Genomic DNA, 99104 nt, shown 5'->3' with positions numbered 1-99104 from the left:
CGGCGCGCCGGTCCGGACGCGACGGCCATCGGCCTCGCTGGGGGCCGCGGGCGGCACATGGCCGATCGGGGCCATGCCGGCGCCGGCGGGACGAGGATCGCCGGCCGGGCGGGTGCCAGTGCCTGCGGGGCGCGTGCCGGTGGAGCCGGCCGGGCGCGTATTGCCGGTCGGACGGGCATTGGGGTTCGGCCGTTCGCCATCGGGGCGCGTATTGGACGGACGCTCGTTGGACGGGCGTTCGCTGCGCTGCGGACGGGCAGACTGGCCGGGACGGCCGGCAACGGTGCGGACCTGCGAGGGGCCGGGATTGCGCTGGCTGGCCGGAACGAAGGGTTCGCGGGCCTGCTCAGGCTCGCGAGCGGCCGGAGCGGGGTTCGGGGTCGAGGCGGCGCGAGCGGCAGCCTCTTCCTCGACGCGGCGGGCTTCGTCGGCCTGGCGGCGTTCTTCTTCCTGGCGCGCCGCTTCTTCGCGCACCTGGCGACGACGATTGTCGTCCTCGATGCGACGGGCTTCTTCAGCGGCGAAGCGTTCCTTGTCCTCGGCGGCGCGGGCACCGGCAAGAGCGAGGGCGCGCTGGCGCGCTTCGGCTTCCGCAGCCGAAAGACCGAGCGCAGGGCGCTGGGTCTGCATGGGGCGGCCCTGGCCGGGACGACCCGAACCGCCGGGGCGGCCGCCACCGGCCGGTGCGCCCGAGGGGACGCCGGCGGGTTTTGGAACCACGCGCGTTCGCTTCTCCACGACCACCGTCGCACGCGAGGGACCGCGCGACGTGCCGGCGCGATTGCCCAGACCCGGACCCCCCTTGAGGGTCAGCGTCTTCTTGGCGCCAGAATCGTCAGAACGCTTGTCGTCGTTATCAGCCATACTTCCTATCGTCTTTCGTCCTGTTCCACGGACAAAAGCACACCGGTTACCGCAGGGCGGTCGGTGTCGTTATCCGTTGGATTGGCACTGTAGCGGGCCAGTCTATTGGCCTTGTCCAGTGCCGATTGGGCTGCCGCCCCTGTCATGAGGGCAGCATGTATCACATTTTCTAGTCCAAGTGCCAAACCCAATTGCACGCTTGAGAGCAATTCGAAATGAGGCACTTGCGGGCCGACTGCGCTGCCCTCGCGGCGGGCGTGATTGAGGGCGCGCAGGGCCCCCAGCATCTTGTTCTTGCCATCGGCCGCGCCATCGGTGGCCGAAAGCAGCGCGATGAGCTGCCCGCCTTCGATGGCGCTTTTCACCTTCATGCCGCCGGAGGTGAACTGGCCGGCCTTTTTCGCCATGGCGAGCGCCGAAGCAAATCTTTGTTCGAGCCGCAGCCGCGTCAGATCCGCCAGATCGGGCGGCACCGTGACGTTTTCTTTCAGGCTCCTCGCAAAAGCCTTTTTACGTACGGCTTCTTCGACGGCCTGATGGCTCAGGGTAATCCAGACCCCGCGCCCTTCGGCCTTGGCATCGGTATCGGGCACGATGGTCCCATCGGGACCCAGCACGAAACGGATCAGCTCCTCAACCGGCTTTTCGAGCCGGGTGAGAGCACACATCCTTATGGTTTCTTCGCGCCGGGCCAAGACATCACCTAAAGAAAGCGGTCCTTAGACCGCTTCCTCCTCGGCTTCGCCACCCACGTCACCGTCCTGGGCAGCCACTTCATCGGCGCTGATCCAGCCGGCACGCAGGCGCGCCTGGAGAATCATGTCTTCGGCTTCTTCGCGGCTCACAGGGAAATCCTTAAAGGTGCCTTCGAAGCGCTTGGTTTCCCCGTCCTTGCGTTCGCTCCAGCCGACGAGATCGTCAGCGGCGCAGCCGGCAAAGTCTTCCACGGTCTTGATGTCTTCCTTGCCGAGCGCCACGAGCATGGCGGCATTGAGGCCCGGAATTTCATAGAGCTCTTCATCGACACCGAGCGCGATACGCTCGTCGTCGAACTTGCGCTCGATCTCGGCGAGATATTCGGCGGCGCGGTTCTGGATTTCGCCGGCCGTCTCTTCGTCGAAGCCTTCAATGGAGGCGATTTCGTTGGGCTCGATATAGGCGAGCTCTTCGACCGAGGAGAAACCCTCGGAAGCCAGTAGTTGGGCAACCATCTCGTCAACGTCAAGGGCCTGCATGAACAGGGTCGAGCGTTCGGTGAATTCCTTGTGGCGGCGTTCGCTCTCTTCCTGCTCGGTCAGGATGTCGATATCCCAACCGATGAGTTGGCTGGCGAGGCGCACGTTCTGGCCGCGGCGGCCGATGGCGAGCGAAAGCTGTTCGTCGGGGACCACGACTTCGATGCGCTCGGCCTGTTCGTCGAGAACGACCTTGGCAACGTCTGCCGGCTGGAGCGCGGAAACCACGAGATCGGCAATGGTATCGGTCCAGGGAATGATGTCGATCTTTTCGCCCTGGAGTTCGGCAACCACGGCCTGAACGCGCGAACCACGCATACCGACGCAGGCGCCGACGGGATCGATCGAAGAATCGTTCGAGGTCACGGCAATCTTGGCGCGCGAGCCAGGATCGCGGGCGATCGAGCGGATGGTGATGACGCCATCGTAGATCTCTGGCACTTCCTGCATGAACAGTTTTGCCATGAACTGCGGGTGCGTGCGGGATAAAAAGATCTGCGGACCGCGCTGTTCGCGGCGCACGTCATAGATGTAAGCGCGCACGCGGTCGCCATAGCGGAACATTTCGCGCGGGATCAGCTCGTCGCGGCGGATGATGGCTTCGCCACGGCCGAGATCGACGATGACATTGCCATATTCGACGCGCTTGACGGTGCCATTGACGATTTCGCCGACGCGGCCGGTATATTCCTCGAACATGCGGTCGCGCTCGGCATCGCGCACCTTCTGCACGATGACCTGCTTGGCCGACTGGGCGGCGATGCGGCCGAATTCCATCGGCGGCAGCGGCTCGGTGAGGAAGTCGCCGACCTTGGCTTCGGGCGACTTGGTCTTGGCGAACTTCAGGTCAACCTGGCGGCTCGGCTCTTCGACTTCGTCGACGATTTCAAGGAGGCGCCACATGCGGGTTTCGCCCGAGCGCGGATTGATCTCGACCTTGATCTCGGTCTCGGCGCCATAGCGGCCCTTGGCGGCCTTTTCCATGGCATCCTGCATCGCCTCGATCACGACCATGCGGTCGATCGACTTTTCACGGGCGACGGCATCAGCGATCTGCAAAAGCTCGAGGCGATTCGCGCTAACGGCCATTTAGTTGTTCTCCTTGGAGACGTCTTCGTCGTCATTGTCGGCATCGGCATATTCGACCGTTTCGGTCTCATCGTCGTCGATCGGGTGCAATTCCTGATCGGCGCGGGCCATATCCATCAATTTGTCGGTCATTACGAGCTTGGCATCCGCAATGGTTGGGAAGCTGAGCTTGTGGTCGGGGTCGGTGCCGCCCGGTGCGTCGGGCAGGCGGATCGTCACGCCCTCGTCGTCCACGGCAATGATGTCGCCGCGAAAACGCTTGCGGCCATTGATCATGTCGAGGAGTTCGACCTTGGCCTCATGGCCGAGGAAACGCTCGAAATCGCGCTTGCGCACCAGCGGGCGGTCGATGCCGGCGGAGGAAACTTCGAGATGATATTCGCGGTCGATGGGGTCTTCCACATCGAGGACCGGCGAGAGATCCTTGGAGAGAGCCTCGCAGTCATTGATGTTGAAGCGGCCATTCTCGTCCTCGGCCATGATCTGCAGGGTGCAGCCATTTTCCGGGGTGATTTTCACACGCACGAGCGAATAGCCAAGACCATTGGCGACCGGCTCGACAATGCGCGAAATTCGGGCTTCGAGGCCGGTTTCCTTGATGTAGCGTTTCTCGGTGAGATCGAAAGCCATTGGGTCCCAGATAAGCAAAAAGAGCGGGGCCGGTCAGGGCACCACTCTCTGTATGAGAGCAACGATGTTATCCTCATATAGCCCCGCTCCCGGCAAAAGGCAAGGTCGGAGCTATTAGGCGGGCTCTCGCTATCTCTCCCAGGTCACATTGGAGACATCGGCCCCAAGCTCCTCAAGAAAGTCGCGCAGGTCTTTCACCATGGGGTCGGGCCCGCACAGATAAAAATTCTGGTCGAAATTGCCGACATGGCGTTTGAGAAAATCGGCGTCGATCCGCTCCTGCAGCAGTTTCGACTTCTGGTCATTGGTAACGGTCCAGAGCGTTTCGAGCCCATCCATGGCCTCGAATTCATCGCGCAGGATGATGTCCTTTTCGGTCTGGTTGGAGACGATCAACCGATTGCCGGCGATTTTTCCCGTCGCATTGAGATGGCGCAAAATCGCAATGAAGGGGGTGACGCCGGCCCCGCCGGCAATGAAGGTGCCAGGTCCGCGATATTGGATCGTGCCCCAGACATCGCGCAGGATCAGTTTGTCGCCGGCCCCGAGCGACCAGAGTTCGTTGGTGACCCCGCTATGGTCGAAATAGCTCTTGATGGTGAATTCGAGATTGTCCGCATCGGGGAGGCAGGTGAAGGTGAACGGGCGCTTCTTGTCTTGCCAGCCGTCGCGATCGATGCTGACCTCGGTCGCCTGGCCGGGCGAAAAATTGTAGCCCTTGGGGCGCTTCAGCCGATAGTGCCTGACATTGTGGGTGACGGGCACTGTGTCGAGAATATCAACGTGAATCTCCATGACGCGCTCCTTGCTGTCCCAGCACAACCCTGAGGCCTATCGGGCGGTTCCGGGTCTTGTCACCAGGAGGGAACCAGGTTCCCTCGGGAGAACCGGGTTTCTTTGTAACCACCTGATTTACTTGTGAAACCGTCGGGACGTTGTCGCTTCTTTCAAGAGCAAGATTCTTGTTTTTCGTGTCTTGGAGCCGAATTTTGACGGCCCATCTCTGGTGTGTTCAAACGAAAGGAACACCCAAAATGATCAAGAACAGCATCCTTGCCCTCACCACTGCCGTCCTCGTTGCCGGCGCCGCCCTGCCGACCTTTGCCGCTCCTGCCCCGGTCGAAGCCACCAATGTCGACACCAGCAACCTGACTGATGAAGATGCAAATGACTATACGCTGCTGCGCCTCCATGAAAAGGGCATCAACGCCACCTCGATCGAAGAATGGAACGGCAAGATCCGCGCCTTCGTGGTCCAGGACGACGGCACCCAGGCCATGCAGCTTTTCGACGCTGACAGCCTTGCTCCCGTCGGCCTCTAACCTCTCCGCCCGTCGCGCCTTCGGCTGGAAGGGTGATATCACCCTTCCCGGATGCGCTCTGGGTCAGACGCTCCTGGCGCTGCCGGTCTTCGGCGGCGCCCGAAGGCTCCCCTAGCGGAGGCTGATATTGTTCGAGAGATCGAAATTTTGCCGTGCGGCGGCGACGGCGTCGCGATTGCGCACCACAAAGGCCCGGCAGGCATCGACGAGATCGAGCAGGTCCTGGCCCAATTCGGTCAAGGCATAATCCACCCGCGGCGGGATGGTCGCAAAGGCCGTGCGGGAAATAAAACCGTCGCGCTCGAGTTCGCGCAGCGTGGCCGCCAGGGTTTTCTGGGAAATCCCTTCCATGGCGCGACGCAACTCGTTGAAGCGCCGCGTTCCGGTGCTCAATTCCGCCACCACGACCAGCGTCCATTTTCCCGTTCGCATCGCCAGGAAGCTATTGTCCTCGTGCGAAAAGGAAAGCGTGCTGGACATTTTTGAGGCTCCGGAACCGGTCGGCGTCCAGCCGATATGGGGAGCGATTGCCAAAGGTCCAGTGCCGCGACGAGCGAACTTGTCGTTCGCCGTCATGAAACGGTTAAGAATTAGCGCCGATCAAACGTGAAATAGAAGCTGATCATGCGCCCTTCGCGGCGCGCCTTCTGTTCGTAGCGCGTCGGCTGCCAGCCCGGATATGGCGTGTGCCATGCGCCCGGCGCTTCGGGCACGAAGGAGAATTCCGGCTCGCGCACGATATGGGCGAGGGTCCAATTGGCATAATCCTCGATATCGCTGGCGAAGTGGAATTTTCCGCCCGGGCGGATGACGCGGGCCAATTCCTTGAGCGTCACCGGTGACACGAAGCGGCGCTTGTGGTGGCGCGTCTTCGGCCAGGGATCGGGATAGAGCAGATAAACCGCATCAATGCTGGCATCGGGCAGCGTGACGAGCAGTTTTAGCGCGTCATCGGTGAAAAGCCGGACATTGCGGAGATTTTTGGCGATGGCCGCCTGCACCATCTTGCCGATGCCACCGGTAAAAACCTCGCAGCCGATAAAGCCGGTTTCCGGTTCTTCCTCGGCTTTTCGCGCCAGATGTTCGCCGCCGCCATAGCCGATCTCGATGACCAAGCGCTTTGCCTCGGGAAAAAGCGTCTGGGTATCGAGATGATCCGTGAGCGTGATTTCCAGTTCGGGCAGGGTCTCGTCGACCATGGCCTTTTGACCACCATGCAGTTTCTTACCGGAACGGCGGCCGAAAAAGGCGCGGGGTTCGCCGTCACGGGTTTTGGGGAGCTGGTGGTCGGTCATGGCAAGTAAATTTCAAAAACGAAGGCCTCTCCCCCGCATCGCGGAAAAGAGGCCTTGGGTCAATCGTTCGTATGAATCAGGCGACGGCGGCCTTGAGGGCCTTTACGAGGTCCGTCTTCTCCCAGGAGAAGCTGCCATCGCGGCCCGGCTTGCGGCCGAAATGGCCATAGGCCGAGGTTTTCGCGTAGATCGGTTTGTTGAGGTCGAGATGGGTGCGGATGCCGCGCGGGGTCAGGTCCATCACCTCGGCGAGGGCCTTTTCGAGCTTGGCCTCATCGACCTTGCCGGTGCCGTGCAGGTCGACATAGATCGACAGTGGCTTCGCGACGCCGATGGCATAGGAAAGCTGGATCGTGGCGCGATCGGCAAGGCCGGCGGCAACGACGTTCTTGGCGAGATAGCGGGCGGCATAAGCCGCCGAACGGTCGACCTTGGTCGGGTCCTTGCCCGAGAAGGCGCCGCCACCATGGGGCGCTGCGCCACCATAGGTGTCCACGATGATCTTGCGGCCGGTCAGGCCCGCATCGCCATCGGGGCCGCCGACAACGAACTTGCCGGTCGGATTGACGTGCCAGACCGTCTCGTCGTTGATCCAGCCTTCCGGCAGCGCTTCACGGATATAGGGTTCGACAATTTTCCGGACATCCGAAGAGGTCAGGTTTTCATCGAGATGCTGGGTCGAGAGCACGATCTGGGTGACCCCGACCGGCTTGCCGTCTTCATAGCGCACCGTCACCTGGCTCTTGGCATCGGGGCCAAGCTTGCCGGCGGGGCCATGATTGGCCTTGCGGGCCTCGGTGATGGTCTCGAGAATCTTGTGCGCATAGTAGATCGGGGCGGGCAAGAGTTCAGGGGTTTCGCGCGAAGCGTAGCCGAACATGATGCCCTGGTCGCCGGCGCCGACATCCTTGTTGCCGCTTTCGTCGACACCCTGTGCAATATCGGCCGACTGGCCGTGCAGCAGCACGTCGATCTTGGCGGTCTTCCAATGGAAACCGGACTGTTCGTAGCCAATGGCGCGAATGGCCTTGCGGGCAGCCGACTTGAATTTCGACGGGCTGACGATGGGCGCGCCGGAAGCGTCCTTGATGACCTTGCCGTCCTTATCCTTCTTCAGCAGCGTTTCGGGCACGCGCACTTCGCCGGCGATGACGACGCGATTGGTGGTGGCGAGGGTTTCGCAGGCGATGCGGACCTGGCTTGCGTCCATGCCGACCTTCTTGGCCTCACGGAAAACCAGGTCGACGATTTCGTCCGAAATCCGGTCGCAGACCTTGTCTGGGTGACCCTCGGAGACCGACTCAGAGGTGAAGTGATAGGACGAACGGGCCACGCAACTGCTCCGAAAATGCAAAAAATGCCCCCAAAATGGGCCAAACTGACCGTTTTGTGACATTGTGCGCCCGCTGGGTCAAGGGAGATATAAAGAAAGCTTGATATGATCCATGCGCAGGGTTGAGCATTTCTTGCCTTGGCGTGGTGCCTTTCCATCGCCGTCTTGCTGTGCCAATGAAAGCAAAACCGAAGAATGGAAAAACCATGGCCATCAGAGTGCATCGCGGCGATCTGCCAAACCTCTCCAATTACGGGCGCGAGGTGGCGATCGACACGGAAACCATGGGGCTCGATCCGCATCGCGACCGGCTTTGCCTGGTGCAGCTTTCCCCCGGCGATGGCAGTGCCGACATCATCCAGATCCCGCAGAACGCCACCGAGGCGCCGAATCTGGTTCGCCTCCTAACCGATCCCGGCGTCACCAAAATCTTTCACTATGCGCGCTTTGACGTTGCTGTGCTGCAGCAGCGTTTTGGTGTCGTCACCGGACCGATCTATTGCACCAAGATCGCCTCGCGGCTGGTTCGGACCTATACCGATCGCCACGGCCTGAAGGAACTGGCGCGCGAACTGCTCAATGTTGATCTTTCCAAGCAGCAGCAGAGCTCGGACTGGGGCAATGAGAAGCTGACCGATGCGCAGCTCGACTATGCCGCCTCCGACGTTCTCTATCTCCATGATTTGAAACGCCATCTCGACCGCATGCTCAAGCGTGAGAATCGCATGGAACTGGCGCAATCCTGCTTCGATTTTGTGAAAACCCGTTGCGCCCTCGATCTCATGGGGTGGCAGGAGACGGATATTTTCGCTCATAGCTGAGGAACAGCCCTTGGCCTTTGCCGATCAGCCCGGCCGGACCCGCAAGTATAAACGCCTCACCCGCCGTAACCGCGTGGTGGGTCTCTTGCGGTTTGCCGTGCCGGCCGTGGGTTCGGTCCTGCTGATTGCCCTTCTGGTCCAGATCACGATTTCGAGTTTTGGCGCGCGCTTTGGCATCGGCAAGATCGAGGTGACGCCTGATCGCATTCGGGTCGAAACGCCGGAATATGCCGGCACGCTGACCGACGGCTCGACCTATCGCGTCTGGGCCGAAGAAGCCGCCGCCGCCATCGACAATACCGATCTCGTGACCATGACCAATGTGCGGGTGATGCTCGAGCGCACGGACGGGGTGCGGCGCGAGGCTTCGGCCGCGGATGCCGTTCTCGATACGGTCAATCAGCAGATACGCATCGAAAACGGCACGGAAATCAGCGAATCGAGTGGCATTTCCGGACATCTCAGCGATTCGGTTTTCGACTGGGCCAGCCAGACACTGACCTCCAATGGTCCGGTGGTGATCAACTATTCCGACGGCTCCACCGTTAAGGCCGAGGGACTGGTGCACGAGGCCGAGCATAACCGCTGGACTTTCACCAAGGCGGTCGTCACCTTGCCCGCTACCCCGGGAGAAGAGCAGGAATGAATCCCAGTCGCTTCGCGTTGATCGCTGTTTTTTTGGCCCTTTTCGCTGCGCCCGCGCTGGCCCAGACCGCGGTGCAGATCTCGGCTGACAGTTTCACCATCGAGGAGGGCACCAAGGAGGCGGTGTTCACCGGTAATGTGGTGATCAAGCATCCAACGGTGAACGTCTGGGCCGAAAAGGTCGTCGCCACCTATGGCGATGGCGGCACCAGCGACATCAAGAGCTTTGAGGCGACCGGCAAGGTAAAGCTCGAAACCGACGAGCAGACGGCGACCGGCGATCGCGCCGTGTTCTCGCCGGGCGATCAATTGCTTCGTCTGACTGGCAATGTGCAAGTCAGCAATGCCGCCGGCAGCGTCAATGCGCAGGAACTGGTGGTTAATCTCGCCACCAATGTCTCGACCTTTAGCGCCAGCGAAGGCGGGCGCGTCACCGGGACTTTTACCACCCAATGAGCGAGAAGCCGCGCATAGACCAATCGGGCTGGCTCGTCGCCCAGGGCCTGGCCAAGAGTTTTGGCAAGCGCACGGTCGTGCGCGATGTGTCCCTGGCCGTGCGCCGCGGCGAGGCGGTGGGTCTTTTGGGGCCTAATGGCGCCGGCAAGACCACGGTTTTTACCATGATCATGGGCCTCGTGCGGCCCGATGCGGGAAAAATCCAGCTCGATGGCAATGACATTACCCAGCTGCCGCTGTTCCAGCGTGGGCAGCTCGGCGTCGGTTATCTGCCCCAGGAGCCGTCCATTTTCCGGGGTATGAGCGTCGAAGGCAATATTCTGGCTATTTTGGAAAACACCGTGAGGGGTCGGGCCGAGCGCAAGCGGCGGCTCAAGCAGCTGCTCGACGAGTTTTCCATTTCCCATCTCGCCAAGTCCAATGCCCTCTCGCTTTCGGGTGGCGAGCGGCGGCGCGTCGAGATCGCCCGCGCGCTGGCGGCCGAGCCGATCTTCATGCTGCTCGACGAACCCTTTGCCGGCGTCGACCCCATTGCCGTGGCCGAAGTGAAGGGGCTGGTGCGACAGCTTACACAGCGCGGCATCGGCGTGCTTATCACCGACCATGCCGTGCGCGAGACGCTGGGCCTGGTCGATCGCGCCTATGTTATTCACGGCGGCTCGGTGATGATTCAGGGCAAGCCCGAAACGATTTCGGCCAGCCCCGAAGCGCGGCGCGTCTATCTCGGCGAAAGCTTCGAACTTTAGAAGTCTTTGGAACTGGCACGGAACTTGCCCTGACGCTTGCCCTTGCCGATGAAATCAGCCATGTTGCGCGCGGGAAGCCGCCCTTCGGGGCATTGCATGACGCGCCAAGAGGTTGAATAGATGGCACTTTCGCCGCGGCTGGAGTTTCGCCAGGCCCAGAGCCTGACGCTGACGCCGCAGCTCATGCAGTCGATCAAACTGCTGCAATTGAGCCATCTCGAACTCAACGATTTCGTCGACGCCGAACTCCTGCGCAATCCCCTGCTCGAACGCGAGGAGGGTAGCGAAAGTGCTGAAGCCGAGCCGGCGGAAGCGCCGGAACGCGCGGTTGAACTCAGCGCCTATGAGGACACGGTTGCCCAGGGCGACCGCATCAAGGATGCCGATCAGATCGCCGAGGGCTATGACACTGCGGTCGAGAACGTCTTTCCCGAATCCAATCCCAATGAGATGGGCAGTGTCACCGGGCCCGATCGCAATGGCAGTTTTGAGGGCGGCGAAGCGCCCGATCTCGACCAGTTCGTCGCCTCGCGTCCGCGCCTGTCCGATCATCTTGAAGCGCAGGCGCAGATGCTGTTGCGCACCCAGGCTGACCGGTTGATCGGGCAACACCTGATCGATGGCCTCAACGAGGCCGGCTATCTCACCGTTGAACTCGAAGCCGTTGCCGAGCTGCTCGGCGCCGAACTCGGCGATGTCGAGGCTGTGCTGGGTGCCCTGCAAACCTGCGATCCCATCGGCGTTTTTGCCCGCTCGGTTGCCGAATGCATGGCGCTGCAATTGCGCGAGCGCAATCGGCTCGATCCCATGATGCAACGCCTGCTCGATAATCTGGGCCTTGTCGCCGAGCACAATATGGCGGGCCTGATGAAGGCCGTCGGCTGCGATCGCGAGGATCTCTCCGATATGCTGGGCGAATTGCGCCTGCTCGATCCGCGTCCGGGCCTCGCCTTTGACAGCGCGCCGATTGAGGCGGTGGTACCAGACGTTTTCGTTCGCTCGGGGCCCGATGGCGGCTGGCAGGTGGAGCTCAATACCGAGACGCTGCCGAGGGTGCTGGTCAATCGCGTCTACTACGCCAGCGTCACCAAGAAGACCCGCGATACCGCCGAAAAGACCTTTCTGTCCGACTGCCTGCAAACGGCCAATTGGCTGACCAAGAGCCTCGACCAGCGCGCCCAGACCATTACCAAGGTGGCTGCGGAAATCGTGCGCCAGCAGGATGGGTTTCTCACCCATGGCGTCGCGCATCTCAAGCCGATGACGCTCAAAATGGTCGCCGAAGAAATCGAAATGCATGAATCGACAGTGAGTCGCGTCACGGCCAACAAATATATGGCGACGCCGCGCGGTCTCTACGAGATGAAATACTTCTTCACCACGGCCATTGCTTCGGCCGATGGCGGCGGCGATCATTCGGCCGAGGCCGTGCGCCATCGGATCAAGCAGCTCATCGATGCGGAACCGGCGAGCGATATTCTCTCGGATGACACGATCGCGGAAATGCTGCGCAAGGAACAGGGCATCGACGTCGCCCGGCGCACCGTCGCCAAATACCGCGAGGGGATGAATATCCCTTCTTCGGTGATCCGCCGTCGTCAGAAAAAGGCGCTGCAGAAGATCGCCTGAGACGGTCTCGGCGATGCTGCGTCACTTCGTCCCGCCGCGCCGATGGCGGCAGCAAAAACTGCGCTGAATCTGCGGTGGGAAGGCTATTCCAGCTCTTTCCCCCTGTCACCCTCTCATTTGGACATGCCGGGCATGATGCGGATTGCCCCTCTTCCCTCCTGGGTCTAGCATCCTCATGTCTGTCACCCCACATGATGGTGGTGACAGTAGGCAGGAACCCGGATGTCGGGAGATCGGCTTCGGGACCTCTTGCGTCGAACACACGACCGAAAGGAAGAAGAAGCTATGGCCTTGCGCGTTTCGGGAAAGAACATGGATGTTGGCGATGCTCTGCGCGGTAAAGCGGAGGATCACTTTTCCACCGTTGTCGGAAAGTATTTCGACGGCGGCTATGACGGCCATCTGACCCTCACTCCAGACGGCATCGGCTTCCGTGCCGATTGCGTTGTCCACCTCGATTCCGGCGCGACGCTGCAGGCCAGCGCCCAGGGGGGCGACGCGACCTCGGCCTTCGAAGTCATGGCGCTCAATATCGAAAAGCGTCTGCGGCGTTACAACCGCAAGCTCAAGCAGCACCGCAAGGGCAATGGCGCTGATGGCGTCACGGCGCAATACACCGTTTTCGGGGCTTCGGACGACTTCGACGAGCTCGACGAGGACTATGCTCCGCCCGTGGTTGCCGAGACCACCAAGAACCTCCGCCAGATGAGCGTCGAGGAGGCCGTAATGGAGCTCGACCTCTCGGGTCAGAATGTTGTGATGTTCCGCCACGCTGGACATGGCGGCCTGAATGTGGTCTACCGCCGCGCGGACGGCAATATAGGCTGGATTGATCCCGCTCTCGGGGCAAATTGATAAGCCCGACTGCCGTAGAAAAGCTGAAGTAGAGCCCAAGGCAGACTAATGGAATTGGCTGACATTCTGGCAGAGGAAGCCGTACTTGACTGTACGGGTGTCACCTCGAAGCGCCAGCTGTTTGACATCTTGTCCAAAAAGGCTTCCGAGATCACCGGCAAGGACCAGAACGATATCCTTGCGGCCATTGCCGGCCGCGAGGAATTGGGGTCGACCGGCCTCGGGAACGGCATTGCCATTCCCCATGGGAAGCTCAATGGTCTCAAGGGCGTAACGGCCGTTTTCGCGCGGCTCGATACGCCCATCGACTTCGACGCCGTCGATGACCAGCCGGTCGATGTGGTGATCATGCTGCTCGCGCCTGTCGGCGCCGGTGCCGATCATTTGAAGGCTCTGTCGCGCGTCGCGCGGCTCCTGCGCACGGAAAGCGTGATCGACCAGTTGCGGCGGGAAACCGACGTGAAGCGTCTCTATGCGCTGCTGACGACGCCGCTTGAAGATTCCTGCGCCGCCTGAGGCGCAGGCTACCGAAATTGAAAACCCCGCGGATCGACCTGATCCGCGGGGTTTTTCTTTTGGCTTGGGCCGACCCTAGTGGAGAGTGGCAAGCCCCAGATTCTTGTCGCCGAGCCATTCGGCTACGGCATCGGCTGTATCGGCAACCATCAGCGGCGTGCCATCGGCCGACATGACGAGCTGGTAGAGCTCGGCATCGTTGAATTCTGCGTCGTGGATCATGTGCGACAGCACGAGACCGGAAACCGGCTTGATATAGGCCACGGCACTGCCCCCCAGGGCAGCGAACTGGGCTTCGGTCAGGTCCCGAAGCGGGTGCACATCGGCAGGAACGGCGTCGGTATTGCGTCTATCCATCATTTTTTTGGCCCTTTCCTTTACAGCGAGCGAATGTCGATACGGCGGGCAAGCTTGGGCGCGCGAGGACGCTCAAGAGCAATAACGAGCATGCCATGGCTCAAAGTTGCATCTTTCACGATCATTCCATCGGCAAGGAGGAAGGTGCGCTGGAATTGCCTGGCGGCAATTCCCCGGTGCAGGAATTCCCGCCCCGGCTCATCCTTCTGCTTTCCGCGAACATTGAGCTGGTTGTCTTCGTTCATCACTTCGAGTTCGGATTCGGAAAATCCGGCAACGGCGATGGAGATGATGAAGCGTTCCGACCCGTCTTCGCCGACGGTGCGCTCGATATTGTAAGGGGGGTAGCCGTCCGCAGACCGGGCAAGCCGATCGATCCTTTCCTCAAAGCTGTCGAAGCCGAGGAGAAAAGGAGCGGAAAAGACCGATATACGCGACATCTACGCCGTCCTTGTTTCAAGCAAGCAACGAATACTGTCGACCCAAAGTTCTGGCATCGACAGGCTGACGCAGATATGGGTCCTATGGCCTGCCTGTTCAAGCCTGAGGGGCTTTCATGACCCAGTCGAAAACCGTCGCCGTCATCACCCCCGCCTTTCGGGCCCAGGACACGCTCCCCACCACGGTGCAAAGCGTTCTCACCCAGACCCATGCGGACTGGCAGCATTTTATCATTGCCGATGATGGTTTTGATTACGCGGCCTTTCTCGATGGGCAGGGATTGCGCGACGAGCGGCAGGTTTTCATGACCAGCGGCGGCACAGGCACTGGTGCCTCGCGGACGCGCAACGTGGCGCTGGAACAGTTGACCGTGCCCTATGTCGCCATTCTCGATGCCGACGATCGCCTGAAAGTGCAAAAGCTGGAACAGGCGGTGGCGGCGCTCGAAAACCACGCGATCGTGACGACGGCGCTCGATGTCATGACCATGGAATTTGATCACCTGCGCTATGTCGGGGATGGACCGGATCGGGAACTGACCCCGGGCGAGCACAAATGGGTGAGCCTATCTATGGATTCCATGGTGGTCTGGGATCGGACCAAGACCGATGCTCGCTATGACCCGACACTGAGCAATATGACCGATCTGGAACTGCTGCTGCAGCTCTATGGCAAGGCGCCGCTCTCCATGCATCTCGGTACGCCGCTCCATGACTACATCAAGCGCGATGGCTCGATGAGCAATGGCAAGGATGTGGCGGCGGGGATGATTGCGTCGAAGACCGAAATTTTGCGGCGGCTCGAAGCCGGTTTTTATGGGCTTTCGGCGGTTGATGTGGCGGGCGTCGCACGGTTCCTGCGCGTGTCGCTGGCGGCCGAGGCGGCCTATGGGGCAGCGCTGAGGGAAGAGCCCGGCCTACTCTTTGAAAATCACATCGAACCCATGCTGAAAGCGGCACGGGCGTAAATCTCTGAGGCCTTGCCTTTCCGCCCCGTTCCCCCTATAGAGCGCCATCTCCGGACCGCCCGGCCAAAAGGCATGCCGTGGCGGTCTTTGAAAGCGACGGGCTCGCAAGAGCCTGTTTAAGACCAATAAGGACCCGCAAAATGCCCAAGATGAAGACCAAGTCCGGCGCCAAGAAGCGTTTCAGCTTCACCGCCTCGGGTAAGGTGAAGGCCGGCGTTGCCGGCAAGCGTCACCGCCTGATCAGCCACAACGCCAAGTACATCCGCACCAACCGCGGCACCAAGATCCTGTCCAAGGGCGACGAGGGTCTGGTTAAGTGGTACATGCCGTACAACCGCTAAGCTGGAAGGACACTAAAACATGGCACGCGTAAAAAGAGGCGTAACCGCCCACGCCCGTCACAAGAAGGTCTTGAAGGCCGCCGAGGGCTATTATGGCCGTCGTAAGTCTACGATCCGTATCGCCAAGCAGGCCGTCGAAAAGGCCGGCCAGTACGCGTATCGCGATCGTCGCGTCAAGAAGCGCAACTTCCGCGCTCTCTGGATCCAGCGTATCAACGCTGCCGTCCGCGAACACGGCCTGACCTACAACCGATTTATCGACGGCCTCAGCAAGGCTGAGGTTGCCGTCGACCGCAAGGTGCTGTCCGATCTCGCGATCACCCAGCCCGAAGCGTTCGGCGCCCTGGTCACCAAGGCCAAGGCAGCTCTGGCTTATCTCGCAAGCGTGGACACTGTTACCCACGCCCGCGTTACCGCCTAAGCTAACCCCACCTCGTTGAGGTCAAAAATTGCGCCTTGCGCCACCCCGAAAGGGGCTGGCGCGGGGCGTTTTTGTTTGCTCTAACCGCCCCTGAAAATTCTACTGAGAGCTCCGAATGTCGCTTGAAAATCAAATCGAGACCCTGCGCTCGGAACTGACCGCGGCCATTGCCGGCGCGGACAATGAAGCTGCGCTCGATACTGTTCGCGTTTCGGCCCTGGGTAAAAAAGGTTCGGTCTCGGCCCTGCTCGGCACGCTGGGCTCCATGGCAGCAGACGAAAGAAAGAGCGCGGGGCCGGTGATCAACGGCCTCAAGAACGATATTGCCGGCCTCATCGAAGCGCGCAGCACCGAATTGAAGGGCGCAGCGCTCGAAGCCCGGCTGAAGGCCGAAACGGTCGACGTGACCCTGCCGCTGCCGCCGGCGCCGACCGCCAAGGGCCGCATCCATCCGATTTCGCAGACCATCGACGAAATCACCGCCATTTTCTCGGACATGGGTTTTGCCATTGCCGAAGGGCCCGATATCGAGACCGATTATTTCAACTTTACCGCGCTGAATTTTCCGGAAGGTCACCCGGCGCGCGAAATGCACGACACCTTCTTCATGAAGCCAGGCCCGGATGGGATGAAGAAGGTTTTGCGCACGCATACGTCGCCCGTGCAGGTGCGCGTCATGCAGAAGACCAATGAAAAACCGGCTGCGTCTTATCTGACCCCGTCGCAGGATCCGCCGATCCGCGTCGTCATGCCCGGCCGCACCTATCGCAATGATAGCGACCAGACGCACACGCCGATGTTCCACCAAGTGGAAGGCCTCGTCATCGACAAGGATTCGCATATCGGCCAGCTCCGCTGGGTGCTCGAAGAGTTTTTGAAAGCCTTCTTCGAAGTGCCTTCTGTTACCCTGCGCTTCCGCCCGAGCTTTTTCCCCTTCACCGAGCCGTCGATGGAAGTCGACGTGCAGTGCGATCGCTCTGGGAGCGAAGTGAAGATCGGCGAAGGCAATGACTGGCTCGAAATTCTGGGTTGCGGCATGGTGCATCCCAATGTGCTGCGCAATGCCGGCCTCGATCCCGATGTCTATCAGGGCTTTGCCTGGGGCATGGGCATCGACCGCCTCGCCATGCTGAAATACGGCATGCCTGATCTCCGCGCCTTCTTCGATGCCGACCAGCGCTGGATCGAGCACTACGGGTTCCGCCCGCTCGATCTGCCGACGCTGTTTGGTGGGCTTTCGAGCTAAGCTGAGATGGCCGCGCTCCCGCCCGAATATGCCAATGCCATAACCTTCAGCTTCGGCGACTCGCCGGAGCTGAACGAGGAATTGCTTGGCCTGATGCTCGCCGGCAGGAAAACCGCGACTTGCGGGGCGCTGCGCGACTATGAAGAGGGCAAGGAAGCCATGCCCGTTGTCGGGCGGCGCGATGTCGTCCTCAACGGCGCGGGTGAACCGGCGGCGGTGATCGAGACGCTATCGATCGAGATCGTGGCCTTCGATGCCGTCGACCCCAGCTTCACCGATCTTGAAGGCGAAGGTCCCTATGCGAAGTGGCGCCACGAGCACGAGGCCTATTTCTCGCGCAATGGCGGCTTTGCGCCAGACATGCAGCTTGTATGTGAAAAATTCCGGCTGGTGACTGTGCTGCCGGCCGGCCGCGATCTCTATAATCGCGTGGCAAAAGCGATCTTCATCGTCACCGATATCGAATCCGATGGGCCGACGCCGCTGCACAATTCCATGCTGAGTTTTGCTTCGGTGGCTATCGAAGCTGACGGCACGCGGCATGGCGAGTTTGAAGCGGTGCTAAAGCCCAAGGCCGACCGCACGCAGAACGAAATGACCATGGACTGGTGGAAGACCCAGCCCGAGGCCTGGAAGGCGGCGACCGAGGGCGCCGAGGACCCTGCCATTGTCATGCCGCGCTTTGCCGACTGGGTGGAAAGCCTGCCCGGTCCCAAGGTTTTTGTCGCCGCACCGATGATTTTCGATGGTCTCTGGATGGACCACTATCTCGATGAATATGCCGGCACGCGGGCGCTGAGCGGTCCCTTCAAGGGCCGGCAGATTTTTCGCGGTGGCGGCGTCTGCCTCTACACCATGGCCGGAACGCTGCGCGGCGCGCCCTATCTCGATTGGGGCATGAGCAAGCTGCCGGCCGAATTTTACGGCCATATCCCCCACACCCACCGAGCCATCGACGACGCCCGCGGCTTTGCCAATGTGCTCGTCGAACTCTTTCAACTTTCGTCCGCGCTGCCGCCGATTAGCGGCAGCAAGAGTGACTTCCGCTAAGGTCCAAAAACATGAAATTCACGCTTGATTGGCTCAAGGAACATCTCGAGACCACGGCCTCGACCGAAGAGATCGGCAAGGCGCTGACCATGATCGGCCTTGAGGTGGAAGGCATTGAAAGCCAGGGCAAGGCGCTCGAAAAGTTCGTCATTGCCCATGTGGTGGAAGCAAAATCCCATCCCAATTCCGACCACCTCAATATCTGCAAGGTGGATGCCGGCACCGGCGAACTGATCGACGTTGTTTGCGGCGCGCCGAATGTGAAGACCGGCATGAAGAGCGTCTTCGCTTTTCCCGGCACCTACATTCCGGGCAAGGATTTTGAACTGAAGGGCGGCGTCGTCATCCGCGGTGCGCCGTCGAACGGCATGCTGTGCTCGGCGGCCGAACTGCAGCTTTCCAATGACCATGACGGCATCATCACCCTGCCCGACGATGCGCCGATTGGCCAAAAATATGTCGACTATGCCGGCATCAATGGCGTGGTCTTCGACATCTCCATTACGCCGAACCGCGGCGACGCGACCGGTGTCTATGGCGTAGCGCGAGACCTTGCCGCGTTTGGCTTGGGCACGTTGAAGAAGACCGATTTTTCGCCGGTGCCGTCGAAGGGCAAAAGCCCGATTGCGCCCCTGCCGCAGCAGTTTTCGGGCGATGAGCCCAAGGCGATCCGCAAGTTTGCTGGCCGGTATATCGCCAATGTGAAGAACGGGCCGTCGCCGGACTGGCTGCAGGCGCGCCTGCGGGCCGTCGGCCTCCGTCCGATCAACACCATCGTCGATATCACGAACCTCGTTTCGCTCGGCTGGGGCCGGCCGCTGCATGCCTATGACGCCGACAAGGTCGAGGGCACGATGGTGCTGCGCAATGCGCGCGGCGAAGAGTTCGATGCGCTCGACAACAAGGTCTATACGCTCGACGAGACCATGACTGTTATCGCCGACGACAAGGGCCCGCTCTGCCTCGGCGGCATCATGGGCGGCATTCGCTCGGGTGTGACCGACGAGACGACGAACATTTTCATGGAATGCGCGAGCTGGGACCCGGAGCTTATCGCGCGCACCGGCCGCAAGACCGGCATTGTTTCGGATGCGCGCTATCGTCTGGAGCGTTCGGTTGATCCGGCGCTGACCGAGCCGGGCATGGAACTGGCGACGCGCCTGGTGCTGGAGCTTTGCGGTGGTGAGCCGGCAGAACCCGCCATTTCGGGCGAGGACGTTTTCGCCAATACGACGGTGGAATTCCCGCTTGGCGAAGTCCGTCGTCTGACCGGCCTCGAAGTCTCTGCAGAAAAGATCGAAGCGATTCTCTTGGCGCTTGGCTTTGTGGCCGAGGGTTCGGGAGACAAGCGCACGGTAAAAGTGCCGAGCTGGCGCCCGGACGTCACCCAGAAGGCTGACCTCGTTGAAGAGGTCATGCGTATGGTGGGCGTTGACAATGTGCCGGTGGAGCCGCTGGCGCGTCTCAACCACGTTGCGCCGCGCATTCTGACCACCATCCAGAACCGTCGTCGTATTGCGCGTCGCGTTCTGGCGTCGCGCGGCCTCGATGAGGCTGTAACCTGGTCGTTCATTTCGCATGATGAAGCCACGCGCTTCGGCGGCGGTACGGAAGATCGTCAGCTTGCCAATGCGATTGCCTCTGACATGACCGACATGCGGCCGTCGCTGCTGCCGGGCCTGCTGGCTGGTGCGCGGCGCAATGCCAATCGCGGCTTTGCCGATGTGAGCCTCTTCGAAGTTGGGCAGATTTTCCTTTCCGACAAGCCGGAAGGCCAGCACACCTATGCTTCGGGTGTGCGTACGGGCACGGCCAAGGTCGACGGCGCAGGTCGCCACTGGTCGGGTAAGGCCGAGGTGGTTTCCGTCTGGGATGCCAAGGCTGATCTTGCTGCGGTGCTCGATGCGCTTGGCGTCGATATCGACAAGGTGCAGGTGCTGCCGGAAGCGGCAAATTGGAGCCATCCGGGTCGTGGCGGGCGCTTTGCGCTGGGGCCCAAGGTGACGCTCGGCTGGTTCGGCGAGCTGCATCCGGCGCTGGCGGCGGAGCTCGATATTTCGGGGCCGGTTGCAGCCTTCGAAATCGACCTCGATGCCCTGCCGGAAGCGCGCAAGAAGGCGACGAAAACCAAGCCGGCGATTGATCTCAGCCAGTTCCAGCCAGTGTCTCGCGACTTTGCCTTTGTCATGGACAAGGGCGTGGCGGCGGCGACGATCCTGCGGGCGGCCAAGGGTGCGGACAAGGCGCTCATCACTGATGTCGGCATTTTCGACGTCTTTGAAGGCGTGCACGTCGGCGAAGGCAAGAAGTCCGTAGCCATCGAAGTAACCCTGCAGCCGCGCGACCGTACGCTGACCGATGAAGATATCGAAAAGGTGTCATCGGCGATTGTTACGGCCGTGACCAAGACGACCGGCGGCGAACTGCGGAAGTAGTTCGCTCGCCCATCCCACTGCCTCATATCAGCAAGCGGGAACCTCTGTTCTGAAACGGAGGTCCCCGCTTTTGCGGGGATGACAGGTCGGTGGGTGTTTTCGCATTGGAGACAAACCAGTGTCCCGTACCGACGCCATTCTGAAACGCCTGTCTGGGCTCCATCCGAAGCTGATCGACCTCAGCCTGGATCGCATGCTGCCGCTCTTGGAAAAGCTGGGCAATCCGCAGGACCATCTGCCGCCCACGATCCATGTGGCGGGGACCAATGCCAAGGGTTCGACGATTGCCTATTTGCGCGCGTTCCTCGAAGCGGCGGGCAAGAAGGTGCATGTCTATAATTCGCCGCATCTCGTGCGCTTCAACGAGCGCATTCGGCTGGCGAGCGAACTGGTTTCCACCCGAAAACTGAATGCGGCGCTGGAAGAAGTGGAAGAAATCAATGCGGGCGCGGGGATCACCTTTTTCGAGGTGACGACGGTAACGGCATTCAAGCTTTTCGCCGAGACGCCGGCCGATTTTCTGCTGCTTGAGACCGGCATGGGCGGGACTTACGACACAACCAATGTCGTAAAGCGTCCTTTCGGGACCATCATCACGCCGGTCGATCTCGACCATCAGGGATTCCTGGGCAACACCATTGCCGAGATCGCGGTCAGCAAGGCCGGCATTTTGAAGCGTGGCTCGAAGTCGGTGATGGGCATTCAGCGCGACGAGGGCCACAAGGTGCTTGAGCGCGCGGCGCATCGGCTGGGGATCACGCCGCTCTGGCAAGGTGAGGATTTTCACGGGGTCCAGCAGGATGGGCGACTCGTCTATACCGACGAAGCCAGCATGCTCGACCTGCCACCGCCAGCGCTGCTGGGTCCGCACCAATTCGACAATGCGGCTTTGGCAATTGCTGCCGCGCGGCATTTTGAACTGCCGGTCGATGAAGCAGCGATTGCCGAGGGTCTTCGCAAGGTGACATGGCCGGCGCGTATGCAGCCGATCCGCGAGGGCAAGTTGCGCGACCTGCTGCCGGCGGGCCATGAGCTTTGGCTTGATGGCGGGCACAATACGCATGGTGCCAAGGCGCTGGCGCGGACTATCGCGGAGTTCGATCGCAATCGTTCGGCGCCGCTGGTGCTGATCATGGGCATGATGAATACCCGCGATCCCGGCGAGTTTCTGGAAGCCTTTGCTGATTTCAAGCCGTCTGTGCTGGCACTGACCATCCCCGGTGAGCAGAACGCGCATCCGGCGGCGCATATCGTCAAGCGGGCGCACGATGTCGGGCTTGAGGCGCGGCCGCTGCGGTCGATCGTGACGGCGCTGAAGGCAGCAGCAGACGTGCCCAACGCACGAGTGCTGATCTGTGGGTCGCTGTATCTAGCGGGCGACGTGCTCGCGAAAAACGGCACGCCGCCGAACTGATCGGTCTTAGTACTTCGCCTGCTCACTACCGCAGAACGGGTCGACTGGGCTCGTGCCGGTGAACGGTACGCGGCCGAGCAGCGCTTCGAGAACGGCGTCCTGGATGGCATCGCTCGAGCCGTAGGCGTTGATATAGGTCGATACGCGCGGGGCGTCGTAGAGATAGTAGGGGAAGCCCAGCGAGACCATGAGCGTCGGCACTTCGTGCCAGTGGCGGTGCATGGCGCCGAAGACCGAGCCGGTGAGGCCCTTCCAATCGAGGAAAATGCGGCTGCGGGTGAGGAGGGTTTCTTCCGCCAGCAGATAGAGCACGAGGTCGTAGTCGCTAGCCCGCACCGCGAGGTCCGGCGTGTGGACGGTCACCTCAAAGCCTTCCTGCGTGAGACGATCGGGCAGGGAAAGCGGGATCGGCATCGGCGCGAAGGGCTGCACGGCGCCGGTGGAGTAGATCAGCACGCGCTTGTATTTTGCGGGCGACAGCGGCAGCAGGTTGGCCGTGTCCTTCACCAGCGTCGGCATGCGCGCCGTGACTTCCTTTGCCTTGGCAAGCTTTTCGGGCGTCGCGACGATGCGGCTGGCCGTGTCAAGATTGGGCTCGGGACGATCCCTGTGGAGGCCGAGAGCGGCCTTGAGGGCCAGGACGCGGGTGACGGCCTCATCGACGCGCTCCTGCGTCAGGCGACCATCGGCCACGGCTTTTACCAGGCGCATCAGGTCGGCATTGGAATCGTCCGAGAACAAAATCACGTCGCAGCCGGCGATAACGAGTTCGGGCAGGGTTTCGTCGCGCGGGCCCCAATCGCCGAGGCCAGCCATGGGGGTGGCGTCGGAAACGATAAGGCCTTGGAAGCCCAAGCGGTCGCGCAGCAGGGTTTCGTTGAGGACGCGGCTCAGCGAAGCCGGACGGAAGGCTTCCGATGTAGCTTCCGGATCAAGCTCGCGGATGAAGGCCGGGAAGGCGATGTGGGCGGACATGACACTCAGGACGCCGGCATCGATGGCGGCGCGATAGAGCCGGCCGAACTGTTCTTCCCACTCGGCAATGGTGAGCGGATTGATTGTGGTGACGAGGTGCTGGTCGCGATCGTCATACCCTTCGCCGGGCCAGTGCTTTACCGTGGCGGCGACGCCGTTGGCCTGGAAGGCGGCGATCTGGGCCAGGGCGTGGCGCTCGATCTTGTCGATGTCGCTGCCATAGGAGCGGGTGCCGACAATGGCGCTGCGCCAGGCTGCATTGATGTCGATGACCGGAGTAAAACTCCAGTTCAGGCCAACCGCCCGTGCTTCCTCGGCCATGATGGTGGAAATGGCCGTGGTCGCCTCAACGTCGTCGACGGCAGCCAACCCGAGCGGATTCGGCACCGAGGTACCAAAGGGCAGGCTCATGCGGCTGCCTTCGAGATCGGCACTGACCAGCATGGGCGCTGGGCCGACGGTATCGAGCTGACGGGCGAAGCTGATTTCGCTGGCGAGATCATCGGAATAGATGCGGGTAATGCCGCTGGGACGAAAGGCTTTTACCGCTTCGAGAGCCTCGTCCGCGGGGCCGCGGGCGAGGAGAACAAAAAGCTGGGCCAGCTTGTCGCGCGGGGCGAGGCCGTCGCGGGTCGCATGCACCCAGGCAATGGCCTCGTCGTCGAGGTTGAAGGGCGCTGCGGACAAGTCGATAGGGGCCAAGGCATTCTCTCCAGACGGGCAGTCTTGCGGTGCGATAGTGCTAGCAGAGCCGGCAAGGCTCCACCACTGCCCAACCTCACGGCTTTGTGAGGCGAATCTAAGGAGGCCGCAGAAGGCTCAGGCGGCGTGCGATTCCAGCCACTTGATGAGCTGCACGCGGCTTTGTCCGGCCCCGACCTTTACGTCCACCGGCACGCCGTCCTTGAAGATGATCAGCGTTGGCATGGCGCGGACATTGTAGGCGACGGTAATGCCGGGATTGGAGTCGACGTCGAGTTTGACGATCTTGAAATCTGCAGCCAGCTCTTCGGCGAGCGCATCGATTGTGGGCGCCATGGCCTTGCAGGGCGGGCACCACTCGGCCCAGAAATCGACCAGTACCGGACGGTCGGCCTCGAGAACTTCGGCGGCGAAATTGCTGTCGCTGACATGAAGGGCCATTGGGTCACCTTTCATCGGCATTGAGCGATGAAGTTAGTCGTAATTGCCCTCCGGGGGAAGCAATGGCGTTTCATCCTTTTGAGCCGCCAAACAAAAAAGCACCGCCGGACGGGTCCGGCGGTGCTTTGAATTCGTCAGCGGGTGCTTTTAGGCGGCGTGGCCTTCGAGCCACTTGGTGAGGCCCGCCTTGGGGGTGCCGGCACCGATCTTCATGTCGGCGGCTTCGCCGTTCTTGAAGAGGATCATGGTCGGGATCGAGCGGACGCCATACTTCACGGTGGTCGACGGGTTCTCGTCGACATTGAGCTTGACGATCTTCACCTTGCCCGAGAGTTCCTGGGAAAGCTCATCGAGGACGGGGGCGATCGCCCGGCAGGGCCCGCACCACTCGGCCCAGAAATCCACCAGAACGGGTTCTTGGGAGTTGAGGACTTCCTCGCCAAACGTGGCGTCGGAAACGTGCTTCGTCATTTATTGTGCCTTTTGGGTTGAAAGCGGTGGGTTGTTTGCTCCCAAAGCTGGGGAGAGTCCAGCCTTTGGACAAGGTCGTTCACTTGAGGGTGAAATTCCCACGCGCTTGTTCGAGAAGCTCGGACGGCAAATTCATCAATGATTCCAACTCGGTCCACAGAATTGCCGCGCGAACGGTCCGGCCGGGGAAAAGCTGGCTTGCAACCAGCGCATATAGCGACAGTTGCGTAACGTACCTCGGAGGCACGTCGACAGCCGTTTTCGGCGCCGTTGCGTCGGACTTGTAGTCGATCACCAACACGCTGTGGTCGTCAACTACGAGCCTGTCTATACGCCCCGAGAGGCGGATGGGTTCCCCGTCGCGGATGACATCGACGAGAAACGGCACTTCGGCGCGGCTGCCTGTCCCGAAGAGATAGGCGAATTCCAGGCTATCGAGAATGGACAGGGCCTTTGGGGCGAGACGCGCCTGTTCTTTCGGCATGTCGGGCAACAGCACTTCGAGGGCGCGGGGAATCACCTTTGGCCAGAGGCCGCGATCGATCCGGCCCAGATGCTGCAGCAGGGCGTGGAGGGCGATGCCGGATTTTCGTGCCGTCTCTGCGTCGCGCACGCGCTCGGCGGCGGTAGCAAGGGCTGGCTCATCGCCGTAGGCCTCATGCGCTCGGGAGGGAGACGTGGTGGCCGGAGGGACAAAGGCGGGTAAGGGTGCGGGGTCGACCCAGCGCGCGGGCTTTGCACTGGTGGTCGCGCCGCCTGCAATTGCTGCCGGCAGCGGACGAACGATGGGATAGACGAGGGCAGAAGTGCCGTCGGCCAGTTCCAAAACTTCGGCATTGTCGGACAGGGCCGATTCTATGGCCTGGTACCAGGTGCCGTCGAGCTTGCCGTTCAGGGTCAAAGCGCCTGTGACATAGAGTTCGTCCTCGGCGCGGGTCATGGCGACATAGAGTTTTCGCCAATATTCCTGCGCCAGATTGGCGTCGGTCTTTTCCTTGATCTCCAGCGTTGCCGGGACGTGCTGGGCCTTGTTGGAGGCATGGATGAGGAGCGGGCCGGGATTTTCGGAGACGATGTAGATCGGGCTGCCGACCTGCTTGGCTGCAGGCTTGCTCGCTGCATCGGCCATGATGACGATGGGCGCTTCGAGACCCTTGGCCCCATGCACCGTCATGACGCGGACGCCGCCGCCCCCTTCGGCCAGCTCGCGCTTGATCGAGACATTGCGCTGGCGCATGTCGGCGGCAAAACCCTGCAGCGAGGGTTGTGCGTTCTGCTCGTGATTGAGCGCCAGTTCCAGAAACTCGGAAATGACTTCGTCGACTTCCGTGCCGAGGCGGGCGTGGAAGCGTTTTAGGCCCTGATCGGCATAGAGAACTTTTGTCAGGAACTCGAAGGGCCGTTCAAAATCGAGATTGGCGCGCCAGGCGGTGAGGCGCTCGGCGGCGGCACGGGACGCGGGCAGGGCCGAGGCGAGGAGCGCGGACCAGAGGGTTTGCCGGTCTGCGCGGGTGCTGGCGAGGTTGAAAAGATCGTCCTCGGAAAAATCGAAGAGCGGCGAGCGGAGAAGCGCAGCCAGTTGCAGGTCATCGGCTGGATTGAGCAGCACGTCGATCAGCGCCAGGAGATCGAGCACGGCGATATGGCCGGTGACGGCCAACCGGTCGGCGCCGGGGGTCGGCACGTGGAAGAGGCGCAGGGCGCGGATCACTTCCTGGAACAGGGCGCTGCGCGACTGGACGAGGATGAGAACGTCATCGGCGGTAACGGCGCGGCCGCGTTGGGTCAGCGGACGCCGGTTGTCGATCCAACCCTTGATCTCGCGGGCAATGCGCATGGCGACCTGCCGCGCGGCGCTCTGCTCGGCCTCGACAGGTTCAAGCGGCCATTGGCCATCGCCGACTTCGGATTTTTGCGCCTGAACGGGCGGCCAGAGCGTGACCGTGCCGCCGGGCTGGCTGCGGGCGGCGGTATGCACGACCGGATCGGTGGCTAGAAGCGCGAGCTGGATGTCGGAACGGCGGCAAACCTTGTCGACGGCGTCGAGAATGCCGGAGAGAGTTCGAAAGCTGGTGTGGAGCGGCAGGCGGGCAAAGGCCATTTCGGCCGCCTCTGCGCGGCGGGCGAAGTCGTAGCCGGTGGTGCCAAAGAGGGCCGGCTGCGCGCCCTGGAAGGAATAGATCGATTGCTTCTGGTCGCCCACAGCAAAGACCGAGCGTGGACGACGCGCGGCACCTTCGCCAACGAAGAATTCGGCAGCCAGCGCTCGCACCACGCGCCATTGCTGGTCATTGGTGTCCTGGCTTTCATCCACGAGGATGTGCTCGATGCCGGCATCGAGCTTGTATTGCACCCAGGGGCCGATCTCGAGATTGTCGAGGAGATCGCCGAGGCGGTCGACGAGATCGTCGAAATCAAGCAGGGCCCGGCGGCGCTTTTGATCCTCGTAGCGCTTCGCGATGGCGACCAGAATGTCGAGCACGGCATTGCTGCGCTCGACGAGCCGGGCGGCGCGGATTTTTTCATCCAGAGCGATGAGGCGATCCTGCTCGCGGGTCAGGAGCTCGAACAGGTGCGGATGGGCGTGCCGCTCGGTTTTGGTGAGGAGGCTGGTGCGGGGCTTTCCTTCGGTGGTGAAGAAGGCGGCATGCAGCGTGTCTTTATCTGGGCGCTCGGGATCGAGCCGGGCGAGAGTGTCGACGCATTTGCGATGGCCATGAGGATTGCCGCCCAGCGACGAAAGCAGATGGCGGAGAACGTTGGGGGCGAGGAGCGTATCGCGCACAGCGCTTTCATTCAGCTCGGCGGCAGTCTCGCTGCCTGCGCCCGCAAGGCGTTTTAGCCGCGCCTTGGCGCCTTCGGGATCCGCCAGAAGCGGCTTCAACCGGGCGCCTTTTGAGAGGGCAGCGCCGATGGCTTCGCCGATGTGATGGTCGCTGAGCAGATGAAAAAGGGTCTCGACCGCTTGACCATTAGCACCCCCGCGAAGCCCCTCCGCCAGCACGCTTTCGCGGGCGGCGAGGATGAGCTGGATCTGCTGGTCTTCCTCGATCACCGAAAAATCGAAGGGCACGCCAGCTTCGATAGGGAAGCGATGCAGCACGGCTTCGCAAAAGGCGTGGATGGTGAGGATGCGCAACCCGCCGGGGGTTTCGAGGGCGCGGGCGAAAAGCGTGCGCGCGGCGTGTAGACTTTTTGCGTCCGGCGGCGAACCGAGGAGGTCCGAAAGCTTCTCGAGCAGCTTTGCTTCTTCGATGACGGCCCACTCGGCAAGTTGCTGCGAGACGCGTTTGCGCATCTCCGCCGCGGCCGCCTTGGTATAGGTGAGGCAGAGGATGGATTCCGGCTTTACCCCAGCCAGCAGCAGCCGCAACACGCGGCGGGTGAGCACGAAGGTTTTGCCGGAGCCGGCATTGGCCTCCACCCAGATCGAATGGCTGGGATCTGTGGCGCGGCTTTGCGCGCTTCTGGTGTCAAAGGGGACGGAGAGTTCTCCGCGTTCGGCGCTCATGCCTCGTCCTCCCCGCCATCGACTTGGGTCCATTCAGCGACGCGCGCCAGATGGTCATAGGGGCCGGCAAAACGCTGGCCGGCGAGCGGCAGCAGGCGCGCCGGCATAGGCGTCTCGCGGAAGAGGAAGTGGTCGATATGGCTTTGCAACCGGCGGTTGATCTCGTCGGCGGCTTCCATCAGCGGCATGCCATCGGCTGCCTTGAAGTCTGAAGGCACAAAAGCCTCGGGACCGAGGCCGATTTTGACATAGGTGAGGGCGCTTGTCGGGGCGGCGGCGATGCCAGTCATGGCGCCGGCCTGGGTCATAACGGCCTCCATCAGCAATTGGGGCGCCTCAAAAGCCTTCATCATGGCCGGGGTGGGCGGCGAGCCGGTTTTGAAATCCAGAATTTCGACGGTGCCGTCGGTCATCTCGTCGACGCGGTCGGCCTGGCCGGTGATTTCAAATGCTCCGGCGAGGTGAAGCGGCATCCTGCCCTTGAGTTCGGCATGGCGTTGGCGCACGCGGGGGTGGCGCTCGCGCTCGAAAGCCAAAAACTGCTCGGCGGCGGTGCCAAAGCGCTTGAGCCAGATATCGCGACGTTCGCCTATCGCTTCGAGGCCCGAAAAGGCGTCGGCGGCGATGGCCATGAGTTTTTCGAAGGCGTCGGGCGCGGTGGGGTCGTGACCCTCCTCGACGAAACGCGCAAAGGCGTCGTGGATGATGGTGCCGCGCTCGCGGGCGTCGGGCACGTCGCCGAGCGGATCGAGCTGGCGCAGTTTTAGCACGTGCTTGGCATAGAGATCATAGGGCGAGCGCATCAGCGTCTCGACCTCGGTGACCGACAGTTTTCGCGGACGAATACTGGCGGGCGGATTGGGCAGGGGACGGGTGGCGGGAGTGGTCGTCTCGACAGCATCGATGGCGCGAGCTGCCTCGATCCAGCCGCGGCCGCGCTGGCGCATGGCTTTGGCCGCGTCTTCGCCGGCAAAAGCATCGAGGCGCTGCACGAGGCGCGAGGGCAAAGAAGGGCTGGTGCCGATGCGATCGGCATAGGCGACGATCACCTTGGCATTGCCCATGGCCTGGGCAAAATCGTGGGCGGCAAGGCCCTGCAAACGTTCGGGCGGCTCGAGGCCGGTGGCGAGGCGCATGCCGCGGCTGAGCCAGGGACCGGGATCGGCTGGCTCGGGCCAGATATCTTCGTTGAGGGCGCCGAGGATCATCAGGTCGGGCGACATCAAACGAGCTTCGATCTGGCCCCAGATGGCGATGTCCTTGCGGCTGTCGAGCCGGTTGCGAACCTGAAAACCCTGCATGAGGGCGGAAAGCACGGCATCGAGTCCGGCTGGGGCAAAGGCGTGGCCCTCGCCGGTGAGCTTGGCCATTTCATCGGCCCAAGCCTGCAATTCGTCGCGACCGCGCACTGGGGCGCCGGCAGAGACGAGGTCGACAGCGCTGACGATGGCGTCAGCGAGATCGGCGGCACGGATCAGCGGGGAGGCGATGAGGCGGGTGAGCGGGGTGAGGGCGGTGGAAATATCGTCGAGGAGCGCGAGGATATTCGGGGCATGGTTCTCGTTGAGACGGCGCGCTGCGCCCTTCGGCGGCTCGATGACGTGCTGGGCCAGTGCCGCGCGTACGCCATCAAGGCCGGGGGCTGGCCTTTGGCCGCGCAGCAGGGCTAGTTCGATATCGTCGGCGAGATTGGAAATTTCGCCGCGGCTGCGGCCGAACAGGCTGGCGCGATTGCGGAGGAGCGAGATCAGGTCGACGGCGGCGCATTTGTTGACGGCAAGCGTCAGAATCTGGCGGGCGAGGCGGCCAATGGTCGACTGGAACAGCGGCGCGCCGGCGGCGTCGTCGACGACCACGCCAAAGCGGCCGAGTTCGGCAGCGATTCGGCGGGCGAGATTCCGGTCGGGCGTAATGATACCGACAGTCTGTTTGTTGGTGAGGGCCTCGCGTGCGGCGATGGCGATGGCGCGGGCTTCCTCGTCTTCATGGCGGGCGGCGATGATGGAAACGCCGGCAAGGGCGGCGTCGCGGGTTTCTGCCTCGGGGCGCTGCTCGGCCCAGAGCGCGGTTTCCGAGGTCAGGGCCAGGGCGCGGTGGAGCAATGGGGTGCGGGGATGCTCGCTGGGAGCGAGTTCGATCACCTCGGGCGGGCTGGCGCCTAGCGTGCGAAGCAGTTTTGCGAGGTGATATTGCGGATGGCCATGCGAGCTTTGCTCGGGATCGAGCAGGGCCGCGTGGGTGTCGGACGACATGGTCGTGTCGAGGCCGGGCAGCACCAAAGCGCCACGCGGCAGACGTTCGAGAGCCTTCAGAAGCCGAGCGGTAGCCGGGATCGAGCCGGTGGAGCCGGCGGCGATGACGGGGCGGTCGCCATAGATCAGCGGCGCGCCTTCGGCCTGCCGGTCGAGCCTCGCGCCGCGGAGCTGCGAAGGGTCGGCGCGCTTCCGGTCTTCCAGCATCAGCGGCCAAGACGAAAGGGCGATATCGAGGAAGGTCAGGGTTTGCTGCCAATAGGCGCCAAGTTCCGGGCCGAGTTGATCGCCGAGGGCGCGCAACTCGCCGGGGCCGCGTTCCGCAATAGCGAGGTCGTCAAAGACATGGGCGAGCGAGTCAGCCATGGAGAAGATTTCGGCCGCGGTCGGCGGGGTCGAAAAGGCTTGGCCGCCGGCAGGGCTATGGGCCCAGGCGGCGACGAGTCGCGACAGGATCAGGCGGCGCTCCAGCGTCGTAGCGGCGGGGAGGCTCGGCGGCGCGTCGAACGGTGGCAGAAAAGGTTCTTCGTCGCCCTCGTCGCCGCCAAAGGTGCGGATATCGGGCAGAAGGCCGGTGAAGTCAGGATGCCTGGAAAATGCTTCCGCCAGGGCCTCGCGGGCGCGCTGTGTGGGCAGGATGATGGTGACGTCACTGAGCCAAAAAGGGTTTTCGCGCGACCAGTCACCGAGCAGGCGGCCGTCCATGATCGCGTCTGCCAGCGTCGGCAGGAAGGGCGAATGCGGGGCGATCGAGAAAATGGTCATGAAGCGCCCAGGAGGCGTTCGGCTTCGGCGAGGCCATTGGGGTCGCCGACATGGAACCAGGGCGCGTCGAGGACGACGCCTTTTAGGGTTTCGCGCTCAAGCGCTGCTTCTAGGAGGGGATAGAGCGAGAACGCGCCATCGGGGCTATCAGCGAAGATCTCGCGACTGAGCAGCAGCACGCCGCCATAGATGACAGGCGAGCCATAGTCGCGAGTGACGAGGCCATCGGGAGCGAGGCAGAAATCGTGGCTGCGTGAAAAGCCAGTGGCGCGGCGCGGCTGGATGCAGAGCATGACGATGTCGTCGGGGCCGGTATGGCGGGCGATCATGCGTTTGAGCGGCTGGTCGCTGCCTTCGGGCCAGAAGGCGTCGGTGTTCATGACGAAGAAGGGGTCGGAATGGAGCATGGGCAGCGCCCGCTTCACGCCGCCGCCGGTCCCCAGAAGTTCGTCCTCCCGGCTGACCTTCAGGAGGCCGCCGAAATGAGCCAGAACCTGATCGGCCCGATAATGTGCATTGGCGACGAAGCGCTTTGCCCCTTCCGCACGGGCATTGCCGATGACGCGCTCGATGAGGGGTATGCCGGCCACGGGGATCAGCGGCTTTGGGGTTGTGTCCGTCAGCGGGCGCATACGAGTGCCGAGGCCGGCGGCCAGCAGCATCACATCGGGGAATCGCTCGGTTGTATCCATGCCGGGATAGAACCGGGCAGGGGGGGAATTGTCTAGGGGCGCGAACCACTGACCGTCATCCTCGGGCCTGACCCGAGGACACTTCACCTGGCATTGCCGCGGCCAGTGTAGAGCCCTCGGGTCAAGCCCGAGGGTGACGATCTGGTGTCAAAACTCCGACCAGTCTTCCAGTTTCACCGCCGCATTGCCGCTGCTGCGGCGCAGATAGGTGCTGGCGACCGATTTGAGCTTGTCCTGCATCCCCTTGATGCCACGGGCCGGTTCGGTTTCGCGCACGGGGGCCGCCGAAACGGTGAACTGTTCGACGATCTCATCGAGGCGAACGGCCTGGCCTTCGGTCTGCTCGATGGCAGCGTTGGTTTCTTCGACCAGCGCCGCATTGTGCTGGGTCATCTCGTCCATCTGGCGGACGGCTACGGTGACCTCTTCGATGGCGGAGGCCTGGGTGCGGCTACCGCGAGCGATGGCTTCCAAGTCAGCCGTGTTTTCGCGGATGGCGTCGAGCATGCCGGCGAGTTTGCCGGCGGCTGCGCCCACAAGCTGGGTGCCGCCCTTCACTTCGCTGGCCGACTGTTCGATCAGCAGTTTCACATCGGCGGAGGCGCTGGCGGCAGACTGGGCGAGGCGGCGCACTTCGACGGCGACCACGGCAAAACCCTTGCCCGCTTCACCGGCGCGCGCGGCTTCCACCGAGGCGTTGAGGGCGAGCAGATTGGTCTGGAAGGCGATGTCATCGATGAGCCCGATAATGTTGGAGATCTTGGCCGAGGAGGCGGTGATCCGGTCCATGGCCTTGGTGGCCTCGTTCATCACCTCGCCACCTTCTTCGGCGGCCTGGGAGACGTTGCGGGCCTTCTTGCTGGCCGCTTCCGCCTTGCCGGCATTGTCGAGTACGGTGGAGGCAAGCTGCTCCATCGTGGCCGAGGTTTCTTCGATGGTCGCGGCCTGGCGGGTCGTGCGTTCGGAGAGATCGTTCGCACCCGAAAGAATTTCGCCGGTGGCGCGCTTCAGCGTGCCGGAGGTGGCGCGGAGCTGGCCGACGATGTCGCCGAGGCGCTCGGCCACGGCATTGGTATCGTCCTTGAGGCGGGCAAAGGCGCCCTGATAGTCGCCATTGACGCGGTGGGTAAGGTCGGTGTCGGCCAGCGCCGAAAGCACCGAGCCGGTTTCCGACAGGCCGCGGTCGACGGTTTCGACGAGGCGATTGACGGAGCGCGCCAGCGTATTGAGCTCTGTATCGGGGAATTTGGCTTCGACGCGGCGGGTGAAATCGCCTGACACGGCTGCTTCCACCACATCGCCGAAGGCGCGCTGCAGCGTCACCATCATCTCGGCGCGTTCGGCCTGGTTGCGCAGGGCCTGGGCGGCTTCGGCCTCGGTGAGCTGGCTGATCTTGCGGCCGTTTTCGCGGAACACTTCCACGGCGCGGGCCATGGCGCCCAGTTCGTCGCGGCGGGTAGTGCCGGGCACGTCAGCATCGAAATCGCCGGATGCGACGGTTTCCATGGTGCCGGTGAGGCGGGTGATCGGCTTGGTGATGGAGCGCGAGAAGAGGAGGCTCAAGACGGCGACAACGGCGAGGAGGCCTGCGCCGATGGCCAGCATCATGTTGCGCATCTGGGCGACGGGGGCCAGGACCTCGTCCTGGGCCATGACCGCAACGGCGGCCCAGGGCTCGCCCTTGGTGGTGATCGGTGCACCGGCGACCAGCATGGGCGTGGCGCGATAGTCGGTGGTTTCCCCGATCGTCTGGTTGCCGGCAATGGCAGCGTTCAGGACCGGGCCGGCAAAGCCGGTGACCAGCGCATCATTGTCGGGGGTAAAGATGGAATCAGAGCGCAGGAGGCCATTGGAGCCGACGACGATGACTTCGCCGCTTTCGCCGAGGCCGGTGCGGTCGCCGACGACGCCATCGAGCACGATAGAGGGGAGCTGATAGGCGACGACGCCGATCTTGCGGCCCTGGGCATTGAAGACGGGCTTCGCGAAGAAGCTGGCGGGAAGACCGGCGGCCGGCGCATAGGCCTCGTAATCGGCAAAGGCCATGTCATTGTCGTTTTCGATAGCGACGGCCTGGGCAAAGACGCGGCCGAGGCCCGTGGACGCCAGCGGGCTGCCTTCGGCAAGACTAGTGCCGAATTCCTCGCCTTTGGTCAGCGAGTAGACGACAAAACCCTTCAGATCCATCAGGTAAAAGTCGCGATAGCTCCGGGCGGTCGCCTTGTTGCGGAAGACCGGATGGAAGCGCGTATGGGTGACGTCGTAGGCGCCGGTAGTGCCCAATGTGTCGAGCGCCGAGAGGTTATCCTTGTTGGGATTGTCGTCGACGTAAAGTTTGCGGACTTCAGCGGTCGGATCGACCTTGAACTGCAGCCAGGCGCCGGCAAAGTCGCGCAGGGCTTGCTGCGTATCGGCCGAGCGCGAGGTGGCGACGAGGTCTTCCTCGACGCCGTGAATATAGGAGGAGACCTGGCGGGCGCGTTCCGAGGCAAGGGTGGAAAGGGTGTTTTCCGCCGAGGCCCGCAGCGCCTGGGAGCCAATGAGATAGCTCGCCAAGCCGACGCCGACACTGACCAGAAGAGCGGAGCCAAGCAGGGCCAGGGGCAGTTTCCGGGCAATCGGCAGGGAGAAGCGGCGCATCTGTGTCCTCGCAAAGGCGCACGCCCGGCCGATTCCCGTCGGCTGGGCGAACTAATTTGCGCGAGGTTAGGCGAACGCCGTTAAGTGCCGGTAAAGGCTCTATTCAGCATGTGCGGCGGCAGGCGCGAGATCGTCGTCGCCTTCCGCGGCCACGGCTGCGTCCCGCAGGCTCGACTGCGCCGCGATGGCCTTGCTGGTCGAGCCCGAAAGCTCGTCATTGGCCGGGGCGCGGGTCAGAATGCTGGCGAGCGAGCCGATGGTCGAGCGCAGGTTGTGGCGGTGGACGACCATGTCGACCATGCCGTGCTCATAGAGATATTCCGAGCGCTGGAAACCCTTGGGGAGCTTTTCGCGGATCGTCTGCTCGATGACGCGCTGGCCGGCAAAGCCGATCAGGGCACCCGGTTCGGCAATATGGACGTCACCCAGCATCGCATAGGAGGCAGTGACGCCGCCGGTGGTCGGATTGGTGATGACGACGAAGAAAGGGAGACCCGCTTCACGCAGGCGCAGCACGGCAACGGTGGTGCGCGGCATCTGCATCAGCGAAAGCACGCCTTCCTGCATGCGGGCGCCGCCGGAAGACACGAACAGCACGAAGGGCGTCTTGCGCTCGACGGCGGTTTCGAGACCGGTGATGATGCCCTGGCCGGCAGCCATGCCAAGCGAGCCGCCCATGAAATCAAAATCCTGCACCGCGACGGTGATGTCGCGCTTGTAAAGCTTGCCGGTGGCGACGATGACGCTGTCCTCGAAACCGGTCTTGGCGCGGTTTTCCTTGAGGCGGTCGGTATAGCGCTTCTGGTCGCGGAATTTTAAGGGATCGACCGGGACCGAAGCGACCGGCACGAGGTCATAGGCGCCGTCGTCGAAAAAAGTGTTCAGCCGGTCGGTCGGCTTGATCTTCATGTGGTAGCCGGAATTCGGCACGACCCACTGATTGGCTTCGAGATCGCGATAGAACACCATCTCGCCGGATTCGGGGTCTTTCACCCAAAGGTTTTCCGGCGTGTCGCGCTTGTTGGTGAGGAACGAGCGGATTTTGGGGCGGACGAAATTGTCGATCCAGTTCATGGCGCGGCCTTTCGCGGTGATCTCAAGAGCGTTTCGGCGTTTCTGAAACGCTCTGGGACGTCACCTAGACGTCAATTGTGGCAATTCTTATCAGGTGGAAAGGCCAGCGGCAAAGGCTGGCTCTGACCTATGCACAGCGCCTCAGTCCTTCGTCATTGCCGGGCTAGTCCCGGCAATCCATCTTGGGGAGGCTTGCCATCCTGTGGATGGCATGGACCACCGGGACAAGCCCGGTGGTGACGACGGGGAATGGGATCTATGCCCGCGCCCGCTTTACGCCGGCAGCGATGTCAGCGACCAGTTCGCGAACCGCCGAAACGGTCTTGTCGGTGGCCTTGCCATCGACCAGCGTCTTGGCGACGGCGTCCACCAGCACGGTGCCGACGACGATGCCATCGGCATGCTTGCCGATTTCGGCGGCGTCTTCGGCGGTCTTGATACCAAAGCCGACGGCGACGGGCAGATCGGTATGGGTCTTGATGCGGCTCACGGCCTCGCCGACGGCAGAGCGCGACTTGATGGCGGCGCCGGTAATGCCGGTCATCGACACGTAGTAGACAAAGCCCGAGGTGTTTTCGAGCACGACGGGCAGGCGCTTGTCGTCGGTGGTGGGCGTCGTCAGGCGAATGAAATTGATCCCGGCCTTGAGGGCGGGGATGCAGAGCTCATTGTCTTCCTCGGCCGGCAGGTCGACGATGATGAGGCCATCGACGCCCGCTTCCTTGGCGGTTGCGAGGAATTTGTCGACGCCAAAGCTGTAGATGGGGTTGTAGTAGCCCATCAGCACGATCGGCGTATTCTCGTCCTTGCGGCGGAATTCTTCGACCATGCCCAAAACGCCGAGGAGGGTCTGCCCGGCCTTGAGAGCGCGCTGGCCGGCCATCTGGATGACGACGCCATCGGCCATGGGGTCGGAAAAGGGCAGGCCCAGTTCGATCACATCGGCACCGGCCTGCGGCAGGGCGTTGAGAATGGCCTGGCTGGTGGCGAGGTCCGGGTCGCCGCCCATGAGATAGGTGACGAAGGCGGGGCGATTGGCGGCCTTGGCGGCGGCGAAGGCGCGGTCGATACGGGTGGTCATTATTTCAGCAGCCCCAGATATTTACCGACGCTTTCGACGTCCTTGTCGCCCCGGCCCGAAAGGCACAGCACAACGGACTGGTCTTTGCCCATTTTCGGCGCGAGCTTTATGACCTGCGCGAGGCCATGCGCGCTTTCGAGCGCGGGAATGATGCCTTCCATCTTGGTGCAGAGCTGAAAGGCCTCGAGCGCTTCATTGTCCGTGATCGGCACATAGGTGACGCGCTTGGTATCGTGGAGATAGGAGTGCTCGGGGCCGACGCCGGGATAGTCGAGGCCGGCCGAGATGGAATGGCCTTCGAGGATCTGGCCGTCCTTGTCCTGCAGCAGATAGGTACGGTTACCATGCAGTACGCCCGGGCGGCCGCCGGTCATCGAGGCAGCATGGCCGTTTTCGATGTCGATGCCGTGGCCACCGGCCTCGGCGCCATAGATCGCGACCTCAGGATCGTCCAAGAAGGCGTGAAAAGTGCCGATGGCATTGGAGCCGCCGCCGACGCAGGCGACCACGGCATCCGGCAGCTTGCCTTCGAGCTCGCGGAACTGCTCTTTCAATTCGGTGCCGATAACCGACTGAAAATCCCGAACCATTTCCGGATAGGGATGCGGGCCGGCCGCGGTGCCGATCAGGTAGTACGTGTTTTCGACATTGGTGACCCAGTCGCGCAGCGCCTCGTTCATGGCGTCTTTCAGCGTACCGGCACCGGCGGTCACGGGACGCACTTCGGCGCCCAGCATCTTCATGCGCAGGACGTTGGGCATCTGTCGCTCGACGTCGGTGGCACCCATGAAGATGGTGCAGGGCAGGTCGAATTTTGCGCAGACCGTTGCCGTCGCCACGCCGTGCTGGCCAGCGCCGGTTTCGGCGATGATGCGGGTCTTGCCCATGCGCTTGGCGAGAAGAATCTGGCCCAGGCAATTGTTGATCTTGTGCGAGCCGGTATGGTTCAACTCTTCGCGCTTGAACCAGACTTTTGCCCCGCCCAGATGCTTGCTGAGACGCTCGGCATAATAGAGCGGGCTCGGGCGGCCGGTATAGTGGGTGGCAAGGTCCTTGATCTGGGCCTGGTATTCCGGGTCGACCTTGGCGGCCCGATATTCCTTTTCGAGATCGAGGATCAGCGGCATCAGGGTTTCGGCGACGAAACGTCCGCCATAGAGCCCGAAACGGCCATGCTCGTCCGGGCCATTGCGCAGGGAATTGGTGCCGTCCATTAGAGTTCCTCTCGGCGCTGCCGAGATGACCCGGCAAACGATCCCTATACGGCCGCGCGGGCGTTGCGGATGAACGCTTCGATCAGCCTCTTGTCCTTTTCGCCGGGTGCCCGCTCGACGCCCGAAGACACGTCTATGCCAAAGGGCGAAACGGTTCTTATGGCCTCGGCGACATTGTCCGGCGTCAGGCCACCGGAAAGCATGAAGGGCACGGACGGGTCAAGCGCATTGAGGAGCGACCAGTCAAAACTTTCGCCCAATCCGCCCGGCCGGTCGGCGCCCTTGGGCGGCTTGGCATCGAGCAGGATACGGTCGGCGACCTCGACAAAACCGGCAACCTGCGCGACGTCCTCGGCCGAACCGATGGGCAGGGCCTTCATGATTTCGACGCCGGCCTCGGCGCGAATGGCTTCGACGCGATGCGGGGTTTCCGGACCATGGAGCTGGATCCAGTCCGGGCCGAGCGCCGCGACCTCGGCAACCGAGCTATTGTCGGGATTGACCAGCACCACGCAGCTTTCGACCTGCCCCCGCGCCGCCGAGATCAATTCGGCGAGCATTTCGATGGGAACATGGCGGGGTGAGCGGGCAAAATGCATGAAGCCGATCATGTCGGCACCGGCGGCAATAGCCGCGTCGAGCATGGCAAAAGTCTTGATGCCGCAGATTTTGATGATCAGGGGGTCGGCCATCGCGTGGTCGGAACTCGGCTCTCGGAGCTAGGATGAGTGGGGCAAGAACATGCGATCACCGCAGGTCCAATATTTCGTCGACTTCGGAAAGGGCATTGCCGCCGCCCTGTCCCTGGCGCCGGCGCTGGGCTTCCAGCTCGGAATTCAGCGCCTGCGCTTCGCGACGCCACTGGCGCTCGCGCTTGCGGTGCTGGCCTTGCGCAAACCAGGTCGCGGTGCCGCCGAGCAGAACCCCGACCAGCAGCACGATGTAGAGAATGACGAAGAGCGGAATGCCATAGCCGGCTGCATCGGCCGAAGCCGGAGCGCCGAAGGGATTGAGGTTGATGGCGACCAGTTGCCGGTTGGCGAGGGCAAAGGCGACCAATACCGCGCAAAGCGGTACCAGAACGAGCCAACCAACGATCTTGCTGACCATACAGTCTTCCGAGCTATCTAGTGGTCCAGAAGCGTCTCGCGACTATTCGCGATTGAGACGCTCGCGGATTTCCTTGCCGGCCTTGAACTGCGGCACGTATTTTTCCTCGACATCGACCTGTTCGCCGGTGCGGGGATTGCGCCCGACGCGAGCCGGACGGTTTTTCACGGAAAAGGCGCCAAAACCGCGCAATTCGACGCGGTCACCGCGCGCCATGGCATCCCCGATCTGGTCGAGAATGGCATTGACGATATTTTCGATGTCGCGCTGGAACAGATGTGGATTCTCTGCGGCGAGCTTCTCGACAAGTTCAGACTTGATCATGGAAGGCTCCGGTCTCCAAGACGCTCATCCCCTTGCCTCAGGGGTTCGTTCCAACCTGCCAAAGCGAAACCAAACCGTCAAGCATCACAGGACCTTCCGCAGGAAGTCCCAATGCCGCGCGGGCCGAGCCGCCGAGCAATTGCCCGACCCAGCCAAAACCCTCGTCTGGTAGCGGCCAGGCGGAAATGACGGGGAGATCTTCGGTGACGCCCTTCTCGCTTTCGAGCCAGGCGATCGCTTCGGTTTCCCCGCCCAAGGCGTCGATGAGCTGGTTTTCAAGCGCGACGCGGCCGGTGACGATACGGCCATCGGCCAGCGCGAGCGCCGCGGGACGGGGGATATTGCGGCGTTCCGCCACGATATCGACGAACCAGACAAAGCTGTCTTCGACAAGGGCGGCGAGCGAAGCGCGCGGCGCGCCATCGAGCGGCTCGTTGAAATCGGGTTCTGCCTTGAGCGGACCGGAGGCGACCTTGTCGAGGTCGATGCCGATGGTATCGAGCAGTTTTCCGGCATTAACATGCTGGTAGAGCACACCGATCGAGCCGACGATCGAAAGGCGCCGGGCAAAAATGTGATCGGTGCCGATGGCGGTCATATAGGCAGCAGAGGCGCCAAGCTCGCTGATGACCGACACGGTCGGCTTTTCGGCGCTGAGCCGGCGGAGGGATTCGTAGAGCTCCTCGCCGCCTGCCGTGGTGCCGCCAGGCGAATTGATGGCGACGATCACGGCTTTCACCTTGTCGTCCTCGATCAGCCGCGAAAAGGCTTTTTGCCGGGCGGCATTGGTCGAGATGGTGCCGTCGATGGTGATGCGGGCAATGACGTCGCCGCCCGCGTTTCCCGAGAGAGCAAAACGCCCGAACAGCGCCAAAATGACGGCCGCCGCGCAGACCAGGGCAAAGATGCGCCAGCGGCCGCGCGAGCGCCGAAAACTGTCGGCGGCCAGTGCTTCGTGCGCTTCGGAAGATGGGATCTGGGTCACGGCATAGTCCTGCAGAAGATGCTGCGACCATACACGCATCAGGCAAAACGGCCAGATGGTTTGGGCCGACTGCGGCGTTCTGCGCCTAGAGCATTTTTACCATGTAGCGCGCGGCATCTTCATAGGCGGCAAGCTTTTCGGTCAGTTCCGGGCGGTCTTCGGCGACAAACCCCTGCTTTTCCCAGAAAGGCACCGAGCCGTTGACGGCAACAAGGCTCATGGTGGGAAAACCCATGGCCTTCGCATGCTTGGTAAGCGCATCAACGATCTGGCCGGCAGCGCCAACGCCACGTGTCACGGGCAACAAAGCAAGGTCGTGAATGTAAAAAGTGTCCGGCTGATCGGGCAGCGCGCCGATCAGCGCGTTGAGCGCCGGTAGCGAGCCGCGCGTCCAGGGATGGCTCAGCACATAGCCGGCCGGCTTTTCGGCGACTTCGAGCAGGTAGCAGCCATTGCGATAAAGCGCGTGCTTTTCGGCCAGCACTTCGTCGGCCTCGAAGAAGCCCGGATGCACTTTTGCAGCAATGCTCGAGACGGCGTTGAGGTCATAGCCACTCATGGCGCGCCAGGTGACATCCCTGAAAAGCATGAAATCGATCCCCAAACAAAACGACCCGCGCTGATAGAGCGCGGGCCGAAAGATTGCAAATAAGCCTAGCGCTTACTTTTCGTCGCGGCCCTTGAGGGCGGCGCCGAGGATGTCGCCGAGCGAAGCGCCCGAATCCGACGAACCGAAGTTCGCAACGGCTTCACGTTCTTCGGCGATTTCGAGCGCCTTGATCGAGAGCTGGATGCGGCCGGTCTTGCGGTCGTACTGGGTGACGCGAGCGTCGACCTTTTCGCCCTTGGAGAAACGTTCCGGGCGCTGGTCGTTGCGGTCGCGGCTGAGGTCGGCGCGGCGGATGAAGGCCGTCACTTCGCTGTCAGCGATGCGGACTTCGATGCCGCCTTCGTTGACTTCGATGACTTCCGTCGTGACCACGGCGTTCTTGCGCAGACCGCCGGCTTCGCCGCCAGCAGCAGCGGAGGTTTCTGCCAGGTCGTCAGCAGCGAGCTGCTTTATACCGAGCGAGATACGTTCCTTCTCGACGTCGACGTCGAGAACCTTGGCCTTGACGATGTCGCCACGGTTGTAGTCGTCGAGAGCGACTTCACCGGACTTCTGCCAGTCGAGATCGGAGAGGTGAACCATGCCGTCCACATCGCCTTCGAGGCCGATGAACAGGCCGAATTCGGTCTTGTTCTTGACTTCGCCTTCGATGGTCGAGCCAACCGGGTTCTTCTCGGCAAAAGCTTCCCACGGGTTCTGCAGGGTCTGCTTGAGACCGAGCGAAATGCGGCGCTTGTCCGGATCGACTTCGAGCACGACGACGTCGACTTCCTGCGAGGTCGAGACGATCTTGCCCGGGTGGACGTTCTTCTTGGTCCAGCTCATTTCCGAGACGTGGATCAGGCCTTCAATGCCCGGTTCCAGTTCGACGAATGCGCCGTAGTCGGTGATGTTGGTCACGCGGCCAGAGAATTTTGCACCGATCGGGTACTTGGCTTCGATGCCTTCCCAGGGATCAGCCTGGAGCTGCTTCATGCCGAGCGAGATACGGTGGCTCTCGTGGTTGATGCGAACGATCTGGACCTTGATGGTCTCGCCGATCGTGAGCACTTCCGACGGGTGGTTGACGCGACGCCATGCGATGTCGGTGACGTGCAGCAGGCCGTCGATGCCGCCGAGATCAACGAACGCACCATAGTCGGTGATGTTCTTGACCACGCCGTCGACAACCTGGCCCTCTTCGAGCTGCTGTACGATTTCCGAACGCTGTTCGGCGCGCGATTCTTCAAGGATGGCGCGACGCGAAACGACGATATTGCCGCGACGCTTGTCCATCTTGAGGATCTGGAACGGCTGCGGCACGTTCATGAGCGGAGCGATATCGCGGATCGGACGGATGTCGACCTGCGAACGCGGCAGGAAGGCCACGGCACCTTCGAGGTCGACGGTGAAACCACCCTTGACCTGGTTGAAGATGGTACCTTCAACGCGCTCATTGGCGTTGTACTTCTCTTCGAGCTTGACCCAGCTCTCTTCGCGGCGAGCCTTCTCGCGCGACAGAACGGCTTCGCCCATGGCGTTTTCGACGCGGTCGACATAGACCTCGACGTCCGAGCCGATGGTGATGGTGCCATCGCGGCCGGCAGCGCCGAATTCCTTCAGCGGGACGCGGCCTTCGGTCTTGAGACCGACGTCGATGATGGCCAGGTCCTTTTCGATGGCGACGACTTTGCCACGAACAACGGTGCCTTCAGCGGCATCGTTGTCGACAAAGGAGTCGAGCAGCATCGATTCGAAATCTTCTTTAGTCACAGTTTGCTGTGCCAAATTTTTTCTCCGTTGCACCGGTCGTTGAGGGGTTGCTGATCCCATCGAGAATTCGGGTCCGCTTCGGCACAAGTGCCAAAGCCGGCGCACGGAGCACCGCTTCTCTGATAGGACGATTTGTTTAGTCTGTTTCCGGGCCACACGCTTTGGATGACTGTCGGAGCCCAAAAGCCTCAAGGAGGAAATTAGGAGAACTGACGTTCCCCTGCCTTGAGCGCCATGGCCTCATCGACAATCGCGATGGCAGCGCGGAGTGCGGCCTCTATACTCAGTTGTGTCGTATCGAGCAAGTGTGCGTCGTCGGACTTGTAGAAGCCGCCATTGGGATTGAGCATGTCGCGGGCGTCCCGCTCTTCTATCTGGTGATAGAGGGCATAGCGATCAACCACCTGTCCCTTCGATTCAAACTGACGGGCCCGGCGCTCCATGCGCGCCTTGCTGTCGGCCTGGATGAAAAGTTTCACATCGGCATCGGGGCAGATTTTCGTGCCGATGTCGCGACCGTCGAGCACCGCACCACCCCTTTGGGTGGCAAAATTACGTTGGAAGTCGAACAGCGCTTTCCGCACATCGGCGATTACAGCGACTTTTGAGGCCAGCGTGCCGGCCCTGGCACTGGTGAGCGTGTCGAGATCGACAAGGTGCGCAGCATCAAGCTTTCGCGCGGCTTTTACCGCTTCCGCTTCAAATTCGGCTTTGTCTTCAAAGGCTTCCACGGCCACCCCGACAGCGCGATAGAGCAGACCCGTATCGAGATGGGGCAGACCGTAGTGTCGCGCCAGACCCTGGGCCAGGGTGCCCTTGCCCGAAGCGGCCGGTCCGTCGACGGCGATGATCATGACCTTTACCCCGGCGCTTGGCATATCATCGACCGCCTTAGCATGGCTTTGGCCGATGGAGCCACCCTTGCTTCTCCCGCATTTAGGATTTGACACAACCCGGCTTTGCACCTAACCGGACTGGCCGAATATCAGGCGCGGCCGCGGCGGCCAGCCACAGGCATTTTCCCCTATCGACGAGGCATGTAAATGGCCAACGAACGCGGCACGAAACGTACCGATCCCGATACCGGCAAGAAGTTCTACGATCTGAACATGGATCCGATCGTCTCGCCCTATACCGGCAAGTCCTATCCCCGCTCCTATTTCGACACCCTCGCCGTCGGCAAGGCGTCGACCGCATCGCGCAAGATCGACGATGAGGATGAGGTCGAGGAAGAAGAAGAGGCCGAGGACACCAACGCTCCCGAAATCGTCAGCCTCGAGGATGCCGATGCCGAAGAGAGCGGCGGCGACGAGGAAATCCCTGATGTCGACGATGTCGAAGTCGACGAAGAACTGGGCGACGATGAAGAAGACGTGTTCCTCGAAGAGGAAGACGACGACGCCGATGACGGCCTCGGTTTTGACGTCGGCGACGACGAAGACCGCTGATTTCATTTGATTTTTTCCACCGGGGAGGGTTTTCCCCGGTGGATGAAAAAAGTGTCATTTAGGCACTTGCGTTGTCCGGAATCATCCTCTAGGTTCCGCCTCGCTTCAGCAGGGCACTGCCCCTGAAGTACCCACGGAATGGGGCCATAGCTCAGCTGGGAGAGCGCTTGCATGGCATGCAAGAGGTCAGCGGTTCGATCCCGCTTGGCTCCACCATTTCCTCCGAAATCGTTGGCAGACTGGTAGCATCGAGCGCGGTTTTCGCGCGAATGCGTTGTGGTTCGGTTGTGCCCTGGCGCTGCCTTTCAGCAGCAAACGATTCCTTGCCCCACCCGGCCGAAAGCGGCAGCCACCCCATAGAGGCCGGCGAAGGCTTGGGCGACTTCGGAATCGACCGACTGAAGTTTCCGTCCGGCCAGGCTCATGGCCGCTTCGAACTGGTGCGGGTCGGCGCGATAGTAGACGCCCGCCGTGTTTGCGAGGGCCAGCATGGCGTTTGCCGCCTGTTCCTCCCATCGCCCGTCCGCTGCCATGACCAGGTCGCGGGGGATCATGGGGATCGGGAAGGGCTTTATCGTCTCTCCGTGCACTTCGTTGGAGAGATAAGGATAGTAGCTGGGCCTATATCCCGCGGAGCACGCGATGAGGGAAAAGAGCGCCTGCTCGCCATCGATGTTGAGGATGAAGCTGCCGTCGACGATCTCATCCCTGTCGAAGGGTTCGGCCCCGACAAAAGCCTCGCACTCGCCCTCCCGCATGGTCGTTGCGTGTGGTGGGGCGGCCATGGCGCTGCCGCTCTCGAGAAAATCGCCCCCTACGGCGTCGGCGAGCTTGCCGAGTCTGCCAAACCGTTCCGAATTCTGAGCAAAGGCGTATCCCGCCAGCGCACCTATACCGAGGCACGCGAGCGATACTGAAACCAGGCCAATCCAAGCGCGCATAACAGCACTCCCCATATCAGGAAAATAGAATGCCACCGGCTGGCATCAGCGCCGGACAGCGGCTTGACGGGCGGTGGCGGCAAGGCATCGACGACGAGTTCGGACGTCATTGTCCCTGGGCGGCAATTGACGGCAACCGCCTCGGGAAACGCGAAGTTCCGGATGATGATGCCGGGATTGCTGGTGCCAAGCCCTGCTGGAATCCAATCCGCGCCGGCCCGGCCCGCCAGATCGCCGACGAGACAGCCACCGTTAGGCGGAAGGGAAACGCTCACCTGCTCGGCCCCGGCAAGGGAGGCATATATGATCGCCTTGTCGCCGGCCGCATCCCGAGGCTGCCAATATTGGATGGCGCTGAGGTCGAAGACGACGCGCACCAGCACAATCAGAGCAGCGGTGGCAAGGATGATCGCCCCACGGCTCAGCCACGCTTTGCGTCTGAGGGCGGCCTTTTGTTGTGCGTTTGGAAAGCCGGTCCTCGTTGCGCACAACCGACCGAGAAAATGCGATGCGGCCAACAGGCTAAAAGTTGCACCGGCCAGCATCAGCCCGACGCGCAGATAAAGGTCCAACTGCCAGAGGGTTTGCACGGACGCCATGGTTCCGCCCAGGATCGGCACCCAGACGGCCCATGCGTTCAGAACTGCAGCTATGACGCCCTTCATGGTCGCCCTCCCAAAAAGGCACCATCGACCGCAAGAGCCTATGGCAGGGCGGGTCCGTCCGCCAGCCGGATTCATCCCGATTGCGCCAATGCATGATGGCTCGGTTGTGTCATGGGGCCAGTTTTCTATACTGGTCGGCAAGAACCAGTCGGGGACGCCCCCTTGTCGTCCAGTATCAGTCCGCATTCGTCCGAAACCGAGCCCCATTGGCGTCGCCTTGTGCGCTTTGCAGGCCGGCGGCTTGATACGCTCTCGGCCGGCGGCTGGCTTTTTGGGCTGCTCTTTGCCGCCCTGTCGCTGACGCCCTCGCTCATTCCGCGCAATGTGGTCGTGCAGGGCATTCTCTGCGGCTGCGCTTTTGCCGCCGGCTATGGCATTGGGGTTTTTCTCGAGTGGCTGTGGAATTTCCTGGAGCTGCGCTGGCCCAATAGGCGGATCGCGCGTTGGACCGGGCGGATTTGCGCCGGGGCCTGCCTCGTGCTCACCATTGCCTTTCTCTGGTTCTGGACCGGCTGGCAAAACTCCATCCGCGCCGGCATGGGCGAAGCCCCGCTCGAAGCGACGCAGCCCTTGCTGGTGGCGCTGATTGCGCTGGTGCCGGCGGCGCTGCTGGTGGGCATTGGCACGCTGATCGTCCATGGCGTGCGCCTCGTGGCGCGCTGGCTTGGCCGATTGATTCCACCGCGCGTGGCGCTGGTGGGGGCGATGATTTTGGTGGGCCTCGCGACGGCAACCGTGGGCGATGGCGTCATTGCGCGGGGGCTGTTTCTGGCGGCGGACCGTTTTTATGGCAATTTCGACCGGCTGGTGGGCATATCCGATCCGCCGCCGACCGATCCCCTCCATTCGGGCAGTCCGCAATCCCTCGTCAGGTGGGACACGATCGGCATCGATGCCCGCGTCTATGTCGAGACGGGCCCGACGGCGGAGGAAATTGCCGAATTCATTGGAAAACCGGCGGAGACGCCGCTGCGCGTTTATGTGGGGCTGCGCTCGGCCGAAACGCCCGAGGAGCGCGCGGCATTGGCGATCAGGGAAATGGACCGGGTTGGTGCCTTCGATCGCGCGGTGCTGGTGCTGATCATGCCGGTGGGAACCGGCTGGGTCGAACCGGCGGCGGTGGATACGCTCGAAATTCTTCATGGCGGGGATGTGGCCAGCGTTGCTGTGCAGTATTCCTATCTCACGAGCTGGCTGTCGCTGGTCTCCGAGCCCGATATCGGGGTGGAAACGGCGCGGGCGCTGTTCAACGCCGTCTATGAGCGCTGGACCCACATGCCGCACGACCGGCGGCCAAAGCTTTATCTCCATGGCCTGAGCCTGGGCGCCTATAGTTCGGCGGCCTCGGCGCAGCTCTATGACATTTTGGGCGATCCCTTTGATGGCGCGCTCTGGGTCGGGCCGCCCTTTGCCAGCGCGGCCTGGCGCACCACCACGGCCAATCGCGATCCCGGTTCGCCCTTCTGGCGGCCGCGTATCGGGCAGGAAACGACGGTGCGCTTCGCCAATACGGGCGATGATCTCGACAACGCGGAAGTGTGGGGGCCGCTGCGCATCGTCTATCTGCAATATCCTTCGGACCCGATCGTCTTTTTTGATTGGGCGCTGCCCTATCGCGAGCCGGCCTGGCTCAGCGGCGAGCGGGCGCCTTCGGTCTCGCCATTGCTCAACTGGTATCCGGTCGTCACCTTCCTGCAACTCGCGCTCGACATGGCGCTGGCCCAGACCGCGCCCATCGGCTTCGGACATGTCTATGCGCCACAGGACTATTTTGATGGCTGGGTGGCGGTCACCGATCCCAAGGGTTTTTCGCCGGCGGAACTTGAGGCCCTTGAGGCAAAGCTGACCCGGCACGGGCCGCGGGCCCTGATTGAAGGCGGCTGGTTCCGGCACAACCAGCCAGTCGTTGCCAATTAGCCTCCTGCCATAATCGGGTTTGACGCTGGCTATCCTTCTGGCATCTCTTCGATTCCGTGCCGAACAAGGACTTTGCGACTTGGCGAGAAAACCCATCACAATCCCAACCGAAAAGGCGCGAAAAATCTGGCTCAGGGCGCAGCGGCTCGACGAGGAGGCGCCATTCGGTTCCGGTCCCGAGGCTTCCGCGGCGGCGATCGCGCATCTGGGCTATGTGCAGATCGATACGATCAACGTGATCGAGCGCTGCCACCATCACATTCTTTTTTCCCGTATTCCCGATTATCGGCGGACTGATCTGGCGCATTTGCAGAGCGTCGATAGATCGATCCTCGAATATTGGACGCATGCGCTGAGCTATGTGCCGACGGCAGACCTGCGCTTTTTTCTGCCGGCCATGAAGGCATATCGCGAGAATCCCAGCGCCTGGTTCGGTACCGTTTCAAAGGCGGAGGTCAGCGCCATGAAGAAGCGGTTGCGCGAGGGTGGACCATTGTCCATCCGCGATATCGACGATGATGAACTGGTCGAAAAGGACCATCCCTGGGCGAGCAGAAAACCCTCAAAACGGGTGCTGCAACTGATGTTCTATCAGGGCCATGTCGCGATTTCGGCGCGCGAGGGCATGCTGAAAACCTATGACCTGATCGAGCGGCATTTTGGCTGGGAGAGCAGTCCAAAGCCGGCGACGGAGCGGCAGATCACCGCCTATCTGCTGGACCGGGCGCTGAGGAGCCAGGGGATCGTGAGCCTCGATTCTATCTGCCACCTCAATGCACCGGCGAAGAAAGCGGTGCGTGAGCTGATCGAGGCGCGGGTGAAGCGGCGGGACCTGGTGCCGGTGACCATCGAGGGCGCCGAAAAGGTGCCGCATTGGGCCGAACCGGCGGTGCTGGAGGCGCCGACGGCGCTGTCAGGCCGCGTGCATGTGCTTTCGCCCTTCGATCCGCTTGTCATCCAGCGCAAGCGGCTAAAAATTTTCTTTGGCTATGACCACTTGTTCGAAGCTTACTTGCCGGCGGCCAAGCGGGTTTATGGCTATTTCGCGCTGCCGGTGTTTTTGGGCGACCGGGTTGTGGCCGCATTGGATTTGAAGACCGACCGCGCGGCGGGAAAACTGCTGGTGCAGAAGTGGACCTGGCTCGAAGAGATCGGGGCCGAGGAGAAGGCGGCGGTGGACGCTGAACTCGGGCGGTTCGAGCGGTTTCAACTGGGGGCGTAGGTTCTCGCCCAGCGCCGCTCGTCACCCTCGGGCTTGACCCGAGAGCGCTTTACGTTGCGATGCGAGGCCGAAGTGCAGGGCCCTCGGGTCAAGCCCGAGGGTGACGGCTTATGTGAGCGACTAAGTCGCCGCCGCCTGAACTTCCAGCGTCAGGTGCGAAATTTCGTGCACGTGGGCGAGGCGTTCGCGATAGACCGAAAGTGGCTTTGGGGCGTTGGTGGCGATGGATACTATGGCGCCATAGTGGCCGGGGCCGAGGTGCCAGACGTGGAGGTCGGCGATCTTGTCGCCTGATGCTTCGACCGCCTCGCGGATTTCCGTGCCGATCGCTTCGCCTTCGCGGGAATAGTCGACAAGCACGCTGCCGCTGTCGCGGATGAGGCCCCAGGACCAGCGGGCGATGACGAGGGCGCCGACAATGCCCATGGCAGGGTCCATCCAGATCCAGCCATAGAGACTGCCCAGAACCAGCGCGACCATGGCGAGGAGCGAGGTCAGCGCATCGGCGAGCACGTGGAAATAGGCTGCGCGCAGATTGTTGTCGCGGGCGCCGCCGTGATGGTCGTGGTCGCCGTGGTGATGATCATGCCCGTGGTCGTGATCATGGTGGGGATCGTGATGGTGACCATGATGATGGCCGTGATCGTCATGGAGGAGGAAGGCCGAGACGAGGTTTACCGAGAGGCCGATCACGGCGACGACGATAGCCTGGGTGAAATTGATCTCGACCGGTGCGGAGAGCCGCAAAAAGCTCTCCCAGGCGATGAGGAGGGCAATCATCACCAGGATCATGGCGCTGGCAAAGCCGGCGAGGTCGCCCAGCTTGCCTGTGCCGAAGGTAAAGCGCGGGTTCTTGGCGTGGCGGCGCGCATAGCGATAGGCGAGGGCCGCGATCAGCATGGCGCCGGCATGGGTCGACATGTGCCAGCCATCGGCCACCAGCGCCATGGAGCCAAAGATCGAGCCGGCGACGATCTCAATCACCATCATCGAGGCCGTCAGCGCAATGACCAGCCAGGTGCGGCGCTCGTTGCGGGCGTGATTGGCGCCGAGGAAGACGTGATCGTGCGGGCTGGCGAATTGAGCTGAGGCTTCGGTCATTTCAGATAGGTCCTGATGACATCGATGAGTTCGGCGGCGCCTTCGGCCCGATGCGGATCACTATCCGTATCGGGATCGGCGACGTGGTGGCGGATGTGATCCTCGATCAGTTCCACGGTGAGCCCGTTTACGGCCCCGCGTACGGAGGCGACGAGGTTGAGGATATCGGCGCAATCGGCCTCGGCTTCGAGCGCGCGTTCGACTGCTTCCAACTGGCCTTTGAGGCGTCGGACGCGGGCGAGGATTTTGGGTTTTTGGGCGATGGTGTGTGACATAGTATAGGGGGGTACCCTATATTTTTGTTGGCCACAAGGGTTGGTTGGGCGGGGGCGGAATCTCGGACCGTTGCCGATCACATTACGATTCTTTCATAAGATATATCTTGAAAGCGGATTGGGCCGTTCCAACCTCATTGCTCAGGAACAAAACATATCGGAGACACATCATGTCTTACTGGCGCAATGGCGAACCCAATTGGCGGCGTTTTGAGCAGATGGCTCGTCGCGGCTGGGGCAAATTCCAGAATTTCAGCGAGGAAGACCTCGGCAATATCGGCGGCAATTTTCGCGTTGGCCGCATGCTCGCTTCGGGCGATGTGCGCCTTGTGGCGCTCTATCTCATCGAGCAGCAGCCCCGGCATGGCTATGATCTGATCAAGGCCATCGAGGAGCGGTCCAATGGCGTCTATTCGCCGAGCCCCGGCATCGTCTATCCGGCGCTGACCTATCTCGAGGAAGCGGGCTATGTCACTTCGTCGGCCGAGGGCAACAAGAAGCTCTATACGATCACCGAGGAAGGCCGGGCGCATCTGAATGAAAACCGCGAGGCCGTGGCTTCGACGCTGGATTTCCTGGCCCGGACTGGCGAGCAGTTCAATCGTTTCCGCGAATTTGTGCGGGCCGATTGGCCTTTTGGTGGGCGTGCGGAAGACGGCAATGAGCCGCCACATCGCGGGGGTGAGGATCGGCCGCTGCATGATGCGGTGCCGGAGCTGGATCAGGCGCGAAAAGCTCTGAAGGGAGCGATCCGCAAGGCGCGGCATGGCTCGGAAGAGCATCAGCGCCGGGCAGCGGAAATCCTGCGACGCGCCGCCGCGGAAGTGGATGCGCTGGGCGAGGATGACGTGGATCTATAGCGACCACACCACCGGCCGTCATTTTCGGGCTTGACCCGAGGAGACTGAACTGACGGAAAGTGCAGAGCCCTCGGGTCAAGCCCGAGGGTGACGGCTGCGGTTAGGCCCCCGGCTTGGTCTTTAGATAATCCAGCACCATCTGCACGGCGTGGGCCTCGCGCTCCTGCACCATGGCGACGCTACTGAGATCGCGCTCGAAGATCACCGAGAGCGTCGCAGTGTTCGACACGTAGAAGAACCCGAGCGCGGCGACGGAAATGTAGAGCTGCACCGGGTCGACATCGCGCCTAAAGGTGTTCGCCTCGCTGCCCCTGGCGATGATTTCGGCGATCTGGCCGACGAGCGGGGAATGCAGTGCCTTGATGTCGGGCAGGGTTTTGAGGAAGCGCGCGTTCTCGATGTTTTCCGTGCCGAGGAGGCGCGGGAACCAGGGATTGGCGAGAAAATGCCGGAAGGTGAAGCGCACCAGCCGGTCCATGGCCTGGATCGGATCGTATTGATCGAGCGACAGCGCCCGTTCGCCCTTGCGGATCTCCTGATAGGCATCGAGCAGCACGGCCCGGTAGAGATCTTCCTTGTTGCCAAAATAATGGTAGAGCAGCCGCTTATTGGCGCCGGCGCGCTCGGCAATGGCGTCGACGCGCGCGCCCTCAAAACCGCGATCGGCAAATTCGACGCGGGCGGCCGACAGAATTGAAGCCTTGGTTTTCGCCGAATTGCGCGTGCGCTTGGCGGCCGGCTCCGGCTTGCTGCGGGGCGGCTCGGCCGCGGCGCTTGAACTTGTGTCTGACACGTCTTGGTACCGCCGGATTTTTACGGGGCGCGGGAAGTCGGGTTGGCCAATAGCAGCCGCATTCCAGGCGGTAAAGCAGCGCCATGGCGGCGCCGGCAGGCAAAGCCTTGCCCCATGGCTCGATCCCTCCCCGCTTCTCCCGCTGCCGCTTTGGGCCATTGACCGGAGTCTGGGACGCACCCCGCCCCCTGTCAAGTACAAGTAACCGGACGGTGCTATACCGAGAGTCTCATTCATTGCATTTTTGCGGCACGATCCGGCTTGACGCTGCCGGGAGTGGGCGATATGCAAGTAACCAATCAGTTACACCGCAAAGCGGCCGGAGGAGCATATGGCGGAACAGCGTATCGGCATCATCATGCATGGCGTCACGGGACGCATGGGCTATAACCAGCATCTGGTGCGGTCCATTCTGGCGATCCGGGATCAGGGCGGCATCGCGCTTGCCAATGGCGATCGTCTCGTCGTCGACCCGATCATCGTCGGCCGCGACCGCGACAAGATCGAGCGCTTGGCCAAGAAGCACAATATTGCGCGCTGGGGCACGGACCTCGATGCGGCTTTGGCCAATCCCGATGACACGATCTTCTTCGATGCCGGCACGACGCTGATGCGCGCTGGGCTGCTCGAAAAGGCCCTCGCTGCCGGCAAGCACGTCTATTGTGAAAAGCCGACTTCGGATGATCTAGAAGTTGCCGTGAACCTCGCAAAGACCGCCCGCGCTTCTGGTTTGAAACATGGCGTGGTGCAGGACAAGCTGTTCCTGCCCGGCCTGATGAAGATCAAGATGCTGCGCGATAGTGGCTTCTTCGGCGACATTCTCTCGGTGCGCGGCGAATTCGGTTATTGGGTCTTTGAAGGCGATTGGCAGAAGGCGCAGCGGCCGAGCTGGAACTATCGCAAGAACGATGGCGGCGGCATCATCCTCGATATGCTCTGCCACTGGCGCTATGTGCTCGATAATCTCTTCGGCGAAGTGAAGGCCGTCTCCTGCCTCGGCGCGACGCATATCCCGGAACGCGTCGACGAAAACGGCAAGCGCTTCAAGGCCGATACCGACGATGCGGCCTATGCGACCTTCGAACTCGAAGGCGGTGTGGTGGCTCAGATCAATTCGAGCTGGACGACCCGCGTCCGCCGCGACGATCTCGTGACTTTCCACGTCGATGGTACCCATGGCTCGGCCGTGGCGGGGCTGCACAAATGCTGGACCCAGCATCGCGTCAATACGCCAAAGCCGGTCTGGAACCCGGACCAGCCGCAGACCATGAACTTCTTCAACGACTGGGAAGAGGTTCCGGACAATTGGCCGGCCGATAACGGTTTCAAGGTGCAGTGGGAAATGTTCCTTCGCCACGTGGCCGAAGATGCGCCATGGCCCTATGGCCTTGAAGCCGGCGCCAAGGGCGTGCAACTGGCCGAACTCGGTTTGAAGAGCTGGGCCGAGCGCCGCTGGCTCGACGTCCCGAAGCTGGAGTTTTGAGATAGGCAAGGCCCCCTCACCCGGCCCCGAGAGGGGCCGACCTCTCCCCCAGAGGGAGAGGTGACGCAAGACGAGTCACCGTGCCCTCTTCCACCTCTCCCTTTGGGGGAGAGGTCGGCGCGAAGCGCCGGGTGAGGGGGCCTTCTTGGAGGCAAAAATGCCGACCATCAACCTGCCCAATCCCGACCGCTCCATCAGTCCCTATACGCTGACCGGCGATCCCATCCCCTTCGTCAAATTCAAGGCGACGGACTTTCCGCGCATCGCCTATTCGGCCGCCCATGTCGTCGCCGATCCGCTGGCATCAAACGATCCCTGGCTGACCCCGGCGATCGATTGGGACACGACGCTCAAATTCCGCCATCGCATGTGGGATCTCGGCCTTGGCGTTGCCGAAGCCATGGATACCGCCCAGCGCGGCATGGGGCTGACCTGGACCGAGGCCAAGGAACTTATTCGTCGCGCCCAGGCGGAAGCGCGGACGCGCGATGACGCGCTTATCGCCTATGGCGCCGGCACCGATCACCTGGCGCCCGGCCCCGATGTCACCATCGACGACATTCTGCGCGCTTATGACGAGCAGGTTGGGTTTGTGGAAGCCGAGGGCGGCCGCGTCATCCTGATGGCGAGCCGCGCGCTTGCTGCGGCGGCCAAGTCGCCGGACGATTATGCCCGCGTCTATGGCCATGTGCTCTCCAATGTAAAACAGCCGGTGATCATGCATTGGCTCGGGGAAATGTTCGACCCGGCGCTGCAGGGCTATTGGGGCAATATCGACCACGACGCGGCAATGGACGTTTGCCTCGATGTCATCGCCGCCAATGCGGACAAGGTGGACGGCATCAAAATCTCGCTGCTGTCCGCGGAAAAAGAGATCGCCATGCGCCGCCGCCTGCCGGCAGGCGTGAAAATGTACACGGGCGACGATTTCAACTATGCCGAACTGATCGCCGGCGACGATCTGGGTTTTTCCCACGCCCTGCTCGGCATTTTTGATGCCATTGCGCCGGCCGCCTCGGCGGGCCTGGCCGCGCTTGGGCGTGGCAATAGCAATGAGTTCTTCGATATCCTGGAACCCACTGTGCCGCTGAGCCGCCATATCTTTGCGGCCCCGACCCGGTTCTATAAGACCGGCGTCGTTTTCCTCGCCTATCTCAACGGGTTGCAGGATCACTTCCAGATGATCGGCGGCCAGCAGTCGACCCGCTCGGTCCAGCATCTCGCCGAGCTTTTCCGCTTGGCCGACAAGGCTCGCGTGCTGGCTGATCCGGAGCTGGCGACGGCACGGATGAAGGCTGTTCTGCAGGTGAACGGAGTCTCGGCATGACCGAAAGAAAGATTTCGCTCAATCTTGCGACGACGCGTCAGGTCTGGGGCTTTGCCGAGGCCGTGGACGGGTGTCTGCGTGCCGGGATTACGGCTATCTCGCCCTGGCGCGACCAGGTCGCGGCCATCGGCCTTGATGAGGCGGCGCGCATCGTCAAAACAAACAAGCTGCAGGTAACGGGCGTTTGCCGCGGCGGCATGTTTCCGGCGGAAACGGCCGAGGGTCGTCAAAAGCAGATCGACGACAATCTGCGCGCTATCGACGAGGCGGCGGCGCTCAATGCCGATTGCCTGGTGCTCGTCGTCGGCGGCCTGCCGGGCTCGTCCAAGGACCTGCCGGGCGCGCGGAAAATGGTGAGCGACGGCATCGCCGCCATGCTGCCCCATGCCAAGGCCTCGGGCGTGAAAATCGCCATCGAACCGCTGCATCCGATGTATGCGGCTGACCGGGCCTGCGTGAACACCTTGGATCAGGCGCTCGATATCTGCGAAATGCTGGGCGAAACCGTTGGGGTCGCCATTGACGTCTATCATGTCTGGTGGGACCCGAACCTGGCGCAGGCCATTGCCCGGGCCGGGCGGATGAAGCGCATCTTTGCGCACCATATCTGCGATTGGCTGGTGCCGACCAAGGATATGCTGCTCGATCGCGGCATGATGGGCGATGGGGTCATCGACCTGCCCGCGATCCGGAAAATGATCGAGGACGCCGGCTTTTTTGGGCCCCAGGAAGTGGAAATTTTCAGCCAGGACAATTGGTGGAAGCGACCCGGCGACAAAGTGCTTGCCGTGATCAAGGAGCGGGTGGCGACGGTCTGCTGAGGTTAGGCGAAAATACAAAAGGCCGCGCATCGGGAGGGCTCCGATGCACGGCCTTTTGCTCCTCCCATGGGGAGCGAGATCGCTAAAGCGCGATGCGCTTAGGCCTTTAGACTCGGTTGAACGTCAGCGTCTGGCAGAAGATGCCGGCGCGGCAGCCGGTGATCTTGATGGTATCCGGGGAAACCTGCTTCACGGTGGCGGCGGCCTTGGCGCCGTCATAGACCACGGTGCCCTTCCATTCATTGGAGGCGACCTGCTGGGCCGAGACGACCTGCTTGTTGACATAGGCGAGGTTGTCGGGGGTACGCGACTTGCCCTGAATATCTTTCAGGACGCCGCAAAGGTCGGTGCCGTCGCCGCAGAGCGAGAATTCGAAGGACGTGCCGTAATTATCCACCCAGGCGCCATTCGGGTTCACGTTCTGAGCGGCGGCCGGAAGGGCGAAAAAGGCGAGGGCAATGGGAAGGGCGAGTGCGTAACGAAGCATTGGTTCTCTCCTGAAGGGCGTCCCCGCTGCAGCGCAAAGCCGCGCCAGAAGCACCCTTCTTGACATGTTTGTGTAGTGGTCCAACGCCGAAGCCGGCCGAAGGTTTCATGGTGAATAGAACCATAAAAATCGGCCAAACTAAGATTTTGTAAAATTTTCAGATTTCCCAGAGATTTCAGGGAGATTACTGGTCTGCATAAAATGCATGCCAGCCTCTTCGCCTTAGTCTGGCCCCAGATATTGCCCCGAATTAAGCAACCTGGCGGCGGAAGGTCGCGGCTATTTCGATATGGGTCGACCAGGTGAACTGATCGACCGCCACGAGGTCGGAAAGCACGAAACCGGCTTTCACCAGAATAGCCGCATCGCGGGCGAAGCTTTTGGCGTCGCAGGCGATCATCACCACGTGTTTCAGCTTTGAAGCAGCGATTTCCTTCACCTGCGCTTCGGCGCCGGCGCGGGGCGGATCGAGCACGACGGCGTCGTAATTGAGCTCGAAACGGGTCAGGGGCTCGCGAAAAAGGTCGCGCGTTTTGGCGGTGACCGCCTTGAGACCCCTGGCATAGCGGACCGCCTTGTCGAGCGCGGCGACGGCCGGCTTGTCGCTATCGGCGGCAAAGACGGTGGATTTTTCGGCCAGCCGCAGGGCGAAAGGGCCGACGCCGCAGAAGAGATCGGCGACCGACTTTGCCTTGCCCACGGCACTGGTCACGTAGTCCGCGAGAACCTGCTCGGCTTCGCTGGTGGCCTGCAGAAAGCTGCTGACGGGGAGTTCTACATCGCCCCTGCCCATGGTGATCCTCGGCATCTGCGAGAGGAACAGCATTTCGCCATTGAAGGCGAGGCGGGCGAGGTGGAAGCGATTGCCCAAGGCGATCAGCCGGTCGCCTTTTAGGCCTTTGACGGCGCTTCTGACGGAAACGTCGAGGCCGGTATTGGTGGCCGTGAAACTGACGTCAGAGGGGCCGATCATGGCGCCGATGGCGCGGGCAATGTCGGGCGCGGGTTTGAGGGCCGGTACGAGAATGGGGCAGGCGTCGAGATCGAGGAGATCGTGGCTGCGCAGCCGCATATAGCCGGCCGCGTCTTTTCGCGCATGGAGCGTCGCCCGGCGTCGCCCGGCCCCGCCGGCATCGACGAATTTTTGCACCTTGGCGTCGATCCCGGCCTGCATCAGCGGGGTTTCAACGAGGCCGATCTTGAAGGCCCGATAGGCCTCGGGCGCCATATGCTGGAGCTGGCAGCCGCCGCAGGCGCCATAATGGGGGCAGAAGGGGGCTTGGCGGTCGGCAGACGGGGTGAGGACATCGACCAGCGTGCCGCGCTCGCCCTCGCGCGTGAGGCTGATGTCTTCTCCCGGCAGGGCGAAAGGCACAAAAATACGTTCGCCATCAATATGGGCGACGCCCTCGCCCTTGTGGCCGAGGTATTCGATTTTTATGTTCAGGGTCATGACAGTCCGGGGCTTGCTGCCCCGGAATTACAGCATGTCTCCCGAAAGTGCCTAGCGGTTTCGGGAAGAAGACATGCTCAAAACAATTCTGTTAGCGGCTATTTGCCAATGAAACGTCACCGGTCTTGGGACGATCGAACTGGCCGTGCTTGCTGAAGCGCCAGAGATATTGCGGCAGGATCGTATCCATCGAGGTCGGCGTGAGGCCGAAGGCGGCAAGGGTGCGCTTGTCCTTGATGGCCGCATCGGAGACGACATTGTCGACGCCGAGCAGCTCGATCTGGTCTGCGGTCACCAGCGGAGCGACGGGCAAGATAGCGAAGGGCAGCGCGAAGAGCTTGGCAATGCCCGAGGGCAGCGCCACGAGCGGACGCTTGCGGCCGGTTTCGCGCAGTACGCGGGCGAGAAGGTCCTTCTGCGTCTCGATGGTGGGGCCACCGAGTTCATAGATTTTTCCGGTCTTCACCTTGCCTTCGGCGGCAGCCACGATGGCCTCGGCGACGTCGCCGACATGCACCGGCTGGAAGCGTGAAGCGCCCGAAATCACCGGCATGACCGGCAGGCCGCGGGCCAGGGAGCCCATCTTGTTGAAGAACCCGTCGCCATGGCCGAACATCAGCGAGGGACGCAGAATGACGGCCTGCGGATAGGCTGCCAACACGGCCTCTTCGCCGGCAAGCTTGCTTGCCGCATACTCGCTGACTTCGGCCGCCACATCGGCGCCGAGGGCGGAAAGATGGACCAGAGCCAAGGCGCCTGATGCCTTGGCGGCGCGGGCGACGGTGGCGGCGCCTTCGACATTGACGGCGGCAAAAGTCTGCTTGCCGCTTTCATAGCCGAGACCGACGAGATTGATGACGACATCGGCGCCGGCAACGGCGCGCTGCACCGAGGCTTCGTTGCGGATATTGGCCTGGATCGGGACGATCTGGCCGACGCCGCCGAGCATTTTCGCGTCCCCGGCGAGATCGGGGCGGCGTACGGCGAGGCGCACGCGATAACCGGCGCGGGCCAGAACCTGGGCCAGATGGGTGCCGACAAATCCCGAACCGCCAAAGACAGTGACGAGTTTGGGAGAGAAGCGATCCATTTTGGACTCCGGCAAGGCGTTTGGGCACAAAGTTTGGAATGCTTCTATCCCAGCCAAGCCGCCGATGTCGAGGAAATCGTGATAGTGCGGCGCTTGACTCGCGACAGAATATGTTCTTCTTTTGTTCCAAGAAGGAGAATATCATGCCCCAAAAACAGGATTATGAAGGCCAGTGCCATTGCGGCGCCGTGCGCTTTTCGGCCCATACCGATCTTTCGGGTCTGGGCGATTGCAACTGTTCGCGCTGCCGGCGGCTGGGCTGGATCATGCAGTCCATGCCGGAGGCCGATTTCACCCTGCTTTCGGGCGCGGATAATCTGACGACCTATCACTTCAACAGCGAAATGATCGACCATCTCTTCTGCAAGACCTGCGGAATCGAGTCCTTTGCCCGGAGTTCGGACGGCAAGGGCAATGTCATGTACATGATCAATGTCAACTGCCTCGAAAACCCGCCCAAGGTCGATCGAGAGGCGATAAAGCATTGGGATGGGGCAAACTTCTAAAAACCGTCACAAGCCCGTTGACTTTGAATTGGCTGGGCCCTAGTTACACGCCCGTCGCCCAGATGGCGGAATTGGTAGACGCGCACGGTTCAGGTCCGTGTGCCGCAAGGCGTGAAGGTTCGAGTCCTTTTCTGGGCACCAATTTCTCGATGCGAAAAGCCCCGTGACCTCCTGGTCCGGGGCTTTCGTGTTTTTGGCGCATCCAAATGCGTCTTTGCCTCGTATCTCCTTCACACAAGGAGAATTCCATGGCGGCGACGGGCGAGAAAATCTGGATCATCGGCGGTAGCAGCGGCATCGGGACGGCGTTGGCGAAAGCCTATGCGCAAAAGGGGGCGCGAATCGTCGTTTCCGGCCGCAAGCAGGATGCACTCGATGCGGTGGTATCAGAACTTGGCAGCGGGCATGCCGGGGCAGTGGCCGACGTGGTCGATCCCGTTTCGCTCGAAAGGGCGGCAGCGGCGCATGGACCGTTCGATCGGGTTATCGTTACGGCGGCGATCTATGATCCGGGTCCGGTGCTGAAGGCCGACCAGCAAAAGGCCGAGGCCATCTTTGCCGCCAATTTGACGGGGACATTCAACGTCGCCCGTTGTGCAGCAAAACATCTGCGAAAAGGCGGGCAATTGGTGCTGTTCGGTTCGGCGGCAGCGCTCTTTGGCCTGCCGCAAGGGCAGGTCTATTCGGCAACCAAAGCCGGTATCGTCAATCTGGCGCAGAGCCTGCGGGTGGAATTTTGGCCCGAGGTCGATGTGCGGCTGGTGACGCCGGGCTTTGTACGCACGCGGCTGACCGACCAGAACGATTTCGATATGCCGGCTTTGCTGGAGCCCGAGGATGCGGCGAAAAGGATCCTGCGCGGGCTCGACGGGAAAGGTTTTGAAATTGCCTTTCCGCGCCGGCTGATCTGGCCGCTGCGGCTGCTCGGTATCCTGCCCTATGCGCTGTCGCTGCCGATCGCGGCCAAACTCAAGCGGTGAGGCGGGCGGCCCAATAGCCGGCAAGAGCCGCAAGGCCGCTGAGGAAGCCGCCCCAACAGAGGTCGATGGCGCTCACCTTCCAGGACCAGTCTTTCAACGTTGCGAGATTGGTCATGTCATAGGTGCCATAGGCGATGAGGCCGAGCGCCACGCCGGCAATGACGGCCCAGAGCCAGGATTGGGCCGAAACGGCCGGGACCACGGCAAAGCCGACAATGCCGGCGACATAGAAGAGATAAAAGGCGCCGGCCGCCATGAAATTGGGGCGCTCGAGCAGCAGAGTACCGATTTCGGCGCGGTAAAAGCCGATGGCGATGACCGAGAGCCAGAGGAAATCGAGGGCGAAGAAAACAGCGGCAGCGCCGGCATAGGCGGCGAGGAGCGTCACGAGCGAAATGCCGGCCATGGTCTTCTCCTAGATGCCGAGGAAGGGCTGGATGATCCGCATGAGACGGCTGCGGAATTTTAACGGGGCGTCGGTGATGGCAAGACAGATGCAATCTTCTTCCGGATCCGCCACCGGCTGATGCGTCAGCGAACCATCGGCGTCTTCCAGATCGCCGGGGCCAAAACTATCGACTTCGTCGTGGAACCGTCCGGTAAGCACCAGCGTCAGTTCGCGGCCGCCATGGGTGTGCTCGGGCACGGGCGTGCCGGCACCGATGCGGAGGAGCCGCACCTGGGTTTCATTGTCATTGGTGCGGATGACGATCTGCTTGGCCGTGCCCATGCTGCGCCATTTGAGCGTGTCGAGATCGCCGCCGAGATAGGAGCGGAGGGGTTCGGGCAGAGTAGCCTTGGCCGGGCGTTTTACCGGCTCGGCGGCGTCCTGCGGCTCGGTGAGAAGGCGTGCCTTGAAGCGCTCCCAGGAATCATCGGGGCCGGGTTCGGGCGCGAGGTTTTCCATCAGCGCGCCGGCCGCGGCTTCGGCGGTTGCGAGATTGCGGCGACATTCGGGGCACATGGCGAGATGGCAGGCGACGGCCAGCGACCAGCCTTCGGCAAGATTGCCCGAGGCATAGGCGAGGAGAAGATCGTCGTTGATGTGATGGCGGATGGTCATTTGAAATCCTCCAGCGCCGTGCGCAGGCGGCCGAAGGCGAGCCTGATGCGCGACTTGACCGTGCCGATGGGCAGGCCGAGCCGGGTGGCAATGGTGCTGTGGGAGGCCTCGTCGAAGAAGGACAATTTTATCAGCTCGACCTGCTCCTGCGGCAGGTTCTTGAGCGCGGCATGGAGCGCGGCGCTGCTTTCCTTGTCTTCCATGCGTTTGGGGGCATCGGGTTCGGGGTCGGCGACTAGGGCCGGATCGTCGGGATCGAAAGCCGGCCGGCGCTGGCGCCGCCACGCATCGATCCAGATGTTTCTCGCGATCGTATAGATCCAAGCCGAGGCATGGCCACGCGAGGGATCGAATTGGCCGGCCTTGCGCCAGATGGCCAGCATGGTTTCCTGCATCAAGTCTTCCGCCGCCTGGGTGTCGCGCGTCATCTTGAGGAGATAGGCGCGGATGCGCGGCGAGAATTCGCGGAACAGGGCCTCGAAGGCGACCATGTCGGCCGAGGCGGCAATGGCCACGAGCTTGGCGCTGAGATCGTGCGGTAGGGAGCCGTCATCGTTCTGGTCTGATGTCATGACCTGTTGGTTTTTGTCCTTGATGGGCGCAGGACGTCGCGGGCGGATCGTCGCCGCGCCATGGTTGCACTTCCCGGTCAGTGGGTAAATCGCCAGTGTCATGCCGCAATCTACGCTGGGTCCAAATCCATGGATCACCGCAACGGCGAAAATTCGCAGAAAGAAAAATATGACCGCAAAAGTGATCTAAATCGCTTCGGCGCCCGTATCTTCTTCAAACAGACGGGACCAGATCATGTTTCATTCCGCGGGTGCTTTTTCGGGGCCGCAATCCATGCGTAAGCGGGTTGCCGTCATCGGCAGCGGTGTTTCCGGCCTTTCGGCGGCCTGGCTGCTGTCGAAATCGCACGACGTGGTTCTCTATGAGGCCGAGGGCCGCATCGGCGGCCACGCCAATACCGTCGATGTGCCGGGGACCGGGCCGGTCGATACCGGCTTCATCGTCTACAATGATCGGAACTATCCCAATTTCACCGCCATGATGCGGCACCTCGAAGTCGATAGCGTCTCGACGGAGATGTCGTTCTCGGCGTCCCTTGATCGCGGCACTTTCGAATATTGCGGCGAGGGCCTGGCCGGCATGCTGGCGCAGCGCCGCAACGCGTTTCGGCCCCGCTTCTGGACCATGTTGCGCGACCTCATCCGCTTTTATCGCGAAGCGCCTTCGGTCATCGAACGACCCGACCTGCAGGGCATGACGCTCGACGAATATCTGCGGGCCCAGCGTTATTCGCGCTCCTTCGTCGACGACCATCTGCTGCCGATGGCGGCGGCGATCTGGTCTTCCACGGCCAATGACATTCGTTCCTATCCCTTGCTGGCCTTCGTGCGCTTTTTCGAAAGCCATGGCCTGCTGCTGCTGACGGCGCGGCCGCTCTGGCGCACGGTGCGGGGTGGTAGCCGGGTTTACGTAAATTCGCTGCTGAAACAGTTTTCGGGCGAGCTGCGGCTGTCTTCGCCGGTCGCAAAGGTTTTCCGCGATGCGACGGGTGTCACCGTGCGGGATCGGAAGGGCAATGAGGATCGGTTCGACCGCATTCTCATCGCGACCCATGCGGATCAGGCGCTGGCCATGCTCGACGAGCCGGCCGAAGACGAACGAAAACTGCTCGGGGCCTTTGAATACACCAAAAATCTCGCGGTGCTGCATGCGGACGCCAGCTATATGCCGCGCCGCAAGAAGGTCTGGTGCTGCTGGAACTATATTTCTTCGGCCGAGGCAGAAGGAAAACCGCTCTGCGTGTCCTATTGGATGAACAAGCTGCAGCATCTCGAGGGGCGCGATCTCTTCGTCACGCTCAACCCGCCGGACGATCCGCGCGAGGAAGTCGCCCGCTTCGAATATACGCACCCGCTTTTCGACGCCAAGGCGATCGCGGCGCAGGAAAATCTCTGGCGCATCCAGAGGCACAGGAACACCTGGTATGCCGGCGCCCATTTCGGTCGGGGTTTTCACGAGGATGGCCTGCAATCAGGGCTCGCCGCCGCCGAGGATATGGGCGCACTGCCGCGGCCCTGGATCGTGCCCGACCAGTCGGGCCGCATCACCCTGGCGCCGCTCGCCAGCATGGTTGCATGAGCATGGGTTCGGCAATCTATGTCGGGGAGGTGGTGCATCAGCGCCACCGGCCAAAGCGGCATAGGCTGCGCTATCGCGTATTTTCGATGCTCATCGATCTCGATGAGCTGCCAGCGCTTGATCGTCTCAAATATTTCGGCTGGGATCGGAGGGCGCTTTTTGCCTTCATGTCGAAGGATCATGGACATGGTCAGGGGCTTCGCGACTGGGCCACTGAGCAACTTCATGGGGCGGGTCTACCAGCGCCGGCAAAAATTCGGCTCCTCTGCTATCCGCGCATTCTTGGCTATGTGTTCAATCCATTAAGCGTCTGGTTTTGCGACGATGAGAGCGGCTCGCCGATGGCGACAATCTATGAAGTGCACAACACTTTTGGGGAGCGGCACACATACGTGCTGCCTGTTGGTGCGGAACAGGCGGCCGACAAGGAATTTTATGTGTCGCCCTTCATCGGGTTCGACTGTCGCTATCAGTTCAAGATCGTGCCGCCGGAAGAGCGGGTGCGCATCGCCATCAACGAGACCGAGGCAGGCGAACCGCTGCTCTACGCCGCCTTTTCCGGCACGCGTCGCGAGTTCACCGACGCAAATCTTCTAAAGCTGTTTTTCAGCCATCCGCTGATGACGCTGAAGGTTACGGCAGGCATCCACTGGGAAGCCTTGCGGCTGCTGCTCAAAGGCGTTCGCGTGCATGGCCACGTGTCCAATGACAAGATCAACGCGATCCGTTCACAGAGGCGCGAAGCCGATCACGTTTCGGAACCGGTTCCGGCTCCCAGGGATTAGCCCTTCATAACCAAAGGAGCTTTTCATGGACTGGAACCGCGTTGAAGGTAACTGGAAGCAGGTCTCGGGCAAGGTCAAGGAACAGTGGGGCAAACTCACTGACGACGATCTGACCGAGATCAACGGCAAGCGCGAGCAGCTCGAAGGCAAGATCCAGGAGCGCTACGGCAAGGCCAAGGACGAGGTCCGTCGGGATGTCGATACTTGGTATGACCGTCAGACCTGGCACTGACGCCAGTCTGTCGTTTGCGAAGAAGCCCCGGAGCGATCCGGGGCTTTTTTATGCCCTATTCCGGCAGTTTTCGCCGCGCGCGCCGCGAGGCGACGAAGCCGATCAGGATGCCGGCGATGATGGCAATCGCGAAGGGATAGTGCCGGAGCTGGGCAAAGATAGTGGGAGCGAGGCGCTGGTGGGGGCGGACGTCAAGCGCAGCCATCTGGCCGGGGACCAGTTGCGCGGTGATGCGGCCAAGCGGGTCGGTGGCAAAGGTGAGGCCGGTATTGGCGGCGCGGAGGAGGCTCATGCCCTCTTCGACGGCACGGAGGCGGGCGTGATGGGCGTGCTGGGCCGGGCCGATGGAGCCGTCAAACCAGGCGTCGTTGGTGACATTGAGGATGAACTGGGCATTGGCCGTATCGCCGAGATCGCCCGAGAACAGCACTTCGTAGCAGATGACGGCGAGGAAGGCCGGGGTGCCCGGCAGTTCCATCAGGCGGCGACGCGCATCGCCATGCGACCAGCCATCGGCACCCGGCACGAACTGCTTTATGCCCACACGGGAAAGAATGTCCTGGAACGGCAGGTATTCGCCGAAGGGAACGAGGTGGGACTTGTCGTAGCTGGCGATGATTTCGCCATCGGTATTGATGGCGACGAGCGAATTATAGGGCGCACCCTGCGGCTTTTCCCCGTCGAGCCCAAAAATCTGGCGCGGGACGCCGGCGAGCAGGGTCGCGGTCTCGGGCAGCATGCGGGCAATGCGCGCCAGGGCGTCGGGATAGGTATCGAGGAAGAAGGGGACGCTCGATTCGGGCCAGACAAGATGGGTGATGTCGGCAAGCCCCTGATCGGTGGGGTCCATGCGCATGTCCGAGAGCATGAGCAGGCGGTCGATGAGGGCGACCGGGTCGACATTGCCGAAATCGGCATGCTCATAGACCATGGGCTGGACGAGGCGCATGGCGACGTCCTGGCGCTCGGTGGCGACGGTGCCCGAGAGACGGTTCCAGCCATAGGCCAATTGGCCGGCAATCACGGCCAGCGCCAGGAAGAATGGAAAGAGCCGCCGGCTCATCGGGCGGTCGTCGGCCGGCCAGATCAGGGCTGGCGTCATGGCGAGGAGCGGGGCGAGGAAGGTCAGGCCATAGACCCCGATCACCGAGGCGAGTTGCATGAGCTCGTCCGTGCCGGTCAGCGCATAGCCGAGGAGATCGAAGGGGAAACCGGTGAGCACATGGCCCCTGGCAAATTCGGCGACGGCGAGGAAGGACGAGAGTGTCACGATGCGGGCGGCGCCGTGGCTCCAGAAGAGATGGGCGAGAGCGCTGGCAAGGCCCCAGAAGAGGGCGATCAAGGCTGCGAGAGCCGCGATGGCAAAGGGCATGAGCGCCAGCATCCAGCCGCCATCGACGAAGAAGGCGGCGCCCAGCCAATGGAAGGCGACGAGGAAATAGCCCCAGCCGAAGGCGAAGCCGATGGTGAAGGCGGGCCCGAAAATCCGCCGGAACCAGTTGCGCTTGCGCTCGGCCCCGTCGAGCGCCCAGACCCAGAAGGGCATGGCGACAAAGAGCGCGGGCAGCACGAAAAAGGGCGGCACCGAGAGACCGGCGACGGCCCCGGCGACAAGCAGGATGCAAAAGCGCTGCCAGCCATGGCTGAGCATGGTGGTTTCGGCCAGCCAGGTCACGGGCTTGATCATGGTGGGGGCAGACGCGAATCACGGCACATGCCGGGGAAGGTCGCCCCGAGGGCGGGAGGCGTCAAGGCAGTGGACTTGGGCTCGCGCTGGCGTTACGAGCCAGAATGCCTGAACGTCGCTGCCGACAGGAGCGAGAATGACGAAGCCGCCCATCACTCTAGCCATCGACACGGCCGCGCCGCGCCTGCAACTGGCCGTCCTGCGGGCCGATGGCGTGACGGATGTCAGTGTCGACGATATTGCGACGGGTCATGCCGAAATTCTCTTTGATCGGCTTGCGGCGCTGCTCGCGCGCAATGGTCTCGGCCATGCCGACGTGCAACGGATTGCCGTCACGACCGGGCCGGGCTCGTTTACGGGATTGCGTATCGGTCTTTCGGCGGCACGCGGGCTGGGGCTGGCGCGAAAGCTGCCGGTGCTTGGTATTCCTAGTCTTTTCGCCCTGTCGCTTGGTGTCGCTTCGGGTCCGGTGACGGTGCTGCTTGATGCGCGCCGGGGCGAGGCTTATTTCCAGGCCTTTTCGGCGCCGGGTGTGGCCGAGACCGAGCCCATGCTGCTGCCGATCGAAGAGGCACGTAGCCGCGTGGTGCCAAGCGTGACGCTGGTCGAATCCCCCTTTGTTGATCTCTCGGCCATGGTGCGCTTCGCCGGTTTCGCCGATCCGCTGGCCTATCCGCCGCACGCTGCCTATATCCGCGATGCCGATGCCAAGCCGCAGGATGCGGCCAAAATTCCGAGGCGGGTGTGATGGACAAGCTCTGGATGGCCCCGCATGGGCTGCATATCGAACCGGCTGAATTGAAGGACGCGCAGCGCCTCGCGCAATTGCATGCGCAGGGCTTTTTCCGCGGCTGGCCGGTCGCCGATTTTCTGGGGTTTCTCGAGGACAAGGCGACGCCGACCTATGTGGCCTGCGACGCCAAGCGCCGCATTGCCGGCTTTGCGCTGATCCGGCTCGTGGCCGATGAGAGCGAACTTCTTACGATTGCCGTCGACCCGAAATGGCGCGGCAAGGGGGTGGGGCGGGCGCTGCTCGATGCGGTCTTTGCCGACCTCATGATGTCGCCGGCGCGAAAAATGTTCCTCGAAGTCGACGAGCAGAACCAGCCGGCCATCAAACTCTACAAAAAGCTTGGCTTCTCGACGGTTTCGTCGCGAAAAGGCTACTATGCCAAGGCCGATGGCAGCGCGGCTACCGCGCTTGTCATGACGCGCGATCTTGGGTAACCCCATGCCGAACAAGGCTAGGCAAGGAGACATGGCTTGAGCAAGACGCCGTCCGATCCGACCCTGGAAGAAGCCTGCGTGGCGCGCGGCATGCGCATGACCGACCAGCGGCGCGTTATTGCGCGGGTCATCGAGGAAAGTTCCGACCATCCCGACGTGGAAGAGCTTTACCGCCGCGCCTCGGCCATCGACCCGAAAATTTCGCTCTCGACTGTCTACCGCACCGTCAACCTCTTCGAGGAAGCAGGGCTCGTCACCAAGCACGATTTCAAGGACGGTCGCGCCCGTTTCGAACTGATTCCGGACGAGCATCACGACCACCTGATCGATATCCGCTCGGGAAAAGTCATCGAATTCCGCAACGAGGAAATCGAGGCCATCCAGGAAGTCATCGCCAAGCGGCTGGGATATCGGCTCGTCGACCACCGTCTCGAACTCTATGCCGTGCCGCTGACGGACAAGGCGGGGCAAAAGGACAAGTCCGAATAATGATCCGCCGCAGCCTGTTCTTCATCTTCATCTTCCTGCCTGTGCTGATCGTGATCATCCCGCTGCAGGCGCTGGTCATTGCCCTGAAGCTGCCGTTCTGGCCGGTCCTGCCACAGGTCTTCCACAAGGTCGGCTGCTGGTTCCTTGGCCTCAGGGTCACCGTGATCGGGGCACCGGCCAAGGGCCGGCCAACGCTGTTGGTGTCCAACCATATTTCCTGGACCGATATCGTCGCCATCGGCTCGGTGGCGCCGGTGACCTTTGTGGCCAAGCAGGAAATCGCCAAATGGCCCTTCGTGAGCATGATGGCGAACCTGCAAAAGACCATCTATGTCGACCGCACCCGCCGCTCGGGCACCGGCCGCACGGCCGAGGCCATGGGCAGGCATATGGCGGATGGCAATGCGGTGGTGCTCTTTGCCGAGGGCCAGTCCGATATCGGCACTCACGTCCTGCCCTTCCGCTCGGCGCTGGTCGGCGCGGCCCAGCACGCCATGGAGGCGGCCGGCGCGATGGAAGTGAACATCCAGCCCCTGACCGTCGCCTATACCAGGCTTGAGGGCCTGCCGATCAGTCGCAATGAGCGTTCGCTGGTGGCCTGGATCAAGTCCAAGTCGGTCAAGCAGAACATTGCCGAAATTCTCGGGGGACCGCGCAAGGACGTCACGGTAGCCTTCGGTACGCCGCAGGTTCTGGCCCATGGCGCCGACCGCAAGACGGTGACCAAGGCCGCCGAAAAGGAAGTGCGTGCCATGCTGGTGGCGCTCAATCGCGACCTGCCGCTGCCGGTTTCGGTGCAAGTTTAGGCGTTAGGCTTAACGCGCGGCTTCGCTTCGGAATTAACGTTTTATTAGCTATGTTGGCCCGGTTGAAGGAGGCCGACATGGATTGGCAAATTATCGCTATCGTGCTCATCGCGGCCACGACGCTCGTTGCTTTTGTGCGGAGCGAGAAGCGGCAGAAGTTTGCCGCCATGGCCGCCCAGGCTCGCCATTTTGCCACCGCGCCGGCCTATCGGCATCGGGCATCGGGCACTGTCGCGCCGGCCCCGGCCTATATTCCCATGGGGCTTTCGCCCTCCGACCGCATGTTCCTGCAGTCCATCGCCAAGACGGCAAAAAACAAGGACTAGCTCGCGAGCCTCGACTTGAGGCGGCCGACGATCTTTGCGGCCTTGACCATCAAGGCCAGGTCAATATCGCTTTCATCCATGCCATCCTCGCGCTCGATCCAGGCCGGGATAAAAATTTCGTGCCGCTGCTCCCGGCCGTCGATGGTTTCGGTGAGCACGGCCTTGACCTTGCCCGTCACCCGATTGACGAGGCGCGGGTGGTCGTGGCGTTCGGCCAGCGCAATGTCGATTAGTTCAAGACTCATATTCGGCTCCATTGGAGCCCCCGTGCCGAAACTGAACCTAGTTGGTTCATGAGGCATTAATGCGCCGGCGCGCCCATGGTTTCTCCACAGGGCGCGCTTTGTTTGCTTTGAGGTGAAAAGCGTCAGACGCGGACGGCGTGCTCGACGCGGCCGGCATCGCCGAAAACGCGGATATAGCGCTCGATTTCGCTCTGTTCGCCCGTTGCCTTGGCCGGATTGTCCGAGAGTTTTACCGCCGGTCGGCCATTGGCCTCGCTGACCTTGGCGACGATGGAAATCGGTTCGAGGCCGCGATTGTCTTCGGGCGAGCAGCCTTCAAAGTCGTTGGTGAGGTTGGTGCCCCAGCCAAAGCTCATGCGGACGCGTCCATCGAAATGGAGATAGGCTTCCTCGATCATGTCGACGTCGAGCCCGTCGGAAAAGATCAGCAGCTTCTCCTTGGGGTCGCGGCCGCGGCTCTCCCAGAATTTGATGATTCGCTCGCCACCTTCGATGGCCGGAGCGCTATCCGGGCGGAAGCCGGTCCAATCGGCAACCCAGTCGGGCGCATCGCGGAGGAAGGCGTCGGTGCCGAAGGCATCGGGGAGGACGATGAGCAGGTTGCCGCCATAATAGCTCTTCCAATCCTGCAGCACGCGATAAGGCGCCTCGCGCAACTCGTCGTCGGACCGCGCCAGGGCCGCCAGCACCATGGGCAGCTCATGGGCATTGGTGCCCAGCGCTTCGAGATCGGTATCCATGGCGAGTTTTACGTTGGAGGTGCCGGTGAAATTGTCGCCGATCCCTTCCTTGAGCGCTTCCACGCACCAACGCTGCCAAAGAAAAGAGTGGCGGCGGCGGGTGCCGAAATCTGAGATTTTGAGGTCCGGCAGCTTTTGCAGCCGCTCGACCTTTTCCCACATCTTTGCCTTGGCGCGGGCATAGAGAACGTCGAGGGTGAAGGGGCCGTAGCTCTTCATCGCGGCGCGCGAGCGCAGTTCGTTGATGATGGCGAGGGCCGGGATTTCCCACATGGACGTTTCGACCCAGAGGCCGGGGAATTCGAGCACGAACTGGCCGTCGCGCTTTTCCAGGCGATATTCCGGCAGTTGGAAATTTTCGAGCCAGCGGAGGAAGCCGGGCTGAAAAATCTGCTTGGACCCATAAAAAGTGTTACCGGCCAGCCAGATCATTTCCTTCTTGGAAACGCGCAGCGTGCGGCAATGGTCGAGCTGGGCGCGGAGCTCATCGATGTCGATTTCGTCGGCGAGGCGAACGGATTTGGTGCGGTTGATCAGCGAGAAGGTGGCGTCGACCTTGGGATAGAGGCCCCAGATCATTTGCAGCATCAGGAGCTTGTAAAAATCCGTGTCGAGCAGACTGCGGATGATCGGATCGAGCTTCCAGGTATGGTTGTAAACGCGCCGCGCAATATCGGTATAGGTAGCCATCTCGTCCCCACTTCGCGACGCGTCTTGTAGCGCGGGACGCCTCGGCTTGAAAAGCCGCGGAAGCTCTGGGGCGTCCAGTGTGGCCCCGGCTGGGTGCCGGGGCCCTGTTCGAGATCAGGGTCGGCTGGCCCATTCGAGGAGGCTTGCAAGGCTCACGAAGGGGATGTCGGCCCTTTCGCTGAGACCCGAGGCGCAGGTCGAGACCGTGGAAACGCCCAGCGTGCAATTGTCCGGAATGTCATTGTGGACGCGGCGGGTCGCGTGGGCGTTGAGTTCGGGCAGGAACAGGCCCTTGTCCCCGGCATAGCCGCAGCAGGTGATCGAGGAGAGCACGGCCAGTTTGTCGGCGCAGGCGGCGGCAACGGCTTCCGTCGCCGGCTGTTCGGCAAGGCGCTGGGCCGAGCAATTGTGGTGCACGGCGACAACGGGCAGTTTTTGTGTGATCGCCAGTTTTGGCAGCACGTGGGTGACGAGGAACTGGGCCGAGTCGGCGACCGGCGCATCGCCGGGGAATTCCTTGAGGTGCTTGGCGCAGGTGGAGGCGTCGGTGACGACATTGAGGCGACCGGCATCGGACAGCACCGACAGCTCGGCCTTGAGGGCCTTGCCGACTTCGGCGGCCTGTTCCGGAAAACCCTTCGACTGGAAAGGTTGGCCGCAGCATTGACCCGTAAGATGGTCGGGCACGATGACGTCGTAACCGGCGCGCTCGAGGAGGGCCATCATCGCCGCGGGCGTGTCGAGCAGGTCATGCTCGGTTTTCGGCGCGCCGAACATGCGGCTGGGGCAGGCGGGGAAGTAGACGATCTGCGGACGGCCGGCCTGCGCGGTGGGGACCGGGAAGCCGGTCTTGCGCGGGTCCTGCCTCGCGTCGTGGGCACGGGGTGCGCCGGGGCCGTGGTGCAGGGCACGGGAGACGCGGGGCACGCGCTTATTGGTGAGGCGCCGGGCTGTTTCGGTGATGGCCTCCACGGCAGGGGCGGGGATGATCGTGCGGGCCGCATCGGCAAAGGCGACGCCGCCGCGCATGGCGCGTTCCACCGTGCCGCGGTGGTCGGCGGCAATGCGGGCGACGGTATGGGCCGTGCCGCCACGACGGCGGGCGCGTTCGCCCAGAATAAGAGTACCGGTCTCGATGCCGACGGGGCAGCGCAGCGAGCAGAGATTGCAGGCGGCACAGGTATCCATGCCGGCATATTGGAAATCGGCCTCGAAGCGGGCGAGGCGGGCGGGGTCTTCGCCACTGGCACGTAGGCGGGCGCGTTCGCGGGTGACGGCGATGCGCTGGCGCGGGGTCAGCGTCATATGGTGGCTGGGGCAGGCCGGCTCGCAGAAACCGCATTCGATGCAGAGATCGACGATTTCGTCGGCCAGCGGCATGACCTTCAGGTTTTTGACGTGGATTTTGGCGTCATCATTGAGCAGCACGCCGGGATTGAGCAGGCGCTCGGGATCAAAGAGTGCCTTGATGCGATGCATGATCGCATAGGCTTTTGAGCCCCATTCGGCCTCGACGAAGGGTGCGATGGCGCGGCCGGTGCCGTGCTCGGCTTTCAGGGAACCGCCATAGCGCAGCGAGACGAGCTTGCTCAGTTCCTGGTTGAAGACGTCGAATTTTTCCGCGGCGCCGGGGACAGAAAAATCGTCGCCCATCTGGAAATGGAGATTGCCGGCAAGCGCGTGGCCGAAAATGACGGCGTCGGTATAGCCGTGCTCGTCGAGCATGGTGCGGAGGTCGACGACGAATTCGGCGAGCTTTTCGATCGGGGCGGCAACGTCCTCGGTGAGCATGATCGTGCCCTTGGGGCGCGCAGCGCCGGCCGAGGTGAAAAAGCCTTTTCGAATGTCCCAGAGGGCGTGGCTGCGATGCTCGTCCGTGGAGAGGTCGATATGAGTTGCGCCATGGCGGGCGAGGAGGGCGTTGGCTTTGGCGACTTCCATTTCGAGCGTTGCGGCATCGGGGGCCGTGACGTCGATCAGCACAGCCGGCGAGTCTTCCGTGAGCCAGGGCAAGAGCGGGGCCATGGGGGCAAGATGTTCGACCGTGGCGAGGGCGCGGCGCTCGATATATTCGGCGGCGGTGACGCCTGTGGTCACCTGCACGCCACCATTGGCCATTTCGATGATGGCGCGGCCGGCCGATTGCGGATTGGGGAAGGGGATCAACCCCGTGGCCTTGAACGGGTGCTCGGGCACGGTGTTGTAGGTGACTTCCGAGACGAAGCCGAGCGTACCTTCCGAACCCACCATCAGGTGGATGAGAATATCGAGCGGGTCGTGATAGTCGACCAACGCATTGAGCGAATAGCCGACGGTGTTCTTGATCCGGTATTTGTGGCGGATCAGGGCGACGAGTTCTTCGTCCGCCATGACGTCATGGTGGAGCTGATGGAGCCCAGCCAGCATCTTGCCATGCGAAGCGCGAAAAGCGTCGCGGCTGGCGGCATCGCCGCTATCGAGCATGGTGCCGTCGGTGAGGACGATCCGCAGGCGGTCCATGGTGTGATAGGTGTTTTGCGCGACACCGCAGCACATGCCGGACGAGTTGTTGTTGACGACGCCACCGATCTTGCAGGTCGCCTGGCTCGCCGGGTCCGGCCCGATCTTTTTGTCAAATTTCTTCAGCGCGCGATTGGCCTCGGCAACGATGATGGCCGGCCCCAGGGTGATCTTTTCGGCGCCCGGATGGATGGCCAGCTTGCGCCAGCCATCGCCCAGAACGGCGAGCACGCCATCCGTGACGGCCTGGCCTGAGAGGGAGGTGCCGGCGGCGCGAAACGTGACGGGCAGGCCCTCGGCGCGGGCGGCCTTAAAAACCTCGCGCACATCGTCTTCGGAATTGACGAAGACCACCACGGCCGGGATCAGCCGATAGGAACTGGCGTCGCCGCTCCAGGCATAGGTCATCAGGGGATCGGTATGGATCGCGCCGCGCACCAGGGGTTTTAGGCGCGCCGCAACGCGCTCGCCGGCGGCGAGGCGCAGAGGTGTGGGGGCTGTGGGCTGAATCGAAAAGAGAGGGGCTTGCTGCATGGGTCGAAGCTAACATGTTAGCGGCGCGGCTGGCGAGGGTGTTTGAGAAAACGCCGCCATTCCATCCCGCCGTTCAGCCCAGGATTGCCCAGATAAGGGCCGCAAGATTGAACAAGGCCGTGAGAGCTGGACCGAAGGTCTTGAGACGATCCTTTATGGTGGTGCCGATATAGGCATCGAAGGCCTGCACGATGATCATCATGGTGGCAATGGCGAAGAGCCAGCCGGCCTGCTGCAAAACAAGGGCCGCTATTGCACCAAGCAGCAATGCTGCGCTTCTGCCGCCGGCATAGAGCGCAAGAGTTTTGGCCTCGCCCCCGGCGGTTCGAAGTGCAGCGATCGAATAGCCGAAGCTGACGGCGGCGCTGATTGCCGTGATGATGGCGCAGACAAGATAGGGCAGGGTCATGGCATTCCTTGAAACGAGCTGCGGTCCGAAAAGATGGGTCCGCTAGAGCGGCGGCAGCGTGGCCTTGGCCGCTTTGGAAATGCGCGCGATCAGGTCTTCGACCCGCTCCTCGCCGCGTCTTTCCTTCAGCACATAGATGCCGGCGACATTCATGCGCAGCGGTTCGGCCTGTTCCACCTCGAAAAGCCCGCTTTTGGTGAAGGCGTCGCGCATCACATGTGTGTGTGTGAGGACTGCCTGGGTGGAAAGGGCGTAGTCGATACAGGCGGCGAGGGAATTGGAGCGGAAGGCATAGTGGGTGCGGTCGAAAATGGTTTCGGCCCGGGTGCGGCGGCGTGAAATATCGAAGAAGCGCTCGTGCCGGCTTTCGGCCAGCGAGCTGATGATCTGCGGATAATCGTTGATCTGCGCCCGGCTGCGCGGCGCCCCCAGCAGCGGGTGCTGCTTATGTACAAAGTGGGCGTTGTAGATCCGGCTCAGGGGGATGAAATCGGTACCGATGCTGGGATTGAGCCCGTCGATCTCATGGGCGAGGAAAAGCGAGATATCGCCCGACAGCATCTGGTCGAGAAGGCGGAGCTGGTTACCGAGGCTAACCTGCACGGGTGCCTTGGGAAATTCCAGCTGATAGGCGATGACCAGATCCTTGAGAAACATGGTCCACCACGAATAGCCCGAGCCCACGGTAAGGCCTCTTTCGGTGCCGCGCTGCTGGTCGGCAATGGCGCTCAAGGTGTTATCGTAGAGCCGGTTCATCAGCCGCGCATTTTCGTAGAGCGTTTCGCCATAACGCGTCAGCCGCACTCCGCGCGAAGAGCGCTCGAAAAGCGGCGCCCCAAAAGTCTCTTCGAGCTTGCGCATGTTGAAGGTGAGGGTGGGCTGGGTGATAAGGAGGGTCGTTGCGGCGCCACTGAGCGAACCGGCATCGGCCACCGCCAGGAACTGGGTGAGCAACTTGTCCAAAACGATATCCTCCGACGCTGGCCATAGATTTCTTCTATAATATGCCGGGCAATTTTGTAGTTTTCCAAGAGGAGATTTTGCGCCACTGTGCAGCAGAGACAAAAGGCCCCGGCGAGAAAGCGCGATGCGCGCCACCACTGGGCAAACCGGGAGGACAGCGCCAGGACGATTCGCGCGGCAGCGGCCGCCACGAGGCGTCTCAGTCAAAGAAAATCTTCCATACAAGGATTGTTGCCCCGCGGCGCGGTCCTATGGTAGGGGTAACTGGCTGGTTATTTGTGAGGAGAGGTTTTGCGCAAAGCGGCAGGCACAGCAGTGTTGGCGATGCGCTTCATATGCTCAATACAGTAACCGGTTGGTGATTTAGCGACGGGGAGGTCGCTGGTTCAATTCGCTCCGCAAGGCTGGAGCAACAACTGTTCATGGGAGGAAACACATGACATTTCGTATGGATCGCCGTCAGTTCCTGATGGGAACTTCGGCTCTCATGGCTGCCGGTGTCGCCGGCATCAGCCCCGCCTGGGCCCAGGCCGCCAATATGCGGCTGATCTTCTGGGGCGGCCAGAGTCGCGCCGACCGCACCTATGGCGTCACCGATCTCTTCGAAGCGGCTACCGGCAACAAGATCGAAGGCGAATTCCTCGCCTGGAACGATTACTGGCCCAAGCTCGCCACCCAGACTGCCGGCGGCAATGCCCCCGACATCATCCAGATGGACTATCGCTATATCGTCGAATACGCCAAGCGTAACGCCATTGCCCCGCTCGACGAATTTGTTGGCGGCGCGCTGAAGCTCGACGGTTTCGATGAAGACCAGCTCGAAGGCGGCAAGGTCGACGGCAAGCTTTATGGCATTTCGCTCGGCGCGAACTCGGTGGCGACCCTGGTCAATACCGTGGCCTTCGAGGAAGCCGGCGTCGAGCCGCCGACCAATGACTGGACGCTCGATGACATCATGACCAAGGGTGAAGCCTTCTCCAAGGCCAATATCCGCAATGGCATGAAGATGATGTCGGACGGCTCCTATACCGAGCCGATGCTGGACAACTGGCTGCGCCAGAAGGGCCTCGCCCTCTATACCGCCGACGGCAAGCTCGGCTTTGGCGCCGACGAAATGACCGAGTGGTTCAACCTCTGGAAGACCTTCCGCGATGCCGGCGTGATCGTGGCGCCGGATGCGCAGGCTCTCGATACCGGCCCGCTCGAAACCACCATGCTCGTTTCGGGCAAGTCGGCCCTGATGCCGTCGAACTCGAACCAGCTTGTCGGCTTCCAGGCTCTCGTGCCCGACAAGCTCGACATGGTCGGCTATCCGCGCCTCGCCGCCGGTGTCGGCGGCGGTCACTACCGCAAGCCCTCGATGTTCTTCTCGGTTGCCGGCTCCTCGGCCGCCAAGGAAAAGGCTGCGGAATTCCTCAGCTTCTTCATCTCCGATCCGGAATCGGCAAAGATTCTCGGCGTCGAGCGCGGCATTCCCTGCCTGCCCGAGACCCGCGACATCGTCGCTCCGACCCTCGATGAAGCCAACCAGATCGCCCTCAACTTCGTGGCGAACCTGGGTGACCTGCTTGGGCCGTTGCCGCCGCCGCCGCCGGCCGCTGCCGGTGAAATCGATCTCTCGCTGCTGCGCGTCATCGGCCAGGAAGTGGCCTTCGGCGCTCGCACGCCGGAAGATGCTGGTCCGTACTTCGTCGCCGAAGCCACGGCCATCCTCGAACGCGCGAGCTGATTTCAAGCAAAGCCACGCGCCCCTTGGGGCGCGTGGTCGATCTTCGGTTTCAATGGCGGCGGTGCTCCAGGGGAATGCCCCTGCGGAGCGATGTCGGCCATGACCGGCCCTGCCCTTATGACCAGGTGATCGGCCTGGGGAGGACGAGCTAAGCATGACACTGCAACACGTCGCGACGTCGGCGCCGGCAGAGGCTGAAAAGCCTTCGGTCTGGCGACGCATCTGGCAACAGGATGCCCCCGGCTACCTGTTCCTCTTGCCCTGGTTCATCGGCTTTTTCGGCCTGACCCTGGGGCCGATGATTTCTTCGCTCTATCTGAGCTTTACCCATTTCGACCTGTTGACCGCGCCGCGCTGGGCTGGCGTCGACAACTATGTCCGCATGTTCACCAATGACCCGAAATTCGCCGCCTCCATGCGCGTGACGATGTTCTTCGTGGTCTTTTCGGTGCCGCTAAAACTCGCTTTTGCGCTCGGCGTGGCGCTGCTGCTCAATCGCGGCATGAAGGGTCTTACCCTCTATCGTTCGCTCTTCTATCTGCCGAGCCTTCTGGGTGCTTCGGTCGCCATTGCCATTCTCTGGCGCCAGATTTTTGCCGCCGATGGCTTGGTCAACAAGTTCCTCTCCCTCTTCGGCATTATCGGGCCGAGCTGGATTTCGAACCCGAATTACTCGCTCTGGACCCTGATCGTGCTCTCGATCTGGCAGTTCGGCTCGCCCATGATCATCTTCCTCGCTGGCTTGAGGCAGATCCCGCAGGACATGTATGAGGCGGCCTCGCTCGACGGCGCCAGCAAGTGGCGCCAGTTCTGGAAGATCACCCTGCCGCTGCTTACACCAGTCGTCTTCTTCAACGCGATTATTCAGACGATCGAAGCCTTCAAGAGCTTTACACCCGCCTTCATCATCTCGGGCGGCACGGGCAATCCGATCAATTCGACCCTGTTCTACACGCTCTATCTCTACCAGGAGGCGTTCGGCTTCTTCCGCATGGGCTACGCTTCGGCTTTGGCCTGGGTGCTGCTGGCGCTCGTTGCCATCTTCACCGCCTTCTCGTTCCTCACCTCAAAATACTGGGTGCACTACGATGACTGATGCCCCCATGAAACTGACCGTGGTCGGCGCAGAAACTCCGATCTGGCGCAAGCGCCTGATGTCGGTGGTGAGCCATGGCCTGCTTATAGGCGCCTCGATCCTGATGCTTTATCCGCTGCTCTGGATGCTCGCCGCATCCTTCCGGCCGGAAAACGAGATCTTTACCTCGGCCAGCATCATTCCCACTTCCTGGAGCATCGATGCCTATTTCCGCGGCTGGAACGGGCTGAGGACGTCCTTCTCGGTCTTCTTCACCAATAGCTTCATCGTCTCGACCTTTTCGGTGATCGGCAATGTCTTTGCCTGTTCGCTGGCAGCCTTTGCCTTTGCCCGTCTCGAATTCCGCGGCCGCCGCATCTGGTTCGCGCTGATGCTGATGACGCTGATGCTGCCCTATCAGGTGACGCTGATCCCGCAATATGTGCTGTTCCGTCAGCTCGGCTGGGTCGACACCTTCCTGCCGCTGATCGTGCCGAAATTCCTTGCGGCCGATGCCTTCTTCATCTTCCTCATGGTGCAGTTCTTCCGCGGCATTCCGCGTGAACTCGACGAAGCCGCGATGATGGACGGCGCCGGACCCTGGCGTATCTACTGGAAGATCATGCTGCCGCTCTCGACCCCGGTTCTGGCGACGGCTGCCATCTTCACCTTCATCTGGACCTGGGACGATTTCTTCGGCCCCCTGATCTACCTCAACCGGATGAGCGACTACACGGTGATGCTCGGCCTCCGCACTTTTACGGACTCAACCGGCATGTCGGACTATGGCGGGCTCTTCGCCATGAGCGTCCTTTCGATCGTGCCGATTTTCCTCTTCTTCCTCATCTTCCAGCGCTTGCTCATCGAGGGCATCGCGACCACCGGTATGAAGCGTTAAACCTATGTCTGACCTGAAATTCGCCGCCATCGGCATCAACCACGCGCACATCTATGGGCAGGTCGACTGCCTGAAACGTGCCGGCGCAGAATTCGTCGCCTTCCACGCCCTGGAAGACGACCTAGCCGCCACGTTCGGTGCCAAATATCCGGAAGCCAAGCGGGTTTCAGACCCGCGTGCCATTCTCGAAGATACTTCCATCGGAATCGTCGTCACCGCCGCCATTCCCGGCGACCGCGCCGATATCTGCCTTGCCGCCATGCGCCACGGCAAGGATGTGCTCACCGACAAGCCGGGCATGACCACCCTTGCCCAGCTTGACGAGATCAAGCGCGTGCAGAAGGAAACCGGCCGCATCTTCTCCGTGCTCTATTCCGAGCATTTTGAAGTGCCTGCCACTGTCGAGGCCGGCAATCTCATTGCTAAGGGCGCTATCGGCGAGGTGATCAACACGGTGGGCCTTGGGCCGCATTCTTTGCGCCTCAACAACCGCCCCGACTGGTTTTTCACGCGCAATCGCTATGGTGGCATCCTGTGCGATATCGCCAGTCACCAGTTCGAACAGTTTTTGTTCTTCTCCAACGCCAATGATGGGGAAGTGATCTCCTCGAGCGTCTACAATCGCAACCATCCGCATCGTCCGGGTCTGCAGGATGTGGGCGATGCCCATGTCCGCACCGAACGCACCACCGGCTATATCCGCGTCGACTGGTTCACCCCCGAGGGCCTCCCCACCTGGGGCGACGGTCGCCTGACGATTTTGGGAACCGAAGGCTATATCGAGCTCCGGAAATATATCGACGTCGCCGGCAAGCCGGGTACGGACCATCTGTTCCTCGTCGACAAGAAGGGCGTGCAGCATATCGATTGCTCTGGGGTCGACCTGCCCTTTGGCCGCCTCTTCCTCGATGACGTCAGAAATCGGACCGAGACGGCCATGCCGCAGGAGCGTTGCTACAATGCCATGAAACTGGCGCTGACTGCCCAGGCCAAGGCCGAACAGGGTACGGAGTGGGTGAAATGAGCCGGATTCTTAACGTCGCCGTCGTCGGTTGCGGCATTGGCCGCTCGCATATTGTGGAAGGCTATCTGCCCAATGCGGATAAATTCAAGGTCCTGGCGCTTTGCGACCTCGACCCGGAACGCCTGAGCAAGATCGGCGATGAATTCGGCGTGGAGCGCCGTATCACCAACTTCGACGACCTGCTCACCATGGACGATATCGACGTGATCGACGTCTGCACCCCGCCGGGCGTGCATTTCTCCATGGTCACCAAGGCCCTCGCGGCCGGCAAGCACGTCGTCTGCGAAAAGCCGCTCGTCGGCTCGCTCGCTCAGATCGATGAGATCGTGGAGGCCGAAAAGGCCGCCAAGGGCAAGCTGATGCCGGTGTTCCAGTATCGCTTCGGCGATGGCATCGAGCAGGCCAAGAAAATCATCGATTCCGGCATTGCCGGAAAACCCTTTGCCGGCACGGTCGAAACCATGTGGCGCCGTGAGGCCCCCTATTATGCCGTGCCCTGGCGCGGCAAGTGGAAGACCGAACTCGGCGGCGTGCTGATGGGCCATGCCATCCACCCGCATGATATTTTTACCTACCTCATGGGCGACATTTCGCGCGTCTTTGGCCGCGTGGCGACGCGGGTCAATCCGATCGAAGTGGAGGATACGATCTCCGCTTCGCTCGAAATGAAGAGCGGCGCTTTGGCGAGCTTTACCGCGACCTTGGGCTCGGTGGATGAAATCACCCGCGTCCGCCTGCAGTTCGAAAACGTCACCATCGAAAGCGACCATGCGCCCTACAATCCGGGCCATGCGCTCTGGAAAATCCTGCCGCGCAATGACGAGGTGAAAGCGAAAATCGAAGCAGCGCTCGCCAATTGGCAGCATGTGCCGAGCCGGTTCCAGACGCAGATGGCGCGCTTCTACGACGCCATCGATGGCAAGATTCCGCTGCCGGTGACCTCGGCCGACTCGCGTCGTTCGCTCGAACTGGTGACGGCCTTCTACCATTCCTCTTCCACCCACCAGGAGGTCGTTCTGCCCCTGGGCCCCGACCACCCGCTCTATCAGAGCTGGGTTCCGGCCGAGTTCCGGTAAGCTTCAGGAGAAGACCCATGGCAACCAGCATTCAACTGCGCCAGATCCAGAAATCCTATGGCGACGTGGCCGTGATCCATGGCGTCGACCTCAATATCGATCCCGGCGAGTTCACCGTCTTCGTCGGCCCCTCGGGCTGCGGCAAGTCCACTTTGCTGCGCATGATTGCGGGACTCGAGCCGATCACCGGCGGCGACCTGATCATCGATGGTCAGCGCATGAACGACGTGCCGGCGGCCAAGCGCGGCATCGCCATGGTGTTTCAATCTTATGCGCTTTATCCGCATATGAGCGTCTACCAGAACCTCGCTTTCGGCCTCGAAACGGCAAAGATGCCCAGGGACGAGATCGAAAAGCGCGTGCAGCGCGCCGCCGAAATTCTCAAGATCGAGCCTCTGTTGAAGCGCAAGCCGAAGCAGCTTTCGGGCGGCCAGCGCCAGCGCGTCGCCATCGGCCGTGCCATCGTGCGCGAACCGAAGATTTTCCTTTTCGACGAGCCGCTGTCGAACCTCGATGCCGAGTTGCGCGTCGCCATGCGCGTGGAAATCGCCAAGCTGCACAATGATCTTGGGAATACCATGATCTACGTGACCCACGATCAGGTGGAAGCCATGACCATGGCCGACAAGATCGTGGTGCTGCGCGCCGGCGTCATCGAGCAGGCCGGTGCCCCGCTCGAACTCTATAACAATCCGCGCAATCTCTTCGTTGCCGGTTTCATCGGCTCGCCGAAGATGAATTTTCTCACTGCGACCGGCGAGGGCGAAACGGTGAAAACCGCCAGTAGTTCGCTGCCGCTCGGCCGTTCGGCCGTCGGCACGGCGACGCTGGGCGTGCGTCCCGAGCACATCACCATTGTCGAAGGTTCTGGTGCAAAATTCGCGGACCTGCGCGTCGATCTCGTCGAAAATCTCGGCGGCCAGACGGTGCTTTACGCAACCGCCACCGACGGCCAGGCCCTGACCGTGGTGCTCGAAGGCCAGCGTCACGTGGAGCTCGGTTCGACCGTTCCGGCCTATATCGATCCGGCCAAGGCGCATGTGTTCAACGCTGAAGGCATTGCCATCCGCTAGAAACTGCAGCCATTCGAGAAATACCGTGTGATCCCCGCGCAAGCGGGGATTTCCGTTTTGGCGCCTCCAGCCCTCGTGCATAGTGTCGGCAAAAAGGGGATTCTCTCGTGCCGCAGGTTACCTCCAAGGATGGCGTCACCATCGGCTATGACGTGACCGGATCGGGCCCGGCGGTGATCCTCGTGGCCGGCGCGACGCAATATCGGGCGGTGGACCAGGTGACCCCGATATTGATCGCGCTTCTGGCGCAGCATTTTACGGTGATCAATTACGACCGGCGCGGCCGCGGGGAATCGAGGGATAAATGGCCCTATGCGGTGGCGCGCGAGGTGGAGGACATTGGCGCCCTACTCGATGTGGTCGGCGGCGAAGCCTTTGTCTTCGGCATGTCCTCGGGTGCCGTGCTGGCGCTTGAGGCCGCAGCAGCCATGCCCAGAAAGATCAAGGCCCTGGCGCTTTATGAGCCGCCGATCGATCCCGACCGTTCGGGTGATGCCTACCGCTATGAGCATATGCAGATGGCCGTCCAGGCCGCGCAGGGACGCGCCGCCGAGATGATGAGCGACTTTCTGCTCGGCGTCGGCATGTCAGGCGCGGAGCTGGATGGGTTCAAGCAGAGCCCCGCCTGGCCGGCTTCTGCTGCGGTCGGCCTGACCCTCGAACACGACTACCGCATTCTCGCGGACGCGCGGGGAAGCGACGGACCGCCGGAACGCTGGCAGAACGCCATCATGCCCGTGCTGGTTCTCGATGGCGACAAGAGCTTTCCCTTCATGGCGGCAGGCGCCGAATGGGTGGCCTCGGCCCTCCACAATGTCGAGCGCATGACGCTGGCCGGCCAGAGCCATGAATATGACCCCAAGATGCTGGCGCCGCTGCTGACGGTGTTTTTCCAGCTCGGGTCGGTTCAGGTTCACTAGCCCCGGCGCGTGCCACATAATCTTGGGACCATGTCGAAGTTTTTCGCGTTGAATCGTCTTGAAGGCAGACGGTTCAACAGGAGGAACAGATGAAGGTCACCCAGCATCTCTGGTTCGAGAGGGATATGGACGCGGCGATCAAGTTTTATACGTCGCTGATTCCGGGTTCGAAGATCGAATGGGTCTCGGCCATTCCGGCGGACAATCCCAGCGGTCCGGCCGGCAGTGTCGGCATGGCTGCCTTCACCATCGGCGACCAGCGCTATATGGCGATCAATGCCGGTCCGCTCGACCCGTTCAACCATAGCTTTTCGATTCTGGTTGAATGCGACACCCAGGCCGAGATCGACCGGCTCTGGGATGCGCTGAAAGAAGGCGGCTCGACGGAGCAATGCGGCTGGTTGCGCGATCGTTGGGGGTTGAGCTGGCAGATCACCCCGAAACGCCTTGGCGAACTGATGATGGACCCCGATCCGGCCGTATCGAAGCGCGTTACGGAAGCCATGCTCAAGCAGGTGAAATTCGATATTTCGGCGCTTGAGGCGGCGGCAAAGGGTTAGTCGAAAACCTCCTGCCGCCGCCGGCGGAAAAAATTAGCTGGCGGCGGGGATCGTCAGGCCGCGCTGCACGGCGGGGCGGGCAAGGCCGCGTTCGAGCCATGCGGGAACGCGCTTGAGCGTGTCGAATTCGACGATGTCGCGGGCGCCATAAAAGCCGATAAGATTGCGGACCCAGCCCAAGGTCGCGATATCGGCGATGGAATAATCGTCCATGATCCAGTCGCGACCCTCAAGGCGCGTGTCCAGCACTTCGAGCAGCCGGCGCGATTCGGCGCGGTAACGCTCGAGCGGCCGCTTGTCCTCAAACTCTTTGCCGGCGAATTTATAGAAAAAGCCGACCTGGCCGAACATCGGGCCGATGGCGGCCATCTGGAAAAACACCCACTGGATGGTTTCGTAGCGCAGCGCCGGATCGAATGGGAGGAATTTTCCGGTCTTTTCGGCGAGGTAGAGCAGAATCGCGCCCGATTCGAAGAGCGCCAGCGGCTTGCCGCCGGGGCCATTGGGATCGATAACAGCCGGAATCTTGCCGTTTGGATTGAGCGAGAGGAATTCGGGCGTCCAGGTCTCGTTCTTGCCGATCTGGATGGCATGCGCCTCATAGGGCAGGCCTGTTTCTTCGAGCATGATGGAGACCTTCACCCCATTGGGCGTGGGCCAGGAATAAAGCTGCAGGCGATCGGGATGGGCAGAGGGCCAGCGCTGGGCGATGGGGAAACTCGTAAGGTCGGTCATGGAAGTCTCGTGTCTCAAGGCAGGGGCGCCAGCTAGATCGCGAGTCGCCGCCTTCGGCAATGGGACGGGAAATGATGCCGGAAAAACAAAAAGGGTCCCGAAGGACCCTTTGTTTCTCTCCCGGCTTGCCAACCTGAGAGAATTGGAGCGGGCGAAGGGATTCGAACCCTCGACCCTAACCTTGGCAAGGTTATGCTCTACCCCTGAGCTACACCCGCATCCGTGTCGCAGCGCCTTGAAGCGCGTCGACGAGGCGCTATATGCCTAATCATCAGACCGATTGCAACCCTTCTTCTTCGCTTTCATGTCATCTTGTTGAAAGCCTGTGGGAACTAGGACTTGCAACCGCTGTGGCGCGGGCGCAAAAAGGCCCGCGACTGCTCCCTCAATGCCTTTCGCGAGAGCTCTTTATGTCGATTTCCACCAATGGCGCTGCCCCGGCCAGCCAGGCCTATATCAGCGAATCCACCGATGCCGGCTTCCGCGCCGACGTGCTCGAAGCCTCGCGCGAGGTTCCGGTTCTCGTCGATTTCTGGGCGCCCTGGTGTGGCCCCTGCCGCCAGTTGACCCCGGCGCTTGAAAAGGTGGTCAACGAGAAGGCCGGCAAGATCAGGCTGGTGAAGATCAATATCGACGACCATCCGGGCGTTGCCGGGCAATTGGGCGTGCAATCGATTCCGGCCGTTTTCGCCTTTGCCGGTGGCCGGCCGGTGGACGGTTTCATGGGCGCCATGCCGGAAGGTGAAGTTCGGAAATTTGCCGAACGCGTCATCGCCGCCGCCCCTCCGGGCGCGCCGCCGGCCGATTCGATCGAGGCGCAGATTGCCGATGCCTTGAAGGTCGCCGAAGAGGCTTTTGGCGCCGGCGACCTTGGTCAGGCGGCGCAGATTTTTGGCATGGTGCTGCAGCATTCCCCCGAAAACGAACTGGCGCTGATCGGGCTTGCCCGCGTCTATCTCGAAGCCGGTGAAGTGGAACAGGCTCGCGCCACGCTCGATATGGTGCCCGAGGACAAGCGCAAGGGTGACGCCTATATGGCTGTCGCCAATACGATTCGCCTGCAGGATGAAGCCGCTGGTCTCTCCGAATCGGCCGCACTTGAAGCGGCTATTGCTGCCGATCCCAATGATCACCAGGCTCGCTTTGATCTGGCGGTCGTGCTCAATGCCGAAGGCAAGCGCGTCGAGGCGGCCGAAGCCCTGGTCGCTATCTTCAAGCGCGACCGCACCTGGAACGAAGACGGCGCACGCAAAAAGCTGCTCGAATTCTTCGACGCCTGGGGCGCCAAGGATCCGGCGACCCTTAGAGGTCGTCGCCTGCTCTCTGCTGCCCTTTTCTCCTAGGTCCAAAAATATGCCGCAGCGCCCCGCGAGCCCTCAGCAAGTGCCGGACGTGGTCCCGATCTTTCCGCTGACCGGGGCGCTGTTGCTGCCCTATTCCCATCGCCCGCTCAATATTTTCGAGCCGCGCTATATCGAGATGGTGGATTTTGCCCTTTCGACCGACCGCTTGATCGGGCTGATCCAGCCCGAGGACACGAGCGAAGAAAGCCCAATGGGCCAGGTGCCGCTACACAGGATCGGCTGCCTGGGGCGGATTACCCATTTCGAGGAAAGCGGCGATGGCCGCTATTTCATCATCCTCGAAGGGGTGACGCGGTTCTCGCTCAGGGAAGAGATCGAACGCGGCACGCCCTATCGGCTCGCAAAAATTTCGGCCGAGGCCTTTGCCGCCGATTTCGCGCGCAATGACGGGGAAGACGAAGTGGACCGAGCGCGCTTTGTGAAAATGATGCGCGACTATGCCGAATTCGCCAGCATCGAGCTCAACTGGGAAGAGATCGAGCGCACCGGCACGGCCGATCTCGTCAATTTCTGCGCCATGGTCTCGCCCTATGGGCCGGCGGAAAAGCAGGTATTGCTCGAAGCCCAGACGCTCAACGACCGGGCGGAAACCCTGATCGCCATGACCGAATATGAAATGGCTGGGGGCGGCAAGGGCGCCGTGCCGCTCAACTGATGGCAGAAGACCCGGTCGATCCCCGCCATGTCATCGATCGGCAGGTGCTGGAAATGCTGGTCTGTCCGCTGACCAAGACGCGGCTGACCCTGTCGTCGGACCACAAGGAACTGATTTCCATCGCCGCGCGGCTCGCGTTTCCGATCGTCAAAGGCGTGCCGCTCCTCAGCCTTGAAGAGGCGCGCAATGTCGAGCCGGAAGAGCTGCAGGCGCTGTCGCGCCAGCCGCACTAGATCGGCAGGCCACTCAAAAGTTTAGGTCCGTTCTGCGAGACGCCGGACGCCGCCCGGATCATGGCGTCCTTCAGTGGACCGGCGCGGTCGACCAGGCCGAGGCCGAAATCGCGGATGGCGCGGACCGGGGCGACGTCATTGGAAAAGAGCCGGTTCATGCCATCAGTCACCATGACCATGCTGGCCGTATCGAGCCGGCGCCAGGCTTGATAGCGGGCAAGCACGTCTTCGCTGCCGTGATCGAGCCCGAGGCGGATGGCGTCGACAATGACCTCCGCCAGAGCCGCGACATCCTTCAACCCCAGATTAAGGCCCTGCCCGGCAATCGGGTGCACCACATGGGCCGCGTCGCCGATGAGGGCCAGTCGCGGCCCGACAAAGTCGCGGGCGATCTGAAGGCGCAAGGGAAAGCCCATCAATTTGTCTTCGAGCGTGACGGCGCCGAGGCTCGAGCCCATAACGGCCTCGATTTCGCGCGCCAACTGGTCGCTATCCATGGCGAGGAAGGTTTTTGCGTTCTCGCTGGTTTCGGTCCAGACCAGCGAGGATCGGTCGCCCTTGAGGGGAAGGCTCGCAAAGGGGCCCGAGGGACGAAAATGCTCGTAGGCCACCCCGTCATGCGGCAGCTCATGGGTGATGGTCGCAACGAGCCCGGTCTGGCGGTAATCGTGGCCGGTGGTGGCGATACCAGCGCGCTGGCGCAGGGCCGATTGTGCGCCATCGGCGGCGACGATCAGTGGCGAGATGATGGTGCGCCCGTCGGCCAGGGTCACCCGGCCTTCCGACCAGTCGGCGATTTCGGCTGGGGCGATGACGGTTACGGCATCGCCCATGGCCCCGAGCAGGGCCGCCTGGCTCGCCGTATTCGGCACCATATGGGCAAAGGCCTCGCCCGGCGCGACTTCGCCTTCGAACTGGAGAAAGAGCGGCCGCGCAATGTCGCCGCTGCCCGAATCGGTGATGCGCATGGCCGTGATCGGCTGGGACTGCGTTTCCATCTCCCCCCAGACCCCGAGGGCGTCGAAGACGCGGCGCACGCCGGCAGCAATGGCCGAGGCGCGATTGTCCTTGGGAACCGAGAGCGGTCGGCGGTCGATCAGAGCCACGCGAATACCGCGCATCGACTGGACCAGCGCCAGCGCCAGGGTCATGCCCACCGGGCCGCCACCCACGATCGCCACGTCGAAATGGTCTTCTGCCGCTGCGCTCATCGCCGTCTCCTTGCCTCTGGTCTCATTGTCGGGCGCCCGGCGGCGCGGTGCAAGTGCGCCCTATGCCGCGGCAGGAATCGGGCTGTCCAAAAAACAGGCAAACGCGAATTCATCCGCACAAAAAAGCGGCGCCAAATTGCCCAATTCCGAGTCGGTATTTTCTGTGTCCCGGTTAAGCCATTGTAAAAATAGCAAAAATCCCTGCCGTTTGGTTTGGCACGGCACTTGAATTCCAAAGTGCAGTTCCAACACGCGCTCTAAGGCGCCAAAGGGGGTCATATGAAACTGGTGGTTGCCATCATCAAGCCGTCCCGGCTGGAAGAGGTTCGGCAGGCGCTCAACTCGCTCGACGTTCACGGCATGACCGTTACCGAGGTGAAGGGCTATGGGCGCCAAAAGGGCCATTCCGAGATTTACCGCGGCACGGAATATGCCGTGCATTTCCTGCCCAAGCTGAAGCTGGAAATCGCTGTCGACGACAGCCTGGCCGACAATGTGAGCAATGCCATTCGTGACTCGGCCCAGACCGGCCGCATCGGCGACGGCAAGATCTTCGTGCTCGATCTCTTGGCCGTTACCCGCATCCGCACCGGTGAAACCGGCGCGTCCGCCCTCTAAGCGTCTTCGGGGAGAAAACAAGATGAAGATGGATAAGGTACTTGGAGGCGCCGCTCTGGCCTCCCTCTTGCTGGCCCTGCCAGCCTTTGCCCAGGACGCTGCCGCGCCAGTCGTCGAAGAAGCCGCTGCCGTGGTCGACAAGGGCGACGTCGCCTGGATGCTGGTTTCGACCATGGTCGTTATCGTCATGACCATTCCGGGCCTCGCGCTCTTCTATGGCGGCCTCGTGCGCGCCAAGAATATCCTGTCGGTGCTGACCCAGGTGTTCCTCGGCTTCTCGATGATCGCCATTCTCTGGGTGGCCTATGGCTATTCGCTGGCCTTTGCCGGCCCGACCGAAGGTGGTCTCTCCGCTTTCGTCGGCGACCTCTCGAAATTCTTCCTCAATGGCGTGACGCTCGATTCGCGTGCGGCGACCTTCTCGGCCGGTTTCGAACTGCCCGAACTGGTCTTCGTGACCTTCCAGCTCACCTTCGCCTGCATCACCTCGACCCTCATCATCGGCGGTATTGCCGAGCGCATGAAGTTCGGCGCGCTGATGGCCTTCCTCGCCATCTGGTTCACCTTCTCTTATATCCCCATGGCTCACATGGTCTGGTCGGGTCCGGGCCTGCTGTTCGGCATGGGCGCCTATGACTTTGCCGGCGGCACCGTGGTTCACATCAATTCCGGTGTGGCCGCTCTCGTCGCTGCCATCGTCCTTGGGCCGCGCATCGGCTTCATGAAGGAACCGATCCCGCCGCATAACCTCGTCCTCACCTATATCGGTGCCGGTCTCCTCTGGTTCGGCTGGTTCGGCTTCAATGCCGGTTCGAACCTCGAAGCCAATGCCCTGACCGCCGTTGCCCTGATCAACACGGTTCTCGCGCCTGCTGCCGGTGCGCTGGCCTGGGCGCTCGGCGAAAAGATCACCCGTGGCCATGCTTCGGCTCTGGGTGCCGTTTCGGGCGCTGTTGCCGGTCTCGTCGCCATCACCCCGGCTGCCGGCTTTGCCGGTGTCGGTGGCGCCATCGTGCTCGGCGCCATTGCCGGCGTCGTCTGTCTCTGGGCCGTCGTTACCCTCAAGCCGCTGCTCAAGTATGACGACTCGCTCGACGTCTTCGGCATCCACGGCGTGGGCGGCATCATCGGCGCCCTCGGCACCGCCATCGTCGCGGCCCCCGGCCTCGGCGGCTATCCGCTCGGCGATGCTGCTGCCTATTCGATCGGCGGCCAGTTCATGGTCCAGCTCACTGGTGTCGTCATCGCCGTCGTCTGGTCCGGCGTCGTGGCTCTTATTGCCATGCTCATCGTCAAGGCGATCTTTGGTGGTGCCCGCGTCAGCGAAGCCGGCGAAAGCGACGGCCTCGATCTCTCGAGCCACGGCGAACGCGCCTATAACGGCTAAGAACCTTGCAGGTGGCGCTTCGGCGCCACCTCTTTTGCAAAAGACTTTCTCGCGGTGTGCGGCCTGCTTCCTCTTGGCCCGCCACAGAGGCTTCCCACGCGCAATGGTGGGCCGCACTCCCCGGGAAAGTTCGGAGACCGAAACAGAAAACTTTCGCTTCCGCGCGCCATTCGAGCCTAGCTCTCATGGCCTCCTCACCTAAAATCGCCCCATTGGGGCGATTTTGCTTTCAGCCCAGTTCGGAGTGGTTAGCGTGCGATTAACCACATCGCTCTAGCATGCAGGCGATGCGGGGCCCGCGAATGGGTCGTGGCCCCAAAAAGTAATGCGTGCCATGCCCAGCCATCCCGTTCCGACGCTCGACGATGTCCGCCCCGTGCCACCACGCGGCGCTGCCCGCCAGAAGACGGCGGCCTCAATGCCGAAACCGGCCCCGGTCATCGCCATTCGCATTCCCCTGCGCGTGGCCGGCATGGTGCTGTTCGGCATTGTCGCGATCCTGCTGCTGTCGCTGAGTTCGTGGTCGGTCGATGATCCCTCGCTCTCCTATGCGACGAGCAAGATTGCGCAAAACTGGCTGGGTTATCCCGGCGCGGTCATTGCCGATCTCGTCTTCCAGTTCCTCGGGCTTGGCGGCATTGTCGCCATCGTGCCCCTGGCGCTCTGGAGCTGGGCTCTGTTGCGCAAGCGTCGCTTGACCCATGTCGTGCTGCGCACGCTCTCCTGGTTCGGCGCGATTGTGCTCTCGACCGGTGTCTTCGCCTTCCTGCCGACGCCGGAAAGCTGGCCGCTGCCGACCGGGCTCGGTGGTCTCGCGGGCATGCTGTTCACCAATCTTGCCGCCATGATTGCCGGTGCCGACCCGCAGCCGATCACCGGCGCGCTTTTTGCCGTCATCATCGCCGTGCCCGCCTTTGCCCTGCTCTGGATCGCCATGGGCCTCGGCACCTCCGTCCCCGCCATGCCGGCCAAGGGTTCTCGCAAGGCAGCGCAGGCGGAGGAAGAGGACGAGCGCGAAGCCAATCCGCTGGTGGAAGTGGCCCTCGGCGCTGTGGTGCATATGGGCTATTCCCTTCGCACTGCCTGGCGCCGTGCCCGTGCCGCCCAGGCGGCCCGTCACGAGGAAGAGGAAGAATGGCGCGAGCATGGCCAGGAGCCGGACCTCGACGTTTCCGTTTCCCCGCGTGCTCCGGCCCAACAGGAGCCGACGCTCGCCGTCACCCAGCGCCGCATTCATGCGCCGGTCGAGCCGGCCTTCGAAGCGGCCCCCGTCGTGTCGGCCCGCATCAATGCCGGCCCGTCCTATGACGAGACCGAAATCGACTATCCCGATGAGGCGGAGGATGATTCCATCCCCTTCGAACCGGACATGCCGATTGCCCAGCATCCGGCCGTGGTCAACCACACCCAGCGCGGCGATTCGCGCTTCCAGCCCGTCGACCATTCGGCGCCGCGCGTTGCCGCGCCCGCCCCCCGCCCGGCCCAGGGCCAGCGCCAGTTCCGCGAGGCCCAGCCGAGCCTCCTCGACGAGCCCATGGGCTTTGAGCTGCCGGCGCTGAGCCTGCTTGCCGAGCCCAAGCGCTCGGGTCCGTCGGCGGAGCATTCGCCGGAACGGCTCGAAGAGATGGCCCGCCGCCTCGAAGAAGTGCTTGGTGACTTCGGCGTCAAGGGCGACATCATCAATGTCCGCCCCGGTCCGGTCGTCACCTTGTTCGAACTCGAGCCGGCACCGGGCATCAAGTCGTCCAGGGTCATTTCGCTGGCCGACGATATTGCCCGTTCCATGTCGGCCATTTCCGCCCGCGTCGCCGTGGTGCCGGGCCGCAATGCCATTGGTATCGAACTGCCCAACCAGACGCGCGAAACCGTCTATTTCCGCGAAATGCTGGCCTCGTCCGATTTCGAGAAGATGAAGGGCAAGCTGCCGATCTGCCTGGGCAAGACCATTGGCGGCGAGCCGATCATTGCTGATCTGGCGCGCATGCCGCATTTGCTGATCGCCGGTACCACCGGCTCGGGCAAGTCGGTGGGTATCAATACCTTCATTCTCTCGCTGCTCTACCAGATGACGCCCGAGCAGTGCCGCATGATCATGATCGACCCGAAAATGCTGGAATTGTCGATTTATGACGGCATTCCGCATCTGCTGACGCCGGTCGTGACCGATCCACAGAAGGCCGTGGTGGCCCTCAAATGGGCCGTGCGCGAAATGGAAGACCGCTATCGCAAGATGAGCAAGATCGGTGTCAGAAACATCGACGGTTTCAACCAGCGCGTCTCGGAAGCGGCCAAGGAGGGCCGGACCATTACCCGCACGGTGCAGACCGGTTTTGACCGCGAAACCGGCGAGGCGATCTATGAATCGGAAGAATTCGATCTCGAACCCTTGCCCTATATCGTTGTCATCGTTGACGAAATGGCCGACCTGATGATGGTGGCCGGCAAGGATATCGAAGGCGCCATCCAGCGTCTTGCCCAGATGGCCCGTGCCGCCGGCATCCATATCGTCACCGCCACGCAGCGCCCGTCGGTCGACGTCATCACCGGTACGATCAAGGCCAATTTCCCGACCCGAATCTCGTTCATGGTGACGTCGAAGATCGACTCGCGCACCATTCTCGGCGAGCAGGGTGCCGAACAGCTCCTGGGCAATGGCGACATGCTCTACATGGCCTCGGGCGGCCGCACCAAGCGTCTCCATGGCGCCTTCGTGTCCGACGCCGAAGTCGAGGCGGTGGTGAACCATTTGAAGAGCCAGGGCGCGCCGGATTATCTCGATTCCGTCACCGCCGACGAAGACGAAGGCGGCATGGATGCTGGCGGCTCCGGCGGTGGCGACGACTATGCCGGCTCGGGCGACGAGCTCTATGACAAGGCCGTGCATGTCGTTCTTACGGACAAGAAGGCCTCCACCTCCTATGTCCAGCGCCGCCTCGCCATTGGCTACAACAAGGCCGCGACGCTGATCGAGCGCATGGAACGCGAGGGCGTCATCAGCCCGGCCAACCATGCCGGCAAGCGCGAAATTTTGGTCGGGAACAATGCCGACGGCTACTAGGATGAGCAGCTAAGCGGTTGAAAAGCCTCGGTCTTATGCCGGGGCTTTTTGTTTTGCTGCCTTGGTCTGGAACCCGTGGACTCTATTTCAGTTTTCACTTATATAAGACAAAACTGAAATACGAGGAGACGGACATGGCTTTCTCTCTTGCAGACCACCTCGCCTTGATGGTGCGCCGGGTCGACAATCTCGACTGGGAGGGGCAACCGGCCAAGGCCGTGGTGGCGAGCCGGGTCTATGATACGACGCCGGCCGACCTCTGGGACGCGCTGACGCGGGCGGAACGCATAAAACGCTGGTTTGCTCCGGTGACGGGCGATCTGGCGCTGGGCGGCCGCTACCAGGTCGAAAACAATGCCGGCGGCACGATCACAGAATGTGTGCCGGACAAGAAGATCGCGCTGACCTGGGAGTTTGGGCCGGCAGTGAGCTGGGTCATTGTCACGCTGATCCCGGATGGCGCGGGGACGCGGCTCGAATTGCAGCATATCGCCCATCTCAGCCCGCATTGGGATCAATATGGACCGGGTGCCGTTGGCGTCGGTTGGGATCTCGGTTTCATGGGCCTCTCGCGCCATCTTGCCGAGCCCGAAGCCGATGTGCCGGCGGAGACGGTTGCCGGCTGGTTTGGCTCGGACGAGGCCAAATCCTTCATCCGCACCGCCAGTGACGACTGGGGCCGGGCCGATATCGTAGCGGGCGAACCGCGCGAGCATGCGCTGGCGACCGCGGAAGCCACGCGAAAATTCTATTCGGGCGAACCGGCGGAATAAATGCACGCTTTCGACGTCCTCGGCGACCCGGTGCGCCGCCGTATTCTCGAACTGCTGGCCGAGGGCGAGCGCTCCTCGGGCGAGGTCGTGGAGGTGATTGCCGCGGAGTTCGGCATCTCGCAGGCCGGCATCAGCCAACATTTGAAAGTGCTGCGCGACAATGGTTTTGCGAGCGTCCGGCCCGAGGGCACGCGGCGCATCTATGAACTCGACACGACGCCGCTGCGCGGCATTGACGATTGGCTCGAACGGTTTCGCGTCTTCTGGCCGCACAAGCTCGAGGCGCTGGCCACCGAAGTGGCGCGCGGCAAGAAGGAGCGGGGCGAAATGGGCGAGTGACATCGCTCAGCAGGTGAGGGGATCGGGCACGGCGGAAAATTCGCGCGGGCCGGCCCAGCCGGGCTCGCGCTTTTTCGGCGTATCGACGATGCGGACGGTGAGCGTGCAGGTACCGGACCGCACTGCATAGACGTCGGGTCCGGTGCGTTCGATGGCGTCGATGACATGGCCGATGCCTAAAATCTCGGTGGCGACATTGAGGACGGCGGTCAGTTCGGCGCGGCGCTGATATTGCGGCGGCAGGGCCGCGAGGGCCGGCAGTGTCGTGGCAAGCAGCAGCGTTAAGCACATCACCAATTTGCGCATTGTCGTTCCCTTCCGGCCGGTGGAACTTTCCACCTCTTGCCGCAATTGCTTCCTAGGTTAGTTTACCAGACTAAAAACCCAGCGAGGATATCCCGCCGATGATTCGCCGCCATGCTCTCCTTCTTGGTGTTGCCGCCGCCCTCGCTCCGATCGTGCCGGCCCTCGGTCAAGGCCGGACGCTGACCCCGGAAGAGCAGCAACTCATCACCGAGATCAACACGCATAATTCGGCGATCCGCACCATGGTGGGGCGCTTCCTGCAGATCGATACCAATGGCGGACGCACGGAAGGCACGTTCTTTCTCGAGCGTCCCGACAAGGTGCGTTTTCGCTACAATCCGCCGAGCCGCGAAGAAATCGTCTCGGTCGGCCGCGGTTTCTATGTGCTCAATCGCCAGGAAGAGACCTATTACGCCTATCCGCAGGACACGATCCCGCTGCGCCAATTTTTGGGCGACCAGATCAACCTGCTCAATGCCAATGTGATCGATATCACGACCTCGGATGGCTATATGGCCATTACCATCATCGACGAGACGGTGGCCGGCACGGTGCAGGTGTCGTTGATTTTCGATGTCGAGACCAAGGATCTGGCGCAATGGAGCCTGGTTGAACCCAGTGGTGCGGAACTGACGTTTTCGCTCTACGATGTGGAACAGGGCGTCGAAATTCCCCGCTCCTATTTCTCGATTCCCGCCACCTACAAGGGTGTCGATCCCGCAACGCGCTGAACGATCAGCCGGCGAAACAAAAAGCCCTCCCGATCGGGAGGGCTTTTTGTTTTGCGATGTCCTCGGCGTGACCTGATCCATCTTTGGTCGTCGACGGACGAATGGAGGCTGCTGCCGGCCTGATCTCAGCGCCCGAAGAAATAAATCCCGATGAGGCCAAAAATACCGACGGCGATGCGCCACCAGGCGAAGGGGGCAAAGCCGTAGCGCGAGACGAAGTTGAGAAGGTACCGCACGACCAGCGCGCCGACGACGAAGGCGGCGGCAAAACCGACGGCGACATTGAGGGCAATGGAGGCGTCGATCAGGTCGCGGCTCTTGTAGAGATCATAGCCGAAGGCGCCGACCATGATGGGCAGGGCGACAAAGAAGGTGAACTCGGCAGCGGCGCGCTTACTGGCACCGAAGAGCATGCCGCCGACCACGGTCGAACCCGAGCGCGAAACGCCGGGAACCAGCGACAGCATCTGGAAAAGGCCGATGATCAGGGCGAGGTGCCAGGGAAAAGTGTAGATATCGTCGTACTTTGGCTCGAGTTTCAGCCGATCGACGATGAGCAGGACAAAACCGCCGATGAGGAGGGTCCAGCAGATCAGGGCCGCCGATTCCCACAGATCCCCCTGGATGAAATCGCGCAGCAGCACCCCGGCAATAACAGCCGGGAAACAGGCGAGAAAGACCGAGAGGGCGAACTGCCAGGCGTAGCGCTTGCCGGTCAGCGCATCACGAATGAGCAGGCCCAATTTGGCGAAATAGACGGTGACGATGGCCAGAATGGCGCCGAGCTGGATGAGTACGACGAAGGTTGCCGGCTGGGTCAGGCCGAAGAAATGACCTGCTAACAAAAGGTGTCCGGTGGAGCTGACGGGTAGGAATTCGGTAAGGCCTTCCAGAATTCCCAGAATAAGGGGCACAAAAAGACCTTGATCGGCGTTCATCTGATCTCCTAACTCGTCTCTTGGGCCAATTTGCCCCCCTCTTAGCGGTGTTCGCCAATCGCGCCAAGCGAGGGATCAGCAGACCAGCCTCGCGTCAACCGGGTCCCCTTCATGCCGACACTCGTGCACCACCCTCTCGATCCTGCTTCGCGGCTTATCCGGCTGATGTGCGCCGAATATGGCGTGCCGCTGGATGTGGAGGAGATAAAGCCCTGGCTGCGTGAGCCACACCTGCTTGATCTCAATCCCGCCGCGACGCTCCCCATTTTGGTGACCGACGAGGATGTGCCTGTCATCGGCATTCTGGCATCGATCCATGTGGTGGAGGATATTTATACGCTCGAGACCGTGGGCGGGCTGGTGCCAACCCATCCGCTTGACCGCGCCGAAATGTGGCGGCTGGTCGAATGGATGCTGGTAAAGCTCAACGACGAAGTGACGCGCTATCTCGTCGAGGAAAAGATCGCCAAGCGCGATCTCAAGGGCGCGACGCCCGAACCCTCGGTCCTGCGGGCGGCCAAGGCCAACCTTGCCGAGCATATGCTTTACTTCAACTGGCTGCTCGCGAGCCGGAAATGGCTGGCCGGCGACGAGATGACGCTGGCCGATTTTGCCCTCGCCGCGCATCTGTCCACTCTCGACTATATGGGCGATATCGATTGGTCCAAGGCCGCCGAGACGCGCGACTGGTATTCGCGGCTGAAATCGCGCCCGGCCTTCAGGACCCTGCTCAACGATCGCGTCGTTGCCATGCCGCCGAGCAAGGGCTATGCCGACCTGGATTTTTAGGCCGGGGATAACTTTATGCGCGCGTTCTTTTTCGGCCTTGGCTACTCGTCGCAGGCGAGTGCGCAACTCATGCAAAAGAGTGGCGAGTTCGTTGACACACTGGGAACGGTGAGGACCACCGACAAGGCGAATACGTTAACGCAAAAGGGCATTTCGGCGGTCACCTTCGATGGGACCGCGCCGGGGCCGGATGTGGCTGCGGCGCTGCGGGAGAGCACGCATGTGGTGGTCTCGATTGCGCCCGATGAGGCGGGCGATGTGGTGTTGCGCCACCATCGCGCCGAACTCGACGCCATGCCCGATCTGCAATGGCTCTGCTATTATTCCACGGTTGGGGTCTACGGGGATTTCGGCGGTGCCTGGATCGACGAGACGGCGCCGCTGAGCCCACGCAATCTGCGCTCGGGTGTGCGCGCCAGTGCCGAGGAAGAGTGGATCGACTACGCCAAGGCGCGCGGTGTGCCGCTCTGCATTTTGCGGCTGGCTGGCATCTATGGGCCGGGGCGGTCGAGTTTTGACAAGCTCGCCGATGGGACGGCGCGGCGCGTAGTAAAACCGGGGCAGGTGTTCAACCGCATCCATGTCGAAGACATTGCCCGTGTGACCATGCTGGCGGCGGAACGGCGGCTGGCCGGCAGTTTTAATCTTGCCGATGACGAACCTTGCCCGCCGCAGGATCTCATCACCTACGCCGCCGAAAAGATGGGCGTGGAGCCGCCGGCGGAAGTCGATTTCGAGACCGCCGAGATGACGCCCATGGCGCGCAGTTTTTATCGCGACAACAAGCGGGTGTCGAACAAGGCTATTAAGACGGCGCTCGGCGTGGAACTGCTTTATCCCAATTACCGCGCTGGCCTCGATGCCATCTGGAAGGACTTTTATCGATGAGCGTCAAACCGGCAAAGTCTGCGCCGCAAAGGATCGTGCTCGAAGGTCGCTATGTCAGGCTTGAACCGCTGGACCAGCACCATGCGGCGGACCTTTTTGCGGTGTCGACCATGGATGGTGGGGCGGAGCGGTATCGCTGGCTCTTCAGCCATGCGCCAACGAGCGTTGCGGATATGGAAGCGCGCATCGACGAGGCCAATGCCGGGACGGACCCCGCCTATGTGGCGATCGTCGACAAGGCGAGCGGCAAGGCGCTGGGCCAGCAGGGCTGGATGCGTATTCGCCCCGAGCATGGTTCCATCGAAATCGGCGGTGTCTATTGGGGCTTGCCGATGGCGCGGACGCAAATGGCGACCGAGGCGCTTTACCTCTTTGCGCGCCATGCCTTCGATGACTTGGGCTATCGGCGTTTTGAGTGGAAATGTAATGATCGCAATGAGCCGTCCAAGGCGGCGGCGACGCGCTTCGGGTTTCAATTTGAGGGCGTGTTCCGGCAGGACATGATCATCAAGGGCGAGAGCCGCGATACGGCGTGGTTCTCGATTGTGGACGGCGAATGGCCGGCTTTGCGCGAGGAATATGAGCGCTGGCTGAGCCCCGATAATTTTGACGCGGCTGGACAACAGAAGACCAAGCTGGCCGTGCGGTGAAACTCTTTCACCTCAGCGATGATCCGGCGATTGCCCGGTTCGAACCGAGGCCCTCGGCCTATACCGAGGAGCCGGTGGTCTGGGCGATTTCGGACCAGCGCATCGCCAATTACCTCCTGCCGCGCGATTGCCCGCGCGTGTGTTTTCGCGCCGGGCACGAGAGTTCGGCAGAGGATGTCGAGCGGTTTTTGGGCGATAGCCGGGTGGTGATTGCCATCGAGGAAGATTGGCTGGAGCGGCTCGCGGGCGGAAAACTGCACCGCTATGCAATGCCCAGTGATGGCTTTGTGCTCAAGGATGAAGGCGCGGGATATTGGGTGTCCTATGGCGCCATAGAACCGCTTGATGTCGAGGTTTTGGACGATCTGCCGGGGGCGATTGCGGCCGAGGGCGTGACGCTAAAAGTGCTGCCGTCGCTGTGGGCGCTGCATGATGGGGTGAAGGCGTCGAGCCTGGTGTTTTCGATGATCCGGATGCGGAATGCGGGGGCGCGAACGTAAACAGAGGTCCCCGCTTCCGCGGGGATGACACCGTGGACGGAAACTGAAGATTTCCGCTTGGGGGAGATGACACGCTGGTGGCTTGGCGCAATAGTTCACGCAGACTCGGTGTCATTCCCGCGAAAGCGGGAACCTCTGTTTGGATGTCGCAATGGGGAAGACTTACTTTGTCTATATCCTCGCCAGTCGAAAATATGGCGCGCTCTACATCGGTGTGACGAACGACCTCGTTGGACGCGTTTATACGCACCGCGAAGAACTGGTGCGCGGGCAGACGAGTCGCTACCACATTCACAGCCTCGTCTATTTCGAAGTCTTTGAGGATATCGACGAGGCCATCCTGCGCGAGAAGCGGCTCAAGAAATGGCGGCGCGCGTGGAAGATCGAATTGATTGAACAGGGCAATCCAGAATGGACTGACCTCTATCCGGAGCTTGCGGCCCATTGGTGAAACAGAGGTCCCCGCTTTCGCGGGGATGACAGGCCGGTGGGTTGGCGCAATATCTCAGCCAAACTCGGTGTCATTCCCGCGAAAGCGGGAAGGTGGATTCTCGTTCGAAGTGCAACAGTTGGTTGTAGAAGGCCTCGGCCGGGGTTTTCCAGTCAAGGCACTTTCTCGGTGTGGTGTTGTAGGTCAGCAGGTGCAGACGCA

101 protein-coding genes, 3 tRNA genes and 2 pseudogenes are annotated in these 99104 nt (G+C 62.0%); 56 read left to right on the top strand and 50 right to left on the bottom strand.

The annotated features are described in order from the left end of the window. The 5 genes and pseudogenes from JP75_RS15275 to JP75_RS15255 form a co-directional block, all read right to left on the bottom strand. Positions 1–864: pseudogene (locus JP75_RS15275) on the bottom strand (hypothetical protein); the annotation flags it as partial. A 5-nt stretch (positions 865–869) separates the two neighbouring features. Continuing rightward, complete coding sequence (locus JP75_RS15270; RefSeq protein WP_280113997.1) at positions 870–1559, bottom strand: RNA-binding protein; 690 nt, start codon at positions 1557–1559, stop codon at positions 870–872. A gap of 24 nt (positions 1560–1583) precedes the next feature. After that, on the bottom strand, positions 1584–3188 hold the full coding sequence (gene nusA / locus JP75_RS15265; RefSeq protein WP_035084511.1) for a transcription termination factor NusA: 1605 nt from the start codon (positions 3186–3188) through the stop codon (positions 1584–1586). After that, on the bottom strand, positions 3189–3818 hold the full coding sequence (rimP, locus tag JP75_RS15260; protein WP_035084508.1) for a ribosome maturation factor RimP: 630 nt from the start codon (positions 3816–3818) through the stop codon (positions 3189–3191). Between the two features lie 129 nt (positions 3819–3947). After that, a complete protein-coding gene (locus tag JP75_RS15255) occupies positions 3948–4613 on the bottom strand; it encodes a ferredoxin reductase domain-containing protein (protein ID WP_035084505.1) in 666 nt (221 codons plus the stop codon). Positions 4614–4852: 239 nt separating this feature from the next. On the opposite strand from JP75_RS15255, the gene JP75_RS26290 reads away from it, so the two are divergent. Next, on the top strand, positions 4853–5140 hold the full coding sequence (locus JP75_RS26290) for a hypothetical protein (RefSeq protein WP_035084502.1): 288 nt from the start codon (positions 4853–4855) through the stop codon (positions 5138–5140). Between the two features lie 111 nt (positions 5141–5251). On the opposite strand, the gene JP75_RS26285 is transcribed toward JP75_RS26290, so the two are convergent. The 3 genes from JP75_RS26285 to metK all read right to left on the bottom strand — a co-directional run bounded on the left by JP75_RS26285 (position 5252) and on the right by metK (position 7768). Beyond that, positions 5252–5620: a winged helix-turn-helix transcriptional regulator gene (locus JP75_RS26285; RefSeq protein WP_051960751.1), complete on the bottom strand. Its 369-nt coding sequence runs from the start codon at positions 5618–5620 to the stop codon at positions 5252–5254. A gap of 110 nt (positions 5621–5730) precedes the next feature. Continuing rightward, the gene (gene trmB / locus JP75_RS15240; RefSeq protein WP_035084499.1) at positions 5731–6435 is read right to left on the bottom strand and encodes a tRNA (guanosine(46)-N7)-methyltransferase TrmB; all 705 of its coding nucleotides are present in this window, start codon (positions 6433–6435) and stop codon (positions 5731–5733) included. A gap of 76 nt (positions 6436–6511) precedes the next feature. After that, positions 6512–7768 carry a methionine adenosyltransferase gene (gene metK, locus JP75_RS15235; RefSeq protein ID WP_035084497.1) on the bottom strand — a complete coding sequence of 419 codons (1257 nt, stop codon included), beginning with the start codon at positions 7766–7768 and terminating at the stop codon, positions 6512–6514. A 206-nt stretch (positions 7769–7974) separates the two neighbouring features. Between metK and JP75_RS15230 the strand changes: the two genes are divergently transcribed. The 7 genes from JP75_RS15230 (at position 7975) to JP75_RS15200 (ending at position 13436) form a co-directional block, all read left to right on the top strand. Next, positions 7975–8589 (top strand): ribonuclease D, encoded by a 615-nt coding sequence (locus JP75_RS15230; protein ID WP_035084495.1) that lies wholly within the window; start codon positions 7975–7977, stop codon positions 8587–8589. A gap of 10 nt (positions 8590–8599) precedes the next feature. Next, entirely contained in the window at positions 8600–9235 is a 636-nt protein-coding gene (locus tag JP75_RS15225) for a hypothetical protein (protein WP_035084493.1), read from the top strand. Further along, complete coding sequence (locus tag JP75_RS15220) at positions 9232–9690, top strand: LptA/OstA family protein (RefSeq protein WP_035084490.1); 459 nt, start codon at positions 9232–9234, stop codon at positions 9688–9690. The genes JP75_RS15225 and JP75_RS15220 overlap by 4 nt, the downstream gene beginning before the upstream one ends. Then, the gene (gene lptB / locus JP75_RS15215) at positions 9687–10436 is read left to right on the top strand and encodes an LPS export ABC transporter ATP-binding protein (protein WP_035084488.1); all 750 of its coding nucleotides are present in this window, start codon (positions 9687–9689) and stop codon (positions 10434–10436) included. Before JP75_RS15220 ends, lptB begins: the two co-directional genes overlap by 4 nt. A gap of 120 nt (positions 10437–10556) precedes the next feature. Further along, positions 10557–12065 carry an RNA polymerase factor sigma-54 gene (rpoN, locus tag JP75_RS15210; protein ID WP_035084485.1) on the top strand — a complete coding sequence of 503 codons (1509 nt, stop codon included), beginning with the start codon at positions 10557–10559 and terminating at the stop codon, positions 12063–12065. Positions 12066–12350: 285 nt separating this feature from the next. Continuing rightward, positions 12351–12920, top strand: coding sequence for a ribosome hibernation-promoting factor, HPF/YfiA family (hpf, locus tag JP75_RS15205; RefSeq protein WP_035084484.1), 570 nt, complete (start codon positions 12351–12353; stop codon positions 12918–12920). 48 nt (positions 12921–12968) lie between these two features. Further along, positions 12969–13436 (top strand): PTS sugar transporter subunit IIA, encoded by a 468-nt coding sequence (locus tag JP75_RS15200; protein WP_035084483.1) that lies wholly within the window; start codon positions 12969–12971, stop codon positions 13434–13436. 75 nt (positions 13437–13511) lie between these two features. Here JP75_RS15200 and JP75_RS15195 read toward each other — a convergent pair whose 3' ends face one another. Both JP75_RS15195 and JP75_RS15190 read right to left on the bottom strand, forming a co-directional pair. Next, positions 13512–13796 carry a DUF1150 family protein gene (locus JP75_RS15195; RefSeq protein ID WP_051960750.1) on the bottom strand — a complete coding sequence of 95 codons (285 nt, stop codon included), beginning with the start codon at positions 13794–13796 and terminating at the stop codon, positions 13512–13514. Positions 13797–13813: 17 nt separating this feature from the next. Beyond that, complete coding sequence (locus JP75_RS15190) at positions 13814–14233, bottom strand: Hsp20 family protein (RefSeq protein WP_035084481.1); 420 nt, start codon at positions 14231–14233, stop codon at positions 13814–13816. A 116-nt stretch (positions 14234–14349) separates the two neighbouring features. Here JP75_RS15190 and JP75_RS25395 point away from each other — a divergent pair, with 116 nt between their 5' ends. The 7 genes from JP75_RS25395 to JP75_RS15150 all read left to right on the top strand — a co-directional run bounded on the left by JP75_RS25395 (position 14350) and on the right by JP75_RS15150 (position 22108). Continuing rightward, positions 14350–15201 (top strand): glycosyltransferase family A protein, encoded by an 852-nt coding sequence (locus JP75_RS25395; protein ID WP_051960749.1) that lies wholly within the window; start codon positions 14350–14352, stop codon positions 15199–15201. Positions 15202–15341: 140 nt separating this feature from the next. Continuing rightward, positions 15342–15542 carry a 50S ribosomal protein L35 gene (gene rpmI / locus JP75_RS15180; RefSeq protein WP_035084480.1) on the top strand — a complete coding sequence of 67 codons (201 nt, stop codon included), beginning with the start codon at positions 15342–15344 and terminating at the stop codon, positions 15540–15542. A 19-nt stretch (positions 15543–15561) separates the two neighbouring features. Further along, positions 15562–15963: a 50S ribosomal protein L20 gene (gene rplT / locus JP75_RS15175; RefSeq protein WP_035084478.1), complete on the top strand. Its 402-nt coding sequence runs from the start codon at positions 15562–15564 to the stop codon at positions 15961–15963. A gap of 115 nt (positions 15964–16078) precedes the next feature. Beyond that, positions 16079–17209, top strand: a complete 1131-nt coding sequence (pheS, locus tag JP75_RS15170; RefSeq protein ID WP_035084475.1) for a phenylalanine--tRNA ligase subunit alpha — start codon at positions 16079–16081, stop codon at positions 17207–17209. Between the two features lie 6 nt (positions 17210–17215). Beyond that, entirely contained in the window at positions 17216–18259 is a 1044-nt protein-coding gene (locus tag JP75_RS27310; protein WP_084587706.1) for an ASCH domain-containing protein, read from the top strand. An 11-nt stretch (positions 18260–18270) separates the two neighbouring features. Then, positions 18271–20694 (top strand): phenylalanine--tRNA ligase subunit beta, encoded by a 2424-nt coding sequence (pheT, locus tag JP75_RS15155; RefSeq protein WP_035084472.1) that lies wholly within the window; start codon positions 18271–18273, stop codon positions 20692–20694. Between the two features lie 118 nt (positions 20695–20812). Beyond that, positions 20813–22108 (top strand): bifunctional folylpolyglutamate synthase/dihydrofolate synthase, encoded by a 1296-nt coding sequence (locus JP75_RS15150; protein WP_051960748.1) that lies wholly within the window; start codon positions 20813–20815, stop codon positions 22106–22108. 6 nt (positions 22109–22114) lie between these two features. Here JP75_RS15150 and JP75_RS15145 read toward each other — a convergent pair whose 3' ends face one another. The 17 genes from JP75_RS15145 to JP75_RS15065 form a co-directional block, all read right to left on the bottom strand. After that, entirely contained in the window at positions 22115–23785 is a 1671-nt protein-coding gene (locus JP75_RS15145; protein WP_035084466.1) for a glycoside hydrolase family 3 protein, read from the bottom strand. 117 nt (positions 23786–23902) lie between these two features. Further along, positions 23903–24226, bottom strand: a complete 324-nt coding sequence (gene trxA / locus JP75_RS15140) for a thioredoxin (protein ID WP_035084463.1) — start codon at positions 24224–24226, stop codon at positions 23903–23905. Between the two features lie 147 nt (positions 24227–24373). Continuing rightward, positions 24374–24697, bottom strand: a complete 324-nt coding sequence (gene trxA / locus JP75_RS15135; RefSeq protein ID WP_035084460.1) for a thioredoxin — start codon at positions 24695–24697, stop codon at positions 24374–24376. 79 nt (positions 24698–24776) lie between these two features. After that, positions 24777–28208, bottom strand: a complete 3432-nt coding sequence (addA, locus tag JP75_RS15130; RefSeq protein WP_035084457.1) for a double-strand break repair helicase AddA — start codon at positions 28206–28208, stop codon at positions 24777–24779. Next, the gene (gene addB / locus JP75_RS15125) at positions 28205–31225 is read right to left on the bottom strand and encodes a double-strand break repair protein AddB (protein WP_035084455.1); all 3021 of its coding nucleotides are present in this window, start codon (positions 31223–31225) and stop codon (positions 28205–28207) included. The genes addA and addB overlap by 4 nt, the downstream gene beginning before the upstream one ends. After that, complete coding sequence (locus JP75_RS15120) at positions 31222–31917, bottom strand: nucleotidyltransferase family protein (RefSeq protein WP_035084453.1); 696 nt, start codon at positions 31915–31917, stop codon at positions 31222–31224. Before JP75_RS15120 ends, addB begins: the two co-directional genes overlap by 4 nt. Positions 31918–32064: 147 nt before the next feature. Next, positions 32065–34557, bottom strand: a complete 2493-nt coding sequence (locus JP75_RS27065) for a methyl-accepting chemotaxis protein (RefSeq protein WP_051960747.1) — start codon at positions 34555–34557, stop codon at positions 32065–32067. A 99-nt stretch (positions 34558–34656) separates the two neighbouring features. After that, positions 34657–35631 carry an acetyl-CoA carboxylase, carboxyltransferase subunit beta gene (accD, locus tag JP75_RS15110; protein WP_035084450.1) on the bottom strand — a complete coding sequence of 325 codons (975 nt, stop codon included), beginning with the start codon at positions 35629–35631 and terminating at the stop codon, positions 34657–34659. 256 nt (positions 35632–35887) lie between these two features. Beyond that, complete coding sequence (gene trpA / locus JP75_RS15105) at positions 35888–36712, bottom strand: tryptophan synthase subunit alpha (RefSeq protein WP_035084449.1); 825 nt, start codon at positions 36710–36712, stop codon at positions 35888–35890. Continuing rightward, on the bottom strand, positions 36712–37926 hold the full coding sequence (gene trpB / locus JP75_RS15100; protein ID WP_035084448.1) for a tryptophan synthase subunit beta: 1215 nt from the start codon (positions 37924–37926) through the stop codon (positions 36712–36714). Before trpB ends, trpA begins: the two co-directional genes overlap by 1 nt. Positions 37927–37970: 44 nt before the next feature. Then, the gene (locus JP75_RS15095; protein ID WP_035084447.1) at positions 37971–38618 is read right to left on the bottom strand and encodes a phosphoribosylanthranilate isomerase; all 648 of its coding nucleotides are present in this window, start codon (positions 38616–38618) and stop codon (positions 37971–37973) included. A gap of 55 nt (positions 38619–38673) precedes the next feature. Beyond that, positions 38674–39036 (bottom strand): lipopolysaccharide assembly protein LapA domain-containing protein, encoded by a 363-nt coding sequence (locus tag JP75_RS15090; RefSeq protein WP_035084446.1) that lies wholly within the window; start codon positions 39034–39036, stop codon positions 38674–38676. A 42-nt stretch (positions 39037–39078) separates the two neighbouring features. Further along, positions 39079–39360, bottom strand: coding sequence for an integration host factor subunit beta (locus JP75_RS15085; protein WP_035084445.1), 282 nt, complete (start codon positions 39358–39360; stop codon positions 39079–39081). A gap of 37 nt (positions 39361–39397) precedes the next feature. After that, a complete protein-coding gene (gene sppA / locus JP75_RS15080) occupies positions 39398–40345 on the bottom strand; it encodes a signal peptide peptidase SppA (RefSeq protein ID WP_201772945.1) in 948 nt (315 codons plus the stop codon). A gap of 85 nt (positions 40346–40430) precedes the next feature. Further along, positions 40431–40934, bottom strand: a complete 504-nt coding sequence (locus JP75_RS15075) for a GNAT family N-acetyltransferase (RefSeq protein ID WP_035084444.1) — start codon at positions 40932–40934, stop codon at positions 40431–40433. Positions 40935–41006: 72 nt separating this feature from the next. After that, complete coding sequence (gene rpsA / locus JP75_RS15070; RefSeq protein WP_035084443.1) at positions 41007–42722, bottom strand: 30S ribosomal protein S1; 1716 nt, start codon at positions 42720–42722, stop codon at positions 41007–41009. A 185-nt stretch (positions 42723–42907) separates the two neighbouring features. Then, entirely contained in the window at positions 42908–43561 is a 654-nt protein-coding gene (locus JP75_RS15065) for a (d)CMP kinase (RefSeq protein ID WP_035084547.1), read from the bottom strand. A gap of 189 nt (positions 43562–43750) precedes the next feature. Here JP75_RS15065 and JP75_RS15060 point away from each other — a divergent pair, with 189 nt between their 5' ends. Next, the gene (locus JP75_RS15060; RefSeq protein WP_035084442.1) at positions 43751–44155 is read left to right on the top strand and encodes a TIGR02300 family protein; all 405 of its coding nucleotides are present in this window, start codon (positions 43751–43753) and stop codon (positions 44153–44155) included. Positions 44156–44295: 140 nt separating this feature from the next. Further along, positions 44296–44371, top strand: a tRNA-Ala gene (locus tag JP75_RS15055). An 89-nt stretch (positions 44372–44460) separates the two neighbouring features. Here the strand turns inward: JP75_RS15055 and JP75_RS15050 are convergent. Together JP75_RS15050 and JP75_RS15045 are read right to left on the bottom strand one after the other, a co-directional pair. Continuing rightward, a complete protein-coding gene (locus JP75_RS15050) occupies positions 44461–45096 on the bottom strand; it encodes a hypothetical protein (protein WP_035084441.1) in 636 nt (211 codons plus the stop codon). Then, positions 45045–45761, bottom strand: coding sequence for a hypothetical protein (locus tag JP75_RS15045; RefSeq protein ID WP_035084440.1), 717 nt, complete (start codon positions 45759–45761; stop codon positions 45045–45047). The genes JP75_RS15050 and JP75_RS15045 overlap by 52 nt, the downstream gene beginning before the upstream one ends. Before the next feature lie 162 nt (positions 45762–45923). Here JP75_RS15045 and JP75_RS15040 point away from each other — a divergent pair, with 162 nt between their 5' ends. Continuing rightward, the gene (locus tag JP75_RS15040) at positions 45924–47678 is read left to right on the top strand and encodes an alpha/beta hydrolase (RefSeq protein WP_244446325.1); all 1755 of its coding nucleotides are present in this window, start codon (positions 45924–45926) and stop codon (positions 47676–47678) included. A gap of 79 nt (positions 47679–47757) precedes the next feature. After that, positions 47758–48900, top strand: coding sequence for a winged helix-turn-helix domain-containing protein (locus JP75_RS15035; protein ID WP_035084439.1), 1143 nt, complete (start codon positions 47758–47760; stop codon positions 48898–48900). Positions 48901–49020: 120 nt separating this feature from the next. On the opposite strand, the gene dmeF is transcribed toward JP75_RS15035, so the two are convergent. Both dmeF and JP75_RS15025 read right to left on the bottom strand, forming a co-directional pair. After that, positions 49021–50001: a CDF family Co(II)/Ni(II) efflux transporter DmeF gene (gene dmeF / locus JP75_RS15030; RefSeq protein WP_035084438.1), complete on the bottom strand. Its 981-nt coding sequence runs from the start codon at positions 49999–50001 to the stop codon at positions 49021–49023. Beyond that, positions 49998–50276, bottom strand: coding sequence for a metal/formaldehyde-sensitive transcriptional repressor (locus JP75_RS15025; RefSeq protein ID WP_035084437.1), 279 nt, complete (start codon positions 50274–50276; stop codon positions 49998–50000). Before JP75_RS15025 ends, dmeF begins: the two co-directional genes overlap by 4 nt. A gap of 170 nt (positions 50277–50446) precedes the next feature. Between JP75_RS15025 and JP75_RS15020 the strand changes: the two genes are divergently transcribed. Beyond that, the gene (locus JP75_RS15020; protein WP_051960745.1) at positions 50447–51136 is read left to right on the top strand and encodes a PadR family transcriptional regulator; all 690 of its coding nucleotides are present in this window, start codon (positions 50447–50449) and stop codon (positions 51134–51136) included. Between the two features lie 100 nt (positions 51137–51236). On the opposite strand, the gene JP75_RS15015 is transcribed toward JP75_RS15020, so the two are convergent. Then, the gene (locus tag JP75_RS15015) at positions 51237–51929 is read right to left on the bottom strand and encodes a TetR/AcrR family transcriptional regulator (RefSeq protein WP_035084436.1); all 693 of its coding nucleotides are present in this window, start codon (positions 51927–51929) and stop codon (positions 51237–51239) included. A gap of 331 nt (positions 51930–52260) precedes the next feature. On the opposite strand from JP75_RS15015, the gene JP75_RS15010 reads away from it, so the two are divergent. The 3 genes from JP75_RS15010 (at position 52261) to JP75_RS15000 (ending at position 55560) form a co-directional block, all read left to right on the top strand. Continuing rightward, positions 52261–53412 carry a Gfo/Idh/MocA family protein gene (locus JP75_RS15010; protein ID WP_035084435.1) on the top strand — a complete coding sequence of 384 codons (1152 nt, stop codon included), beginning with the start codon at positions 52261–52263 and terminating at the stop codon, positions 53410–53412. A gap of 157 nt (positions 53413–53569) precedes the next feature. After that, positions 53570–54739 carry a dihydrodipicolinate synthase family protein gene (locus JP75_RS15005; RefSeq protein ID WP_035084434.1) on the top strand — a complete coding sequence of 390 codons (1170 nt, stop codon included), beginning with the start codon at positions 53570–53572 and terminating at the stop codon, positions 54737–54739. Continuing rightward, complete coding sequence (locus JP75_RS15000; RefSeq protein ID WP_035084433.1) at positions 54736–55560, top strand: sugar phosphate isomerase/epimerase family protein; 825 nt, start codon at positions 54736–54738, stop codon at positions 55558–55560. Before JP75_RS15005 ends, JP75_RS15000 begins: the two co-directional genes overlap by 4 nt. A gap of 106 nt (positions 55561–55666) precedes the next feature. On the opposite strand, the gene JP75_RS14995 is transcribed toward JP75_RS15000, so the two are convergent. The 3 genes from JP75_RS14995 to JP75_RS14985 form a co-directional block, all read right to left on the bottom strand. Further along, positions 55667–56047 carry a hypothetical protein gene (locus JP75_RS14995; RefSeq protein ID WP_035084432.1) on the bottom strand — a complete coding sequence of 127 codons (381 nt, stop codon included), beginning with the start codon at positions 56045–56047 and terminating at the stop codon, positions 55667–55669. A 250-nt stretch (positions 56048–56297) separates the two neighbouring features. Then, positions 56298–57500: a class I SAM-dependent RNA methyltransferase gene (locus tag JP75_RS14990; protein ID WP_035084430.1), complete on the bottom strand. Its 1203-nt coding sequence runs from the start codon at positions 57498–57500 to the stop codon at positions 56298–56300. 91 nt (positions 57501–57591) lie between these two features. Further along, positions 57592–58590 carry a complex I NDUFA9 subunit family protein gene (locus tag JP75_RS14985; protein WP_035084428.1) on the bottom strand — a complete coding sequence of 333 codons (999 nt, stop codon included), beginning with the start codon at positions 58588–58590 and terminating at the stop codon, positions 57592–57594. Positions 58591–58733: 143 nt separating this feature from the next. Between JP75_RS14985 and JP75_RS14980 the strand changes: the two genes are divergently transcribed. The 3 genes from JP75_RS14980 to JP75_RS14970 all read left to right on the top strand — a co-directional run bounded on the left by JP75_RS14980 (position 58734) and on the right by JP75_RS14970 (position 60076). Continuing rightward, entirely contained in the window at positions 58734–59096 is a 363-nt protein-coding gene (locus tag JP75_RS14980; RefSeq protein WP_035084540.1) for a GFA family protein, read from the top strand. A 56-nt stretch (positions 59097–59152) separates the two neighbouring features. Beyond that, positions 59153–59237 (top strand) — tRNA-Leu (locus tag JP75_RS14975). Positions 59238–59344: 107 nt separating this feature from the next. Further along, positions 59345–60076: an SDR family NAD(P)-dependent oxidoreductase gene (locus JP75_RS14970; protein ID WP_035084426.1), complete on the top strand. Its 732-nt coding sequence runs from the start codon at positions 59345–59347 to the stop codon at positions 60074–60076. On the opposite strand, the gene JP75_RS14965 is transcribed toward JP75_RS14970, so the two are convergent. The 3 genes from JP75_RS14965 to JP75_RS14955 are packed head-to-tail and all read right to left on the bottom strand — an operon-like array spanning position 60066 to position 61813. Next, entirely contained in the window at positions 60066–60482 is a 417-nt protein-coding gene (locus JP75_RS14965) for a DUF2177 family protein (RefSeq protein ID WP_035084424.1), read from the bottom strand. The genes JP75_RS14970 and JP75_RS14965 overlap by 11 nt on opposite strands. Before the next feature lie 9 nt (positions 60483–60491). Continuing rightward, a complete protein-coding gene (locus tag JP75_RS14960; protein ID WP_035084422.1) occupies positions 60492–61139 on the bottom strand; it encodes a ChrR family anti-sigma-E factor in 648 nt (215 codons plus the stop codon). Further along, the gene (locus JP75_RS14955; protein ID WP_244446324.1) at positions 61136–61813 is read right to left on the bottom strand and encodes an RNA polymerase sigma factor; all 678 of its coding nucleotides are present in this window, start codon (positions 61811–61813) and stop codon (positions 61136–61138) included. The genes JP75_RS14960 and JP75_RS14955 overlap by 4 nt, the downstream gene beginning before the upstream one ends. Before the next feature lie 172 nt (positions 61814–61985). Between JP75_RS14955 and JP75_RS14950 the strand changes: the two genes are divergently transcribed. Genes JP75_RS14950 through JP75_RS14940 form a run of 3 tightly spaced genes read left to right on the top strand, consistent with a single transcriptional unit; the run spans position 61986 to position 64307 of the window. Further along, positions 61986–63290 carry an NAD(P)/FAD-dependent oxidoreductase gene (locus tag JP75_RS14950; protein WP_035084418.1) on the top strand — a complete coding sequence of 435 codons (1305 nt, stop codon included), beginning with the start codon at positions 61986–61988 and terminating at the stop codon, positions 63288–63290. Beyond that, positions 63287–64075, top strand: a complete 789-nt coding sequence (locus JP75_RS14945) for a DUF1365 domain-containing protein (RefSeq protein ID WP_051960743.1) — start codon at positions 63287–63289, stop codon at positions 64073–64075. The genes JP75_RS14950 and JP75_RS14945 overlap by 4 nt, the downstream gene beginning before the upstream one ends. Before the next feature lie 25 nt (positions 64076–64100). After that, positions 64101–64307 carry a CsbD family protein gene (locus JP75_RS14940; protein ID WP_035084416.1) on the top strand — a complete coding sequence of 69 codons (207 nt, stop codon included), beginning with the start codon at positions 64101–64103 and terminating at the stop codon, positions 64305–64307. A 55-nt stretch (positions 64308–64362) separates the two neighbouring features. Here the strand turns inward: JP75_RS14940 and lnt are convergent, their stop codons facing one another. Then, positions 64363–65994 carry an apolipoprotein N-acyltransferase gene (lnt, locus tag JP75_RS14935; RefSeq protein WP_035084414.1) on the bottom strand — a complete coding sequence of 544 codons (1632 nt, stop codon included), beginning with the start codon at positions 65992–65994 and terminating at the stop codon, positions 64363–64365. Between the two features lie 136 nt (positions 65995–66130). On the opposite strand from lnt, the gene tsaB reads away from it, so the two are divergent. The 5 genes from tsaB to JP75_RS14910 all read left to right on the top strand — a co-directional run bounded on the left by tsaB (position 66131) and on the right by JP75_RS14910 (position 68842). Next, positions 66131–66742, top strand: a complete 612-nt coding sequence (gene tsaB / locus JP75_RS14930; RefSeq protein ID WP_035084411.1) for a tRNA (adenosine(37)-N6)-threonylcarbamoyltransferase complex dimerization subunit type 1 TsaB — start codon at positions 66131–66133, stop codon at positions 66740–66742. Beyond that, on the top strand, positions 66742–67221 hold the full coding sequence (rimI, locus tag JP75_RS14925) for a ribosomal protein S18-alanine N-acetyltransferase (protein ID WP_035084410.1): 480 nt from the start codon (positions 66742–66744) through the stop codon (positions 67219–67221). The genes tsaB and rimI overlap by 1 nt, the downstream gene beginning before the upstream one ends. 90 nt (positions 67222–67311) lie before the next feature. Beyond that, positions 67312–67710 carry a Fur family transcriptional regulator gene (locus tag JP75_RS14920; protein ID WP_051960755.1) on the top strand — a complete coding sequence of 133 codons (399 nt, stop codon included), beginning with the start codon at positions 67312–67314 and terminating at the stop codon, positions 67708–67710. Then, positions 67710–68516, top strand: coding sequence for a lysophospholipid acyltransferase family protein (locus tag JP75_RS14915; RefSeq protein WP_051960742.1), 807 nt, complete (start codon positions 67710–67712; stop codon positions 68514–68516). The genes JP75_RS14920 and JP75_RS14915 overlap by 1 nt, the downstream gene beginning before the upstream one ends. Positions 68517–68593: 77 nt before the next feature. After that, complete coding sequence (locus tag JP75_RS14910) at positions 68594–68842, top strand: hypothetical protein (protein WP_035084407.1); 249 nt, start codon at positions 68594–68596, stop codon at positions 68840–68842. Here the strand turns inward: JP75_RS14910 and JP75_RS14905 are convergent. From JP75_RS14905 to JP75_RS14885, 5 genes are all read right to left on the bottom strand, one after another. Beyond that, complete coding sequence (locus JP75_RS14905) at positions 68839–69087, bottom strand: hypothetical protein (RefSeq protein ID WP_152565861.1); 249 nt, start codon at positions 69085–69087, stop codon at positions 68839–68841. The two genes, JP75_RS14910 and JP75_RS14905, sit on opposite strands and share 4 nt — an antisense overlap. Positions 69088–69209: 122 nt before the next feature. Then, entirely contained in the window at positions 69210–70517 is a 1308-nt protein-coding gene (gene pncB, locus JP75_RS14900; RefSeq protein WP_035084402.1) for a nicotinate phosphoribosyltransferase, read from the bottom strand. 114 nt (positions 70518–70631) lie between these two features. Next, complete coding sequence (locus JP75_RS14895; RefSeq protein WP_084587701.1) at positions 70632–73550, bottom strand: FAD-binding and (Fe-S)-binding domain-containing protein; 2919 nt, start codon at positions 73548–73550, stop codon at positions 70632–70634. Positions 73551–73623: 73 nt separating this feature from the next. Continuing rightward, on the bottom strand, positions 73624–73959 hold the full coding sequence (locus JP75_RS14890) for a hypothetical protein (protein ID WP_201772944.1): 336 nt from the start codon (positions 73957–73959) through the stop codon (positions 73624–73626). Between the two features lie 42 nt (positions 73960–74001). After that, positions 74002–74922 (bottom strand): LysR family transcriptional regulator, encoded by a 921-nt coding sequence (locus JP75_RS14885; RefSeq protein WP_035084400.1) that lies wholly within the window; start codon positions 74920–74922, stop codon positions 74002–74004. A gap of 436 nt (positions 74923–75358) precedes the next feature. On the opposite strand from JP75_RS14885, the gene JP75_RS14880 reads away from it, so the two are divergent. The 8 genes from JP75_RS14880 to JP75_RS14845 all read left to right on the top strand — a co-directional run bounded on the left by JP75_RS14880 (position 75359) and on the right by JP75_RS14845 (position 83277). Then, positions 75359–76651 (top strand): ABC transporter substrate-binding protein, encoded by a 1293-nt coding sequence (locus JP75_RS14880; RefSeq protein ID WP_035084398.1) that lies wholly within the window; start codon positions 75359–75361, stop codon positions 76649–76651. A 154-nt stretch (positions 76652–76805) separates the two neighbouring features. Continuing rightward, on the top strand, positions 76806–77747 hold the full coding sequence (locus JP75_RS14875; RefSeq protein WP_035084395.1) for a carbohydrate ABC transporter permease: 942 nt from the start codon (positions 76806–76808) through the stop codon (positions 77745–77747). A 7-nt stretch (positions 77748–77754) separates the two neighbouring features. Continuing rightward, entirely contained in the window at positions 77755–78624 is an 870-nt protein-coding gene (locus tag JP75_RS14870) for a carbohydrate ABC transporter permease (RefSeq protein WP_051960741.1), read from the top strand. Between the two features lie 4 nt (positions 78625–78628). Further along, positions 78629–79648 (top strand): Gfo/Idh/MocA family protein, encoded by a 1020-nt coding sequence (locus tag JP75_RS14865; protein WP_035084390.1) that lies wholly within the window; start codon positions 78629–78631, stop codon positions 79646–79648. Beyond that, positions 79645–80724 (top strand): Gfo/Idh/MocA family protein, encoded by a 1080-nt coding sequence (locus JP75_RS14860; protein ID WP_035084387.1) that lies wholly within the window; start codon positions 79645–79647, stop codon positions 80722–80724. The genes JP75_RS14865 and JP75_RS14860 overlap by 4 nt, the downstream gene beginning before the upstream one ends. A 17-nt stretch (positions 80725–80741) precedes the next feature. After that, positions 80742–81797: an ABC transporter ATP-binding protein gene (locus JP75_RS14855; RefSeq protein WP_035084385.1), complete on the top strand. Its 1056-nt coding sequence runs from the start codon at positions 80742–80744 to the stop codon at positions 81795–81797. Between the two features lie 107 nt (positions 81798–81904). Continuing rightward, a complete protein-coding gene (locus JP75_RS14850) occupies positions 81905–82717 on the top strand; it encodes an alpha/beta fold hydrolase (protein WP_035084382.1) in 813 nt (270 codons plus the stop codon). 89 nt (positions 82718–82806) lie between these two features. Continuing rightward, complete coding sequence (locus JP75_RS14845) at positions 82807–83277, top strand: VOC family protein (protein WP_035084379.1); 471 nt, start codon at positions 82807–82809, stop codon at positions 83275–83277. A gap of 33 nt (positions 83278–83310) precedes the next feature. Here JP75_RS14845 and JP75_RS14840 read toward each other — a convergent pair whose 3' ends face one another. After that, positions 83311–84012 carry a glutathione S-transferase N-terminal domain-containing protein gene (locus tag JP75_RS14840; protein WP_035084376.1) on the bottom strand — a complete coding sequence of 234 codons (702 nt, stop codon included), beginning with the start codon at positions 84010–84012 and terminating at the stop codon, positions 83311–83313. 143 nt (positions 84013–84155) lie between these two features. Further along, a tRNA-Gly gene (locus JP75_RS14835) sits at positions 84156–84230 on the bottom strand. 192 nt (positions 84231–84422) lie between these two features. Between JP75_RS14835 and JP75_RS14830 the strand changes: the two genes are divergently transcribed. Genes JP75_RS14830 through JP75_RS14820 form a run of 3 tightly spaced genes read left to right on the top strand, consistent with a single transcriptional unit; the run spans position 84423 to position 86264 of the window. Continuing rightward, positions 84423–85355, top strand: coding sequence for a thioredoxin family protein (locus JP75_RS14830; protein WP_035084373.1), 933 nt, complete (start codon positions 84423–84425; stop codon positions 85353–85355). A 40-nt stretch (positions 85356–85395) separates the two neighbouring features. Next, complete coding sequence (locus JP75_RS14825) at positions 85396–86031, top strand: LON peptidase substrate-binding domain-containing protein (RefSeq protein ID WP_341872285.1); 636 nt, start codon at positions 85396–85398, stop codon at positions 86029–86031. After that, a complete protein-coding gene (locus JP75_RS14820; protein WP_035084369.1) occupies positions 86031–86264 on the top strand; it encodes a Trm112 family protein in 234 nt (77 codons plus the stop codon). The genes JP75_RS14825 and JP75_RS14820 overlap by 1 nt, the downstream gene beginning before the upstream one ends. Here the strand turns inward: JP75_RS14820 and JP75_RS14815 are convergent. Continuing rightward, positions 86261–87475 (bottom strand): FAD-dependent monooxygenase, encoded by a 1215-nt coding sequence (locus JP75_RS14815; protein ID WP_035084367.1) that lies wholly within the window; start codon positions 87473–87475, stop codon positions 86261–86263. The genes JP75_RS14820 and JP75_RS14815 overlap by 4 nt on opposite strands. A 279-nt stretch (positions 87476–87754) precedes the next feature. On the opposite strand from JP75_RS14815, the gene JP75_RS14805 reads away from it, so the two are divergent. From JP75_RS14805 to JP75_RS14785, 5 genes are all read left to right on the top strand, one after another. Further along, positions 87755–88093 carry a P-II family nitrogen regulator gene (locus JP75_RS14805; protein WP_035084363.1) on the top strand — a complete coding sequence of 113 codons (339 nt, stop codon included), beginning with the start codon at positions 87755–87757 and terminating at the stop codon, positions 88091–88093. Between the two features lie 22 nt (positions 88094–88115). Then, entirely contained in the window at positions 88116–89480 is a 1365-nt protein-coding gene (locus JP75_RS14800; RefSeq protein WP_035084360.1) for an ammonium transporter, read from the top strand. A 334-nt stretch (positions 89481–89814) separates the two neighbouring features. After that, on the top strand, positions 89815–92538 hold the full coding sequence (locus JP75_RS14795) for a DNA translocase FtsK (protein ID WP_425277286.1): 2724 nt from the start codon (positions 89815–89817) through the stop codon (positions 92536–92538). 134 nt (positions 92539–92672) lie between these two features. After that, entirely contained in the window at positions 92673–93311 is a 639-nt protein-coding gene (locus JP75_RS14790; RefSeq protein WP_051960740.1) for an SRPBCC family protein, read from the top strand. Next, positions 93312–93650 carry an ArsR/SmtB family transcription factor gene (locus JP75_RS14785; protein ID WP_035084357.1) on the top strand — a complete coding sequence of 113 codons (339 nt, stop codon included), beginning with the start codon at positions 93312–93314 and terminating at the stop codon, positions 93648–93650. Positions 93651–93656: 6 nt separating this feature from the next. Here JP75_RS14785 and JP75_RS14780 read toward each other — a convergent pair whose 3' ends face one another. After that, a complete protein-coding gene (locus tag JP75_RS14780; RefSeq protein WP_051960739.1) occupies positions 93657–93956 on the bottom strand; it encodes a hypothetical protein in 300 nt (99 codons plus the stop codon). Between the two features lie 98 nt (positions 93957–94054). On the opposite strand from JP75_RS14780, the gene JP75_RS14775 reads away from it, so the two are divergent. Continuing rightward, positions 94055–94687, top strand: coding sequence for a LolA family protein (locus tag JP75_RS14775; protein ID WP_035084353.1), 633 nt, complete (start codon positions 94055–94057; stop codon positions 94685–94687). Between the two features lie 125 nt (positions 94688–94812). Here the strand turns inward: JP75_RS14775 and JP75_RS14770 are convergent, their stop codons facing one another. Next, positions 94813–95625: an undecaprenyl-diphosphate phosphatase gene (locus tag JP75_RS14770; RefSeq protein ID WP_035084350.1), complete on the bottom strand. Its 813-nt coding sequence runs from the start codon at positions 95623–95625 to the stop codon at positions 94813–94815. A 111-nt stretch (positions 95626–95736) separates the two neighbouring features. On the opposite strand from JP75_RS14770, the gene JP75_RS14765 reads away from it, so the two are divergent. From JP75_RS14765 to JP75_RS14745, 5 genes are all read left to right on the top strand, one after another. Then, complete coding sequence (locus tag JP75_RS14765; protein ID WP_035084347.1) at positions 95737–96414, top strand: glutathione S-transferase family protein; 678 nt, start codon at positions 95737–95739, stop codon at positions 96412–96414. A gap of 15 nt (positions 96415–96429) precedes the next feature. After that, the gene (locus tag JP75_RS14760) at positions 96430–97302 is read left to right on the top strand and encodes an SDR family oxidoreductase (RefSeq protein WP_035084344.1); all 873 of its coding nucleotides are present in this window, start codon (positions 96430–96432) and stop codon (positions 97300–97302) included. Continuing rightward, positions 97299–97952 carry a GNAT family N-acetyltransferase gene (locus JP75_RS14755; protein ID WP_035084342.1) on the top strand — a complete coding sequence of 218 codons (654 nt, stop codon included), beginning with the start codon at positions 97299–97301 and terminating at the stop codon, positions 97950–97952. The genes JP75_RS14760 and JP75_RS14755 overlap by 4 nt, the downstream gene beginning before the upstream one ends. Beyond that, on the top strand, positions 97949–98452 hold the full coding sequence (locus JP75_RS14750) for a DUF6886 family protein (protein ID WP_035084338.1): 504 nt from the start codon (positions 97949–97951) through the stop codon (positions 98450–98452). The genes JP75_RS14755 and JP75_RS14750 overlap by 4 nt, the downstream gene beginning before the upstream one ends. Positions 98453–98603: 151 nt before the next feature. Continuing rightward, entirely contained in the window at positions 98604–98903 is a 300-nt protein-coding gene (locus tag JP75_RS14745) for a GIY-YIG nuclease family protein (RefSeq protein WP_035084515.1), read from the top strand. 70 nt (positions 98904–98973) lie between these two features. Here JP75_RS14745 and JP75_RS27370 read toward each other — a convergent pair. Then, a pseudogene (locus tag JP75_RS27370) lies at positions 98974–99104 on the bottom strand (IS30 family transposase); the annotation flags it as partial.

This window comes from Devosia riboflavina, from assembly GCF_000743575.1.
Classification (GTDB): domain Bacteria; phylum Pseudomonadota; class Alphaproteobacteria; order Rhizobiales; family Devosiaceae; genus Devosia; species Devosia riboflavina.
Note: the sequence above shows the minus strand (reverse complement) of the source record. Positions and strands in the feature narration are given on the sequence as shown.

Coding starts and splice junctions, on each gene's coding strand:
- hpf (WP_035084484.1), top strand. CDS start 12,351: ATGGCCTTGCGCGTTTCGGGAAAGAACATGGATGTTGGCGATGCTCTG.
- JP75_RS14860 (WP_035084387.1), top strand. CDS start 79,645: ATGAGCCGGATTCTTAACGTCGCCGTCGTCGGTTGCGGCATTGGCCGC.
- JP75_RS14895 (WP_084587701.1), bottom strand. CDS start 73,550: ATGCAGCAAGCCCCTCTCTTTTCGATTCAGCCCACAGCCCCCACACCT.
- JP75_RS14755 (WP_035084342.1), top strand. CDS start 97,299: ATGAGCGTCAAACCGGCAAAGTCTGCGCCGCAAAGGATCGTGCTCGAA.
- JP75_RS14830 (WP_035084373.1), top strand. CDS start 84,423: ATGTCGATTTCCACCAATGGCGCTGCCCCGGCCAGCCAGGCCTATATC.
- JP75_RS15060 (WP_035084442.1), top strand. CDS start 43,751: ATGGCCAACGAACGCGGCACGAAACGTACCGATCCCGATACCGGCAAG.
- JP75_RS14865 (WP_035084390.1), top strand. CDS start 78,629: ATGTCTGACCTGAAATTCGCCGCCATCGGCATCAACCACGCGCACATC.
- lnt (WP_035084414.1), bottom strand. CDS start 65,994: ATGATCAAGCCCGTGACCTGGCTGGCCGAAACCACCATGCTCAGCCAT.
- rplT (WP_035084478.1), top strand. CDS start 15,562: ATGGCACGCGTAAAAAGAGGCGTAACCGCCCACGCCCGTCACAAGAAG.
- pncB (WP_035084402.1), bottom strand. CDS start 70,517: ATGGCTACCTATACCGATATTGCGCGGCGCGTTTACAACCATACCTGG.
- JP75_RS14970 (WP_035084426.1), top strand. CDS start 59,345: ATGGCGGCGACGGGCGAGAAAATCTGGATCATCGGCGGTAGCAGCGGC.
- JP75_RS15010 (WP_035084435.1), top strand. CDS start 52,261: ATGGCGGAACAGCGTATCGGCATCATCATGCATGGCGTCACGGGACGC.
- JP75_RS14880 (WP_035084398.1), top strand. CDS start 75,359: ATGACATTTCGTATGGATCGCCGTCAGTTCCTGATGGGAACTTCGGCT.
- JP75_RS15045 (WP_035084440.1), bottom strand. CDS start 45,761: ATGAAGGGCGTCATAGCTGCAGTTCTGAACGCATGGGCCGTCTGGGTG.
- rpoN (WP_035084485.1), top strand. CDS start 10,557: ATGGCACTTTCGCCGCGGCTGGAGTTTCGCCAGGCCCAGAGCCTGACG.
- rimP (WP_035084508.1), bottom strand. CDS start 3,818: ATGGCTTTCGATCTCACCGAGAAACGCTACATCAAGGAAACCGGCCTC.
- JP75_RS15050 (WP_035084441.1), bottom strand. CDS start 45,096: ATGCGCGCTTGGATTGGCCTGGTTTCAGTATCGCTCGCGTGCCTCGGT.
- JP75_RS14965 (WP_035084424.1), bottom strand. CDS start 60,482: ATGGCCGGCATTTCGCTCGTGACGCTCCTCGCCGCCTATGCCGGCGCT.
- JP75_RS15025 (WP_035084437.1), bottom strand. CDS start 50,276: ATGTCACACACCATCGCCCAAAAACCCAAAATCCTCGCCCGCGTCCGA.
- JP75_RS14890 (WP_201772944.1), bottom strand. CDS start 73,959: ATGACCCTGCCCTATCTTGTCTGCGCCATCATCACGGCAATCAGCGCC.
- JP75_RS15120 (WP_035084453.1), bottom strand. CDS start 31,917: ATGGATACAACCGAGCGATTCCCCGATGTGATGCTGCTGGCCGCCGGC.
- nusA (WP_035084511.1), bottom strand. CDS start 3,188: ATGGCCGTTAGCGCGAATCGCCTCGAGCTTTTGCAGATCGCTGATGCC.
- JP75_RS14905 (WP_152565861.1), bottom strand. CDS start 69,087: ATGAGTCTTGAACTAATCGACATTGCGCTGGCCGAACGCCACGACCAC.
- JP75_RS15195 (WP_051960750.1), bottom strand. CDS start 13,796: ATGATGGATAGACGCAATACCGACGCCGTTCCTGCCGATGTGCACCCG.
- JP75_RS14790 (WP_051960740.1), top strand. CDS start 92,673: ATGGCTTTCTCTCTTGCAGACCACCTCGCCTTGATGGTGCGCCGGGTC.
- JP75_RS14920 (WP_051960755.1), top strand. CDS start 67,312: ATGCGCATGACCGACCAGCGGCGCGTTATTGCGCGGGTCATCGAGGAA.
- JP75_RS15075 (WP_035084444.1), bottom strand. CDS start 40,934: ATGCTTTTCAGGGATGTCACCTGGCGCGCCATGAGTGGCTATGACCTC.
- JP75_RS14805 (WP_035084363.1), top strand. CDS start 87,755: ATGAAACTGGTGGTTGCCATCATCAAGCCGTCCCGGCTGGAAGAGGTT.
- JP75_RS14955 (WP_244446324.1), bottom strand. CDS start 61,813: ATGACACTGGCGATTTACCCACTGACCGGGAAGTGCAACCATGGCGCG.
- JP75_RS14985 (WP_035084428.1), bottom strand. CDS start 58,590: ATGGATCGCTTCTCTCCCAAACTCGTCACTGTCTTTGGCGGTTCGGGA.
- JP75_RS14980 (WP_035084540.1), top strand. CDS start 58,734: ATGCCCCAAAAACAGGATTATGAAGGCCAGTGCCATTGCGGCGCCGTG.
- JP75_RS15065 (WP_035084547.1), bottom strand. CDS start 43,561: ATGATCATCGCCGTCGACGGACCGGCCGCTTCGGGCAAGGGCACCCTG.
- JP75_RS14760 (WP_035084344.1), top strand. CDS start 96,430: ATGCGCGCGTTCTTTTTCGGCCTTGGCTACTCGTCGCAGGCGAGTGCG.
- JP75_RS15005 (WP_035084434.1), top strand. CDS start 53,570: ATGCCGACCATCAACCTGCCCAATCCCGACCGCTCCATCAGTCCCTAT.
- JP75_RS14840 (WP_035084376.1), bottom strand. CDS start 84,012: ATGACCGACCTTACGAGTTTCCCCATCGCCCAGCGCTGGCCCTCTGCC.
- trxA (WP_035084460.1), bottom strand. CDS start 24,697: ATGACGAAGCACGTTTCCGACGCCACGTTTGGCGAGGAAGTCCTCAAC.
- JP75_RS14785 (WP_035084357.1), top strand. CDS start 93,312: ATGCACGCTTTCGACGTCCTCGGCGACCCGGTGCGCCGCCGTATTCTC.
- JP75_RS14990 (WP_035084430.1), bottom strand. CDS start 57,500: ATGACCCTGAACATAAAAATCGAATACCTCGGCCACAAGGGCGAGGGC.
- trpA (WP_035084449.1), bottom strand. CDS start 36,712: ATGACCACCCGTATCGACCGCGCCTTCGCCGCCGCCAAGGCCGCCAAT.
- JP75_RS14795 (WP_425277286.1), top strand. CDS start 89,815: ATGCCCAGCCATCCCGTTCCGACGCTCGACGATGTCCGCCCCGTGCCA.
- JP75_RS14815 (WP_035084367.1), bottom strand. CDS start 87,475: ATGAGCGCAGCGGCAGAAGACCATTTCGACGTGGCGATCGTGGGTGGC.
- rpmI (WP_035084480.1), top strand. CDS start 15,342: ATGCCCAAGATGAAGACCAAGTCCGGCGCCAAGAAGCGTTTCAGCTTC.
- JP75_RS27310 (WP_084587706.1), top strand. CDS start 17,216: ATGGCCGCGCTCCCGCCCGAATATGCCAATGCCATAACCTTCAGCTTC.
- JP75_RS14820 (WP_035084369.1), top strand. CDS start 86,031: ATGGCAGAAGACCCGGTCGATCCCCGCCATGTCATCGATCGGCAGGTG.
- JP75_RS15220 (WP_035084490.1), top strand. CDS start 9,232: ATGAATCCCAGTCGCTTCGCGTTGATCGCTGTTTTTTTGGCCCTTTTC.
- accD (WP_035084450.1), bottom strand. CDS start 35,631: ATGAACTGGATCGACAATTTCGTCCGCCCCAAAATCCGCTCGTTCCTC.
- JP75_RS25395 (WP_051960749.1), top strand. CDS start 14,350: ATGACCCAGTCGAAAACCGTCGCCGTCATCACCCCCGCCTTTCGGGCC.
- JP75_RS15085 (WP_035084445.1), bottom strand. CDS start 39,360: ATGATCAAGTCTGAACTTGTCGAGAAGCTCGCCGCAGAGAATCCACAT.
- trpB (WP_035084448.1), bottom strand. CDS start 37,926: ATGGACGGCACCAATTCCCTGCGCAATGGCCCGGACGAGCATGGCCGT.
- addA (WP_035084457.1), bottom strand. CDS start 28,208: ATGAGCGCCGAACGCGGAGAACTCTCCGTCCCCTTTGACACCAGAAGC.
- trmB (WP_035084499.1), bottom strand. CDS start 6,435: ATGACCGACCACCAGCTCCCCAAAACCCGTGACGGCGAACCCCGCGCC.
- JP75_RS27065 (WP_051960747.1), bottom strand. CDS start 34,557: ATGCGCCGCTTCTCCCTGCCGATTGCCCGGAAACTGCCCCTGGCCCTG.
- JP75_RS14780 (WP_051960739.1), bottom strand. CDS start 93,956: ATGCGCAAATTGGTGATGTGCTTAACGCTGCTGCTTGCCACGACACTG.
- JP75_RS14940 (WP_035084416.1), top strand. CDS start 64,101: ATGGACTGGAACCGCGTTGAAGGTAACTGGAAGCAGGTCTCGGGCAAG.
- JP75_RS14765 (WP_035084347.1), top strand. CDS start 95,737: ATGCCGACACTCGTGCACCACCCTCTCGATCCTGCTTCGCGGCTTATC.
- JP75_RS14745 (WP_035084515.1), top strand. CDS start 98,604: ATGGGGAAGACTTACTTTGTCTATATCCTCGCCAGTCGAAAATATGGC.
- JP75_RS14800 (WP_035084360.1), top strand. CDS start 88,116: ATGAAGATGGATAAGGTACTTGGAGGCGCCGCTCTGGCCTCCCTCTTG.
- JP75_RS14775 (WP_035084353.1), top strand. CDS start 94,055: ATGATTCGCCGCCATGCTCTCCTTCTTGGTGTTGCCGCCGCCCTCGCT.
- addB (WP_035084455.1), bottom strand. CDS start 31,225: ATGACCATTTTCTCGATCGCCCCGCATTCGCCCTTCCTGCCGACGCTG.
- JP75_RS15190 (WP_035084481.1), bottom strand. CDS start 14,233: ATGTCGCGTATATCGGTCTTTTCCGCTCCTTTTCTCCTCGGCTTCGAC.
- JP75_RS15095 (WP_035084447.1), bottom strand. CDS start 38,618: ATGGCCGACCCCCTGATCATCAAAATCTGCGGCATCAAGACTTTTGCC.
- tsaB (WP_035084411.1), top strand. CDS start 66,131: ATGACGAAGCCGCCCATCACTCTAGCCATCGACACGGCCGCGCCGCGC.
- JP75_RS14915 (WP_051960742.1), top strand. CDS start 67,710: ATGATCCGCCGCAGCCTGTTCTTCATCTTCATCTTCCTGCCTGTGCTG.
- JP75_RS26290 (WP_035084502.1), top strand. CDS start 4,853: ATGATCAAGAACAGCATCCTTGCCCTCACCACTGCCGTCCTCGTTGCC.
- dmeF (WP_035084438.1), bottom strand. CDS start 50,001: ATGACCGAAGCCTCAGCTCAATTCGCCAGCCCGCACGATCACGTCTTC.
- JP75_RS15090 (WP_035084446.1), bottom strand. CDS start 39,036: ATGGTCAGCAAGATCGTTGGTTGGCTCGTTCTGGTACCGCTTTGCGCG.
- rimI (WP_035084410.1), top strand. CDS start 66,742: ATGGACAAGCTCTGGATGGCCCCGCATGGGCTGCATATCGAACCGGCT.
- JP75_RS15200 (WP_035084483.1), top strand. CDS start 12,969: ATGGAATTGGCTGACATTCTGGCAGAGGAAGCCGTACTTGACTGTACG.
- JP75_RS14945 (WP_051960743.1), top strand. CDS start 63,287: ATGAGCATGGGTTCGGCAATCTATGTCGGGGAGGTGGTGCATCAGCGC.
- JP75_RS14875 (WP_035084395.1), top strand. CDS start 76,806: ATGACACTGCAACACGTCGCGACGTCGGCGCCGGCAGAGGCTGAAAAG.
- JP75_RS15020 (WP_051960745.1), top strand. CDS start 50,447: ATGTCTTACTGGCGCAATGGCGAACCCAATTGGCGGCGTTTTGAGCAG.
- JP75_RS14870 (WP_051960741.1), top strand. CDS start 77,755: ATGAAACTGACCGTGGTCGGCGCAGAAACTCCGATCTGGCGCAAGCGC.
- JP75_RS14960 (WP_035084422.1), bottom strand. CDS start 61,139: ATGACCATCCGCCATCACATCAACGACGATCTTCTCCTCGCCTATGCC.
- JP75_RS15255 (WP_035084505.1), bottom strand. CDS start 4,613: ATGGAGATTCACGTTGATATTCTCGACACAGTGCCCGTCACCCACAAT.
- pheT (WP_035084472.1), top strand. CDS start 18,271: ATGAAATTCACGCTTGATTGGCTCAAGGAACATCTCGAGACCACGGCC.
- pheS (WP_035084475.1), top strand. CDS start 16,079: ATGTCGCTTGAAAATCAAATCGAGACCCTGCGCTCGGAACTGACCGCG.
- JP75_RS14770 (WP_035084350.1), bottom strand. CDS start 95,625: ATGAACGCCGATCAAGGTCTTTTTGTGCCCCTTATTCTGGGAATTCTG.
- JP75_RS14855 (WP_035084385.1), top strand. CDS start 80,742: ATGGCAACCAGCATTCAACTGCGCCAGATCCAGAAATCCTATGGCGAC.
- JP75_RS14910 (WP_035084407.1), top strand. CDS start 68,594: ATGGATTGGCAAATTATCGCTATCGTGCTCATCGCGGCCACGACGCTC.
- JP75_RS15000 (WP_035084433.1), top strand. CDS start 54,736: ATGACCGAAAGAAAGATTTCGCTCAATCTTGCGACGACGCGTCAGGTC.
- JP75_RS15230 (WP_035084495.1), top strand. CDS start 7,975: ATGGCCATCAGAGTGCATCGCGGCGATCTGCCAAACCTCTCCAATTAC.
- JP75_RS14845 (WP_035084379.1), top strand. CDS start 82,807: ATGAAGGTCACCCAGCATCTCTGGTTCGAGAGGGATATGGACGCGGCG.
- JP75_RS14995 (WP_035084432.1), bottom strand. CDS start 56,047: ATGCTTCGTTACGCACTCGCCCTTCCCATTGCCCTCGCCTTTTTCGCC.
- trxA (WP_035084463.1), bottom strand. CDS start 24,226: ATGGCCCTTCATGTCAGCGACAGCAATTTCGCCGCCGAAGTTCTCGAG.
- JP75_RS14950 (WP_035084418.1), top strand. CDS start 61,986: ATGCGTAAGCGGGTTGCCGTCATCGGCAGCGGTGTTTCCGGCCTTTCG.
- JP75_RS26285 (WP_051960751.1), bottom strand. CDS start 5,620: ATGTCCAGCACGCTTTCCTTTTCGCACGAGGACAATAGCTTCCTGGCG.
- lptB (WP_035084488.1), top strand. CDS start 9,687: ATGAGCGAGAAGCCGCGCATAGACCAATCGGGCTGGCTCGTCGCCCAG.